Origin of the sequence: Pseudoalteromonas rubra, from assembly GCF_000967655.1 — a bacterium.
Classification (GTDB): domain Bacteria; phylum Pseudomonadota; class Gammaproteobacteria; order Enterobacterales; family Alteromonadaceae; genus Pseudoalteromonas; species Pseudoalteromonas rubra_A.
Genome location: NZ_JXYA01000006.1, coordinates 115,343 through 230,685 on the forward strand (window position 1 = coordinate 115,343; position 115,343 = coordinate 230,685).

General features: G+C 51.5%; 90 protein-coding genes and 2 tRNA genes (1 of these 92 cut by a window edge). 38 read left to right on the plus strand and 54 right to left on the minus strand.

Annotated features, from left to right (window positions below):
• Window positions 1-201: the 5' portion of a nuclear transport factor 2 family protein gene (locus TW77_RS03610; protein WP_046003598.1), read on the minus strand. Its footprint begins 183 nt before the window's first position; 201 of the gene's 384 nt are visible here — the first part of the coding sequence; its start codon is at window positions 199-201; the stop codon falls past the left edge of the window.
• Window positions 201-809, minus strand: a complete 609-nt coding sequence (locus TW77_RS03615) for a glutathione S-transferase family protein (RefSeq protein WP_046003599.1) — start codon at window positions 807-809, stop codon at window positions 201-203. The genes TW77_RS03610 and TW77_RS03615 overlap by 1 nt, the downstream gene beginning before the upstream one ends.
• A gap of 188 nt (window positions 810-997) precedes the next feature.
• Here TW77_RS03615 and TW77_RS03620 point away from each other — a divergent pair, with 188 nt between their 5' ends.
• Window positions 998-1,918, plus strand: a complete 921-nt coding sequence (locus TW77_RS03620; protein ID WP_046003600.1) for a LysR family transcriptional regulator — start codon at window positions 998-1,000, stop codon at window positions 1,916-1,918.
• On the opposite strand, the gene TW77_RS03625 is transcribed toward TW77_RS03620, so the two are convergent.
• Together TW77_RS03625 and TW77_RS24100 are read right to left on the minus strand one after the other, a co-directional pair.
• On the minus strand, window positions 1,885-2,592 hold the full coding sequence (locus TW77_RS03625; RefSeq protein ID WP_046003601.1) for a nitrilase-related carbon-nitrogen hydrolase: 708 nt from the start codon (window positions 2,590-2,592) through the stop codon (window positions 1,885-1,887). The genes TW77_RS03620 and TW77_RS03625 overlap by 34 nt on opposite strands.
• A gap of 16 nt (window positions 2,593-2,608) precedes the next feature.
• On the minus strand, window positions 2,609-3,193 hold the full coding sequence (locus tag TW77_RS24100) for an alpha-ketoglutarate-dependent dioxygenase AlkB (RefSeq protein ID WP_052713023.1): 585 nt from the start codon (window positions 3,191-3,193) through the stop codon (window positions 2,609-2,611).
• A 154-nt stretch (window positions 3,194-3,347) separates the two neighbouring features.
• Between TW77_RS24100 and rluA the strand changes: the two genes are divergently transcribed.
• Entirely contained in the window at window positions 3,348-4,001 is a 654-nt protein-coding gene (gene rluA, locus TW77_RS03635) for a bifunctional tRNA pseudouridine(32) synthase/23S rRNA pseudouridine(746) synthase RluA (RefSeq protein WP_205623844.1), read from the plus strand.
• Here rluA and TW77_RS03640 read toward each other — a convergent pair.
• On the minus strand, window positions 3,979-5,301 hold the full coding sequence (locus TW77_RS03640; RefSeq protein ID WP_156158598.1) for a M20 metallopeptidase family protein: 1,323 nt from the start codon (window positions 5,299-5,301) through the stop codon (window positions 3,979-3,981). The genes rluA and TW77_RS03640 overlap by 23 nt on opposite strands.
• Window positions 5,302-5,475: 174 nt before the next feature.
• On the opposite strand from TW77_RS03640, the gene TW77_RS03645 reads away from it, so the two are divergent.
• Entirely contained in the window at window positions 5,476-6,678 is a 1,203-nt protein-coding gene (locus tag TW77_RS03645) for an HD-GYP domain-containing protein (RefSeq protein WP_082078817.1), read from the plus strand.
• 9 nt (window positions 6,679-6,687) lie between these two features.
• Here the strand turns inward: TW77_RS03645 and TW77_RS25060 are convergent, their stop codons facing one another.
• A complete protein-coding gene (locus TW77_RS25060) occupies window positions 6,688-7,788 on the minus strand; it encodes a general secretion pathway protein GspB (protein WP_046003604.1) in 1,101 nt (366 codons plus the stop codon).
• A 9-nt stretch (window positions 7,789-7,797) separates the two neighbouring features.
• Window positions 7,798-8,712, minus strand: coding sequence for an ExeA family protein (locus tag TW77_RS03655; protein WP_046003605.1), 915 nt, complete (start codon window positions 8,710-8,712; stop codon window positions 7,798-7,800).
• Window positions 8,713-8,804: 92 nt separating this feature from the next.
• On the opposite strand from TW77_RS03655, the gene TW77_RS03660 reads away from it, so the two are divergent.
• The 6 genes from TW77_RS03660 (at window position 8,805) to TW77_RS03685 (ending at window position 13,933) form a co-directional block, all read left to right on the plus strand.
• Window positions 8,805-9,911: a tRNA nucleotidyltransferase gene (locus TW77_RS03660; RefSeq protein ID WP_046003606.1), complete on the plus strand. Its 1,107-nt coding sequence runs from the start codon at window positions 8,805-8,807 to the stop codon at window positions 9,909-9,911.
• Window positions 9,912-10,057: 146 nt separating this feature from the next.
• Entirely contained in the window at window positions 10,058-10,321 is a 264-nt protein-coding gene (locus tag TW77_RS03665; protein WP_046003607.1) for a helix-turn-helix domain-containing protein, read from the plus strand.
• 151 nt (window positions 10,322-10,472) lie between these two features.
• Window positions 10,473-11,063 (plus strand): hypothetical protein, encoded by a 591-nt coding sequence (locus tag TW77_RS03670; protein WP_046003608.1) that lies wholly within the window; start codon window positions 10,473-10,475, stop codon window positions 11,061-11,063.
• A gap of 202 nt (window positions 11,064-11,265) precedes the next feature.
• Window positions 11,266-11,823, plus strand: a complete 558-nt coding sequence (locus TW77_RS03675; protein WP_046003609.1) for a hypothetical protein — start codon at window positions 11,266-11,268, stop codon at window positions 11,821-11,823.
• A 419-nt stretch (window positions 11,824-12,242) separates the two neighbouring features.
• Window positions 12,243-13,046 (plus strand): alpha/beta hydrolase, encoded by an 804-nt coding sequence (locus TW77_RS03680; protein ID WP_046003610.1) that lies wholly within the window; start codon window positions 12,243-12,245, stop codon window positions 13,044-13,046.
• Window positions 13,043-13,933 (plus strand): TolB family protein, encoded by an 891-nt coding sequence (locus TW77_RS03685; RefSeq protein WP_046003611.1) that lies wholly within the window; start codon window positions 13,043-13,045, stop codon window positions 13,931-13,933. The genes TW77_RS03680 and TW77_RS03685 overlap by 4 nt, the downstream gene beginning before the upstream one ends.
• A 5-nt stretch (window positions 13,934-13,938) precedes the next feature.
• Here TW77_RS03685 and TW77_RS03690 read toward each other — a convergent pair whose 3' ends face one another.
• The 5 genes from TW77_RS03690 to TW77_RS03710 form a co-directional block, all read right to left on the minus strand.
• Window positions 13,939-14,871, minus strand: coding sequence for a glycosyltransferase family 2 protein (locus tag TW77_RS03690; protein WP_046003612.1), 933 nt, complete (start codon window positions 14,869-14,871; stop codon window positions 13,939-13,941).
• The gene (locus tag TW77_RS03695) at window positions 14,831-15,967 is read right to left on the minus strand and encodes a polysaccharide pyruvyl transferase family protein (RefSeq protein WP_046003613.1); all 1,137 of its coding nucleotides are present in this window, start codon (window positions 15,965-15,967) and stop codon (window positions 14,831-14,833) included. The genes TW77_RS03690 and TW77_RS03695 overlap by 41 nt, the downstream gene beginning before the upstream one ends.
• A gap of 247 nt (window positions 15,968-16,214) precedes the next feature.
• Window positions 16,215-16,898, minus strand: coding sequence for a sugar transferase (locus TW77_RS03700; protein ID WP_052713024.1), 684 nt, complete (start codon window positions 16,896-16,898; stop codon window positions 16,215-16,217).
• 2 nt (window positions 16,899-16,900) lie between these two features.
• Window positions 16,901-18,148 (minus strand): WecB/TagA/CpsF family glycosyltransferase, encoded by a 1,248-nt coding sequence (locus tag TW77_RS03705; RefSeq protein ID WP_052713025.1) that lies wholly within the window; start codon window positions 18,146-18,148, stop codon window positions 16,901-16,903.
• A 177-nt stretch (window positions 18,149-18,325) separates the two neighbouring features.
• Window positions 18,326-19,075, minus strand: coding sequence for a hypothetical protein (locus TW77_RS03710; protein WP_046003614.1), 750 nt, complete (start codon window positions 19,073-19,075; stop codon window positions 18,326-18,328).
• 275 nt (window positions 19,076-19,350) lie between these two features.
• Between TW77_RS03710 and TW77_RS25615 the strand changes: the two genes are divergently transcribed.
• The 9 genes from TW77_RS25615 to TW77_RS03750 all read left to right on the plus strand — a co-directional run bounded on the left by TW77_RS25615 (window position 19,351) and on the right by TW77_RS03750 (window position 29,328).
• Complete coding sequence (locus tag TW77_RS25615) at window positions 19,351-20,058, plus strand: DUF4114 domain-containing protein (protein ID WP_052713026.1); 708 nt, start codon at window positions 19,351-19,353, stop codon at window positions 20,056-20,058.
• Window positions 20,059-20,091: 33 nt separating this feature from the next.
• On the plus strand, window positions 20,092-20,625 hold the full coding sequence (locus tag TW77_RS25620) for an LruC domain-containing protein (protein ID WP_052713027.1): 534 nt from the start codon (window positions 20,092-20,094) through the stop codon (window positions 20,623-20,625).
• A complete protein-coding gene (locus tag TW77_RS03720; protein ID WP_156158594.1) occupies window positions 20,549-20,935 on the plus strand; it encodes a hypothetical protein in 387 nt (128 codons plus the stop codon). Before TW77_RS25620 ends, TW77_RS03720 begins: the two co-directional genes overlap by 77 nt.
• A 148-nt stretch (window positions 20,936-21,083) precedes the next feature.
• Window positions 21,084-22,586: a sigma-54-dependent transcriptional regulator gene (locus tag TW77_RS03725; RefSeq protein ID WP_046003616.1), complete on the plus strand. Its 1,503-nt coding sequence runs from the start codon at window positions 21,084-21,086 to the stop codon at window positions 22,584-22,586.
• Between the two features lie 254 nt (window positions 22,587-22,840).
• A complete protein-coding gene (locus tag TW77_RS03730) occupies window positions 22,841-24,094 on the plus strand; it encodes an oligosaccharide flippase family protein (protein ID WP_052713028.1) in 1,254 nt (417 codons plus the stop codon).
• A 13-nt stretch (window positions 24,095-24,107) separates the two neighbouring features.
• Complete coding sequence (locus TW77_RS03735) at window positions 24,108-25,130, plus strand: glycosyltransferase family 2 protein (protein WP_046003617.1); 1,023 nt, start codon at window positions 24,108-24,110, stop codon at window positions 25,128-25,130.
• 246 nt (window positions 25,131-25,376) lie between these two features.
• Window positions 25,377-26,645: a polysaccharide biosynthesis/export family protein gene (locus TW77_RS03740; protein ID WP_052713033.1), complete on the plus strand. Its 1,269-nt coding sequence runs from the start codon at window positions 25,377-25,379 to the stop codon at window positions 26,643-26,645.
• On the plus strand, window positions 26,642-28,033 hold the full coding sequence (locus TW77_RS03745) for a GumC family protein (RefSeq protein WP_046003618.1): 1,392 nt from the start codon (window positions 26,642-26,644) through the stop codon (window positions 28,031-28,033). The genes TW77_RS03740 and TW77_RS03745 overlap by 4 nt, the downstream gene beginning before the upstream one ends.
• 11 nt (window positions 28,034-28,044) lie before the next feature.
• Entirely contained in the window at window positions 28,045-29,328 is a 1,284-nt protein-coding gene (locus TW77_RS03750; RefSeq protein ID WP_046003619.1) for an O-antigen ligase family protein, read from the plus strand.
• On the opposite strand, the gene TW77_RS03755 is transcribed toward TW77_RS03750, so the two are convergent.
• Complete coding sequence (locus TW77_RS03755) at window positions 29,262-29,768, minus strand: NYN domain-containing protein (protein WP_046003620.1); 507 nt, start codon at window positions 29,766-29,768, stop codon at window positions 29,262-29,264. The two genes, TW77_RS03750 and TW77_RS03755, sit on opposite strands and share 67 nt — an antisense overlap.
• 220 nt (window positions 29,769-29,988) lie before the next feature.
• Between TW77_RS03755 and TW77_RS24115 the strand changes: the two genes are divergently transcribed.
• Together TW77_RS24115 and TW77_RS03765 are read left to right on the plus strand one after the other, a co-directional pair.
• A complete protein-coding gene (locus tag TW77_RS24115; protein ID WP_052713029.1) occupies window positions 29,989-32,637 on the plus strand; it encodes a purple acid phosphatase family protein in 2,649 nt (882 codons plus the stop codon).
• A 166-nt stretch (window positions 32,638-32,803) separates the two neighbouring features.
• Window positions 32,804-34,426, plus strand: coding sequence for an FAD-binding protein (locus tag TW77_RS03765; protein WP_046003621.1), 1,623 nt, complete (start codon window positions 32,804-32,806; stop codon window positions 34,424-34,426).
• Window positions 34,427-34,469: 43 nt separating this feature from the next.
• On the opposite strand, the gene TW77_RS03770 is transcribed toward TW77_RS03765, so the two are convergent.
• Window positions 34,470-35,765 carry an amidohydrolase gene (locus tag TW77_RS03770; RefSeq protein WP_046003622.1) on the minus strand — a complete coding sequence of 432 codons (1,296 nt, stop codon included), beginning with the start codon at window positions 35,763-35,765 and terminating at the stop codon, window positions 34,470-34,472.
• A gap of 142 nt (window positions 35,766-35,907) precedes the next feature.
• Between TW77_RS03770 and TW77_RS03775 the strand changes: the two genes are divergently transcribed.
• The 3 genes from TW77_RS03775 (at window position 35,908) to TW77_RS03785 (ending at window position 40,257) form a co-directional block, all read left to right on the plus strand.
• Window positions 35,908-36,546, plus strand: a complete 639-nt coding sequence (locus tag TW77_RS03775) for an ERCC4 domain-containing protein (RefSeq protein ID WP_046003623.1) — start codon at window positions 35,908-35,910, stop codon at window positions 36,544-36,546.
• 86 nt (window positions 36,547-36,632) lie between these two features.
• A complete protein-coding gene (locus tag TW77_RS03780) occupies window positions 36,633-37,814 on the plus strand; it encodes an ATP-binding protein (RefSeq protein WP_046003624.1) in 1,182 nt (393 codons plus the stop codon).
• Window positions 37,795-40,257: an AAA family ATPase gene (locus TW77_RS03785; protein WP_046003625.1), complete on the plus strand. Its 2,463-nt coding sequence runs from the start codon at window positions 37,795-37,797 to the stop codon at window positions 40,255-40,257. The genes TW77_RS03780 and TW77_RS03785 overlap by 20 nt, the downstream gene beginning before the upstream one ends.
• Before the next feature lie 235 nt (window positions 40,258-40,492).
• On the opposite strand, the gene TW77_RS03790 is transcribed toward TW77_RS03785, so the two are convergent.
• Window positions 40,493-41,836: a serine hydrolase domain-containing protein gene (locus TW77_RS03790; RefSeq protein ID WP_052713030.1), complete on the minus strand. Its 1,344-nt coding sequence runs from the start codon at window positions 41,834-41,836 to the stop codon at window positions 40,493-40,495.
• A gap of 153 nt (window positions 41,837-41,989) precedes the next feature.
• On the opposite strand from TW77_RS03790, the gene TW77_RS03795 reads away from it, so the two are divergent.
• On the plus strand, window positions 41,990-42,388 hold the full coding sequence (locus TW77_RS03795; protein WP_046003626.1) for a hypothetical protein: 399 nt from the start codon (window positions 41,990-41,992) through the stop codon (window positions 42,386-42,388).
• A gap of 73 nt (window positions 42,389-42,461) precedes the next feature.
• Here TW77_RS03795 and lpdA read toward each other — a convergent pair whose 3' ends face one another.
• From lpdA to pdhR, 4 genes are all read right to left on the minus strand, one after another.
• Entirely contained in the window at window positions 42,462-43,886 is a 1,425-nt protein-coding gene (lpdA, locus tag TW77_RS03800) for a dihydrolipoyl dehydrogenase (protein ID WP_046003627.1), read from the minus strand.
• A 221-nt stretch (window positions 43,887-44,107) separates the two neighbouring features.
• A complete protein-coding gene (aceF, locus tag TW77_RS03805; RefSeq protein ID WP_046003628.1) occupies window positions 44,108-46,000 on the minus strand; it encodes a pyruvate dehydrogenase complex dihydrolipoyllysine-residue acetyltransferase in 1,893 nt (630 codons plus the stop codon).
• Between the two features lie 11 nt (window positions 46,001-46,011).
• A complete protein-coding gene (gene aceE, locus TW77_RS03810) occupies window positions 46,012-48,678 on the minus strand; it encodes a pyruvate dehydrogenase (acetyl-transferring), homodimeric type (protein WP_046003629.1) in 2,667 nt (888 codons plus the stop codon).
• 68 nt (window positions 48,679-48,746) lie between these two features.
• Window positions 48,747-49,496 (minus strand): pyruvate dehydrogenase complex transcriptional repressor PdhR, encoded by a 750-nt coding sequence (gene pdhR / locus TW77_RS03815; RefSeq protein ID WP_046003630.1) that lies wholly within the window; start codon window positions 49,494-49,496, stop codon window positions 48,747-48,749.
• A gap of 818 nt (window positions 49,497-50,314) precedes the next feature.
• Here pdhR and TW77_RS03820 point away from each other — a divergent pair.
• Entirely contained in the window at window positions 50,315-50,638 is a 324-nt protein-coding gene (locus tag TW77_RS03820; RefSeq protein WP_046003631.1) for a hypothetical protein, read from the plus strand.
• A gap of 185 nt (window positions 50,639-50,823) precedes the next feature.
• Here TW77_RS03820 and TW77_RS25915 read toward each other — a convergent pair whose 3' ends face one another.
• From TW77_RS25915 to TW77_RS03840, 4 genes are all read right to left on the minus strand, one after another.
• Window positions 50,824-50,946: a hypothetical protein gene (locus TW77_RS25915; protein ID WP_275041924.1), complete on the minus strand. Its 123-nt coding sequence runs from the start codon at window positions 50,944-50,946 to the stop codon at window positions 50,824-50,826.
• Between the two features lie 82 nt (window positions 50,947-51,028).
• Window positions 51,029-52,171 carry a hypothetical protein gene (locus TW77_RS03825; protein WP_046003632.1) on the minus strand — a complete coding sequence of 381 codons (1,143 nt, stop codon included), beginning with the start codon at window positions 52,169-52,171 and terminating at the stop codon, window positions 51,029-51,031.
• Between the two features lie 475 nt (window positions 52,172-52,646).
• Window positions 52,647-53,393 carry a hypothetical protein gene (locus TW77_RS03835; protein ID WP_052713031.1) on the minus strand — a complete coding sequence of 249 codons (747 nt, stop codon included), beginning with the start codon at window positions 53,391-53,393 and terminating at the stop codon, window positions 52,647-52,649.
• A 177-nt stretch (window positions 53,394-53,570) separates the two neighbouring features.
• Window positions 53,571-54,308 (minus strand): hypothetical protein, encoded by a 738-nt coding sequence (locus TW77_RS03840; protein WP_046003634.1) that lies wholly within the window; start codon window positions 54,306-54,308, stop codon window positions 53,571-53,573.
• A gap of 330 nt (window positions 54,309-54,638) precedes the next feature.
• On the opposite strand from TW77_RS03840, the gene TW77_RS03845 reads away from it, so the two are divergent.
• The 4 genes from TW77_RS03845 to TW77_RS25065 all read left to right on the plus strand — a co-directional run bounded on the left by TW77_RS03845 (window position 54,639) and on the right by TW77_RS25065 (window position 78,799).
• Window positions 54,639-56,054: a PfaD family polyunsaturated fatty acid/polyketide biosynthesis protein gene (locus tag TW77_RS03845; RefSeq protein WP_046003635.1), complete on the plus strand. Its 1,416-nt coding sequence runs from the start codon at window positions 54,639-54,641 to the stop codon at window positions 56,052-56,054.
• A 17-nt stretch (window positions 56,055-56,071) separates the two neighbouring features.
• The gene (gene fabD / locus TW77_RS03850; protein WP_046003636.1) at window positions 56,072-57,127 is read left to right on the plus strand and encodes an ACP S-malonyltransferase; all 1,056 of its coding nucleotides are present in this window, start codon (window positions 56,072-56,074) and stop codon (window positions 57,125-57,127) included.
• A 66-nt stretch (window positions 57,128-57,193) separates the two neighbouring features.
• A complete protein-coding gene (locus tag TW77_RS03855; RefSeq protein WP_046003637.1) occupies window positions 57,194-58,933 on the plus strand; it encodes a carbamoyltransferase family protein in 1,740 nt (579 codons plus the stop codon).
• Window positions 58,934-59,041: 108 nt separating this feature from the next.
• On the plus strand, window positions 59,042-78,799 hold the full coding sequence (locus TW77_RS25065) for a non-ribosomal peptide synthetase (protein WP_046003638.1): 19,758 nt from the start codon (window positions 59,042-59,044) through the stop codon (window positions 78,797-78,799).
• 51 nt (window positions 78,800-78,850) lie between these two features.
• Here TW77_RS25065 and serB read toward each other — a convergent pair whose 3' ends face one another.
• The gene (gene serB, locus TW77_RS03865) at window positions 78,851-79,864 is read right to left on the minus strand and encodes a phosphoserine phosphatase SerB (protein WP_046003639.1); all 1,014 of its coding nucleotides are present in this window, start codon (window positions 79,862-79,864) and stop codon (window positions 78,851-78,853) included.
• Window positions 79,865-79,984: 120 nt separating this feature from the next.
• Here serB and TW77_RS03870 point away from each other — a divergent pair, with 120 nt between their 5' ends.
• Window positions 79,985-80,605, plus strand: a complete 621-nt coding sequence (locus TW77_RS03870) for an AhpA/YtjB family protein (protein WP_046003640.1) — start codon at window positions 79,985-79,987, stop codon at window positions 80,603-80,605.
• A 187-nt stretch (window positions 80,606-80,792) separates the two neighbouring features.
• Window positions 80,793-80,984, plus strand: coding sequence for a hypothetical protein (locus tag TW77_RS25070; RefSeq protein ID WP_156158595.1), 192 nt, complete (start codon window positions 80,793-80,795; stop codon window positions 80,982-80,984).
• A 114-nt stretch (window positions 80,985-81,098) separates the two neighbouring features.
• Here TW77_RS25070 and TW77_RS03880 read toward each other — a convergent pair whose 3' ends face one another.
• From TW77_RS03880 to prfC, 4 genes are all read right to left on the minus strand, one after another.
• Window positions 81,099-81,863, minus strand: coding sequence for a TatD family hydrolase (locus TW77_RS03880; RefSeq protein WP_046003642.1), 765 nt, complete (start codon window positions 81,861-81,863; stop codon window positions 81,099-81,101).
• Between the two features lie 6 nt (window positions 81,864-81,869).
• On the minus strand, window positions 81,870-82,508 hold the full coding sequence (pdxH, locus tag TW77_RS03885; protein ID WP_046003643.1) for a pyridoxamine 5'-phosphate oxidase: 639 nt from the start codon (window positions 82,506-82,508) through the stop codon (window positions 81,870-81,872).
• Between the two features lie 95 nt (window positions 82,509-82,603).
• The gene (gene argS, locus TW77_RS03890; protein ID WP_046003644.1) at window positions 82,604-84,346 is read right to left on the minus strand and encodes an arginine--tRNA ligase; all 1,743 of its coding nucleotides are present in this window, start codon (window positions 84,344-84,346) and stop codon (window positions 82,604-82,606) included.
• A 188-nt stretch (window positions 84,347-84,534) separates the two neighbouring features.
• Complete coding sequence (gene prfC, locus TW77_RS03895) at window positions 84,535-86,124, minus strand: peptide chain release factor 3 (protein ID WP_046003645.1); 1,590 nt, start codon at window positions 86,122-86,124, stop codon at window positions 84,535-84,537.
• A gap of 291 nt (window positions 86,125-86,415) precedes the next feature.
• Here prfC and TW77_RS03900 point away from each other — a divergent pair, with 291 nt between their 5' ends.
• Both TW77_RS03900 and TW77_RS03905 read left to right on the plus strand, forming a co-directional pair.
• Window positions 86,416-87,156: a thioesterase II family protein gene (locus tag TW77_RS03900; RefSeq protein ID WP_046003646.1), complete on the plus strand. Its 741-nt coding sequence runs from the start codon at window positions 86,416-86,418 to the stop codon at window positions 87,154-87,156.
• A gap of 66 nt (window positions 87,157-87,222) precedes the next feature.
• Window positions 87,223-88,182 carry a zinc transporter ZntB gene (locus TW77_RS03905; RefSeq protein WP_046003647.1) on the plus strand — a complete coding sequence of 320 codons (960 nt, stop codon included), beginning with the start codon at window positions 87,223-87,225 and terminating at the stop codon, window positions 88,180-88,182.
• A 35-nt stretch (window positions 88,183-88,217) separates the two neighbouring features.
• On the opposite strand, the gene TW77_RS03910 is transcribed toward TW77_RS03905, so the two are convergent.
• Window positions 88,218-88,292 (minus strand) — tRNA-Arg (locus TW77_RS03910).
• A gap of 221 nt (window positions 88,293-88,513) precedes the next feature.
• On the opposite strand from TW77_RS03910, the gene TW77_RS03915 reads away from it, so the two are divergent.
• Window positions 88,514-88,696 carry a helix-turn-helix domain-containing protein gene (locus tag TW77_RS03915; protein ID WP_046003648.1) on the plus strand — a complete coding sequence of 61 codons (183 nt, stop codon included), beginning with the start codon at window positions 88,514-88,516 and terminating at the stop codon, window positions 88,694-88,696.
• A gap of 86 nt (window positions 88,697-88,782) precedes the next feature.
• On the opposite strand, the gene TW77_RS03920 is transcribed toward TW77_RS03915, so the two are convergent.
• The 16 genes from TW77_RS03920 to trmJ all read right to left on the minus strand — a co-directional run bounded on the left by TW77_RS03920 (window position 88,783) and on the right by trmJ (window position 102,742).
• Entirely contained in the window at window positions 88,783-89,604 is an 822-nt protein-coding gene (locus TW77_RS03920) for a phosphotransferase (protein WP_162197942.1), read from the minus strand.
• A complete protein-coding gene (gene pnuC, locus TW77_RS03925; protein WP_046003709.1) occupies window positions 89,558-90,178 on the minus strand; it encodes a nicotinamide riboside transporter PnuC in 621 nt (206 codons plus the stop codon). The genes TW77_RS03920 and pnuC overlap by 47 nt, the downstream gene beginning before the upstream one ends.
• On the minus strand, window positions 90,178-90,432 hold the full coding sequence (locus TW77_RS03930; protein ID WP_046003650.1) for a hypothetical protein: 255 nt from the start codon (window positions 90,430-90,432) through the stop codon (window positions 90,178-90,180). Before TW77_RS03930 ends, pnuC begins: the two co-directional genes overlap by 1 nt.
• A 29-nt stretch (window positions 90,433-90,461) precedes the next feature.
• On the minus strand, window positions 90,462-90,998 hold the full coding sequence (locus tag TW77_RS03935; RefSeq protein ID WP_240479456.1) for a nuclear transport factor 2 family protein: 537 nt from the start codon (window positions 90,996-90,998) through the stop codon (window positions 90,462-90,464).
• Window positions 90,999-91,095: 97 nt separating this feature from the next.
• Window positions 91,096-92,472 carry a Gfo/Idh/MocA family protein gene (locus TW77_RS03940; protein WP_046003651.1) on the minus strand — a complete coding sequence of 459 codons (1,377 nt, stop codon included), beginning with the start codon at window positions 92,470-92,472 and terminating at the stop codon, window positions 91,096-91,098.
• Between the two features lie 191 nt (window positions 92,473-92,663).
• The gene (locus TW77_RS03945; protein ID WP_046003711.1) at window positions 92,664-93,737 is read right to left on the minus strand and encodes a phosphotransferase enzyme family protein; all 1,074 of its coding nucleotides are present in this window, start codon (window positions 93,735-93,737) and stop codon (window positions 92,664-92,666) included.
• A gap of 43 nt (window positions 93,738-93,780) precedes the next feature.
• Window positions 93,781-94,665 carry a sugar phosphate nucleotidyltransferase gene (locus TW77_RS03950; protein WP_046003652.1) on the minus strand — a complete coding sequence of 295 codons (885 nt, stop codon included), beginning with the start codon at window positions 94,663-94,665 and terminating at the stop codon, window positions 93,781-93,783.
• Between the two features lie 239 nt (window positions 94,666-94,904).
• Entirely contained in the window at window positions 94,905-96,341 is a 1,437-nt protein-coding gene (locus tag TW77_RS03955) for an NAD-dependent succinate-semialdehyde dehydrogenase (RefSeq protein ID WP_046003653.1), read from the minus strand.
• Between the two features lie 60 nt (window positions 96,342-96,401).
• A complete protein-coding gene (gene fdx, locus TW77_RS03960) occupies window positions 96,402-96,740 on the minus strand; it encodes an ISC system 2Fe-2S type ferredoxin (RefSeq protein WP_010384025.1) in 339 nt (112 codons plus the stop codon).
• A gap of 1 nt (window position 96,741) precedes the next feature.
• Entirely contained in the window at window positions 96,742-98,604 is a 1,863-nt protein-coding gene (gene hscA, locus TW77_RS03965; RefSeq protein ID WP_046003654.1) for a Fe-S protein assembly chaperone HscA, read from the minus strand.
• A gap of 60 nt (window positions 98,605-98,664) precedes the next feature.
• Window positions 98,665-99,189 (minus strand): co-chaperone HscB, encoded by a 525-nt coding sequence (gene hscB, locus TW77_RS03970; protein WP_046003655.1) that lies wholly within the window; start codon window positions 99,187-99,189, stop codon window positions 98,665-98,667.
• A gap of 63 nt (window positions 99,190-99,252) precedes the next feature.
• Window positions 99,253-99,576 (minus strand): iron-sulfur cluster assembly protein IscA, encoded by a 324-nt coding sequence (gene iscA, locus TW77_RS03975; protein ID WP_046003656.1) that lies wholly within the window; start codon window positions 99,574-99,576, stop codon window positions 99,253-99,255.
• A gap of 9 nt (window positions 99,577-99,585) precedes the next feature.
• On the minus strand, window positions 99,586-99,969 hold the full coding sequence (iscU, locus tag TW77_RS03980; protein WP_010384017.1) for a Fe-S cluster assembly scaffold IscU: 384 nt from the start codon (window positions 99,967-99,969) through the stop codon (window positions 99,586-99,588).
• Window positions 99,970-100,022: 53 nt separating this feature from the next.
• Window positions 100,023-101,237 (minus strand): IscS subfamily cysteine desulfurase, encoded by a 1,215-nt coding sequence (locus tag TW77_RS03985; protein ID WP_046003657.1) that lies wholly within the window; start codon window positions 101,235-101,237, stop codon window positions 100,023-100,025.
• 23 nt (window positions 101,238-101,260) lie between these two features.
• Window positions 101,261-101,752: a Fe-S cluster assembly transcriptional regulator IscR gene (iscR, locus tag TW77_RS03990; RefSeq protein WP_046003658.1), complete on the minus strand. Its 492-nt coding sequence runs from the start codon at window positions 101,750-101,752 to the stop codon at window positions 101,261-101,263.
• Window positions 101,753-102,019: 267 nt separating this feature from the next.
• Window positions 102,020-102,742, minus strand: a complete 723-nt coding sequence (gene trmJ / locus TW77_RS03995) for a tRNA (cytosine(32)/uridine(32)-2'-O)-methyltransferase TrmJ (protein WP_046003659.1) — start codon at window positions 102,740-102,742, stop codon at window positions 102,020-102,022.
• Window positions 102,743-103,024: 282 nt separating this feature from the next.
• On the opposite strand from trmJ, the gene suhB reads away from it, so the two are divergent.
• Entirely contained in the window at window positions 103,025-103,828 is an 804-nt protein-coding gene (gene suhB, locus TW77_RS04000; protein WP_046003712.1) for an inositol-1-monophosphatase, read from the plus strand.
• Between the two features lie 68 nt (window positions 103,829-103,896).
• On the opposite strand, the gene TW77_RS04005 is transcribed toward suhB, so the two are convergent.
• The 4 genes from TW77_RS04005 to TW77_RS04020 all read right to left on the minus strand — a co-directional run bounded on the left by TW77_RS04005 (window position 103,897) and on the right by TW77_RS04020 (window position 106,975).
• Window positions 103,897-105,072 (minus strand): mandelate racemase/muconate lactonizing enzyme family protein, encoded by a 1,176-nt coding sequence (locus TW77_RS04005; protein WP_046003660.1) that lies wholly within the window; start codon window positions 105,070-105,072, stop codon window positions 103,897-103,899.
• A gap of 8 nt (window positions 105,073-105,080) precedes the next feature.
• Window positions 105,081-105,848, minus strand: a complete 768-nt coding sequence (locus TW77_RS04010; protein ID WP_046003661.1) for a class II aldolase/adducin family protein — start codon at window positions 105,846-105,848, stop codon at window positions 105,081-105,083.
• A gap of 159 nt (window positions 105,849-106,007) precedes the next feature.
• Window positions 106,008-106,331 carry a c-type cytochrome gene (locus TW77_RS04015; protein ID WP_046003662.1) on the minus strand — a complete coding sequence of 108 codons (324 nt, stop codon included), beginning with the start codon at window positions 106,329-106,331 and terminating at the stop codon, window positions 106,008-106,010.
• A gap of 101 nt (window positions 106,332-106,432) precedes the next feature.
• Entirely contained in the window at window positions 106,433-106,975 is a 543-nt protein-coding gene (locus TW77_RS04020; RefSeq protein WP_046003663.1) for a DUF2058 domain-containing protein, read from the minus strand.
• A 217-nt stretch (window positions 106,976-107,192) separates the two neighbouring features.
• On the opposite strand from TW77_RS04020, the gene TW77_RS04025 reads away from it, so the two are divergent.
• Window positions 107,193-108,353: an MFS transporter gene (locus TW77_RS04025; protein ID WP_046003664.1), complete on the plus strand. Its 1,161-nt coding sequence runs from the start codon at window positions 107,193-107,195 to the stop codon at window positions 108,351-108,353.
• A gap of 9 nt (window positions 108,354-108,362) precedes the next feature.
• On the opposite strand, the gene TW77_RS04030 is transcribed toward TW77_RS04025, so the two are convergent.
• Together TW77_RS04030 and TW77_RS04035 are read right to left on the minus strand one after the other, a co-directional pair.
• A complete protein-coding gene (locus tag TW77_RS04030; protein WP_046003665.1) occupies window positions 108,363-108,878 on the minus strand; it encodes a prolyl-tRNA synthetase associated domain-containing protein in 516 nt (171 codons plus the stop codon).
• Entirely contained in the window at window positions 108,875-109,267 is a 393-nt protein-coding gene (locus TW77_RS04035) for a hypothetical protein (RefSeq protein ID WP_046003713.1), read from the minus strand. The genes TW77_RS04030 and TW77_RS04035 overlap by 4 nt, the downstream gene beginning before the upstream one ends.
• Window positions 109,268-109,395: 128 nt before the next feature.
• Here TW77_RS04035 and TW77_RS04040 point away from each other — a divergent pair.
• A tRNA-Ala gene (locus TW77_RS04040) sits at window positions 109,396-109,471 on the plus strand.
• 324 nt (window positions 109,472-109,795) lie between these two features.
• Here TW77_RS04040 and TW77_RS04045 read toward each other — a convergent pair.
• Both TW77_RS04045 and proB read right to left on the minus strand, forming a co-directional pair.
• Window positions 109,796-111,043 carry a glutamate-5-semialdehyde dehydrogenase gene (locus TW77_RS04045; protein ID WP_046003666.1) on the minus strand — a complete coding sequence of 416 codons (1,248 nt, stop codon included), beginning with the start codon at window positions 111,041-111,043 and terminating at the stop codon, window positions 109,796-109,798.
• Window positions 111,040-112,146, minus strand: a complete 1,107-nt coding sequence (gene proB, locus TW77_RS04050; protein WP_046003667.1) for a glutamate 5-kinase — start codon at window positions 112,144-112,146, stop codon at window positions 111,040-111,042. Before proB ends, TW77_RS04045 begins: the two co-directional genes overlap by 4 nt.
• Window positions 112,147-112,784: 638 nt before the next feature.
• Between proB and TW77_RS04055 the strand changes: the two genes are divergently transcribed.
• Window positions 112,785-114,641 (plus strand): cation:proton antiporter, encoded by a 1,857-nt coding sequence (locus TW77_RS04055; protein WP_046003668.1) that lies wholly within the window; start codon window positions 112,785-112,787, stop codon window positions 114,639-114,641.
• A gap of 2 nt (window positions 114,642-114,643) precedes the next feature.
• Here the strand turns inward: TW77_RS04055 and TW77_RS04060 are convergent, their stop codons facing one another.
• Complete coding sequence (locus TW77_RS04060) at window positions 114,644-115,258, minus strand: tetratricopeptide repeat protein (protein ID WP_425331674.1); 615 nt, start codon at window positions 115,256-115,258, stop codon at window positions 114,644-114,646.
• Window positions 115,259-115,343: the final 85 nt, after the last annotated feature.

Sequence of the window (115,343 nt, forward strand, 5' to 3'; positions counted from 1 at the left end):
GTTTTCTGCCGGTGACGTGCGTTCGCTGACCAGTTTCAGCCATTCATCCCGGGTGCGCCTCAAACCCGGTGCTTTTAGCCAGCAGTCGGGGTGAAACAGGTTTCGTAATGTCTCACTATCGCCCTCATGTAGGCCTGTAAAGTAACATTGCACCATGGCCCGGATCTCGCTCAGATCCCTTTTCATCTCTACATGATCCATTATGCCCCCTGCGCCTGTTCAGCCTGTAAGGCCGCAACAAAACCTGGCATGCAAGTAACCGCTTCAATCATGCGCGCAGTGCGAGGGGGAATTACAATGTCGACAGGAAAGGCGGCTCCCCAGCGCGAATAAACAGCCAGCAAAATATCGGCGACACAGGCATGCTGGCCACCCAGAAATGGCTGAGATTGCAACTGAGATTCAACCTGCTCCCATAACTGATTGATCGCCTTTGCGGCCGCCTCAAATAACTGCTGACGCACTGGCCCCTCTTCTGTAGCGTGCGCAACAAAAAACAATTTGGAGTAGGCTGGGTGCATGGTGGCATTGGCAAACAACAAATGCTCCACTGCACGGCGACGAGCAGGCCCCTGCTCTGTGGGAAACAAACGACTGGGGTGCTTGCTGGTAAGATGAAGCATAATCGCAGCCCCTTCAACCAGCTTTTCGTCGCCATCTGTCAATACCGGTACCTTTAGCCCGGGGTTCACGGCGGAAAAATCTCTGAGGCTGTCGGCGCGGATAAGCGTCACATCCTGCATAAGCTCACGCAATACGGTGTGTACGGCCAGTGAGCAGGCTTCTTGCTTGTAGTATAAGGTGTACATAGTCATAGTCCTTCTTGTTGTGTAATACAGATGAATTCAGCGTTCTTCAGCTGCGGATATGTTCAACCCTGTTAGTCTATGACTTGTGCTTTGTTTGATATATAACTACAAAAGAAACCAAGTGTTCACACACAAGAAACAGTATATCCTTGATTTGATATGCCCGACTGCCCCTAAGGATAATTTAAATGAACAAGCTACGTGCCATTGAACTCTTTGTGAAATTAGCGGAGGTTGGCAGCTTTACCCGGGTTGCTGAACAGTTCAACACATCAAAATCGATGATCAGCAAAGAGATTAGCCGCCTTGAGGATCAACTTGGTGCGCGCTTGCTCCACCGCACTACCCGCCATCTCCAGCTGACCCAAGTCGGTGAGGGCTATTTACAACGTGCCAGAGATATTCTCAGTAAACTGGAAGAAGCGGATTCCTTTGTTCTGTCAACGCAGCAGGCGCCCAAAGGCAAGTTAAAAATTAATTTGCCTATGGTGCTGGGGATCACAGATTTGGGAAAAGTGTTTGCAGACTTTATGCAAGCCTACCCGAATATAGAACTCGACATTCATCTTGGTGATGAAGATATAGACCTGGTTGAGCAAGGGTTTGATCTGGGTCTGCGCGCCACCAGCCGACCCATCGACAGTAATTACATTGGACGTGAAATAACCCGTTTTGACTATCATATTTGCGCCAGCCCCGAATACCTGGCAAAAAACCCAGCCATTGAACAACCGCGGGATTTAGCTCAGCATAACTGCTTTGAATACCGCTACTTTAAAGGAAAAAATATCTGGCCGTTGGCTGAAGGAGTGAAGATTTCGGGCACACTAAAAGCGAACAACGTCCTGTTTATGCTGGAGTCCATTAAAGCTGGATTGGGTATTGGTATCTTACCTGAATTTGCCTGCCGGCAAGCAATTGCGAGCAAAGAGGTAGTCAGTATTCTGCCAGACAGTAAGAAGCCACAACTCACCTTGCTGGCACTCTATCCTGCCCGCCATCACGTTCCGGCCAGCGTATTGCAATGCATTCAGTTTTTACAGCACTGGTTTACACATCATTATCCAGAACCTGATCAAAACGCCAGTTCAATCACCCGCAATTGCTGAGATTCGTCTCCCTGCACCAGGACTTTGCCTTGCGGGTCAACAATCAGGCTGTTGCCAATAAAGCGTACTCCCGTATTACAGTCGTGATCCATCCCCAAACGGTTAGCTGCGATAACATACACGCCGTAGTCTTTGGCCGCCTTTTTGATCACAGCCAGGCTGTCTTCTCCGCAAAAGTTCGACGGATTAAGAATGATCTGCACGCCCTGCTCTTTGAGGCTGGCCAGGCCATCTTCAAACCAGATGTCGTAACACAACAGGACACCTACTTTGACCCCCTGGACTTCATACACGCAGAAGTCCTTACCAGGCACAAATCGTAACTGATCTGTCGGTGCGAGGTGCACTTTGCGATGCACACCGAGTAAGCCGCCGGGGCCTGCAAGCAAGGTACTGTTATAGAGCTGCCCCTCATAACATTCGGCCAGCCCGGCGACGATACATGCCGACTTTTCCCGGGCCAGGGTTTGCAGCAGCTGTGAAGACGGTCCATGATACAGGTCTTCGGCCAATTCACTGACCTGATGGCGGTCGAAAAAAATACTCCCCGTGGTGCACAACTCAGGCAGCAGTATCAGGTCAAATTCATGACTTGTCAGCGCAGCTCGGATGGCATCACGGTTTTGCTGAGGCTCGGCGAACGCTACGTCAAACTGAAAAAAGCCAATTTTCATCTTAACTCCCTTGAGGCTAATACGGACCAAACTGACGAAAAGTCAGATTAAAACGGGGGCCGGCTCCGGGTGCCCTTGGTACCGCGTGCTGATACTGTGTCTGAAAACCACAGCCCATGATAAACAAAGAGCCGTTTTCAAGCTCAATTGAGTGTAGATCCTGATGATCTGCCTGACTACGGACCTGAAAAGTCCGTTTTGCGCCTATGCTCAAAGACGGGATCACCTTGGTTGACCCGAATGCGGATAAATCACAATGGAAATCCATCCACTCGTCTCCGTCAGGGTAATAAATACAAACGCATACGGGAAAGCTGAGTCCGGTACGTTCAACAAGGCGTTGATGAATGGTATCGATTAAGGGAAACCAGGGGGATTGTCTGCCGTGGTGTCGCTCAAACCGGCCGGATGCGATGAGTTCAGGAGACAACAGGTTCATTTTCCAGGGCAAAATTGCCACATCAGAGCCATCCGGCATCTCGATGGTTTCTGGCTGTGACAAGTCAAAGTGTTCGCTGAGCCACTGAAATAACGCCTGGCTTTCTGAGTCGCTGAGAAAATCGGGCTCGTAGCTTGATTCGCATTGCAATGGCAACGTCATAGCTCATTCCTTGTTGCGCGTCTGGTAACCTGCACTGTTACCGATCCCCGTGCAACTGTCAATAACACCCCGTTACACATTTTGTGATTGGCGTTTTCGCCTGTCGCTAGGTAAAATGTCGGCCCTTGAAGTCGATGCCAGTTGCAGGTTATTAGTGTTAGTCAATTACGCTCCCCCCACCGATCCTTATCTTGATATTCTCTATCAGGACGACCACATGCTGGTACTAAATAAGCCCAGTGGCTTGCTGAGTGTGCCGGGTAAAGATCCAAAACACTGGGACAGCGTGATCAGCCGGGTGAACCTCGTCTACCCGAATGCAAAGATAGTCCATCGTCTGGATATGGCCACATCTGGGGTACTTTGTCTGGCAATGCACAAGGCAGCACATCGCTTTCTCAGCATTCAGTTTCAGGACCGCCTGACCGCCAAGCGCTATATTGCCCGGGTCCATGGCAGGTTAGCTCAGTCCAGCGGCTCGGTAGACCTGCCCCTGATCTGCGACTGGCCAAACCGCCCAAAACAAATGGTCTGTCACGAGACCGGCAAGCCTTCGCTGACGCATTTTGAAGTGTTATCCCACGAAGCGCACGCCACCCGGGTTAAATTAACGCCCATCACCGGACGCTCACATCAGCTGCGTGTACACATGCTGTCTCTGGGTCATCCCATTTTGGGCGACCGGCTTTATGCGCAGGGCGAGGCACTGGCGGCGGCGTCCCGGCTGCAACTGCATGCCGAGATGCTGCAGATCTGTCACCCCATATCAGAGCAAATGATGACCTTTACAGCGCCGGTGCCGTTTTAAACAAGTCCAGCGCGCTGGCCGTCATCGCGCGTACACCAGTTTTGATAGTCAGCGGATAGTCTGGCGCAAACTTGCTTGAATGCAGCGATGGCAAAGGCTCACCCGAAAACTGGGCCTGACGATAGGCGTCTGGCTCAACGCCACCCAGCCAGAAGATGGTTGCCGGGATATTTTCCGGTGTGCGACCGTACAAACCAAAGTCTTCCCCAGCCATCACAGGCTCTGCTTTGACAACCTGTTCATCGCCCAGCTCGGCACGAATGCTTTTTTCTACCCGCACAGCCAGCTCAGGCGTATTGTAGGTTGACGGAATGCTCTCTTCTTCATGCACATACACGATGGGAGCCAGTTCCGGCGGTAGCCCTGCACTTTGTGCAATCCCCTTAGTCATGCGCTCCAGCGCGGCAATTTGCTGTTCACGCACTGCCGGGTCGTAAGAGCGCAGTGTCAGCTGAAGCTTCACTTCGTTGGAAATGATGTTGTGTTTCGAGCCGCCATGAATGGATCCCACCGTGATCACCGAGGGCTTCAGTGGTGAGATCTCGCGGCTGGTAATGGTTTGCGCCGCCAGTACAATGCGTGATGCCAGCACCACAGGGTCTACCGTGGTATGAGGATAGGCACCGTGACCGCCCTTGCCGCGCACTATGATGTCTACCGAGTCTACATTGGCCAGCGCATAGCCCGGCGCAATGGCCACCTGACCGGCTGGCAAAGAGGCACTGACATGCAGTCCAAGTACATGATCGGGTTTGGCAAAGCGGCTGAACAACCCTTCTTTGAGCATGGCTTTGGCGCCCGCGCCCACTTCTTCTGCCGGTTGCGCCACCATCATTAATGTGCCCTGCCACTGGTCGCGGTTATTCGCCAGCTGCTGGGCGGTGCCGATAAAACTGGTCATGTGAATGTCATGGCCACAGCCATGCATCACCCCGACTTCATTATTGCTGGCATCTTTCACCCGCACTTTAGAGGCATAGGGTTTGCCGGTTTGCTCAACAATCGGCAGACCATCGGTATCGGCGCGGATCATCACCGTTGGCCCCTCGCCGTTGCGCAGCAGTGCTACCACACCATGGCCGCCAATCTGCTCGGTGACCTCAAAGCCCAGTTGTTTAAGCTCAGACGCCAGCCGCTTGGCCGTTTGCGTTTCCTGATAAGAAAGCTCGGGATTCTGATGTAAGTGTAAATAGAGTGCTTTAAGCTCAGGTAAAGCCCGCGCAACTTCAGTATCCAGTTGATATGCCAGCGCGCCATGGCTTGCCAGCACCAGTGATAGTGCAGGTAGTAGTGTTTTCATCATTGTTATTCTTAGTGTTTTTAAGGGATAACCAGCTTGCGAAGAATTGCTATAAATTGCAACCTCTTTGCGTTATCGCGGAGGTAATACAGCGGATAAACATAGCGGAATATTCCTTTCTTTCTGCTTAAGCTTTGCTAAGCTTAAAGTCTGAACCACTATCTTGTAGTGTCCGTGAAAACGATAACAATCAATGACTTAAAACCAGGCATGTTCGTTGTAGGCGTAACCCGACAAGACGGTCATGTACGCGTGAAAAGCCAGGGCTGGGTACGTACGCAAGGCGCCATTGAGGCTTTACAAAAAGCCGGCGTGCTGGAAGTCGAAATCGACCCGGATAAAGCCTTACAGGCCAAGCAGCAAACACCACCTGAGCACAACGAAGCTGCCCAGCAAGACAATGTCACTGTCCACGACCCGTGGCACAAAACCACCAGTGTTGACGCCGAGCTGGACCTGGCCACCGCCCTGTATGAAGAAGCCAAGGGAATTCAGGAAAAAGCCTTTGCGGATGTCAAAGCGGGTAAGGCCATCGCCGTCGAAGAGTTTAAACAAACGGCGTCCGGGTTCATAGATTCGATATTTCGCAATCAGGACGCCCTGGCCTGCATTGCCCGGATCCGCGAAAAAGACAGCTACTTACTCGAACACTCTTTGAACGTCTCAATTTTAATGAGTATTTTCGCCAAACACCTTGGTCTGGAGCGCAATATCATAGAGCAGCTGGCCACCGGGGCGCTGTTACACGATATTGGCAAAATTAAAATCTCCAACGAGATCCTCAATAAACCCGGTAAGCTCAGTGACGATGAATACCACTTAATGATGGATCATGCCAAATACAGCTATGAAATTGTTGCCCAAAGCGGGCTCGGACAAATAGCCACCGAAATTGCCGGGTTTCACCATGAACGACTGGACGGCAGCGGCTATCCGTTTGGCAAAAAAGCCGACGAGCTGTCCCAGTATGTTCGCATGGCGGCCATTGTGGATGTGTATGATGCGCTGACCGCCGAGCGGGTGTATAAGGTTGGCCTGACCCCAATCCGCGCCTTTCGTATTTTAAAAGAAGGCACGCCGGATCATTATGATGCAGATCTGCTGGCGCACTTTATTAACTGCATTGGGGTCTACCCGGTGGGCACCCTGGTGAAACTCAAAAGTGAACGCATTGGCATCGTCGCCTCAAGTAACCCAAAAGAGCCACTTAAGCCGGTGGTGAAGGTGTTTTATCACGCCAAAAACATGCTGTACACCGAGGTAAAAGACATCGATCTGGCCGACAAGCGTGTGACCGATGAGCTGGAAGCGGCGATAAAACCGGAAGACTTCAGCATTGACCTGATCCGCTTTTTCCGCCACACCATGATGCCTTAAAAGGCGTTGTTACTCGCCTTCGGGCCAATCCTGCATGGCCTGCAAGGTGAACTCGATACCATCAAAGTCAAACAACGCCTGCTCGGGGGTGATCTCTACCAGTTGCAGGGCCCCCATGTTGTCGCCCTCGTATAACTCCCGATTATTGAGCTTGATCCAGCGTTTCTCGGCGTCAGTGGCATAAATATGTGCCTGGTAGCGCACCCTTGGTAAGCTGTTTTGAAGCTGCGGGGGCAGTAACTCTACCGGTGTTGCCCGTGCAGATCCTTTGGTGCTGGAGAGCACCTCAGAGACAATGCGCTCCGACTTGGGCGCGGTTTTTTCCACCGCCTGTTCAAAAGCTTTTTTCAGCTCGTCTGGCACATCTGCCAGTGCTTCATCTTGCTGGCGCTGCGCTTCCTGCCGGGCGGCATTCGCGCGAGCTTGCTCAAGTGGCACGCCCAGCACCCGATAACCACTGAGGTCGTCAAGCGGCTGTTGAGCCACTTGTCCCTGATTGGTGGCAAAAACAGGGACATTATTGGTCTGGTAAGCCGGTTGCGTAGCCGCATACTGAGCGCCTACAGGCTGCTGGATTATCTGGCCATTGGCAGATACTGGCACCAGCTGTTGCGAGTAAACGGGCTGCCCCTGGGAGTCAAACCCGACCTGAACCGACATCCACTGATAATGGATCTGACGCTGCGCACTGTGCATCACAGGATTGATTGCCGGATTAGCGCCCTGATTTATCGGCTGATTTACAATTTGTCCGCCTTGTACCACAGCTGGATTGGTCGCCACTACCTGATTAACCGTCGCCGGGGCAGGTGTGTTTACTGCCTGAGGCTGCGCGCTTTGCGGTGTCTCGGCCTGCTTATCGCCAGCCACCGCAGTAACGTCAGTGCCTTTGTCAGCAACGCTTGCGATGACTTCTTCTTGTGGCTCTCCCTGAAAGGCTTCACCGACAAAATAACCCGCTCCCAGCGCGCACACGCTAATGAGTGCGCCTCCCAGAGTGAGGCTTAAACGGCGATAAAAGCGAACCTGTTGCTCATGACGTGATTGTTGGTAATCCTGCTCTGAGTCGATTTGTTGAGATTGTTTTAATGCATTGATTAGGTACGACATATCACACCACTAAAAAATATACGAAAGACCGAAGCCACACATAAACATGGCAGCTACCCAGCCTGAAACCAGCACCGGCATATTGACTTTTTTCTCACCGGATTGCGGCACCAAATCAAGCGGCAGCGCTTCTTTGGCGGCCTGCATGGCAATGGTCTTAGTCACAACCTGTTGCTGTGCGGAGTATGCGCCCAGTAAACACCGGTCGGCCAGCAAATTGATCAGCCTGGGGATCCCGGCAGTCACCTGATGCATATAAGCAATGGCCTGAGGCTCAAACAAACTACTCTGGCAGCCCGCCTTATTAAGACGGTGCTTCACATAAGCAAAAACCTGCGACTCGGTCAGCGGCAGCAGATGATAGCGCGCCGTAATACGCTGTGCCAGCTGGCGCAACTCATTGCGCTTGAGCAGCTGTTGCAACTCGGGCTGACCCACCAGCACTATCTGTAGCAGTTTTTTATGGTCGGTCTCCAGATTAGTAAGTAATCGCAACTGCTCCAGCACTTCTGCCGCCAGGTGTTGTGCTTCGTCGATGATCAACATAGTGTGACCACCGCGCTGATGATTATCCAGCAGCCGCGCCTTAATCACATCAGTGAGTGATTTCAGGGTTGCGTTTTGCGCATCATAGTCGATGTTCAATTCGTCACAGATACTTGCAAGCAGCTCCATTTCCGACAACGCCGGATTGAGGATAAACGCCACCTGCGTGGACTCAGGTAGTTGCGCCAGCATGCTGCGGGTTACGGTAGTTTTACCCGTCCCCACTTCGCCGGTTAGCAGCACAAAGCCGCCGGCATCACCCAGGCCGTAAGTCAGATGAGCAAGCGCTTCCTTATGGCGTTCGCTTAAGAACAAAAACTCCGGGTTTGGTGCTATCGAAAACGGCTTTTCGGTCAGACCAAAATAACGTAAATACACGGCTCGTCTCTTTCTTGTTAGAATGGGGCCTATAATGGCAAAAAAACGGCACAAGTTAAAACCTTGTTTGCTTTTTCAATACGGAATTTACCATGAAAATTTACCTGGTCGGTGGCGCAGTACGTGATCAACTCCTTGGACGTCCTATTCTGGAACGCGATTACGTGGTGGTGGGCGCAACCCCTGAGCAAATGCAACAGCTTGGTTATCAGCAGGTTGGCAAGGACTTTCCGGTGTTCTTGCACCCCGAGAGTAAAGATGAACACGCACTGGCACGTACCGAACGAAAACAAGGACAGGGCTACACCGGGTTTATCTGTGATTTTGCCCCCAGCATTACGCTGGAAGAAGACTTAATGCGCCGCGACCTCACGGTCAATGCCATTGCCCAGGATGAGGACGGCACACTCATCGACCCTTATCATGGCCAGCAAGACCTTAACGCCCGGGTACTGCGCCATGTCAGCGACGCATTCGGCGAAGATCCTCTGCGCGTATTACGGGTTGCCCGCTTTGCCGCACGTTATCATCACCTTGGATTTACCATTGCCCCCCAAACACAGTCGCTGATGCAACGCATGGTTGATGACGGCGAACTGGCCACCCTGACTAAAGAACGGGTATGGCAGGAAATTGAAAAATCCCTCAAAGATGGCGCCATTGAGGTGTTTTCCGACGTACTGGCCAGCCTCAACGCGCTCTCTTTGGTCATGCCATGGCAGAATACCTGGACAACCGACGACAGCCAACGCCTTAAAGCCTGCACCAGCAAACTGGATAAGCAAGATGATGACTACCTGCTGACAAGCTTTGCACTATGGCAGCATCGCGCGCAGCTCAATGGCTATAACCTGGAGCAGGACTTTAAAATCCCCAAGGCCTACAGTGAAGCGCTGCGTGACCTGCAAGCGGCGTTACCTTTATTACATAGTGATGACTGGCAGACGCACACGATAATGCAGCTTTTCAGTGCGCTGGATGCCTGGCGGCGACCACAACGCCTGATACTGATGTGCAAAGCCGCCAGAACCTTGAGCGATAAGCTGGCACAGCGCTGTGACATGCTGACACAAGCCCACCGGCTTGGCGCAAAAGTGAATGCGCAAGAGGTTATTGCGCTCGGTTTTAAGGGCCCGCAAATTAAAACCGAAATGGACAAACTCAAAACGCAAGCTATTAGCGCCTTGTTTGAGGGTTAGGTAAAAAGACCTGAATTAGATACATGAAGCCACCTTCAATCGAAACGCAAAGAATTGACATTCGAACTGTTTTTACAATAAACTCAAGTTAACAACCTGTACACACCAAGTTAACAACAACCTATCGCCAAAGAAAGGAAAGGGATGTGATAAATGGTGACGATTTAAAAGCAATGCGACTTAATGCTGGTATTTCTCAAAAAGATATGGCGGCTAAACTCAATGTGGACCGAAAAACAATTAGTAATTATGAACTCGATGTCAGCCAAATTCGCGTTGGGGAGTTGTTTTCATGGTTCTATTATTGCAAGATTGATACGAGTATGGTTCTATCGCAAGTGAAAACTGTTCGCGAAAAAATGGACAGAAGCAAAACTACACAATCAGGTACTGAAAGAGGTAAGGAATGAAAAATCTATCACCCGAACAATGCAATAAAGTAGTTGGTAGTGGACCTTACAGACCCGCTGAGCCGAAGAGTCAGTCTGTTGAAAATGTAGGCCCTGTCACACCTTCTGAGGAAACGCGTAAAACAGGCCACAAAGAAGGAAGTACGGCTCCATGAAAGCATCGCATTTTGTCATGCTCCTAATTGTCGCCTTCTCCACTTATCTAATACAGCTTTGGGAGCCCCAATACACAGCGCCACTATACTTAGGTATTCTGTCTCTTTGCATTTTGCTTGGTTTAGTTCTAAACAATATAAACCTTACTCATATAGCACTGTTTCTGGTTGTTATAAACGGGCTGGAATACGGCTTTTTTCAAATGGGTGTGATTGACCTTGTAGCAAAAGATAGTGATTACTTAACAAAAGGGACCGTAATATTCGGAATACAATTTTTGATAAGTGTTTTTGCTGTACTTTTGTTCATATTTAGGGTGCAACTTTCAAGAAAAATTTCTAACTCTGATAAGGTAGCTTTGACTCACTTTGATACCTTTTTCCACTGGTTTTTTATTTTGTCTGCGCTCAACTGCTTCATAGCGCTGCTTGAGAACGTATTTAGAAATATCTATGACTTAGAATTCAGGTTTTTCTATGACATTTATCCATCTGTCGCATACGTTTTATGGGCGCTAACTTGTGGTTCGCTTGTAACAATGGTCATTCTGTCTCTAAAAGACCGCAATTCCACTGTCGCCCACTGAGTCCATGAAAAGTAGAGAAGCGAAAATTGCTTCTCTATTTCTTTCGACCTCAATTAAGGCTTTGATGGCAGCCCCCTTAAAGCCATCAAGCGCCGCTCACATTCTCGCAACCCCCATCTCACAATCGCCACACTTTTATTGCAACAATAACATAGAGTAGTTAAAATCCGTTCCCTTTAAAACTACAGAGGTCTAACCTGATATGAAAAAAGCACTACTTCCATTATTTGTTACTCTGACACTTGCAGCCTGTGGCGGCGGTTCTGGCTCGGATGACAAGGCAACCGATACATCGTCACAATCACAAACAAACACCAGCACAGCCAATACTCAGACACCGGACAAGTCTGACAAGTTTGCGCCTATCGCTGGCGTTTACGATGCCACTTTCCAGGGCGATAAAGCGGTTGTTGTGATCTCGGCTGATGGTAAGTATAAGGTGTTTGATGATCTGAATGACAGTACCGGCGGCAATAAAGACTGTTATGCGGCTCCTTCTGCTTCAACCCCCAACCAAAAGTTCGATGGCCTGAGCTTTGAATATGATGAAAACCTGCGTCACTTTAAACTTAAAGACGCAGAGCCCAGCCTGGCGTATGAAGTAGATGGAGATAACACGCTGCAATACATTATTTATGGTGGCAACATCACGGTAGGCGGTGGCTCTCTGGTTGTCGGCTCGGCGAATGAGAAAGTCGTCATTTCTCCTAAAAAAATGACCCTGACCGACGCAGACATCGCTGCGAAAAAGTGTCAGTAAAAAGTCACTCAGCTGACACTTTTCGCTAAGTGTCAGCACCTCCTTTAAGCCTGCGTGCTTGTTGCGTCATCAGCTCACAAAAAAGCACATCAACTTGTCTTTACAGATGCTGCCCTTGCAGGTTCACCCGGTGCAATAGCACTTTTTCACACCCATCATCATAAATGCCAGCGCAAAACCATTATTACAAGGCATACCTCACAGGCAACTCCCACCTTATTAACCTACTGATAATTTTACTTTTAATACCAAAATAAAAAACTCAGCCAAATATCAAGGAAACATCATGCGTTTTTCCGGCTGGCAAATACAGTGTCGTTATCCACGGTGACAGACTTATTCACGCCGTGACCTTCAACAATTGAGGAGCGACCATGACATAAAGTATTCTTATCTTAATTTTTGCACTGCTGCTGCCGATGAAGCTACTGGCCAGCAACAAGTCCGTGCCCTATGAAATACCCCGCACCCAGGTTGTTCAGCTGACTCAAAGCGGCACCGAACGGACGTATGAGCTGGTTATTCAGCTGCCCGAGAATTATTCGGCACAAAAGCAACATCCGGTGCTGTATTACACCGATGTGACCTGGCACATCGAAATGCTGGCCTCTGCCGCCTACTTTTTGATGGAAGAGGCAATCCTGGTCGGCATTTCCTGGCAAACCAATATGCCAGCACCTTTATTGCAAGAAGAAGGCGCGCACGTCAGCCGCTACCGTGATTATTCGTTTGCTCCCTCGACCAAGCCCGAGAATCAGGCTAAATATCAGTTTGGCGGGGCTAACGCCCATATCGACTTTATTCGCAATCAGGTCAAACCCTACATTGCACAGCACTATCGCGTTAAACCAGGCAGCGACAGTTACTTTGGCTACTCCCTGGGTGGGTTATTTGGCGCTTATACTTTACTGACGCAGCCCGATACCTTTAACAACTATCTGCTCGGCAGCCCGTCGGTGTGGCGGCTAAAGCAACTACTCGAAGTGCGCAACCAGACAAATGTCAAAACAAAAACCCATGTCTATTTGTCGTACGGCAGCCTCGAAAACGAGCTGAGCCCACATATCAAAGGGCTGTTTAACTTTCTTAAAACACAAAACAATCCCCAACTACATATTGAGCTGGCCGAGATAGATGGCACCCATCAAACCGCCGCCCCGCTGACGGGGGTGCGTGCAATAAAATGGTTGTCAGAGCGCACAGCACAAGGAGCAACATTATGAAGAAATCACTAGTACTTACGACCATCGCATTAAGCACTTTGCTCAGTGGCACGTTAGCGCAGGCAAAGGAGGAATTTGGCACCATCACCGGCCCACTGATGGGCCAGAAACCACCGGGCATGACCGCAGAGCCCTTTGCCCCCGGTATTGCTTCAAAGGCAGGCTGGGAACTGGAAGGCGTCTTTGCCCCCGGTATGCAGGAGTTTTACTTTACTCTGGACCGGGGTGTCTATGAAGGACCCAACAAAACCGGTTTTCGGCCAACTGTGATTGGCTTCAGACAACAGAACAACACTTGGGTGAAGTTCACCGAGTTTTTACGCATCGGCGAAGTGAGCTTTTCGCCCGATGGCCAGCGTATGCATATGGCCGAAGGCTACCGAGACCGCCTGGGCGATGACTGGACAGAGCACCAAAGTCTGGGCCCCATGTTTGACCGCGAAGACTGGGGCATTATGCGCTTATCTGCCTCCAGCAAAGGCACTTATGTCTTTGATGACTATAAAAATGAAGTGGTGCGTATTTCCGAGGTTAAGAACGGACAACGGCAAGCACCAAAGGTCATGAGCAAGGTGGTGAACTCAGGCGCCATGACCGCACACCCCTTTATCGCCCCCGATGAAAGCTACCTGATCTGGGACAGCGAACGCGAAGACGGCTTTGGCGGTTCCGATCTTTATATCAGTTTTAAACAGCAAGACGGCAGCTGGGGAAAAGCAATCAATATGGGCGCAGCCGTCAACTCAGATAAGTGGGATGCCTACGCCACCGTCACCCCCGATGGTAAATACCTGCTCTTTAACCGCGGTGTCAGTGACGACAACAAAAATGTTGATATCTACTGGGTCGATGCCAGCATCATAGACACCCTGAAGGCCAGACAATAAGGGTCCTACCGAATAAGCCCAAACGACACTCTGGACAAGGTGCTGCGGCAGACGCTCAGCATCAGGTAGGCACTCCAGTGCAATGGCTTAGCACGCGCCACCGGATTGGCCAGCAGCTGCAACGCCTGGCCATATAAGCGATGCTTAATGTTGCGCTTGGCCAGGTCGCAGATGTGGGTCGCGACATATTTATGCGCCATCGCAGTGTGCGCCACCTCGCCGTTTTTAATGGCGCTCAGCAGGCGCTCGGCAAACGGACAGAGCTGGGTAGGTGGTGCCTTATCACAGGCACTGCCCGGCGCGCCCAGAAAATAAAAGCTTTCAATGGCCGGAGAATACGCGATGCGCGACTTAAGGGCCGCCTGCACATAAAAACTCTGATCTTCGCCCATCCATTCACCGACCGGAAATCCGCCTAACTGATTGAACGTGGTTTTGTCGACCACCAAACTCGACATGGTAAAGGGTAGATCACCATTCGCCGCCACCTCAAAGTAATTGTCCATTTCATAGCCCTCGGGTGCCCAGTTGGTCAATGCGATTTTGGCGTCGATATACTCGCCGTTATCCAGTACTTTCTGGTAACGCGAGGCAAACAGGCCCGCCTGCGGAAAACGCTGGACAAGCTCAGCCATACGTGCCAAAAAGAACGGGCTCCAGGTGTCATCGGCATCCAAAAATGCCACGTAATCACTGCTTGCCGCTTTAACCCCTTTATTACGCGCAGCAGAGACACCCTGATTGGTCTGACGTACCAGACGTAAATTGGGCAAGCCCAGATCAATCACTTTTTGCGGGCTATCATCGGTCGAACCATCGTCAACGACTATGATTTCTGCGGCCTGATGGTGCTGTGCATGAACACTTTGCAGTGCCCGGACAATGCACTCGCTTTTATTATACAGCGGAATAACGACTGTGAATTGGATGGTGTTCATAGTGTTCGCTCCAGTTAGAAAGGGATAAAGTAGTGGCTTGACCTATGGCCAGGCGCGGCGCGTCAAAGCCGCGATCCAGACCCCGATACATCACCCGAAACAGGGTGTCCGGGTTAAACTCATTGGCATCAAACGCGTACTGCTCGGGCAGACCAATTTGCTCACACCATTGTGTGCATTTGGCGTGATATTGCAGGCTGATAAAGGGCGTTTGCGTCATATAGGCATAAATTTGTGCATGTAATCGCATTCCAACGACCACCCTGAACATCGCCATACACTGCAAGATACTGGCTGGGTTTGGTACATAGCGGATCCGTTTAACCGTCACATAATCAGGCAGGCGCGCCTCAATTGCGTCGTGAATGGCCCGGTCGCTGCCCTGTGCCTGGTCGTTCAGGTCGATCAGATAGATGTCTTCGTTGGTAAAGCTCCACACCGTGGTGATCAGGTCCACCGCTTTGGCAATCCGGCGCAACTCGTTGTGCTCATTGACCGTGCCAAATGCATCGATGGATTGCGGACAAAAGTTAAAGGCAATGCCCTGACGCGCCACCGGATTGAGCTTGCCTTTAAGATGGTGCAATAAAGACGGCGCCAGGTCGAAGGTGTGCTTCAGATTGGCATGCGGGGCCAGCGCCTCTGCAATGTCGTAGCTTTGCTTATCACGCAGTGTGACCAGGCCACATTCGTAGAGAAACTTTTTGCATTGCAGTTCGTCATCCAGGGTTTTAAACGGCTCAATGCCCACGCCCAGGGCCATCGCCTGGTTGCGACCACTCAGTGCCATCATGTGGCGCTTCAGTGCGATATCGCGGCTGCTGTGCAGCACAGAGCCACCACCAAAAATCACATGCTGTGCGCCATAGGCATGGCGATAGTGCCACAGTCGCTGATGACCTCGAAACAACAGGGGTTGTTGCCCACTGCAATTTAACTGGTTCACCAAAGGGTCGCCTGTTGGGGCACTGACTGTCACCTGCTCGCTGTTCAGAAAATGCCTGGCACCCATCACCGATGCCAGCATGAGCGCATCATCACCGCTGTTACGCATGCCGTAGTAGCCGACAATATAAGCTTTGTTTTTTGCTGCCATTGTGCTGCCTCGTTAAGTTAAGATACTGAGTTATTGCAGCACTCATGCCAAAATTTATACCACTGTTTTTATTGAGTTTTTTGTGTTTTTCTCGTTTTTTATCAGGACAAATTTGCAAAAGGCAACGCGTTATTTTTTCACAATTAGCAAAATAGAAATGGACCTGTCCAAAATAAAAAACCACCGGCTGAGCGGTGGTTTTATGGCAAAACACAAGTTAAGTGCAACATTATCACTCCCGTTGGGGTTAGTAGGCTCCTTTGGCACCCAGGACACAAGGAATGGTTTTAAGTAAAATTGATACATCGTTCAGCGCACTTTGCTCCACGATATACTGTTTATCCAGCTGAACCTGCTGCGCAAACGTGGTATCAGCGCGACCTGTTACCTGCCACAGACCTGTCAAACCCTGCTCACTGTTCAGACGTCCCAGCTCGTGTGGTTGATACGCATTGACTTCATTTTCCAGCGCCGGACGCGGACCGATTAACAGCATGTCGCCACGTGCCACGTTCATTAGCTGGGGCAACTCATCAATGGAGTATTTACGAATAAATGCGCCAATGCGGGTAATACGCGGATCGTTGCGATACTTGGCACAGACCCCTTCGCGGTCGCTTTGGGCCGGGTCTGGATTGCGAAAGCGCGGATCGCTTGGCATATACATAGAGCGGAACTTATACATGGTAAAACGACGTCCCAGCTTGCCTACCCGAACCTGCTTGTACACACACGGGCCCTGGCTCTCAAGCTTGATCAACACTATCACAAGCAATAAAAACGGGCTGAGCAGTAATAATCCGCTGATCGCAGCCAGGCGTTGCAAGCAGGCCGGGATACCATGGTGACGACCGTCCAGTTTTGTCTGTCCGCAAACCGAAGATGACACCGGGGTGAACTGAGTTGCTGTGGTTTTTTTGATGCTATACATGATTAAAGTCCTCGCAAAGCTTGTTGTAAAACGTAAACACGAAAGAGAAAAATGGGGTTGCCGAGCACATAACGATGAAACTTGGCTTTAGGCTCCTGGATAAGACGCCACACCCATTCAAGGCCCAGCTCTCTCATCCACATAGGCGCACGCACTATGTTGCCCGAGAAAAAGTCGAACAAGCCGCCAACCGCCAGCGCACATTGGGCGTGGAGCTTGTGTTTGTTACTGTCTATCCAGATCTCCTGACGCGGCGAGCCCAGCGCGACCAGCACTATGTCGGCACCACTTTGATTGATCTGATCAACAACGGCCTGGTCGTCATCAAAGTAGCCATGCTGCACGCCCGCAATGAGCAGCCCCGGATAGGCATGGCGCAGGTTATCTGCGGCCTGGCACGCAACGCCTCGTTGTGCACCCAACAGGAATAACGAACGTTGATGTGTTACGGCGGCGCGGCACAGGACAGGCAGCATGTCGGTGCCATTATTGTTATCAGCCAGACTCAACCCCGCCTGACGTGCCGCGATCCGCATGCCCGAGCCGTCGATAAAATTACGGTCGCTGGCTTGCAAAACCCGATACAACTGCGCGTTACCGGCTGACAGGTTGACCGAGTTAACATTGATGTAATAGGCCGAGCGACATGCTTGCTGCTCGCCGCTCTGCACCACCCAGTCAACCGCGTTTTGCATCTGTGTGTTGCTAAAGGGAATACCAAATAGGGTACTGTGCTGTGGCATGTTTGCAGACTTGCGATACAGGCACAGACACAACAGGATTTTGCTCATCAGCAGCACATCGGTTGCTGTACCCTGGCGGCTTTGTTGCTGTAATAATGCCAGTGGTGTGTCGGTATTCAGCCCGGTCAGGCTGCGCAGCCACAGGCCATCAAATAGCCCGGGCATGTGACAAGGTGAGCGCAGCCGCGTTACTTTAGGAATACTGACTCCGGCGCGTACTAAAGGATTACCAACAAAGTGGATTGAGCCGCTCAAGACATTGAACAGCGCCGCACTGCGTTTACAGATGCCGACCTGCCAGCTGAGCAGACGCACAGGCCGCGCACTGATATCAATCCAGGTTTGGCGACGCAGCGGAGCTTTAAAACACAGCAGTGCCGCGGCCGTATTGACGATAAACAGCGGTAACAGGGCGATGACCAGTAACAGGGCTGCGCTAACACGCAGTGCTGTATTAACGCTGGCATGACCTGCCTGTGATGACTGAGTATTAAGATAGGGTGACATCGCATCCTCCGCTGTTTAGTGAATTACACTAAGGAGATAGCGAAGACCGTGCCAAACTTTAATTCATTGTTTTATAAAAACTATTTAAAATTTACCGGGAACATGAAGCGCGTAAACTGCATTGCATTTTGAGAATTTTTTTATTTTGAAAAACCCTCAGCTCTTTTTTAAAAACCCTCAGCATTTCGCAAAGTAATGTGGATAAAGGGTTTGGATCTGTGCCAAGGCCCCAGGGACACGTGACTGAACCACAGCCAGTTTATCTGCCTGCTCTTCGGGCCGGGACAAGCTATAGCCCAGCAGCAGGCGCGAGCATTTGAAGATGGCAGTATGAAAGCACTTATCCAGCAGCGAACACTTCAGAGGGCCATAGTTAAAGTGACGAATATAGTCATCCAGTTGTGCATCAAAAGTATTGTTCCAGTGCTTTTGCAGCTCGGCCACGCCTGCGCAACCCGTGGCATAATGGATCACATGTCCGTTTTCGCCCCAGCCAATACCCTGTGACTCGGCCACGGGCTCTGTCATAGACTTGATGAGCGTATCCAGCCAGGCAATCGCCTGCGGACAGTTACGCATTAACATGACACCTGAGTTAAACGCCCCACTATACCCTCTGGCAAGATACAAGAACTTGTCTGGCTGATAGAGGGTATCCAGCGCCGGGCAGGCTGGCTGAATACAGGCATCGGCATCCACAAACAACACCTGCCGGTAACCGGCCTGTAGCGCCGCTTTGAGCAAAAACAATTTAAGCCAGCAACACTCAGCACCAAGCCGGTTTAGCCAGGGACGAGTCACCACCACATAATCGTAGCCCATCCGCTTTGCGTACTCGCGCTGGCTGTTCAGATAACGACGGTAGCGCCACTGATAGCCATTCAGTGCCACAGAGAATATCAAAGTGTCTGATTGAGCAAAGTGCATATTTACCTCCTTTGTGCCTTATCCCTGTTAAGCAAGTATTACACCGATCACTGAAAATATCCTGCGGCGCACAGTAAGCAGACTGCTTTGGTTGTTTTACCGCCCTACCTGCGCGGTTTTTTTGTTTGCAAAGCGCAATGCAGTGCAATTTGCGAAAAATCCGAGAGCGACAACAAAAAAACATAAGACACTGAAAATAAACAGGTTAAGTTTTGGCACGCTTCATGAAATATCGAACTCAGAAAGAAAAAACCTGACTTTTAATCGGAGCGAATATGATGAAATTACGTAACCCCCTTTACCCCTTACTTTCCTCTGGCTTATTTGCCTCAGGCTTAATCGCCTCTGGGCTGTTATCGTTCACAGCTAGCGCCGTTGAGCAAGCCGACGGTCAGTATGTCTGGCAATTCCAGTCTGGCGAGGCCTGGCCGTTTGGCTACAACCAGTCTACAGGCAAGCCCGATTCTATGGTGTACGCACGTGAAGAATATAGCCGTGAATTTTTTCAGCGGATCCAAAACGCATTGCCCGAGGCTAAAATCAATGAGGCTTTTATCACTGGTGATGCCGGCTCAACCATCCACCTGAGCGAAGATGCCGAGGTCTTTATTACCTTTATTCACGAAGGGGCGGGCTATAAAAACTCATTTGGCTATTTTACCTTTGACCCGCAAAACCCACCGCAAACCCCTGAAGACGTGCAGGAAACCATCGTTTTCCCTAACCTCAGTTACCCTCACCTGACTAACGGGCACCGTGTCAGCATAGGTGAATTTCCGGCCGGCACCAGTATTGGCTTTTTTATCGCTGCCAATGGTTTTTGGTATGACACCGGGGTTAAACCATTTAAAACGCCCTACTACTACTCGCTGTCGAACCTGAACCCTGAAAGCAACGAGACGCTGCGTCAGCACTGTGTTTTGCTGCTCGATGAAGCCCAGCAGGAAGTGGTTATCGGCTTTGAAGACCTGCCACGCACCTGAGGCGACAACGATTTCAACGACGCCGTATTCAGCGTGAAAAGCTCGCCCGCTTCTGCCATTTCTGCACTCAATCTGACCGTTATGCCCGAGCAAAACGACAGCGACGCCGATGGCATTGAAGACGAGCTGGATGAGTTCCCCAACGACTTTAACCGCGCTTACAGCCAATACTTCCCCAGCGCACAAGGGGTAACCACTTTGGCCTTTGAAGATAACTGGCCTGCGCGGGGCGACCATGACCTGAACGACTTAGTGGTGAAGCAGCGTATTCGCATGACCTACAACGCCGATAACCAGATCAGCGGGTTTATCATCAATGGCTGGATCACAGCACGCGGCGCCGCCTATCAAAATGGCTTTGGTCTGCGTCTGATGAACAGTGAGCCCGGGCTCATCAAACAAGCCAGTCTGACCATAGACGGGCAAAGCTTCGACAAAACCGCTGAAAGCGGACAGAGCAACGCGGTTTTATCGCTGTGGAGTAACACCCATGTATTCACCACCACAGGGCAATCTGGACAGTGCGGCCGAAACGTCCAACGACTTGCACGTCAAAGCCGACTTTAATTTCAGCACCAGTAAATCCGTGACCCTGGACCTGGGCGGGCAGGATGTTTTTGGCGACTCTCTGGCCAATAAAATGGTCAAAATCTACGCCTTGCATGAGGTGGTTGAAAGCTATGCAGATCAAGCGCTGGCCGACAAAGCCCTGCTAGCAACCACGCGCTTTAATAGCGCTGGCCAACTTACGCTGACACTGGATGTGCCGGTCAATTACCAGACCCTGTTGATTAGCGTTGACGGCATGTTGCAAAGCAACCATTTGCTGAGCGAACTGACGATGCAGGCAACCACAGTGGCACACCAGTTTAACTGAGCCGTTTAATCGCTTCCTCGCCAAACCGCTGGTCAGTGACGACTGAGCAGCGGTTTTCTCATTGTGCCGTTGCTTGTTTATTAATGCTTCAATTTGTCTAAGACTGTGTAATACTCCTATTAACACGCGTTAACTTAGGCAGGATTACATGGACCCGGTTACTAACATCACCTTGCTGTTCGTCGACGACGAGCCCCTTATTCTACGTTCACTTAAGCGGGCGCTAAAACACGAGCCCTACACTGTGTATACCGCGCAAAGTGGCGAGGAAGGCCTGGCCTTGTTAGAACAACACCCCATCGATGTGGTGGTATCGGATAAAATGATGCCCAATATGTCGGGGATAGAATTTCTCGCTCAGGTTGCCGAGCGCTTTCCGGATACCATTCGCATGATGCTCACCGCCTTTACCGAGGTTGAAGACCTCATTGATGCCATTAACCAGGGCAAGGTCTGGGGCTATATGCAAAAGCCCTTCGAGATGAGCAATATCAAACTCACGCTTGAGCAGGCCGTGCAAACCAAAATGCTGGTGGCCGAACGCAATATGTTACGTGCCAGCCTGCAACGCTATCGCAGCTCGATTAAGTCGCAATTTTACCGCTTTGTGGGTGACTCAATCGCCATGCAAATGGTCTACAAGGCGATTGAAAAAGCTGGCCCCAGCCAGGCCAATGTGTTTATCACCGGGCCCAGTGGTACCGGTAAGGAATTGGCCGCCGATGCCATTCACCGCGCCAGCACCCGCAAAGATAAACCATTGGTGTGCATTAACTGCGCCGCCATTCCCAGCGAGCTAATGGAGTCTGAGATCTTCGGCCATATCAAGGGTGCCTTCTCAGGGGCGGTTACCAACCGCGACGGGGCAGCAACTCAGGCCGATGGCGGCACCCTGTTTCTCGATGAAATTGGCGAAATGGATATGAACCTGCAAGCCAAGATTTTACGCTTTGTGCAGTCTGGCACCTTTCAGAAAGTGGGCAGCGGTAAAGAGGAAAAGGTCGATGTACGATTTATCTGTGCCACCAACCGCGAGCCGCACCAGGCGATTGCAGATCAGCGTTTACGGGAAGACTTATTTTATCGCTTGAATGTGATTGCCATTGATTTACCGGCGCTGCATGAGCGGGATCACGATGCGCTGCAAATTGCACAGCATTTTTTGAGTAAGTTCAGCGAAGTTGAAAACAAAGTGTTTGTGGGCTTCTCACCCGCCGCCGAGCAGCTGATCTTACGCTACGACTGGCCGGGTAACGTACGCCAGCTCGAAAACCTCATCCACAGCTGTGTGGTGATGTCCGACGGACCACTGATCACCGAAGACACGTTGCAAATGCAGCTTAAACTTAAACCCAGCGATGCCCAGGCCCTGCTCAACGGCCAATCAGGCGGCACCGCACCAATGCGCAGCAGCCCACCGCAGCCATCGCTGAGTGTGCAGCAAAGCGGCTATGCAGCACCTCAACAGGCTGCCGAGATCCCATCTGAAAGTCAGATCTGTTCGCTGGCAGAGGTCGAACGTATCGCCATTGAAAAAGCCATTGCCGCGTGCGACGACAACGTGGTAAAAGCCGCCAGCTTGCTGCAAGTCAGCCCCTCGACCTTATACCGCAAAATGCAGCAATGGGGAGATAAAAATACGGGTGCCTGATTTTATCGGGCGCTCTCCCATTCGCAGATCGCAAATTGCAAAACCCCTGTCGCAAAATGCGATCTGCACACCGTAAGTTTTACCAAAACTCCTTCTGTATACACCCCTCGCGATCAAATCAGGCAATCTAAATTAAAAATAAAGTATTTAAAAAACATATAGCTAGCCGGCTTTCTTGAATTCTTTTACAGCCTCAACTCGCCTTGGTACGGATTTTGGTTAGTAAAGGTATCTGATAACGAGAGAGCAATGCCATGACACACCCAACCAGCACAATGCGGACCCTGCTCAGCAATACCTCTTACCTGATTGGTGCCGAGGTGGTTGCCAAGGCCTCGCGGCTGATCAGCATCATGGCTATGGCGGCCTGTTTGTCTGCCACTGAGTATGGCACGGCCATGCTGGCGCTGACGGTGCACGAAGTGCTGAGGCTGCTACTGCGCTCTGGTGCTGGCGCACAGGTGATCCGGGCCAGCGATGACGAATTACCCGCTTTTTTGAAAAACGGCCGGTTATTACAGTGGCTGCTGTGTGTTGCCTTATGCCTGGTGCAAATTCTGGTGGCACTGGCCAGCAGCTGGCTGTTTCCAGGTCAGGACATGACTGCGCTGATTGCCTTAATGGCGCTGACCTATCTGGTCTTTCCGCTGGTCTGTAATCAGGTTTTCCTGATGCAACGGCGTAACCAAATGGGCCTGTTCGGTCTGATCAGCAGCGTCTGTATTATCACCGAAAACTTAGCCCTGGCTGCTGCGCTGTACCTCGACGCCGGACTGCTGGCCGTGGTGATTGGTAAATGGGCCTTCACCTTGCTGTGGCTTGGCTGCTTTGCCTTTGTCCCCACTTCGGCTATGACGGGCCAGTTCAGCAAAGCCGTATTTACCCGGTTACTTAAAGCGTCCACCCAACTCGCTGGCAGCGAAATCCTGCGCTCGCTGCGTGTCAATATGGATATGTTTGTCGCCGCACGCTTGCTGAGCCCGGAACTGTTCGGCCTCTACAGCTTCGCCAAAAGTGTGGGAGTTGGGCTGGCGATATCGGTTGCTCAGGCTTACACCACTGCCCTCTACCCTTTTGTTTGCAAACTGAAAAACGCAGGCAATTTTGGTAGCAGACACAGCCAGCTGCTGCTCGCCATCACGACGGCTGTGTCTGCCATTTTTATTGTTCAGGCGTTGCTGGTGCCCTGGTATGTGCCAGTGCTTTTCAGTGAACACTGGCAGGGCAGCTTTACCACCAGCGCGCTGCTGTGCCTGATAGCCACCAGCACAGTGTGGACCGACAGCTACGCCGTGATGCAACGTGCCAATGGCCGCTTTGCCCGAGAGTGCCAACTGAATGCTTATTGCTTACTGATTTCACTGGCCGGGCTGTTAATGCTACAGCCTGACCAACCCGTTTTACTTGCCGCCGTACTGGTGAGTTGCAGCGCACTGTGGCTGCTCTTCCCTTTGGCAGACTTTGCGCTGAGACGCTGTTATGTCGGCGCAGCAAAATCTTCCTCATGATCCGGAGCCCATTATGACTAACTATGTGATTAACTCGAAACCCGTTGTCAGTATCGTCATCCCTATGTACAACGTTGAAAAATACATTGATAAATGCATCTGCTCGGTGCTCAACCAGACCTATCACAATTTTGAAGTGATCTGCGTTGATGACGGCTGTAGCGATAACACTCTCAACTACCTGAGAGACTATAAAGATCACCGGATCCACATCATACGCCAGCAAAACCGCGGCCTGTCCGGAGCACGTAATACCGGGATCCGCAACGCCCGTGGCGTCTATATTGCTTTACTGGACGCCGACGACTACTGGGCGGTCGATAAACTCGAAAAACATATTGCCCATCTGAATCGCAACCCTCATGTTGACGTCAGCTACTGTCCATCCTTGTTTGTTGACGATGACAATAAACAACTGGGGATTGGTCAGTTTCCAAAATTAGACAATATAGACGCCAAAACCATTTTTTGCCGTAACCCGGTGGGCAATGGCTCCGCACCGGTAATACGTGCAGCCGCGCTGGAAAAAGTCGCCTTTCACGACGAGACCCGCAGCTGGCGCCAGTATTTTGATGAAAACCTCAGACAGTCTGAAGACATTGAAATGTGGCTACGCCTGGCGCTGTACAGCGATGCCGTTTTTGCCGGGATCCCTGAGCCGCTGACCTTTTATCGCGTTAATGCCAGTGGCTTATCCGCCAATTTGCAAAAGCAATATCAGAGCTGGGAAAGCGCGGTTAACAAACATAGACGCAGCCATGCGCAGTTTTTTAAACAGTGTGGTTCGCTCGCACGCGCATATCAGCTCAGATACCTGAGCCGTCGTGCCGTGCAATCGCGCAATACCGCAGCCGCACTTAAGCTCATCCATAAAGCGCTGTTTACCGATATTCGGATTTTATTGGAAGAACCTGGCCGCACCGCATTGACCTGGTGCTGTGCCCTGACCAGTCTGCTGCCAAAATCTTTGTACGACCGTGCCGAGAAGCTGGCCATGCGTACTCTTGGTCAGGCGAACAAGCATCCAACCAGCTAACCCTTCGCTCCCGGGCCTGCACCGTTATCAGGCAACTGATAACGCACCTCGCATCAATGGCCCTTAAGCCAGCATTTGCTGGCTTTTTTTCATTTTGAAATTGCTTTGCAAAATACAAAAAAACACCGTTAAAAACGCAGTTAAAAAACCATAGATATATGATTAATAAGGAATAATAAAGTTGGCTTAGATTATGCTCCTGTCATGCTAACAACACTGAGTAAGACCACTGCCAAGGAGCAAACCATGACACAAGCGACTTCAACAACCACCCTGATGACACGCATCTCTGCGCTTGTACTGTGTGTGCTTGGCACTGGCTGCACACTCAGCCCCGATTACGATGAGGACGATTTCTATGGCATGCCACACGCCACAGGTACTCAGTTCAACCAGTCACACTCGGTGTTTGCATCACGTTTAAGCTGCACCGACGCCGACAACTTTGCAGCGGCGGCGAACTTTCGGGTTGACCAACCTATTCCACTGGCAGCGCCGGGCCTGAGCCCCAATGAATCAAGCTACCGAGGCGCATTCGGTGCAGCACCGTTAAGCCCGGGCGATCTTATTCAGGTCAGAATGGAGTACGGCGAAGGCTTTAACGGCGACTATGTACTGGACAGCTCAGGCGCACTGACATTACCTGTGATTGAACCCATCTACGCCGCTGGATTAACCACCAAAGCCCTGGCGCAAAAAGTGGAGCTGGCGCTTATTCGTGCCAAAATCTTCCGTGCTCAGACGCTGGATGTCACTGTTAAAGTCAAAACCTGGGCCGCCATTGAAGTGCCTGTCTCAGGCGCGGTCTTTTCGCCGGGCCGGGTTACCATCAATGCCAAGTTACCGGAACAGCTGTTAGACCAGCAGGTGGCGGCGTCGGGCGACCACTCAAAACAGCGCCTGCTGTCAGAAGCGATTCGGGCTGCGGCCGGTGTCCGCCCCGATGCCAAACTGGATCAGGTGATCCTGGTTCGCCAGGGCTGGCGCATCGAAGCGGATCTGACCGGCATTATGACCGGCCAGCCAGTCAAAGATCATGTCCTCATTGCCGGCGATCAGGTGATAGTGCCCAGCACTGGCTGTTTTCAGCCCAACCTGGTAAAGCCGTCGCAGATCACGCCAAAAGGCTTCCGGGTATTTATGTCTAACCTGATTGACTCGTCAATGAGTAATGCCAATGCCGCCATTGGCCGCTTCTCAAGTAATCTGCCTTACGGCACCCGATTGTTACAGGCCGCTATTTCTGCCAACTGTGTGGGTGGTAAAGAATATACCAATGCACCGCGTCGCATTGTGCTGGTCAGCAACCACCCGCTGACCGGCAAAACCCAGGTGATAGAGCGCTCGGTAGAAGAGCTAATGCGTAAGTCTTATCGTGACCACATTAACCCTTATGTGATGCCGAACGATGCCATCGCCTGCTATGATTCAGATATCACCAATCTACGTGATATCGCCCGGACGCTGTTAGATATCGTTTCACCCTTCTCTTTGCTGAGTAAGGAGGACTCATGAACACGCAACTTCAGGTAACCACGCCCTATTCACGCTTCAGGGCCGCGATTTACCGTACCCTGCGCAAGCCCTATCTGGTAACTTGCCTGGTAAGCTACGCGATTATTTTACTGCTGGTATTTACCTACCTGCAGCAGCCAGCTAAATACCGCAGCGATCTGGATATGGTGTTGCCCGGCACCGGCGCCAACAGCAATGTCTCGCTTGATGAAGTGGGCCAGGTGGTGTCATCCACCAGTGCACCGTTTGGCAAAGGGTATAACCCCAGAGTCAATTACAAAGAAATGCTGATGAGTAAAAACCTCATCGACAATGCGGCAAGTTCAATGGGCATGTCGGCTAAAGAATTTGGCCGCCCTAAAGTGCGCCTGACTGAGCAAACCTCAATTTTAAATATTGAGATCTCCGGTGCCAGTCCGCGTATTGCCGAGAAAAAAGCTTGGGCTTTGTACAACGCATTGCAGGACCAGCTTGACCACCTGCGTGCCGACGAAGTACAGCGTCGCGATGCCAGCATCAAATCTGTGCTGGACCAGTACCGAGAGCGCCTTAATCTCACCCGCAGTAACATCACGGACTTTCAGCAGCGCTCTTTGCTGATCAGCCGCGACCAGCTTGACCAGCAAATGCGCACCTTGTCTAACCTTAAAGAGCAGGTGGCCATCGTTAAAGCCGAAATTGGCCGTGCGGAGTATTTTGTTAGCCAGCTCAGTGTTGACTTAGGGGTATCGCCCTCCATGGCGGGCCAGGCCTTTGTACTGCAATCGGATGGAGAGTTCAGAGCTTACCTGTCTGAGCTGGACAAAAGCGCCGCCCAGCTGAGCGAATACCGGTCTCGCTGGGATGATGGTCATCCTATGGTAAAAGCCGAGCTGGCACGCTTTGAGCAGTCGAAAATGGCGCTCAGAACCCGCTCAGAAGGCCTGGTTGGGATCAATGCGGCTCACGCGTTTCACACCACAGATCTCGCCTCTAACCCCAATCGCGCGCAATTGTTTGCCGATCTTATCAGCGCCTTTGCAGCTAAAAAAGGCTCGGAAGCAAAACTGGTTGAGCTGGAAAACGAAGTACAGCTGCTGAATGAAAAGCTGAAAGTCTACGCCAGAGAAGCGGCAGAGCTGGAACGTCTGGAGCGTGAGTTTGATTTGGCCAAAGCCGTATTCACCTCAGCCGTGGCACGCCTCGAAGCCGGTAAAGCGGATATTTTTGCCTCTTATCCGGTGATCCAGTTAATGTCGCCACCGTCTTTGCCCACCAGCGCGTCCTCTCCCAAAAAAGCCATTGCCGTTGCCGCGGCGCTGGCCGCGATGATTTTCTTATCAATGGGCGTGTTAATGATCAACAAACGTCGGGTGATTATCTCGGCGGTGATGAAACAACCCAACTAGCGGAGGCCGGCATGCTATTCACTGCCTATCTACCCTTTAAGGACAAGCGCTTTATCAGCACAGAAGAAAAGCTGGTCTGGGCAGGTCTGGTACTTACCTACCCCACTTTTATGCTGGGCATGTTGTATGTAATGGGCTCCATCATTGGCTGGCTGATTTTTATGGTGGTGTTGATGCGCTGCTACCTGGATTTAAATGCCAAGCCCCGGCCGCTGTCGCCGATGATCTGGATGTGGATAGTCGCTATGTTACTGATGCTGGTGGCTTTGCTGATCGCCCACAGCGACTGGTCTTTGGGCGTTGGGCAAACCATAAAATCGACCATTGGCTGGATGAAAGGCTGGGCGCTGCTGGCAATTTTCCCTGTGATTGCCGCCTTGGCAAAAATTCGCAAAGAGGTGGTGATCCGTGGAGTCTGCATTATTGCCATTCACACGCTGATCTTCTCACTGATCTCCATAGCCTTCTATGTGGTTAAGCTACCGGGTGATATCTTCCTGTCGCCGCTGAAAGTAATTGGGGGGCCAGGGGAGAGCTTTTTTATGGTCAGTTTTTACGGCATTAATCCCGAAACAGGTGCCGGACGCTGGCGCTTCTTTACCCCCTGGGCACCGGCTGCCGGCTTTATGGCCTGTATCTACCTGGTGTTTTGTCTGCAAGAAAAAAACGCCCGTGTTCGTCGCTGGGCCATCGCAGGCTGCTGGGCCATGCTGATCTTGTCACAATCACGCGCCGGTATCGCTATTTTCATTATGTTGTTTCCGCTGGTGCTGTTCAGCGACAAGTTTAAGGAGCCCTGGATGTTGCTGCTGATCGGTATCACCATCCCGCTGATTTTACTGCTGGGCGAGCCCATTTATAATGCGGTGATGGATTCCTACGAGGCGGTAAAACAACAACGCCCGGGCTCTACCCGGGTGCGCAAAGCGCTGGCCAATATTGCCATTCAGCGCTGGCAGGCTGAAGCGCCCATCTGGGGGCACGGCATTGTTGAGCGCGGCCCTAAAATGGTGGAATTTATGCCCATCGGCTCGCACCACAGCTGGTATGGGCTGTTGTTTGTCAAAGGCCTTGTCGGGGCAGTGGCGCTGGCCATTCCTATGCTGGTATCGAGTGTTTATTTGCTGTGGGCGTCGCAGGATTCTAAAACTGCACAGACCGCTTTGTGCCTGATGGCGGTGCTGATCTGCTACAGTTTCTTTGAGAACTTAGAGATTTTATCGTATCTCTACTGGCCAGCCTTATTGTGGTTTGGCTTTGCATTTAGCAATAAGCGCTCGTCAATGGCCACATAGCGGGTGGCCGCGCGCTTGAGCGAGTTGGCAGTCAGCTGGGGCACCCCGTACACCTCGACCTCACAGTTATGACGGCTTTGAATACGCTCGGCCAGCAAGTCAAAGTCACCATCCCCGGTCAGTAACACCACCACATCACAATGAGGCGCGCACTCCATGGCATCCAGAGTGATCCCCACATCCCAGTCACACTTGGCGGAGCCATCCGCTCTTTGAATATAGGGTTTTTGTTTTACCTCAAAGCCGATGGCTCTGAGAATATTCTGAAACTGTTGTTGCTTAGGCGCATTGGGCTCGCTGGAATACGCCAAAGCCCGGTATAAAGTGCGGTCTTTAAGCACTTGCTGCCAAAAGCCGTTGTAATCGAAGCTTCTGCCATAGGCCTGGCGAGTGGTGTAGTAAATATTCTGGACATCGACCAGAATGGCGATTTTTTTCATGGTATTACGGACCTTTTTTTGTTTGTGGAGAAGGCCGCGTACCACACAGAGTGTGAATGAACGCATGAATGCCCTGGTGGTAAAAGTGGCAATCACTATATCACAGAACCCAGACGATGCGGGTCATAAATAAGACGTTAAAAATTCACACCGTTTACACTTTTAATACACCTATTCCCCGGATAATCCCGCATTTCGTTCAAATACCAAGGAAACCAACATGACATTGAATCTGCGGGTACTGTCGCTCAGTGTGTTACTGGCAGCAGGTCAGGCGCACGCCCACACCGAAGGGCTGGCAGTCCACCCCTATTTGCAATCGGCCACCCCCACCAGCATCTGGATCAAATGGGAAACCAGCAGTGGTGATGAGTCCATTGTTGAATGGGGCACCACGGAACAGCTGGGCCAGCAAGCCAGCGGCTCCAGCGAAACGGGTTATCTGCTGAGCCGCATTCACGAAGTTCAGCTCACTAACCTGGCACCCGATACTGTGTATTTCTACCGGGTGAGAACGGGTGATACTTACAGCCATGTTCATAAATTCAGAACCCCGCCGCTGGCCTCTGCCGAGAAGCGCAGTCGCATTCTGGCAATCAGTGATATGCAACGCGACTCCAGTAACCCGGGTAAGTTCAGCGAAATCATTAATCAAGGCGTGTTACCTTATGTGCAACAGGCACTGGGGCTCGAATTGCACGATGGTTTGAATATGACCCTGATCCCCGGCGACTTAGTCGACAATGGCCAGGATTACAACAGCTGGCGCACCAGCTTCTTTTCACCCATTGCGGCGCTGGCCAGCTCAGTGCCGCTGTACCCGGCTCCTGGCAACCATGAGCGTGATACGCCCACTTACTTTAAATACTTCCGCCTGCCGGAAAACGGTACGCCGGGCTATGAAGAGCACTGGTGGTATCAGGATCATTCCAATATTCGAGTGCTGTCGCTCGACACCAATACCAATTACCGCATTGATGAACAGCTCGTCTGGCTGGACAAGGTACTGGCCGAAACCTGCCTGCGTGCGCAAACCGATTTTGTCTTTGCCCAGATGCACCACCCGCATAAATCAGAAATGTGGATAGCCGGCGAGACCGACTACAGCGGTAAAATTGTAGAACGCCTGGAGGCCTTTTCAACGCGCTGCAACAAACCGAGTATTCACTTTTTTGGTCACACACATGCCTATTCACGCGGCACCAGCCGGGATCACAATCACACCATGGTGAATGTGGCCTCCGCCGGGGGCAACCTGGATTATTTTGGTGAGTTTGCCCAGCGCGACTATACCGAGTTTTCGGTCAGTGAAGACGAATACGGCTTTGTGGTGGTCGATGTTACAGCAGGTGACGACCCGACCTTTGAGCTCAAGCGTATTTCAATGGGCGATGAGCAGGTGCCACTAAACAGCCAAATCAAGGACACCCTGACGGTAAGATTAAATAACACCGCACCGTTTACCCCTGAAATACTCGCGCCCACAGGACAAATCCCGGCCAGCTGTGGCAACGCAGTCGCCACCTTATTTGCCGATCCCGACAAAGACCTGTTTGGCGCTGCTCACTGGCAACTCAGTAACCACTGTGACGATTTCAGCCAGCCGCTGCTGGATACCTGGTATCAACATGAAAACATCTGGGACGGCGTTGATACGCGAGCCGGGCTGGCACCCAACCGCTTTGCACTCGGTGAGCTGGCACCCGGCACTCAATACTGTGTGCGCATGCGTATGCGGGACCGCTCACTGGCCTGGAGTGACTGGTCACAGCCACACCCATTTACCACCACAAACAGCACACATCTGACCGATAACCTGCTGCAAAACCCCGGTGCAGAGCTGGGTACCGACAGCTGGCAAGGAGCTGGACCGCTGGAAAGCCTGACAGATAAAGCCTGTGGTTCCGTTTCTCCTTATCAGGGAGAACGCTTCTTTGCCGTCGGGGGCGTGTGTGACAATGAAACCAAAAGTGGCCGCGCATATCAGCGTGTTGATGTCAGCAACTGGGCAACCAGCATAGACAATGGCACGCTCAAAGCCCTGTACGCAGGCTGGCTGCGCAGCTGGGGTGGCAGCGATATCCCTGCTTTTGCGCTCGAATTTCGCGATGCAGATCTGGCGCTGTTGAGCACGGCCACCGAGGTCAGAGGCGCTGCGGCCAGCTGGCAACGCTATGCTAAGGAAACGGCGCTACCAGCTAATACCCGTTACATTGATTTTGTACTGACGGGCTTGCGTACCAGCGGCACCGACAACGACAGCTATTTTGACAACTTAGCACTGAGGCTTGCCGAGCAAAGTGACTGTGCCACAGTGTTAGACAGAGGGCCAGATGGCGTGGCAGAAGAGTATATTACCCAGCAACCGGGCAATTCAGGCAATCTACTACAAAACCCGGGCGCAGAAGCCGGTATTCAGGGCTGGAGCGGCACCGGCCCGGTGGAGTCTTTAACACATAAACAATGTGACTCTATTCCCCCAGCAACGGGTGAGCGGTTTTTCGCCGTTGGCGGTGTCTGCAATGGAGAGTCGGCTCAGGGCCAGGTAGGCCAAACAATCTCGGTGCAGCACTACAGTCGTTTAATTGCAGCGGGCCGGGTTAGCGCCCGTTATGGTGGCCAACTGCGTAACTACAGCGGTAAGGATATCCCCGCACTACAACTGCGCTACCAGGATAACCGTGGTCAGCTACTGGGTGAAAGTGAAAAACTCAGCACCACAGCGGCACAGTGGACAACGCTATCCGGGCAAACACAACTGCCCAAAGGCACGGCCTACATCGAGTTTATTCTGCTGGGAACACGTAATCACGGCAGCGATAACGACAGCTATTTTGATGACTTAATATTGCAAATACTGGTAGATTAACCCAAGCGCCGCCGAGTCCATCGGCGGCATCTTGAACTTTTCGCATCATGACACTTTTTTGATTGTTTTTTACACTCACTCGGTCCTATATCTGATACATTCAAACTGCACAAAGAACAACCAAGTTAGATTCCCCTACTGATATAACATAAAAAAGGATGTGTTTATGGAACAAGACAAAAAGCAGTCAGATATAAACCACGATGTCACTTCCAGACGTCAATTTCTCAAATCGTCCCTGGCAATTGGTGGTGCAATGGGTGCCGCCCCCTTAATGCTCAGCCATTCTGCCGCCGCCCACTCGCAGTATGATCAGTACCATAAAGTGTTTGCCGACGACCCCAGATATGATTCTATGCTGACGGGCTCTAACCTGCGGTTTCCCAACCAACCTGGTTATATCGCCGTGTGCAGTTCTGCTTATGAAGTTTATATGGCAGCCAGAGAAGCCATCGCAAACGACCATCGCATCACTGTGCGCTCTGGCGGTCACTGCTATGAAGGGTTTGTGGTGAATGACGAGGGTGTCGTTATCGATCTCAGTAATATGGATCGCATCTATCTCAGCGATGGTCACTATGTCGTCGAGGCGGGCGCCTCGTTAGGGCATACCTACAAAACCCTGTTTAAGGAATTTGGCGTGATCATGCCTGGTGGTTCCTGCTTTGGCGTGGGCGTTGGTGGCCATGTTTGTGGTGGCGGGTTTGGTATTCATTCCCGGCAATATGGCCTGAGTAGCGATTATCTGGTTGGTGTGGAGCTTATCACTTTTAACGAGTGGGGCGGGCAGGCCAATTATCCGCGCACCTACTTTAAAGGCCAGTCGGCAATCGCAGATGAGATTGTCTGGGCACACCAGGGCGGAGGGGGCGGTAACTTTGGGATAGTCACTAAGTACTTTTTCAGAGACTTGCCCCAAGTACCTGAGTCTCTGCACTTACAGGAAATCGCCCTGCCCTGGCACTTATTTGATTATGAGCAGTTTGCCAGCTTGCTACGCAACTATGGTGAGTTCTGGCAACAGCATAACGGCCCGCACAGCCGCTTTAACGCGCTGCATTCATCAATGGCCATTCCTAACTCAGTGGGCGGCAGCGGTGAAATTCGACTCTCTCTTTATTGTAGCGGCGACCCCAATCTGATTGATGAGTTTATCGATGCCCTGTTCACCCCCGAACAACTTCAGGATGCTAAAAAAGGCTTACGCACCACCAATCATATGGGCTTGCAAGAGCAGGAGAACGCTCCGCAGCGACCGGTACCGCCGGGCAGTTATTTCAGCATGCCCTGGTGGTATGGCACCCAGTATGGCGCGGGCACTTTAGTGGGAGCCCGGGGCAAAAATAAATCCGCATACATGAAACAACCATTTCCGGAGGCGCAAATACAAACGCTCTGGCAGACACTACGCCATGGCGACTATCTAAGCCCCGCCGGAATGCTGCAATTGTCCTCTTATGGCGGGCAGATAAACGCCCTGTCAGAATCCGATACCGCCGTGGCACATCGTGATTCGATCATGAAATTGCAATATCAAACCTTTTGGTTTGAGGCCGTGCAGGACCCTTATCATATTGGCTGGATCAATGGCTTTTATCATGCCATGTATGGCGCACAAGGCCCGGTGCCCGATGAGGTCATGGATGGCTGTTATGTCAATTATGCCGATGTCGATATCCCTAACTGGCAGCATTTATACTACAAACATAACTACAGCAGGCTTAAACAAGTGAAGCGTAGGCTGGATCCGCATAACCGACTTCATCATGCCCAGTCGGTGGAGGTGTAGTTTAATAAATATGAGGCCATATATGGCCTCATGTCCGATGGGATTATTGTGCCTGAGCCATATAATCCAGCGTAAACTCGGTCAACGCCCGCGTGCCGAATTTAAATGCCGATTCATCAGCAATAAAGTAGGGAGAATGGTTGCTGGCCGCCTCTCTTGGGTCGCTCCCCTTGGCTGTGCCACCTAAAAACACGAATAACCCGGGCACTTCCATAGCATAGAATGAAAAGTCTTCAGCGCCGGTCACCTTAGGCATTTCAATCATGCCCTGTGCGCCGAATACCTTCTCCAGGGTGGGTAACATTTGCGCGGTCAGAGCCGGGTCGTTCACCGTCACCGGATAACCCTCTATGATCTTTACATCAGCCTTATTGCCGGACGCCAGTGCAATATGCTCGGCGGTATGGGTGATCTTTGCAAAGATCTGCGCACGGTTGTCCATATCAAAATTACGTATGGTGCCGACCATATTTACCTCTTCGGGAATGATGTTGTTACGCACCCCTCCGGCAATTTTGCCGAACGAAACTATCGCCGGCTCTTTGGTAATATTAATCTGACGACTAACGATGTGGTTTACCCCAGACACTATCTGCGCCGCAGCGGCAATTGGGTCGGCGCCGGCCCAGGGCGTCGAGCCGTGAGTTTGCTCTCCTTTCACACTGATCTCAAAGCGATCAGCACTGGCCATGGTTGGGCCACTGCGATATCCAAGCTGACCCACATTGAGCTTAGAAGTAATGTGCAAACCAAACGCCACATCGGGCTGGTACTTTTTAAAGATCCCTTCTTTGAGCATTAACTCCGCACCGCCCTCTTCGCCTTCAGGTGCACCTTCTTCGGCAGGCTGGAAGACAAACATCACATTGCCCGCGAGCTCATCACGCATGCCCGCCAGCACCTCAGCCGCGCCCATCAACATGGCCACATGGGTATCATGACCACAGGCATGCATAATACCCACATCCACCCCCCGGTAATTGGTGGTTTTGGTCGATCTAAACGGCAGGTCATTCTTCTCGGTCACCGGTAGCGCATCCATATCGGCTCGCAGCATCACGGTTGGCCCGGGCTTAGCCCCTTTGAGCATGCCCACAACACCGGTATACGCGATCCCGGTTTCCACTTCCATTCTCAGTGCTTTGAGGTGTTTAGCCACTTTAGCTGCGGTGCGCACCTCACGATTTCCCAGCTCAGGATTTTGGTGAATATCCCGGCGCCACTCAATCACTTTAGGCTCCACCTGCTTAAGTAAACTGGCATGATCCGCCGCCTGAGCACCTATAGTCACGGCTCCCAGAATCGATGCCAAACTCAGACTCAGTATAGATTTGTTCATACCCCTTCCTCTTATATTTGTTATTAGTCGTCAAACAAAATAACAGACAAAGTTATTAGAGAAAGGGATTTGCGACAGAGCCGGGATGGCTGCGGTGAGCTAAACTGAACAGGCAAGGTAGCCATAGAGCAAGGATTGGATAATGAATATAGTAGCTGATGACCGTGAACAAGCGTCTGGAATACTCGAATTACTCTCTACCAGTCAGTCCGTCAACCTGATAAGAAAGCGCCTGACTGTAGGCGACTACCTGATCGATGACTGGCTGATTATAGAACGCAAACAACTCAGAGATCTGCTGATTTCCATCATTGATGGCAGGCTGTTTAGCCAGGCGCAACGGCTCTCTGACTCAGGTTTTCAGCCACTCCTAATCATTGAAGGCAACGCCGCTGATATCCGGGACAGCACTATGGATAGGCGAGCAGTGCTAGGCGCGCTGGCCAGCATAGGACTGATTTATGCCATAACAACACTCAGAACGCACAATCAACAAGAAACGGTAAAGCTTATGCAATATGCTGCGCAGCAGCGCCGCCGTTTAAACTCTGATGTATTGCCGCGCAAGGGTTTTAGGCCAAAAACATATATGAGAAAACAGCTTTACCTGCTGCAAGGCCTGCCAAATGTCGGCCCAAAACTGGCCAAAAGACTGCTACACCATTTTGGCTCAATTGAAGCCGTATTTAATGCCACCCAGTCCCAGTTAATGGCTGTTGACGGCATAGGCGCAGATACCGCCAAAGCCATTCGGACTATTTTAACGACACCCTTTCTCTAAGATGACAAAAATTTTATTGCCAATATTTTTGACAAAAAAATTATTGTCACTACACTTTGACTATAAATATTTTGTCAGGAGATATTATGGCGGGTCAGGTGGTTCGGGGTGATAAATATTTCCCCAGAGAAACAGATCAAAATAAGCTGTTGCGGCGGCTCAGAGACGGGAGTCATTTGCTGGTCCTTGCCCCGCGGCGTGTCGGTAAAACGTCTATGCTGTTTTACCTGCAAGACAACCCACCAGATGGCTACGTGTTTCTCTATAATATTGTACAATCCTGTGCAACTGAACATGAATACTACAAACAGATCATAGATAATCTGTTCCGCTCCGAATTTACCGACCAACTGAGTAGCCTTTTTAAATGGGGCAAAGATCAAATTGACAAGTTTCGCAGCAGCATTACCGGCGTATCAGTCGGCGCCACGGGTATCGAGTTTGATCATCAGGACCGTCAGCTCACTCACCGAGATCTCAGCGCCGCCCTCAATGCACTGACACTGGACAAAAAACTGGTGCTTATCATTGACGAGTTCCCGGATGTTGTTGAGAAAATCTATAACCAGCAAGATCACAAAAGCGCGGAGTCATTTTTATCTGGTTGTCGTGAGTTGTGGTCAGAGCAAAGGCTAAACCAACATGTGCAGTTTGTGCTGACAGGCTCAATTGGGCTGGACACGCTGGTGAGCAAAATGGCACTGTCAGATCTCATCAATGTGCTCATCCCGGTGTCTATTGCGCCACTAAGCCAGGCTCAGGGCCGCGAGTTTATCAACACGCTCAACCATCGTGAACTGGAGCCCATCCAGATTGATGCCACAGCACAGGATTATCTACTCGACAAGGTTGGCTGGCTGATGCCCTATTACATCGAGATCCTGTGGATGCAGCTGGTTGATGTGTATTTTGATGAAGGACTGGACTCTGTCAGCCCGGCAAATATTGACGCTGCTTACAACAAGCTGTTTTCGATACAGTATCAATCTCACTTTAATCACTGGGCAGAACGGCTAAACCGTTTTGCAGACAGCGAAAAAGCACTGGCAAGTGACGTATTAACAGCGATGTGTGAGCATGCACAGCTGCCAGGCTCACACTTGTTTAACCTCTCGCAGGCAAGCCAGTATCAGCAAACCAATTGCCAATACGTGATCGACTGTCTGATCCACGATGGTTATATTTTTATCAATCAGGCGCAGTGTTATCAGTTCACCTCGCCCATGCTCAAAGAATGGTGGGGGCGCTATGCAACTCGACGACTATAAAGAAGGCGTAAAGCTATACAACGCACAAAATGCATCAGACCAGTTCATTAAGACGCACTTTGTGATCCGCCTGAAAGAATACAAAAAAATCTGGCGTGCCATTGCCAGCACCAACAAAGAGGTACCCGAGCAAAATTACCTGATCCAGGGCGTGCGCGGCGCCGGTAAAACCACCCTGCTGCGACGCCTTGCCATAGAGCTTGCACACAGTGACGCGCTGAACACCTGGTTACTACCAGTCACCTTTAAAGAAGAAGAATACGGGATCAGCTCTTTGTTTACACTTTGGGAGCGCGTTGCTGAAGAGCTGGAAGAGCATTATCACGACCAGTTTGCAGGGCTGCTGGATGGGCTGGATGCCATTGCAGGTCAGGATCCAGACCCTAAAGCCGCGATTCAGTTGCTGAGTGACCGGCTCAAAAAGCAAGACAAACGGGTTGTGTTATTTATTGATAACCTGGTGGAACTATTCGAGAACTTTAATCGCAAAGAGACAGAAATACTCAGGGAAGTGCTTACCACCAATCCTTATTTCAGGCTGATAGGTGGCTCAGCAGTCAGCCTGGAAGCTTTTTACGATCACCAGGCCCCCTTTTATCAGTTCTTTGAAGTGATCAATTTAGCCGGATTAGACAAGCCAGATACCGAGGCGCTGTTACGGGCACTGGCCAGTCACAGTGGCGAACGTGAAGAACAAAGGTTGCTGGCTATCCTTGAGCAAGAGCCGCAGCGCATTGAATCTATCCGGCGCTTAACGGGCGGAATTCCGCGCACGCTGGTTATTTTGTTTAATATTCTGATGGAAGGGGCCAACGGCCAGACCTATGCACTGCTGGAAGAAACCATAGACCGCACCACACCGCTTTATAAACACCGTATGGACGACCTGGCACCGCAGCAAAAACCCATAGTCAACGCTATCGCACTGCACTGGGATGCCATTTCAGCCAAGGAGATAGCCGAAAAAACCCGCCTGCCCAGCAAAAATATCTCGGCCCAGCTCAGCCAGCTGGAGAAAAACTGGGTCATCGAGAAAATCAAAACCGATGGCAAAAATAATCTGTATCGTATTAAGGAGCGCTTTTTTAATATCTGGTATCTGATGCGCTACGGCAGACGCCGGGACAAAAACCGGGTCCTATGGCTGACGCGCTTTATGGAAGTCTGGTGCGTCGGCGACGAGCTAAAGCACCGCAGCCAGTCTTTTCTTGCGCAACTCACGGGCCCGTGCCATCCCCAAGCTACACTGACCTTTGCCAATGCATTGCTGTGCAGTGACCAGCTTGAGCACACAGACAAACAACAAATTCTTGAGCAAACTCAGCAGTATCTGAGCGGTGCGGGACACACCGCGCTGAGTAAAGAGCTGATAGATATCACAGATGTACAAGGTGATAAAAACAAACAGATCCTGATTGAGTGGCTACAAAGTGACGAACCGGCAGATATGACAGAAGCAGTTAAAAAGGCTGTTAGTGCTCTTTCTGTTTCGAGCATTTTACAGATCGCCATAGCCAAGGATGAAGAAATTAAATCGAGTAAACTACTCTCGCTCGCCGAAGCGTTACAAGACAGGGACAGCGTTGCAGGGCTAACTGTCAAAGGCTTTGCCTACTTTAACCCGGACCAAGCTGCTGATGCAGAGATGGTATTTCGGCAAATCGCAGACAGAGAACCTGAAAATACATGTGCAGCAATAGGGTTGCACTGGATTTACCAAGATTCGGCTCGCTGGGATAAAGCCCTATCGGCTTTACAAGCCGCACAATCCGAACTACAAAGCATTTTTCCAGGCTACTATCACAGATGTATGGGAGAAATATTTTATCAACTAAATGAATATGACCTTTCAGAACAACACTATCTATCAGCTCTGGACGCTGGGGAACCTGTATTGGGCACGTTAGGCTTTATAAACATGTACAAAGCAAACTTCTCACAGGCAATTGATTATTTCGAGCAATACCTGAGCAACGATAAGAAGCATGTGATTTATACGATGCTGGCACTGTGCTACTACTATCAGGCAGATACAAAGAACAAGTATACGGCTCTGCAATGCGTCAGGCAGGGAATGGAAAATAGCCCACCATTAGATTCCACTCACATTTTAATTAAAATGCTGCTGTGGAATAACCTCTTTCATGACGCAACCCAAACCATGGACACGTTGCTCAGTCAGAGTGGCGGGCTTGACAGCTTTGATGAGCCCCTGCTCACAGGTCTCTTTATTCCATTCCTAGCCAAAGGCCAGACTAATTTGGTCGAGCGCTGGTTCGAGCAATACGGACTGAAAGAACGCTTTAAGCCCATCTACTATGCCCTGATGACCTTGATGCAGGATAAATACCCGAATGAGGTATTAAAAATGGGCGACGAACTTAAAGAAACCGTTGATGAAGTGCTTGCTCAAATAGAAGATTGGTCGGTGAAATATGCTTAGGCGCGGGCATCACGAAAGTGAGTATTGGGTGCCACGCACTTCCAGATCGCTCGGGGCCTTTTCCTGTATGGTGAATGGCTATGGCGGAGCGATGTCAATTTGACAACCTCCGTACCACCCCTCCTTCGTCATACCGGCCTTGAGCCGGTATCTACTCACAGACCAAAAGCAGGCCATCTGAGTCTTTGTAGTCAAACACAACGCACAAACATGCATGTTGTGTAAGCAGAAGCACTTACAACTTAAACAACGGCTTGCCCTTGCCCCGATAGAGCCCGATGGGTGTCAGGCTGGTTTTGCCTTCTGCCACACTGAGCTGATAATAATTCTGCGTGCATTCAAATGAAAACGCGTTGTTGGCTCTGGCGATGAGTTTGCGTTTTTCGCTACTTCCTTTTTGCCCGTACAAGACGCCGTCTTCATACGTTACATGCAGGCGCGGCTGTCCGGCTGACAGGTACTCGCCGACTAAGGTTTTAGCAAAACGGTCCAATTGTGCCTCAGGCAGTGGCTTTGGTGTGATGTTCAGATGCTGCGCAACCAGATCCAGCAGCGCAGGCCCCGGATGCAGGGTATCCTGATTACTGAGCGCGGTGGCGAGCAGGTCGGCCTCTGGGAAGTAGGCGGTCATAGCGATAAACCCCGGCACGGCACCTTCATGAAAATAGCTTGGCTGTCCGGCAAGCTCAAAAGTGTAAAAGCCGTAACCATAGTTGGCGGATGAGCCATCATTGAGTGTCGCACTGGTGATCATAGCCCGATAAGAAGACAGGCTCACCACTTTGCCACCTTTCAGGCCACGGTGCCAGCGGCTCATATCGGCCAGAGTTGACTCAATTGAGCCGGCGGAGTAGATCCAGCTGCGGTCAACGTAAAAAGGCGTGATTGGTGTTCTGATCCGATCCTCAGAGCTATAACCCTGCACCTCGGCGCTGCCTGTGCCTTTGGTGAGCACCTGCGAGTGTTTCATGCCCAGTGGCGTAAAGATATGCTGTTGCAGATAGTTTTTGTAGCTCAACCCGGATACCTGCTCGATGATTTTACCTAGCAGCAGGTAGCCGGTATTGGAATAGGTATGGCCTTCACCGGAAGGGTACAATACAGGTGTCTTTACAATCTCTGTCAGGATCTGATCTAAACTACGATAGTGCGCCATTTTGGCACCAATCTCAGGGCCTTCGTTGTAATTTGGTAATCCTGCGGTATGTGACAATACCCGGTCGATAGTCAGTTTGGCATAGTCAGGGCTCAGTGACGGGAGGTATTTTCCCAGCGAGTCCTGTATTGACAGCTTTTTTCTGTCAGCCAGTTGCAAAATGGCCGCGGCCGTAAATTGCTTAGTGATGGAGCCAATCTGAAAAACCTGCTCGGTATTGAGTGGCAATTTGCGCTTGATATCAGCCAGACCCGCAGCCCCGCTGTAAATCAGCTTATTGCCCTGCTCCAGCCGCACGGCGATGCCGGGTTGTTGTGCCTGCGTATAGCACGCCAGCGTGGCGTCGAAAGCATGATTGCCTGCCTGTACACCTGTGCTCAATGCACATAAAACGATACCCGCCTGAAGCGATTTAACCGCCATAACGAATTCCTTGTGATTGTTTTTATTTTTGGTCCGGATTTACACTAACAAAATGACTGAATGGTGACAATGCGCACTGAGTTAATCGCCATTACCTTCTGTGTACGATTTTTGCTTCATTTAAGTGCAACCTATCACGTAAGGAAATGAGAGATGAAAGTAGCCGGTTTAAATACCACATACGCCCTGCCTGCAACGCAAAGCGCTACTATAGAAGCGACAAACGGCAATGCGTTGCCACAGAGCACGACACCACCGTCCAGTGCAGCCAGAGCCGTAGATATGAATCGCTTTGGTCTGAATGAGCTCAATGCATTGATCCAGGCAACGGGAGATGAGCGGCTGCTCTTCAGACTGCCCCATGATACGTTTAAGTTAGTTGATGGTGAGCTTCAGGGTTCACAAAGCACAGGGTTTTTATCGCAAATTGAGCGAGAGATTGCCTTTGAGCGCAGTATAGGCAATGACACTCAGGAGCTGGAGAGTTTTTTGGATGTATTAAAAGGCTATCAGGGCTACCCTTTGCAACCCGGCATCGACACAAGTGCGTGATGCTTAGTATGTATCCGTTACAAAAAACCCGGCCTATTTAAGCCGGGTTTTTCAGTTCAATAAGAAACAAGAATTACTTCTTCTTTACTGCCTTTTTGTTAGGCAGGTCAGTGATTGAACCTTCGAAAATCTCAGCCGCCAGGCCGATTGATTCGTTCAGCGTTGGGTGAGCGTGGATAGTCAGTGCCACGTCTTCTGCGTCTGCACCCATCTCAACTGCCAGGCCGATCTCGCCCAGCATTTCACCCGCGTTGATACCAACCATAGCACCACCGATCACGCGACCAGTCTCTTTGTCGAAGATCATCTTAGTCTGACCTTCAGTACGTGCAGAAGCTATTGCACGACCGGAAGCTGCCCACGGGAATACCGCAGTTTCAATGCTCAGACCTTGCTCTTTCGCTTCTTTCTCAGTTACACCAACCCATGCAATTTCTGGATCTGTATAAGCGATTGAAGGAATGCACTTAGGATCGAAGTAGTGTTTCTTACCAGAAATAACTTCAGCAGCAACGTGTGCTTCATGAACCGCTTTGTGCGCAAGCATAGGCTGACCTACGATGTCACCAATCGCGTAGATGTGATTTACGTTGGTCTTCATTTGCTTGTCAGTGTTGATAAAGCCGCGCTCATCAACCGCAACACCCGCTTTGTCTGCGTCAAGCAGTTTACCGTTAGGCGTACGACCAACCGCAACCAATACTTTGTCGTAACGTACCTGACCTTCTGGCGCTTGCTTGCCTTCGAAAGAAACGTAGATACCGTCTTCTTTCGCTTCAACCGCAACAACCTTAGTAGACAGCATCACGTTGAACTTGTCTTTCACGTACTTCTGGTAAATCTTGATAACGTCTTTGTCAGCCGCAGGAACCAGTTGGTCTGCAAATTCAACGACATCGATTTGTGAGCCCAGTGCACGGTACACAGTACCCATCTCAAGACCGATGATACCACCACCCAGAACAAGTAGTTTTTCTGGTACGTCTTTCAGCTCAAGTGCGCCAGTTGAATCAATGATACGCTCATCTTCTGGGATGAAAGGCAGGTTTACAGGCTGAGAGCCTGCCGCGATTATGGCGTTGTCGAAGTTTACAGTCGTTGTGCCGTCAGCACCTTCAACCGCGATAGAGTTAGAGCCGGTGAATTTACCGTAGCCGCTAACTACTTTTACTTTACGCATTTTCGCCATGCCAGACAGACCGCCTGTCAGCTGACCAATTACAGACTCTTTCCAGCTACGGATTTTGTCCAGGTCGATTTGAGGAGCACCGAAAGTTACACCGTGTGAAGCCATTTCAGCTGCGTCGTCGATTACCTTAGCCACGTGTAAAAGTGCTTTTGAAGGAATACAACCTACGTTCAAGCATACACCACCCAGGGTATCGCGAGATTCGATCAATGTAACTTCTAAACCTAGGTCTGCTGCACGGAATGCTGCAGAGTAACCACCAGGACCACCGCCTAGTACAACAACTTGAGTTTTGATTTCGTTGCTCATGTTATTACCTTAACTATTATTCGAACGGGACTCTACTCGAGTGAGTATCCGCACCCAATGTGCCTGATCATCGGCAAGCGCTGCCACCAACAACCAGAGAGAGTTTTTTGTTGCGCGAAAGTGTATCATTCGCACCCACAGATGTCCCGCCCAAATATCAGACAGGACAGTAAAAATATGACAAAACCGCACAACCTGGGGTCATGCGGTTTTGCTTTGGCTTACATTACCAGCTGACGAATGTCGCTCAGGTAATTGGCCAGAGTCACAGTAAAGCGGGCTGCCAGCGCACCGTCAATAACACGGTGGTCGTATGAGCAGCTTAGCGGCACCATCAGGCGCGGCTCAAACTCTTTACCATTCCACTTCGGCTTCATCTCAGACTTAGAGACACCTAAGATAGCCACTTCCGGTGCATTCACGATTGGCGTAAATGCCGTACCGCCAATACCACCCAGGCTTGAGATAGTGAAACAACCACCCTGCATGTCAGCCGCAGTCAGCTTACCTTCACGAGCCTTCTTAGACACGTCCATCAGCTCGCGAGACAGCTCAATGATGCCTTTCTTGTTGACGTCTTTGAAGACAGGCACAACCAGACCATTTGGCGTATCAACTGCCACACCGATGTTCACATACTTCTTCAGGATCAGGCTTTCACCGTTTTCTGAAAGTGATGAGTTAAAGGTTGGGAACTCTTCCAGTGCTTTGGCCGCTGCTTTCATCACGAATACCAATGGAGTGATCTTCACGCCCATTTTCTTCTTCTCTGCCAGCACATTCTGCTCTTTACGGAATGCTTCCAGCGTGGTGATGTCAGCTTCATCGAACTGAGTAACGTGTGGGATCTGAACCCAGTTACGGTGCAGGTTAGCGCCTGAGATCTTCTGGATACGAGAGAGTTTCTTCTCTTCTACTTCACCAAACTTGCTGAAGTCGACTTTCGGCCAAGGGATCAGACCCAGCTCGCCGCCACCTGTGCTGCCGCCTTTGCTGATCTCGCCAGACTCAACCTTACGAACCAGTTCTTTCACATAGTTCTGCACGTCTTCTTTCAGTACACGGTTCTTACGGCCCGTACCTTTAACGCGTGCCAGGTTAACACCAAACTCGCGCGCCAGACGACGTACCACTGGCGAGGCATGGGCGTAATCATCGTTGGCCACAAACTCGTCTTTCGCCGCACTTGGTGCAGGCGCTGCTGCCGGAGCCGTTTTTGCCGCTGGAGCCGGTGCAGGAGCAGACGCAGCAGGTGCTGGTGCGGCCTGAGCCGGCGCTGCCGCCGCAACGGTTTCGAATACAAAGATCAGTGAACCGGTTGATACTTTGTCGCCCGCCGCCACTTTGATTTCTTTAACAGTACCGGCAAATGGCGCAGGTACTTCCATTGACGCTTTGTCGCCTTCAACGGTGATCAAAGACTGCTCTTCTTCAACGCTGTCGCCGACTGCCACCATGATCTCAGTGACTTCAACTTCGTCACCACCGATATCCGGTACCTGTACTTCCTGCAGTGAAGGCGTGGCTTCAACCGGGGCTGCCGCTGGCGCAGTTTCTGCTGCAGCTGGTGCTGCTGCACCGGCTGTTTCAAAGACAAAAACTAAGCTGCCGGTGGCCACTTTGCCGCCAATCTCAACTTTGATTTCTTTCACTGTACCGGCAAATGGTGCTGGTACTTCCATTGATGCCTTGTCGCCTTCAACCGTGATCAAAGACTGCTCAGCTTCAACGCTGTCGCCAACTGCAACCAGAATTTCGGTGACTTCAACTTCGTCGCCGCCAATGTCTGGTACGTGGACTTCTTTCACTTCAGCAGTTGCCGGGGCAGGCGCCGCAGCAGCCGGAGCTGGGGCTGGTGCTGCCTCAGCAGCAGGCGCATCGCCCGCCGCTTCGAAGACCATGATCAGTGAACCGGTCGACACTTTGTCGCCTTCACTGATTTTGATTTCTTTAACCGTACCCGCTTGAGAAGCAGGCACTTCCATTGACGCTTTGTCGCCTTCAACGGTGATCAACGACTGCTCTTCTTCTACCGTGTCGCCAACGCTGACCAAAATCTCGGTTACTTCAACCTCATCGGCGCCAATATCTGGTACATGAATTTCGATTGCCATCACTTAGCCTCTTATGCGTAAAGTGGGTTGGTTTTGGTTGTGTCGATATCAAATTTCTTGATAGCGTCTGTTACTACTGATTTTTCAACTTTGCCTTGCTTAACCAGCTCGCTCAGTGCAGCAACTACCACGTAGCCTGCATTTACTTCAAAGTGACGACGCAGGTTTTCACGGCTGTCTGAACGACCGTAACCGTCGGTGCCCAGCACTTTGTAAGAAACGCTTGGCATGAAGGCACGAACCTGATCGGCATAGCTCTTCATGTAGTCAGTGGCCGCAATTGCCGGGGCTTCGCCCAGTACCGTGCTGATGTAAGATACTTTTTGTTCTGCATCCGGGTTCAGCATGTTGAAACGCTCAGCGTCCTGACCGTCACGTGCCAGTTCATTGAATGACGTGACAGAGAATACATCTGACGCAATGCCGTAATCGTCGCTCAGGATCTGCGCCGCTTTACGTACTTCGTTCAGAATAGTACCTGAGCCCATCAGCTGTACCTGAGCCTTATCACCGGTGTAGCTTTCCAGCTTGTAGATACCCTTACGAATACCCTCTTCCGCGCCTTCTGGCATAGCAGGCATATGATAGTTTTCGTTCATCAGTGTCAGGTAGTAGAACACGTTTTCCTGCTCAGGACCGTACATACGACGGATACCGTCTTGCAGAATAACCGCGACTTCAAACGCGAACGTTGGGTCGTAAGAAATACAGTTAGGGATAGTGCCCGCCTGAATGTGCGAGTGACCATCTTCGTGCTGCAGACCTTCACCGTTCAGTGTTGTACGACCTGCTGTTGCACCTAGCAAGAAGCCACGTGCCTGCTGGTCGCCCGCCATCCACGCCATGTCGCCAACACGTTGGAAACCGAACATAGAGTAGTAGATATAGAACGGGATCATTGGCAGGTCATTGGTGCTGTAAGACGTTGCCGCAGCCACCCATGAAGACATTGCACCCAGCTCGTTGATACCTTCTTGCAGTACCTGACCAGACGTCGCTTCTTTGTAGTAAGAAACAATGTCGCGGTCCTGAGGCGTGTAGTTCTGACCGTGCGGGTTGTAAATACCAATCTGACGGAACAGACCTTCCATACCGAAAGTACGCGCTTCATCGGCAATGATAGGTACGATGTTTTTACCTACGCCTTTGTCTTTCAGCAGGATGTTCAACGCACGAACATACGCCATAGTGGTTGAGATATCACGCTTTTGCTCTTCAAGCAGTGGCTTGAATGCATCCAGCTCTGGCAGCGTCAGTGCTTCTGTAAAGTTAGGCAAACGCTGCGGCGTGTAGCCGTGTAGTGCTTTACGACGTGCGTGCAGGTATTCATACTCTGCAGACCCTTCTTCCAGTGTCAGGTAAGGCAAGTCTTTGATTTGCTCGTCAGATACTAAGTCTTCCAGGCCCAGACGTGAACGCAGGTGCTCTACGTGCGTCATGTCCATTTTCTTCACCTGGTGGGCGATGTTTTTACCTTCCGCCGCTTCACCCATGCCGTAACCTTTTACAGTCTTAGCCAGGATCACAGTAGGACGACCTTTGGTTTCTTGTGCCGCTTTAAACGCTGCGAACAATTTAGACGGCTCATGACCACCACGCTTCAGCGCGAAGATCTCTTCGTCAGTCATGTCAGCAACCAGTGCCGCTGTCTCCGGGTAACGACCGAAGAAGTGCTCACGTACATACGCGCCATTTTTAGCTTTATACGTCTGGTAGTCACCATCAATGGTTTCGTTCATCAGCTGTAGCAGCTTACCTGTGGTGTCTTTCGCCAGTAGCTTGTCCCAGCCTGAACCCCAAACAACTTTAATAACGTTCCAGCCAGCGCCTTTGAACAGACCTTCCAGCTCCTGGATGATCTTACCGTTACCCATTACCGGGCCATCCAGACGCTGTAGGTTACAGTTGATCAGGTAACACAGGTTATCCAGCTTCTCACGGGCCGCGAAAGAAATCGCACCACGAGATTCCGGCTCATCCATTTCACCGTCGCCCAGGAAGGCGTATACACGCTGCTCGGCAGTGTCTTTCAGACCACGACCGTCAAGGTATTTCAGGAAACGAGCCTGATAGATAGACGCGATTGGACCCAGACCCATAGAGACAGTTGGGAACTGCCAGAATTCAGGCATCAGTTTAGGGTGCGGATAAGAAGACAAACCTTTACCGTCTACTTCCTGACGGAAGTTGTCCAGCTGCTCAGCGCTCAAACGGCCTTCAACGAATGCACGGGCATAAATGCCCGGTGAAATGTGACCCTGATAATAAACCAGGTCGCCGCCGTCTTTTTCATTTGGTGCGCGGAAGAAATGGTTAAAACACATTTCATAAAACGCTGCAGACGACTGGTACGACGCCATATGTCCGCCCAGCTCCAGATCTTTCTTAGAAGCGCGCAGTACGATCATGATCGCATTCCAGCGGATGATAGAGCGAATACGACGCTCCAGATTCACATCCCCCGGATAGGCAGGTTCCTGATCTGCCGGGATAGTGTTGACATAGTTGGTCGTAATACCGGTTGGCATATCAACGCCGTCCAGACGCGCCTGCTCAAGTACCTGCTCAAGCAGGAATTGCGCGCGCTCTACGCCTTCTTCTTTTACAACCGACTCAAGCGCCTGCAACCACTCTTGGGTTTCTAGCGCGTCTACGTCAAATTTATTGACTTCAGACATATGGAGTGTTCCTTATGTTTAAAATACGAATTTATTCTATAGCGTTAGCTTATGGCTCTGTTTGTGTACTACTGTGCTTTGGTGCGACGCAAGCTGCGCTCAATGCGCGACCGCTCCCGCCCGGCTTCCAGCAACGCCTCTTCAATAAAGGCTAAGTGCGCGTTACTGGCCAGTCTTGCCTGCTCTGGCTTACCTTCGATCACGGCGTTTTTTAACACCTCGCGATGATGGGCAAGCTGTGCGCTGGCATCCGGCTTTTGCACTAACACCGTTAAGTTCTGCAATACATTTTGTTCCAGTAAAGACTGCATGCCCCGCATCAGATGTAGCAACACCACATTGTGTGAGGCTTCTGCTACGGTAAAGTGGAAGGTATTGATGGCTCTGGCCTTTTGCACCAGATCATCGCCAACGCTGGCGATGTCATCAAAGCTTTGTTCCACTTTATCAAGATCCGTTTGCGTGCCACGCATGGCGGCGTAGTACGCTGCAATGCCCTCCAGGGCATGACGAAACTCCAGCAAATCAAACTGCGACTCGGGGTGTTTACTGATCAACTCGAATAAGGGATCAGTCAACCCCTCTTCAAGCTGATTTTTTACATAGGTACCGCCACCCTGACGTCGGGTAACCAGCCCTTTGGCTTCAAGCTTTTGAATGGCTTCGCGCAGCGATGGCCGCGACACTTCAAATTGCTTGGCCAGTTCACGCTCCGGCGGCAGCTTTTCCCCTGGCATCAACGACCCTTCTAGGATCATATTTTCCAGTTGTTCCAGAATGACATCTGATAGTTTCGCTGCTTTTATCTTTAAAGACATTGATTAAACGCCGAGTTTATAGGTGAAACCCCAAGTCAGCTGTCTCTGTTCCTGCCCGCCAAAACACCGGCAAGATACTGATCCAGCTCACTCTTTACTTAAACAGATCCGGTAAGGCCAACCCTAAAGGTAAATTGGTCATACCAAATTTGTGCACTACGTTATCAAAATCAAGCGCAACTGTCAAAAATCGGCGCTTTGCGGCTAAAAGTAATACAAAAAAAGCCACCACAAAGTGTCTAAACTTTATACAAGTTAAATGATTTAAAAAAGGAAAATAAAATGGTCAGACCAGATAGAAAAGTCAATCACCGGTTTACGTCATACTCACTTGGCTAACACACCAGTGAGGTGCTACAGATAAACGGCAACGAGACAATCAGTGAGAAAGGAGCCGATGAATAAAAAGAGTAAAAATTCGTGAAGTCAGATTGCCTGCGGCACAGGACCTGGACTTTGCGCGCCAGTATTTCAGCCGCTAACGCTCAGAACGGTCACTTTGGGATAGGTATCTACGTAGCTATTTGCCTGTGCTTTAAAACCCGTCACAGATAAGATGAGAAGAGCGAGTACTAAAACTATATTCTTCATTATTAGATCTCTTTGTTTGTTACAATGTGCTCACGTTATTATGTGTACCGAGACTATACTTACCCGCGCCTATCAAGCCAGCAGAGAAACAAATAAAAAACTTATATATCAAAGGTTTGAAGTTTTATTTAAAGTAAATCCCTACCTCTAACGGAGACAAAAATTAATATCTGTTTAACTTTGTGTGTGGTAAACTTCGTCCCGAAGCTAACAACAAAGGAAATAATATGAAAAAGCTATTAACAGCAGCATGTACGCTACTTCTTTCTGCTCAGGTGTATGCTGGTGCGCAAACTAGCCTTGGCGAAATTCAGACTATCTATGTAAATAACGGCTGGACTATGGTCCACGGCGGCAACATTACAGGCAACCCGGATGGCTGCTCAAATCCTGAATACTATGCCATTGTCCCTTCTGATGCTAATTACAACGCTATGCATGCTACCTTACTGGCTGCTAAATTTGCGGGAAAGAAGGTCCGTCTTTGGGTGAGTGGTTGCTCAGGTCAAAATAACAGACACCCGAGAATTCACAGTATCTGGGTATATTAAACCCGTCTGCGTATAGAGGGTGTAGCTCACCCTCAATTTGTCACCATTCAAGAGTAAGTTTATTCTCAACCAAAAATTTCATTTTACCCTAGGCGCACGAGTCAGCGCGTAATGAATCTCTCTTCTCCTTATGACTCATATAGTTGTTTAGCCAAACGTGCCTGTAGCCAAATTTATCAGTGCGATCACTTCCAGAACGCCCACCATTTTTTAGCAGCTTGCATTTTCTCGGTAACTTCAGGTTGTACCTGCTCAACCGCCTCCATGTTCTCAGGGTGTTCTGACTCCAGTTCTTTATGATTCGACATCAGATATTCACCTGAATAAAACAAAGAACTGTGCTATGCGACTGGGCCAAGTCTCCACAGGCCCAGCCGGTTTCAGGAGGGTTTAAGGATAAGTTACTTTCAGCGGTGCCAGTTTAAACGCGCCCTGCTTTGCCTCATTCAGGCCAGTCAGGGCAATAAAGCTGGTTTGAGTTTGGCGCTGATACGCTTCCTCAGCAAACCCAAGCTGCTTTGCCTGCTCATGGCTCCCAAGCGGGTTATGCTCAAACGCAAAGCTCATCAGCCAGTAAGTTTCGTAATCGCGGGCATAGGTATTGCGATTAAGAAATGCCCCATACTGCGAAGGAATATCCCAGGCAATTTTGGTCTGGATCTGTTCTGAGTCCGTTGCGCTTTGATAGCTTAGAGTAAAAAACGGTGCCAAAAAGGCTTTGGCATTGCCACGCAGCGCCCCCAGTTCGTAAACCGGGTTATCCCAATTCCAGACGCCAAAATCGGTTGCTGCGACGCTCAGACCACCTTGCTCCACGTCTTCTTTAAACAACAAGCGGGAGATATAACCATCCAATACTACCTCGCCCTTGATAGGCAAGATCAGGTGTTCAGGTTCACCGTAGCCTGGGTGGCTGTAGTCGCATTTCCCAAACCGTGAGTTGAGACAATACACAATGTCATTGTCGGCCGAGGCTTGATTGAGGTCGCTGGGATGCTGCATTTTCAGAGCATAAGGCAGACGTGTTGCATCATGATGTTGTAATAACTTCAACAGTGCGGTTCGACTATAAGATAAGTCGGTTACAAAATTTTGCAGCTTGCCATCAACCCAGCGCTCGCTATTTACCCATATGCCCAGCGTATTGCTGTCCTGTAGCCGCGCCAATGCCTCACGCACGGGCAAGTCTGCCGCCCAGGCCTGTCTGTCACTTTGCTGACGCTCGGGCATAAAGGTCCCGCAATGCAAGTAGCTATGCTCTGTATAGACATCAAAATAGGCAAACCCCAATTGGCTTGCAGCAAAGCGTGCCCGCAGATGGGGTTCGCCCTGTTTGTCTATGATATCGAAACCAAGAAAACGTAATGAAGGGTCGGCTTTAAAATCAGCTTGACTGGCGGTGTGTGTACTTTGTAAGACGTGCTGTTCACTCAACGCGGTACTGCAGGCGTTATCCACCAGTTGCGTGCTTGCTAGGCTTATCTGGCTATAGGAAAGTGCCGTAAAAAAGAAAAAACGCGATAATACTGTCATGATCTAGTCCTTGAAATGATCCAATGTTTTTCAGCAGCCATAGACTGCCCCTGTTATTGCAGCGCTGTGTTACTACCCGGCTGATATTAAACAGCACCGCACACACGCCGCAAACCATTTAATTAACATTTAACCACCAGATTTAACAACAAGATTTCGTCAGGACCGCTAATTTTTCAACTTGATAGGGACAGTGTTAACAACATTGACCTGTACCAATTTACCGCCGCGAATGGCAAAATAACGAACAAAATTGAGGTGGGTGCTTGGCAAATATCGATCCGAACCAACGTCGACAATGACGGAAATGGAGCAATCGACTTTATTGGGATTGGCGGCAAGAACCACGCCTGGGAACACTTGGCCATATTTGCGATCAGACTTTAGTTTCCAGCGAAAAATCCTGATCCTAAACTTAATACGCAGGGCTATAGCTTTCTGAGGCCATAGCAGCCTGACGCATAACCTAATTGGGTTATGCGCCGTCATGGATATAATTAAATGGTTCATCCTCGAAAGCGACTTCTGCTTTGCTTTTTAGCTGCTCGGCCACATTATCTACAAAATCCAACACACTCAGGTTTATACCTGCGGTCACTTTATATGCTTTCAATTCAACTCTTTCTTCCATCAGAGATTTCATATCAATGATGTCGGCAAAGTTTTCTTCATTGACATCATATTTTCCCCAATAACTGCTGGTACCACTCGGCCCGCGTTCCATTTCGGTATACTTCAGGAAAGCCTCTTTTACCTCATTGGCATATTTGACCAACTCCTGATTATTATTAAGCTTTGTCTCTAGCGTCGTGATTTCATCTTCGCTCAGGTCACCACTGACTTTCATCAGCCCCTGCTCATCGACCGAAAACCGCCAATTTTTCTCTGCAAGCATAGGGTCCGTCAATTCGAGCATGCCCATAAAATCATCATAATGCTCAACCATTTTATTGGCTGCATGAAACATATCGCCACCAGCGTATAGCTGAGAATGGGCGTCACCGACTCGTTTTATCGTTTCTTCGGCGGTTTCTAGCAATACCTGCCCTTCACCAATAACAACCGGCCTGCTGTAGGTTGGGGTCTGATCTTGCTCACCAGAACGGTGATAAACATCGGGCGCTAGTGTAGCGTTCACCGTCTCTTTGGGTGGTGTTTTTGGCGTTGCAGGGCCGCTCGGCTGCACCTGTGGTTGTGCCAGTGCACTCGTATCCACTTTCATAAAAATATCCTTTTATTGCATGTGTTATTTCATTATCGGTCAGACAACACAAAAGTTGAGCGTTCATTTACTCATCTCACTTCTGCGCCCTGGACACTCTCAATCATAACGGGAAAATCGCTGGCTGTATGTATTGCTTCACAATTAACACCTAAGCTACCCATCATGCAGACGTTGTCATTCAGTCAAGGTGCGTTTATCCGAAAAAGCCACTACCGCCTTACTCTTGAGCTGCTCACCCATATTATCAACAAAGTCTAGCAGGCTAAGCTTTTCACCAAAATTAGGCATCTGCCCCCTTTTACCGCCTCTTTCTTCCATCAGGGATTTCATATCAATAATATCGGCAAAATTTTCATTACTAACATCGTACTTGCACCACCCTTTACTGGAAGGGATCCCGGGTCCCCGCTCCATATCGGTATATTTCAAAAATGCCTCTTTAACTTCGTTGGCATATTTGACCAGTGCGTCGTTACTATTGAGCTTTTCTTCTAACGTCGCTATTTCATCTTCACTCAAATCACCACTCACTTTCAGCAGCCCTTGCTCGTCCACTGAGAAGCCCCAGTTTTTCTTTGCTAACTGTGGGTCGGTCTGTTCAAGCATCCCCATAAATTCATCATAATGCTCAGCCATTTTGTCAGCTGCATGAAACATATCACCACCCAGATAAAGCTGGGACTCCGCATCAAGCGTTCTCTTGATAGTTTCTTCGGCCGTTTCAACAATAACTCGCCCTTCACCAATCACAATGGGGCGATTATAGGTGGGAGTTTGATCTTGTTCACCAGAACGGTGATAAACATCGGGCGCCAGTGTAGCGTTCACCGTCTCTTTGGGTGGTGTTTTTGGCGTTGCAGGGCCGCTCGGCTGCACCTGTGGTTGTGCCAGTGCACTCGTATCCACTTTCATAAAAATATCCTTTTAATTAAGCGTGCTCGTTTACCTATTTATCGGTCAAGTGTTGAAGTTATTGAGTAGAAAGTAAAACTTTCTTACAAAGCCCGCTCAGGCGGTGAGTTTGAAATTGGCTAAAAAGCGTACGGGCAGGACACAGCCAGGCCCCAGCTCCCTTAAGCTGTGCAGGGGAGTAAGTAAATCCAGGCATTGCTTCACACACTTTTATCATCTCTATGTCGTAGCAAAGTGGCTTTTACTCCTCCAACCTCTCCTTCTTCTCCATTATGTTTTCATAATTATGTATTACGGTTTGATGTAATTATCATACTCGGGCATTGACTCTTGATTCATACACTCTCAGGCGGCACCAGCCCAAACCAGTTTCCAGCCATTTCAGCACAACAGCTGGGCGCCGCATCGTTTCGGCGCGACTATGGCGTTAAGTATACCTATGCCAGCGGCGGCATGTACCGGGGCATTGCCTCGGCAAAGCTGGTTATCGCCATGGCACAGGCCGGCTTGCTGAGCTTTTTTGGCTCGGGCGGCTTGTCTGTCGATGTCGTTGACCAGGCATTGAGTGAAATACAAAACGCGCTCTCAAAAGAGTCAAGCTTTGGCCTCAACCTGGTCTGCAATCTGACCCAACCAGAGCAGGAGTTAGCACTGGTTGAGCTGTGCCTGAAGCGCCAGGTTCGTTGCCTGGAAGCCGCGGCTTTTATTCGTATTACCCCGGCGCTGGTAATGTATCGCCTGCGTGGTCTGGTGCGAGATGAGCAGGGCCAGGTGGTGTCGACTAATAAGCTGATGGCCAAAGTGTCACGCCCGGAAGTGGCCAGTGCGTTTTTAAGTCCGGCCCCGGACAATATCGTTGCCCAACTGCTGGCAGATAAACAAATCTCTTTAGAGCAGGCTGAGCTAAGCAAGCAGATTGCCATGTGTGACGACCTGTGTGTGGAAGCCGATTCCGGCGGTCATACCGATCAGGGTATGCCGGCGGTGCTACTGCCTGCCATGCAACTGCTGCGCGACACACTCAGTGCACAGTATCAATTCAACAATCCCCCCCGGGTCGGCCTGGCCGGGGGCATTGGCACGCCCGCCTCGGCGGCGGCCGCGTTTATGATGGGCGCAGACTTTATCCTGACCGGCTCAATTAATCAGTGTACGGTCGAAGCCGATACCTCAGCGGCAGTGAAAACCCTGCTACAAGACATCAATGTACAGGATACCGACTACGCCCCAGCCGGAGACATGTTTGAACTGGGTGCCAAAGTACAGGTGCTGAAAAAAGGCGTGTTTTTTCCCGCACGGGCGCAAAAGCTCTACCAGCTTTATCAGCACTACCCGTCACTGGATGCCATCCCCGCGGCACAGCGTGCGCAACTGGAAGACAAAGTATTTAAGAAGACCTTTGCTGAGATCTGGCAGGAGACCCGTCAATACTTACACCAGCAAGGGCGCAGTGAGGAAGTCATGCGTGCAGAGCAGGACCCTAAGTACAAGATGGCCCGCGTGTTTCGCTGGTACTTTGCCCACTCGATGAAACTGGCATTTGCCGGAACCACTCAGGAGCGGGTCAATTTTCAGGTGCATACGGGACCGGCGCTGGGGGCGTTTAATCAATGGGTGAAAGGCACTGATCTTGAGCCGTGGCAACAGCGCCACGTGGCCAATATTGCTCAGCTGCTGATGACAGAGACCGCCACCGTGCTGACAACCAGAACCCGGCACTGGCTGGCGCCAGCACACGTCGATTAACCACAGGCGAGGCTACAATGAAAAGCTATTTATTTCCCGGACAGGGCGCGCAATACGTTGGCATGGGCAAGGCCTGGTTTGACTTGTTTCCCGAGCAAACTCAAACAGCCAATGACATGCTGGGTTACTGCATTAAAACCTTGTGTCTGGACGACCCGCATAACCAGCTAAACCAGACCGAGTACACCCAGCCCGCTCTGTATGTTGTCAGTGCACTGGCATTTTTGGCACACCTGCAGCGCGACCCGGCACCGGCAGACTTTATGGCCGGACACAGCCTGGGAGAATACACCGCGCTGTTTGCCGCCGGTGCGCTGTCTTTTGAAGATGGCCTGCGACTGGTGCAACAGCGTGGCGCCCTGATGAGCCAGGTGAGTGGCGGCGCGATGGCCGCGGTATTGGCGTTAGACGAGGCCGCGATAAGAGCGACTCAGGCAGAGCACCAGCTGGATGCGCTGGACATTGCCAATCTGAATAGCCCGCAGCAAAGCGTGATCTCAGGCCTGAGCGACGACATCAGCCGTGCTCAGCATGCTATAGAGCAAACCGGTGGGCGGTTTATCCGACTTAACACCAGCGGCGCATTCCATTCCCGCTATATGGCCGATGTACAGGCAGACTTTGCACACTGCGTGGCAGAGGTTGAATTCAAAGCCCCCGCAGTCCCAGTGATTGCCAACGTCAGCGCTCTGCCCCACCAGCGCAACACTATCCAGTCACAGCTGGTCGCGCAGTTGACCCACTCAGTACGATGGACTGAAACAATTACCTACCTGCTGGCGCAGGGTGACATGACATTTGTCGAGCTGGGCCCTAAGAAGGTTCTCACTAAATTAGTGGCGGAGATCAAACAACACGCAGCTGAGTACGCACACAGCGATACCCCAACGCTGGCGCAGCTGGTTGAGCAGTGGAATCAAACGCATGGCGTCGGCACAACAATCAAAGTCGCCCATATTAGCGAGCCAATGCGCACCCGTACCCCAGCCATGTTGCTGTTTGGCCACCGACCCGCGGTGTATGTGGAAGGCGCGCAGGGCTATATCGCATTAGACGAAGCCACAGCGCTGTAACAGAGAAAGAATATGCCCCGGCCCAGGCCGGACACAGAATAATGACCCAACTTTTGGACTGAAACGATGAAATACTATATTGGCCTTGCCACCTCCTTTCATGATCCTGCCATTGCGATTGTCAATCAGCAGGGTGACGTGATTTTTGCCGAAGACGCCGAGCGTTTTCTAGGCTATAAACGGGGCCTGTACTGCCTGCCGGATAACCCCTATTACATCGAGGAAGTCCTGAAAACCTATTGCAGCGACTGTACTGAGTTGGTGATAGCCAAAACCTGGAGTAAAGGCCGCGAGAAAAGCACCAATATCCTCGAAAACGTGGTGCTGAGCATTCTCGAAACCTTCTCGTTTAATATCGACGTGAACACCCGCGACATCAAAGATCAGTTCTACTTTGCCAGAGCGTCACAGGCCGCTGCAGGGCGCACCCTGTCGCGCTTTTTTGAAGCCTCATGCCGTAACTTTATCGTGGGTAACTACCGTAATAAAAAGCCCACTGAAGTACGCTATTTTGACCACCACCTCACCCATGCAGCCAATGCCTGTTTTAACAGCCCATTCAGCGAAGCATCCTGCCTGGTGGTAGACGGTATGGGCGAAAAAAGCAGTATTGATTACTTCACCTATAAAGATGGCAAGATCACCCCGGCGCCTATCAAGGTGAAGCGCTCTTTCAAAAGTCTGGGCCTGTTTTACACCATTATTTGTGAAAACCTGGGTTTTGATCCGCTCAAGGGTGAAGAATGGAAAGTCATGGGCCTGGCACCTTATGGTAAAAAAGATCAGAAAATCTACGACCTGCTGCGCGCCTCTTTGCAGGTGAAAAATGGCAACTTCGTGGTACCGAAAAACCTCAATGCCATCATGAAAGAGATCAAAGCCATGGCACGCGAGCCCGGCGAATCCATCGAAGCCTACAAAGATTTTGCCTACACCGGACAACTGGTATTCAGTGAGATCTTTATGGATCTGATTGATGCCATCTACGAGCATGCACCGTCGAAAAACCTCGCAATTTCAGGGGGCTGCGCACTGAATTCTTCCTTTATGGGCACCGCGCTGGCGAAATCCAAATTTGACAACATTTTTGTGCCTTCAGCCCCGGCAGATGATGGCAATGCCATTGGTGCCGCCTTGTTGTGCTATCAGCAGGACAACCCAAGCTGGCAGCCTTCTACGCAAATTCAAAGCCCCTATACCGGCTCTGAGGTGAAGCAAAAATCACTGGATAAACTGCACCGTTACAGCCACCTCAAAGCCACCGACTACGGCGAAGACGTCTATAAGAAAACCGCTGAGTTCCTGGCCGAAGGTAAAATCATCGGCTGGGCACAGGGCCGTGCTGAGTTTGGTCCGCGCTCTTTAGGCAACCGCTCAATTCTCGCCAACCCGTGCCTGGTCGACATTAAAGACACAGTGAACGCCCGGGTTAAGTTCCGCGAAGAATTCCGCCCCTTTGCGCCGTCTATCCTGCATGAATATGGCGACGAATATTTTGAGGATTATCAGGAATCTCCTTATATGGAGCGTACTTTGGTGTTTAAAGAAGCGGTGCGTGACAAGGTCCCGGGCGTGGTGCATGTCGACAACACCGGCCGTCTGCAAAGCGTGAAGAAAGAATGGAACGCGCCATACTATAAGCTGATCGACAGCTTCCGTGAAATCACCGGTGTGCCGGTGCTGCTGAACACCAGCTTTAACATTATGGGTAAGCCCATTGTCCACTCCGTTGAGGACATGCTGGCGGTGTTTTTGATGTCCGGCATTGATGTGCTGGTGATCAACAACACCATTTACGAGAAGTAACTCTGTGGCAGTCACGCCATAAACGTGGCTGCCCGATTGAGAAAGACCCGCGCGACGCATAGACAACAGCGTTCGCGCAGCCCGACTAGACGTTTATCGAGACAGACCATGACAAGCAAACACAACCCGCAGACTCCCTCTTTGCCAGACAAGACACCGGATATTGCCATCGTCGGCCTGTCTCTGCGTTTTCCGGGCGCCGATAACAAACATCAGTTCTGGCACAACCTCAGTCATAAAATCAGCAGCATCAGCGAGGTGCCTGCTGAGCGCTGGGACTGGAAAAAATACTACGACCCAAAGCCCGATAAACAAGCGCAAAAGAGCATCAGCAAATGGGGTGGCTTTATTGGCGATATCGCCGGGTTTGATGCCGGCTTTTTTGCCATCTCACCCAAAGAAGCGCAGAGCATGGATCCCCAGCAGCGCCTGAGTATGGAGCTGGCCTGGGCCTGCTTTGAAGATGCGGGGCTCACGCCATCGCAGTTTAAAAATACCGCCACTGGCGTCTATCTGGGGTGCAGCAATACCGACTATCAGGAGTTTTCGACCGGTAATATCGACCCACACTTTCTGACCGGCATGTCGACCGGGGTGTTTGCCAACCGCATCTCGCACTATTTTAATTTTCAGGGGCCCAGCGAAACCGTCGATACCGCCTGCTCTTCATCTTTGGTGGCTATTCACAAGGCCATGAATGACTTTCGCTCAGGCGAAATCAGTGCCGCGCTGGTTGGTGGCGTCAACTTACTGATCACCAAAAACCGCTATGTCAGCTTTAGTAAGCTGGGCGTGCTGTCACCTCAGGGGCGCTGTAAAACCCTGGATGCCGAGGCCGATGGCTATGTCCGTGGTGAAGGCGTTGGCATGGTGTTGTTGCTGCCGTTCGAGACCGCCAAAGCGCTGAATGCGACCATCTATGGCATCATCAAGGGCAGCGCTGTGGGGCACTCGGGTAAAACCAACACCCTGACCTCACCGAGCCCGTTTTCACAATCGCGAGTGATCCAGCAAGCCATCGACAATGCCCGGGTTGGCTCTGATCAGATTGGCTTTGTCGAATTACATGGCACCGGCACTGTGCTGGGCGATCCGCTGGAGATCCAGGGCCTGAAACGTGCCTTTCGCGCCAGCAAACAGCAAACGCCCGATGCGCCTTGCTATCTCAGCACAGTGAAAACCAATATCGGCCATTTAGAGTCGGCCGCCGGTATTGCCGGGGTGATCAAAACCTTGCTGGCCTTTGAGCATGAGCAGGTGCCGCCGCTGCAAAACTTTGAGACGCTGAATCCGAAAATTTCCCTGCAGAAATCGCCGTTTAAGTTAGCCACCGAATGTGTACCATGGGCAGGCGAGCAGCGCCTTGCCGGCATATCCTCATTTGGCTTTGCCGGGGTGAATGCCCATGTGATCTTAGAATCACCACAATATCTCAACCCAGAGCGCCCTGCTTTTGACACCGCCCTGCCTATACTGCTGTCGGCGAGAACCCGGACCGCGCTCACGCAGCGTGCCGCAGATTTGCTTGCCTACCTTGAGTCGGATAACTCGATTGAGCTGCAGGATTTAAGTTATACGCTCGCGATGGGCCGGGAATCGATGAAACACCGGATGGGATTTGCCACAGACTCACTGGCTTCTGTCAAAGTGCAACTGAGCAAGTTTGTTTCAGGTGAGGCTGGCGACTGGCACTATAGTAAAGTTGCCTCCAATACAGAGCAAAGTGAAGTCACTCACGAAACACTCGCTGCGCGCATAACCGGCTGGGTACAGGGCGAATTCATCGACTGGCAAGCCTGCTATGGCGACCTCTGCCCGCAACGTATTAGTCTGCCTGCCTATCCGTTTGAGCATAAGCCTTACTGGCTCGACGCAGAAGACGCAGGGCAACTCCCACACCTGCATCCGCTGCTGCATCGCAGTATACCGGCGCTGGGTGAGCTGATCTTTGCCAATGACTTTACAGGCAATGAGTACTTTTTACGTGACCATCAGGTGCAGGGCCAGGCTATGCTGCCCGGCGTCTGTACGCTTGAAATGGTCCATGCCGCCATGACTTTGTCGGGCCAGCTGGCGGATAACCAGTCGCTGCGCCTGAGTCAGGTGAACTGGCGCAGACCGGTAACCGTCGACGCGCAAAGCGGCCCGGTTTATTTGTCGCTAAAACAAACCGGTGATCGGGTAACATTTGAGTTATACCGTGAAGCACATGATGCGCGCCAGGTGTATGCCAGCGGTCAGGCAGAGGTCACAGAGCATGGCACCGCAACGCGAGCCATCGAAGCACAGCCTGACGCCCGCACAGTCGCAGCTTCTGAGTTATATCAGCAATTCAGCGCAGCAGGCGTTGACTATGGCCCGGCGTTTCAGCGCATCACTACATTATCTGTGGCAGACCAACAGGCACAGGGCGAACTCAACCCGGTTATTGCCCCCGACTTTGCCTTTGCCCCCGAGCTACTCGACACCGCCCTGCATACCCTGCTGGGTTTTGCACAAGATGCCCGCCCGGGGTTGCCCTTTGCACTGGAACAGGCTGAATTACTCACGCCGCTGCCATCGGGTAAAACACTGATAGCCTTTGCAACCCAAACCACCCATGCCGATGCCAGTAGCCAGAAGTTTGATGTCGATATCTGCGATGAACAAGGTGCGGTGTATGTGCGTTTGCGTGGTTTTTCGACCCGCTCAATGGCGCACGATACCGATGCGACTCAGCTGTTTACGGTACTCCCTGGCTGGCAGCATCTGACAGCACTGCCACCTGCTGAAACAACTCAATACCGCTTTGATTATCAGGGGCCCGCATCGCTCAAACCAGCCTGGTGTGCAGACTCAGCAGAACCTGCTGATCACCTGTTGTGGGTAGCCAAGGACGAGTACGCAGAGCCACTAAAACTGTTTACTCACCTCAAAGCCCTGATCGAACAAGGTAAAGGCACAGAGCCGCTGGCCATCACTTTACTTACCTTCCAGACACAGCAAGTGTATGACGAAACCGTCGAGGCACACGGCGCCGGGTTGATTGGATTGCTGCAAAGCGTGGCTCAGGAGTACCCACGCTGGCACGTGCGCATTGTCGATTTAAGTGCTGAATGCAAAAAAGACATAAGCAACTGGCAACAGGCTACTCGCTCGCCTGCGGGCTTTTATGCGCACCGCGATGACATTTGGCATACCTTCAGCGCCTGCGAGCACACCTACCTGGATTCAGGAGCGTCAGCCTATCGCAAGAATGGCGTCTATCTGGTGCTGGGCGGCGCAGGGGGCCTGGGTCAGGTCTGGAGTGACTGGATGATCCGCCAGCATCAGGCGCAAGTCGTCTGGGTTGGTCGTCGCGCGCTGAATGAAGACATTGAGCAGGCCATCAGTCGATTGGGTGAATTGGGCCCTGCACCGCAGTATATTCAGGCCGATGCCTGCGATGAAGCAGCCATGCGTGCCGTAATGCACACCATTAAGCAAGACTATGGGCAGCTCCATGGCGTGGTGCATTCAGTGTTGCATCTGGAAGATCAGAGCCTGGCCAACATGGACGACGCCCAGTTCCTGAGAGCTTATCAGGCCAAACAGGCCAGTGGCGAAACCTTACTGAGCGTGTGTAAAGACCGGTCGCTCGACTTTGTACTGCTGTTCTCTTCAATGCAGTCTTTCTCGCCTGCCCCTGGCCAGAGTAACTATGCTGCGGGCTGTCAGTATCTGGATAGTCTGGCCCGATCCGCCAGTGCAGAGCTGCCCATCAAGCTGGTTAACTGGGGTTACTGGGGCGACGTTGGCCGGGTCAGCGACCCGTATTATCAGCGTAAAATGCGCCAGGCCGGGATTGGCTCTATCGACGCGCAATCAGGCATGGCGGCACTGGCAAAGTTCATGTCTTCATCGCTGACGCAGGTGGGCGTAGTGAAAATGACACCAGAGCGGGCACAGGCGGCGCTGGTGCGTAGCAGCTATTCTTCAGAGTCCAGTTATAACGTATTTCAGTCTGAGCAAGCTGCTCCTGCGCTGGCACTCGATAGCCAACCTGCTGACACCGAGATCTTGTATACGTTGTGCCAGGCACTTATCAGTGCAGGCTGGCAGCATCCGGCTGAGCGCACCAAGGCGCTATCGGCCTTGCCGGATTACTTTGAATTATGGTGGCAGGAAACCGCGCGCTACCTGAACGAGGCCGGGTTACTACAAGACGACGAGCTGACTCTGCCGGGGCCTCCAGCCAATCTGACCGTACTGGAACAGGATGACTATGCACTGCTCAACGCAGCGCTGGCGGCACTGCCCGAAATTTTATCCGGCCAGCGTAAAGCCACTGATGTGCTGTTTCCCGGCGGCTCACTGGCGCTGGTTGAATCGGTATACCGGGATAACCCGGTGGCCATGCACGCCAATCAGGCGCTGGTTACTCAGCTTACCCACTATCTGGCAAGTTTAGGTGAGCAGCCCATTAGAATTCTTGAAATTGGCGCAGGCACCGGTGGCACCACGCGTACTGTACTGCCCGAATTGCGCAATTTTACTGTCACTGAATACGCTTACACCGACTTGTCACAGGCCTTTTTCAGCCATGCCAAAGCACAATTTCAGCCAGACTATCCTTTTGTACAGACGGCCTATTTTGACGTCAGCAAGCCACTTGCTGAGCAACATATTGACTTAGCCAGCTATGACGTGGTGATTGCCACCAATGTGCTGCACGCCACTCCTGACATGCTAACCACACTGAACAACGCCAAGGCCTGCCTGAAGCGCGGTGGTCTGTTATTAATCAACGAAGTGACTCAGCCATCGCTGTTTACTCAGCTGACCTTTGGCCTGCTCGAAGGTTGGTGGCTGAGCAAAGACACCACACTGCGCCTGCCAGGCTCTCCTTTATTGTCGCAGCCACGCTGGCAACAGTTACTGAGCAGCAACGGCTTTAAACTGGCAGCCTCTGCCACAGACGCTCAATCGCCGCAGCAAGTGCTGCGCGCGCAAAGCAATGGCCGTTTGGTGCAACAACGCGCAAAACCGGCTCAACAAACGATACAAATTTCAAACCACAATACAGCCATGCAACAACCCGAACAGACACAGACCGACTCGCAGCCTGCAACAGACAACGCAACCCTGAGCGATTTCGTCGCCCAAACCCTCGCGGGGATCGCCAGCCAGGCGCTGAGCATGACGGCGGATGAATTAGACCCGGATGACTCGTTTGCCGATTACGGCGTGGATTCGATCCTGGCCATTCAGATCCTTGATGAGATCAATGCTCACTTCAACCTGAGTCTGCCGCCCACTTTGCTATTCGATTTTCCGTCCATCGCGACGCTGAGCGCGCACATAGTGGCTGAGCACAGCGATAAGGCAGTGGCAATAATGCACAAAGCGCAGCCTGCTATAGCGACTACGCAACAGGCTGCGCCAAAGTCGGTTCAACCCGCTACAGATGAAGTAAGACCGGCTCACAAAACCAGTCATAACAACGCAGACAAAATTGCCATCGTGGGTATGAGTGGTCAGTTTGGTGATGCCAGCAATGTCGACGAGTTCTGGGAGATGCTGAGCAACAAGCGTACCTCGGTGCGTGCGCAGCAGCGCTGGGATTTAAGCGACTTATCGCCCGACGCACAAAACTGGTGTCGCTACGCCAGCTTGCTGGATGACATTACCAGCTTTGACGCGCCGTTTTTCTCCATCACACCACAAGAAGCTGAGGTGATGGATCCACAGCAGCGACTGTTTTTGCAAGAAGCCTACCGGGCGCTGGAAGACGCTAACATGATCACCCGCGCTGCCGGCAGCAATACCGGCGTTTATCTGGGCTGCGCGCAGGGCGATTATGCCTCGCTGGCACCCCAGGATGCTCCGGCGCAGTTGTTCTGGGGCAATGCCGGTTCGGTGATACCGGCACGGGTTTCTTATTATCTGAACCTCAAGGGGCCCGCGCTGGCCATCGACACCGCCTGCTCGTCGTCATTGGTGGCTATGCACAGTGCCTGTCAGGCGCTGAAAAATGGCGAAATAGACGCGGCACTGGCCGGGGGCGTTGCCACCTTGTGTACCCCACAGTTTTCACAACATGCCGGTAAGGCGGGCATGCTCAGTGCCGATGGCACCTGCTATACCTTTGATGACAGAGCCAATGGCTTTGTGCCGGGTGAAGGTGTCGGTGTGGTGGTGTTAAAACGCCTGAGTGATGCAGAGCGTGAGGGCGATCATATTCTGGGGGTTATTTTAGCCTCAGCCACCAATCAGGACGGCACCACCAGCGGGATCACCGCGCCTAGCTCAGTTTCTCAGCAACAGTTACATAGCCGCATTTATGAGCAATTTGATATTGCCCCGGATTCACTGAGCCTGATTGAAGCCCATGGCACCGGGACCAAGCTCGGTGACCCCATTGAATTTCAGGCCCTGACCCGGGCATTTCGTGCGAAAACCCAGCGCAGCCAGTTCTGTGCTCTGGGATCGGTCAAAACCAATATCGGCCACTGCCTGACCGCCGCAGGCGTCGCCGGTGTGATCAAAACCATCCTCGCCATGCAACACAAAACCATTCCGGCTTCACTGCATTATCAGCAGGGCAACAGCCATATCGACTGGCAGGATACGCCGTTTTATGTCGCGCAGGAAACGCAACCCTGGAGCGTGCCGGATGGCCAGCCGCGGCGTGCCGGTGTCAGTTCTTTTGGTTTCAGTGGCACCAATGCACACCTGATCCTCGAAGAGTATCAGCCGACAAAAACCGCAGTGCAAGCAGGCAGCGCTAAGCCGGTGATCATCGCACTGTCGGCCAAATCTCCCGAGGTGCTGCGCGACAAAGCCCGTAAACTGGCGGACTGGCTCGCTCAGGCGCAACTGAATGACAGCGCACTGGAAGCGCTGGCGTATACGCTGCAAAGTGCGCGCGAAGCCATGGACTGTCGTATGGCCTTTGTTGCCGAAACGCTGGCCCAGGTACACAACCAGCTGAGTGACTTTGCTAACCAACAAGCCGGCACCTATAAACAGGGCAGCAGTAAACAAGGTAAAGCCATTTTGGCGGCGCTGGACAAAGACGATTTTAACCGCTGGACGCAAGCCGGTGAGCTCAGCAAGCTGCTCGCTTTATGGGTAGTCGGCGCCGAACTCGACTGGTCTGCATTTTACTCAGCTAAGCCAAACTTACTGCGCCTGCCGACCTATCCGTTTGCCAGCACTCCATATTGGCTCAGCGGGGCACCCAAACTCACCCAGATGAACCCGCAACCAGCCCCGACTGCCATAGCAGAAGACTCGCTGTTACACCTCATCCCGCAGTGGCAAGCGCTGGATGTGACTTCACAGGCAAGCTGGTCAGGCAAACGTCAGGTCATTACTCTGGCACCGCATAACGAGATACCAGATGCCATTGTGCTGCAAGATACATCAGGTGACACAGCACAGCGTATTAAGGCGCTGACCATTGCTCTGATTGCACACATCAAACAGCTTGCCAGCACCACTGAGCCTTTGCTTATCCAGCTGCTCGTGCCAGCGAACGAACCGCTGCTGATGGCGCTGGCAGGGGTGCTGAAAACCGCCGCACTGGAACACCACTTGCTGAGTGTGCAGCTGATACAAAGCGATACGCCTGCACAATCTGCGGAACAACTTGTTCAGGCAAGCCAGTATACCCAACACAAAGTACTGCGTTTTATTCAGGGTCAGTGCGAGATACAAACGCTGACGCCACAACACAGCGATGTGCCCGCTTTGATGCCGTGGAAAGAAAATGGCCTGTATCTGATCACCGGCGGCCTTGGCCAGCTGGGTCAGTGCTTTGCCAAAGAGATCCTGACTCAAACCCGCCATGCTCAGGTGATTATCACAGGTCGTCGCACCGCGCCTGAATCGCTCGGGATGCCAGGAGATACAAGCCGAATTCATTATTACCAAACCGATATCAGCACTCAAACCCAGTGTGCTGAGCTGCTTAACCGCATTGGTGCGCAGCACGGTGCCCTGACCGGGATTTTGCACAGCGCTGGTGTGATTGACGACCAACTGATTGCAAGCAAAACTCCGCAGGCAGTCCAGCGCGTGCTGGCGCCCAAAGCCTCGGGGGTGATGGCACTGGATGAGGCCAGCAAAGCAATACCGCTGGACTTCTTTATCTGTTTTTCGTCTATCGCTGCGTGCTTTGGTAACCCGGGTCAGGCCGATTATGCCACTGCCAATGCTTTCCTGGATGCCTATATGCTCAAGCGCCAGCAATGGGGTGAGCAAGGTCAGCGCCATGGTCTAAGCCTGTCAGTAAATTGGCCGCTGTGGGCACAAGGCGGCATGCAAATGGACGCCGTTAAGCAAAGTTTGCTGCGCTCGCAGGGCCTTGCTGCTATGCCTGATAACATAGGTTTGAAAGCCTTTTATCAGCTGTTTGCCAAGCCCCACGCACAACAGTGCTTTTTATACGGTAACCCGGACAAGCTCACTCGCTGGATAACCCCGCAAGCCAAGACTCAAACTCCGAGCACCGCGCCACAAGACGCAACCACACTGAGTGATAGCGCATTAATGGACCACCTTAAAGCCGTGGTGGCGCAAGTCAGTAAACTGCCGGTGGAAGAACTCGACAGCGACCTCGGCTTCCGGGATATGGGCTTTGATTCCATTATGCTGATGTCCGTCGTACAGCAGCTTGAGGCCAATCCTCAGCTTGGCCTTGACGCCCTGCCACCAGCGCTGTTATTTGAGGTGAAAACCCTCAACCAGTTGCATGCTTACCTTGTTAAACAGCAACCCAATATCGCCACGGTGCAGACAACACACGAAGAGCCGCTCAGCCAACAAACGCTGACAGGTCCACTGCCGCTGTCAAAGGCCCAGCAGGGTCTGTGGCTGCTGCACAAGCAAAACCCGACGCTGTGCAGCTACAATATCCCGCTGGTATTCGAGCTTGCCAGCCTGGATGTTGCCCGTATGCAACAAGCGCTGGACAGTCTTTGTCAGCGCCACCCGGTGCTGCGCCTGCGTATTCACGAAACGGATGGCCGACCCACGCAACAGATCCACTCGGACACAATCCTGATTGAGCAAACGTCTCTGGCACCGACCTCTAAGGCTGTCCTGACTGATGCAATACAACAGACCATTGCGGTGCCTTTTGATCTGTCAGGTCCATTGCTACGCGCAAGCGCCTGGCAAGTGGCGTCGGGCGCTCAGTCACGCCATGTGATGGTGATAGTGCTGCACCACCTGATCATTGATGGAGTCTCTGCCACCCAGCTGCTGTCTCAGCTATGGCAGGCTTATCACGAAGGCGCACCAGCGGTAGCGCCCGACCGGGGCTTTTTCGACTACCTCGACTGGGAGCAGCAGCTGCTGGCCAGTCCAAGTGCAGACACGCTGAAACAATTCTGGCAGCAATCTTTGAACCCAGCGCAAGCACCGCTGGCCCTGCCCGGCAAATGCACAACGCCGGTCAGTCCGGACGAGCCAAACAGTACGCGCGTGACGCTCAACTTGCCAGCCAGCATGCAGCAGCAGCTCGAGCAGTTTTTAACCCGTCACAAGCTTAGCACCTCCGTGTTTTTCTTAACCGTGTTTCAGGCATTACTGAGCCGTCTGTGCGGTCGCAATGAGCTGATACTGGGCACGCCGGTGATGCAACGACCCAAAGCCAGTATGGCGCAGTCGCTGGGCCTGTTTGTAAATCAATTGCCGCTTCAGCTGACCCGCAATAACAGCACAAATTTTGTCAGCCAGGCACGGGCAAACCAGACACAACTGGACGCCGTGATCAGTCACAGCGCCCTGCCCTTGTCCGAACTACTCAGCGCCATCAATGCCCCGCGTATACCGGGAGTTCACCCGCTGTTTCAGATTGGTTATGCCTGTCATAACTTTATTCAGGCCGACTGGGTAGAGGACAATCAGGCGCTGCTGGGGGCGCTGTGGCAAGAATTCCAGCAGGATGCTGAGCTGGACCTGAGCCTGGGGGTCACCCCGCTGGGTGGCACCCATCAGCTGGCCTTCAAATTTTCGACCCGCGCTTATGAGCGTCATACCGTGCAGACACTCGCGGATAATTATGTGCAGCTGCTGGAAGACGTGCTGCTTAGCGGTGACTTACCACCCGATGGTCAGCCACAGACACCGAGCGCAAACCCCGCTACTTTGCTAGACAGCTTTACCTTACAGGCCGCGCAGCACCCAACCCAGACGGCACTCTCGTTTGCCGGTGTCACGCTGAGTTATCAGGCACTGGAGCAGCAGGCAAACCAGCTGGCCCATACCTTAATTGCCAAAGGTGCGCGGCCCGGCAGCCGGGTTGCCCTGTTGTTGCGCCCAAGTGTGGAAATGATAATCGCTATGCTGGCGGTGCTGAAAACCGGCAGTGCCTACGTGCCGGTAGACCCCAGCTCACCAGAGGACAGAGCCCGCTTTATTCTGGCCGATGCCGATCCGGCGCTGGTACTGATGAGCGACGAGCTAACACTGCCTGTCGCGCACAGCCAGGCATATCGCCTCAGTGACTGCCTGCAAAGCAGCACTATGGCACCCGTCACCGCTCCGGGGATAGCGCTGGCGCCGCAAGCGCTGGCCTATATCATTTATACCTCGGGCTCAACGGGTCAACCCAAAGGCGTGCTGGTTGAGCATCGCAATATTACCACCTTGCTGAACAACACCCAGCCAGGGTTTGGGTTTAATGCCCAGGATACCTGGTGCCTGTTCCACTCGTTTGCGTTTGATTTCTCGGTGTGGGAGATCTGGGGCGCACTGGCCCATGGCGGCAAACTGGTGATAGTGGACGACGCCTGCAAAAAAGACAGTGCTGCATTCGCACACTTTATTCACGACAATCAGGTAAGCATTTTAAATCAGACACCATCGGCGTTTTATCCGCTGATGACGCATTTGCTGGCGCAACCGGCGCTGACACATTCTCTGCGTACCGTGATCTTTGGCGGTGAAGCGCTGGAGCTGAGTAAGCTCACGCCCTGGTTTGAGGCAGCACAGCCGCTACCCAAGCTGGTCAACATGTATGGCATAACAGAGACCACTGTACACGTCACCGAGATGGAAATTACCCGCGAGCTGGTCGAACAGAACCCGGGCAAGAGCATTATAGGAAAGCCATTGCCCGGCTATCGCCTGTACTTACTGGATGAACAGCAAAGCCCTGTCGCGGCGGGTCAGCCCGGCGAGTTGTATGTAGGAGGCTGCGGCGTCAGCCGGGGTTATCATCAAAGAGCAGTACTGACCGCAGAACGCTTTATTCCTAATCCGCTTGCCGGGCAAAACGAGGAGCGCCTCTATCGTACTGGCGATCTGGCACGTCTGAATGCACAGGGCCAATATGAATACCTGGGCCGCTGCGACGATCAGGTTCAGATCCGCGGACACCGCATTGAGCTTGGCGAAGTACAGCATGCCCTGCTAACCAACCCGGCAATTCAGGATGCCTGCGTGCTGGCTGCCAGCAAACGTCATGGTGACGTACTGGTGGCTTACCTGGTCACCCAAATGCCGCTTTCCGATGAAGCCATTCGTGGCGAGTTGTTAAAGCTTGTGCCCGAGTACATGGTGCCGGCGTATTTTGTCTCCGTGCCCGCGTTGCCGCTGACTAACAATGGCAAAGTGGATAAACAGGCGCTGCTCAGCCAGTTGCCGTTTAACTCACATACCGCGCAGGCCGGGCTTTCAGCCATGGAAGCAAACCTCAGCGCAGCACTACCAGTGCAAAACTTACAGGCCGAAGTTTCGGCTATCTGGTGTGAGGTGCTGGACGTGAGTCAGGTTGCGCCGGATGCGCCCTTTTTCACGGTTGGGGGCGACTCCCTGCTGGCCAATGTACTGGCCACCAAACTGAGCGCCAAGTTCAATATCGACCTGCCGCTGACGGAGGTGTTTCAGTACAGCACCATTAACGCCCAGTGCGATTATTTATCTGCCAAAGTCACCAGTCCGATTTCAGCGCCTGTACAAACGCCAGAGCCGGTGCGCCCTGCAAAGCCGACAACCACTGATCAGGCCATCGCCATGATAGGTTTGTCTTGTCATTACCCGGACTCTCCCAACGCGCAGGCATTCTGGCAAAACCTCATTGAAGGCAAAAACCTGGTTCGCCACAGCCACAGAGCCGAGTCAGACGCGTCTATGATCTGGCTCGATACCTGGGTTGAAGGCCAGGATGAATTCGACCCCGGCTTTTTTAATCTCTCGGAAAAGCAAGCCCGCACCATGAGCTATGCACAGCGCCAGCTGTTACTGCATGCCTGGAAAGCGGTGGAAGATGCTGGTTATCGCTGTGACCAAATCCCTAACACCGGCGTGTATATTTCCGCCTCAGGCGGCGACCTGACCGATCTTAACCTGCACGATAAGTTCAGCAACGGGGAGTTTGTCCTCAATGCCGAGGACTATGTTGCATCGACGCTGAATCAGCCAGGTACACTGGCAACCAGTATTTCCTATCATCTGAGTCTGACCGGCCCAAGTCTGTTTGTGCACTCCAATTGCTCTTCATCCCTGAGCGCACTGGCACTGGCCTGCTCGGCGCTTAAAGCCGGTGACATTGACTATGCCATTGTTGGCGCAGCCTGTTTATTCCCGCAGCGCAGCACAGGATACAAGATAGAAAAAGGCCTCAACTTTGCCCCCGATGCGCGCTGCAAAGTCTTTGATGCCCAAGCCGATGGCATGATAGGCGGCAATGGCGTCTCTGTGGTGGTGCTCAAACGTGCCGATGAGGCAACCCAGGATAGCGATCACATTTACAGCCTGATTAAGGCGGTGAAGGTGAACAACGATGGCAACAACAAGGCCGGTTTCTTTGCCCCGGGCACGGAAGGCCAGATGCAGGTGATCACCCAGGCACTGCAAAGCGCTGATGTCTCACCGGCGAGTATCAGTTATGTCGAAGCCCATGGCACCGGCACCGCGCTGGGCGATCCCATTGAATTTGCTGCGCTGCAACAGGTTTATCAGCCGCATAGCGAAGCAAAACAATATTGTGGGCTGGGTGCCGTGAAATCGAACCTGGGCCATACAGATACCCTGGCAGGGCTTACCGGACTGGTGAAAACCAGCTTGTCGCTGCACCACAAACTGCTGCCCGGCACCTTGCACTACAACGAGCCGAATCCACACCTGGACCTGGCTAACTCGCCGTTTTATGTCGTCGACAGTACGCGCCTGTGGGAAACCCCTTTGTTACCAAGGCGGGCCGCAGTCAGCTCATTTGGTATTGGCGGCACCAATGCCCACGCCATTTTGGAAGAAGCCCCGGTGGCGCAAACACAGAATGCATTGAGCAGTCAGCCTTCAATCGTGGTGCTGTCGGCAGCCACACCAGAAGTACTGCAACGTCAGATCAGTGAGCTGCTGAACTGGCTTGAGCGTACCCTGTGCGATGATGCGCTGAGAGTTAGCCTGGCCTACACCCTGCAAACGGGTCGTCAGGTGATGGCGCATCGCGCAGGCTTTGTGGTGTCTTCTTTGAACGAGCTTAAGACTCAGTTAAGTGCTTACCTTACCAGCGGCACGCAAACCATATTAAACCTGCTTCCTGCTGGTACACCGGCCAGCTGGCTGGCACAGGGCAATTATCAGGCTATTCTGAGCCACTGGCTGGACAGCGGCTTTGAGGACTGGGACTTCCTGTATCAGGGAGAGCAGGTAGGAAAACTGAGTCTGCCCACTTATCCTTTTGATCTAAAACCGTACACGCTCGGCCTGAGCCAGACTCAATCAGAAGAGCTGGTCCCATGCACGCTGAGTGTGCCAAAGTGGCGCACCCAGCCTGTGGTTACAGACAGTGAGACAGCTGCGCCCGACAGCACGGCGTCGCACTGTGTGGTGCTGTGCGACCTGCCGGAGTTGGAAGTCGCCGGTGCCATCACCCAAGTGCTTAGCTCAAGCCATTACGCATCGGAGCAGCAGGTCAGTGACTATGGGACTCAGCTGCTCGACATTATACAGTCGCTCGCGAAAACCAGGCAGCCGACCCTGTTACAGCTGGTGATAGGCAACACTCAGGCCGAGCCGCTGGCTAATCTCAACAGTTGCCTGCACGGCCTGTTGAAAACCGCCAGCATTGAACACCCTATGCTACGCACACAGCTGTTGCTGGTAGACCCGACACTGAGCTCAGATACGCTGCACACTCTGCTCACCGATAACCGCAATGCGCCCGACTCCGTCATTGCTTATCAGGGCACGAGCCGCACAGTACTGGGCTATCAGCCGGTGAGCGATGTGAACCCGGTCAGTGCGTGGCAGCCCGATGGCGTGTATCTGATCACCGGCGGGCTCGGTGGCATTGGTCGTCACTTTATTGCCGAACTGGCCGCTTTGCCGTTTGCCACCACAGTGGTCGTGACAGGTCGCCGAGCCGCTGATGACGTTCAGGTAGAGTCGCAGCTGCGCAATCTTAAACAAGGTCAGGTGCAACTGGTTTATCGTCAGCTGGACGTGGCTCAAAAGATGAATACCTTGTTGCTGGTGCGCGACATAGTGCGCGAATTTGGTGCGCTCCATGGCGTGATCCACGCGGCCGGCATAGTGCAGGATACTTTGCTGTGCAACAAAACCCCGACCTCCTTTGCGCAGGTGCTGGCGCCTAAGGTCACGGGCGTGGTGGCGCTGGGTGAGGCCACTGCGGATCTACCACTGCGCTTCTTCGCCTGTTTTTCCGGGCTCAGTGGCGTACAGGGCGCTGCCTCTCAGGGCGACTATGCCATGGCCAATGCGTTTCTCGACAGCTATATGCAGCAGCGTCATGCCCTGGTTGCCAGCGGTAAGCGCCATGGCCTGAGCGCCAGTATCGACTGGCCTTTCTGGCAAGACGGCGGTATGCAGCGCAATGCCCAGTTTGCCCATACGGATGCGGCCATGCCCAGCAACAGTGGCATAGACGCTTTTTACCGGGCACTGCAACAGCCTCAGACGCTGGTGCAATATACCCCGGCCGATCCAAGCCATGAGCAGGTCAGTGACACCGCTACACCAGCAGCCCAGTTTACCAGTGAAGCCGCGCTGGACGCTGCTCTAACTGAACAGCTGAGCACTATGGTGGCGGCTTTACTTGGCGTGCAACCGGACACACTGGATGGAGATACCGATCTGGGCGAGTTTGGCGCAGACTCCATTGCTTTTATTACCTTTATCAATCAGCTCAACAGCCGCTATCAGCTTGAGCTCTCGCCCAGCGTGCTGTTTATGCACTCGACCCTGAACAGCCTCAGAGCCCATATTATCGCCGAGTATGGCGATGTGCTGATCGCCACGAATAACGAGGCGCAAACAAGCTCAACGGATACAGTAGCAGAACAAGCCCCGGTGAATGCCTCAAATGATGAAGCGATTGCCATAGTCGGGATCAGCGCCGCCTTCCCCGAGGCGAGTAACCTCGACGAATTCTGGCACAACCTGAGCACAGGCAAAGACTGTGTGACCCGCCACAGCTGGCCACAGCCGCAAGACAACGAGCTCAGCTGGCCCGGCGAAATTAACTGGCTGGGCCGCCTGCGACGCGACACCGAGTTCGACCCCTTGTTCTTTAATATTGCCCCAGCGGAATGCGAACGCATCCAGTTGCAGGAAAGCCTGCTGATGATGCATGTCTGGCAGTGTATTGAGAATGCCGGATACGACCCAAAATCGCTGGCAGGCACCAGCACCGGGTTATTTATTGGCTGTCAGTCTGGATATCACGAAGGGCTGATCACCTCCCCGGCATTTGCGCCAAACCGCATGAGCTACTTCCTCGACCTGCACGGCCCGAGCGAAGGGATAGATACCACCTGCTCATCATCGCTGGTGGCTGTACATAAGGCCATGGCGGCGATCCGTATGGGTGAGTGTGAGCAGGCCATTGTTGGCGGCGTCAATATCATAGACACTCCCACCGCCTCTGTGGCCATGCAAGAGATAGGTGCGCTGTCGCCGGATGGACGATGCAAAACCTTTGCAGCCGATGCCGATGGCATAGTGCGGGGCGAAGGCGTTGGCATGATCATGCTGAAAAAACGCTCGGCAGCCGAGCGCGATCAGGACGCCATTTACGCCACCTTGCTGGGCTCAGCGGTTAACCATGGCGGTAAATCACAGGGCTTTACCGTGCCCAATGCCCGGGCACAAACTCAGCTGCTGGATAAAGCCTGGCGCAACGCCAACATCAACCCGGCCACACTCAGCTACATCGAGTGCCATGGCACCGGCACCACGCTTGGCGATCCGGTTGAGCTGGATGCGCTCAAAGCAGCCTTTAATACACATCAGTGGCCAGCCCACTGTGCGCTGGGTTCAGTAAAGAGCAACATAGGTCATACCGAAATTGCCGCCGGTATCGCAGGTCTCATCAAGGTTGTGCTGCAACTTAAGCATCAGACTCTGGTGCCCTCGCTCCATGTGCAGGCACTTAACCCCTATCTGGCGCTCGAGGATACGCCGCTTGCGGTACAAACCCAGGCGCAGCCGTGGGAGCACGGCGATACACCAAGGCGCGCAGCCGTCAGTGCCTTTGGGATCAGTGGCGTGAATGCCCATGTGGTGCTCGAAGAGTATCAGCCGAACATCACTGAGCAACACACAGCTTTACCAGGCGCCCCGGCGATGGTGGTGCTCTCGGCCACCAGCAAGGCAGCACTGGCACAAAAAGTCACTGAGCTTGCCAACCATGTTGCGACTTTACCTGACACGCCTGAGGTACTGGCGCAACTAGCCGCGACCTTAGCGCTGGGCCGCACGGCGCAGGCATACAGACTCGGCTGGGTAGTGTCCTCACTGAGCGAGTTGCGCACAGCCCTGAGGGAGGCCGCGCCTGATCAGGCTTCCAAGGTCAGCAATAACACCAGCGAGCAGCTAACAGCAGAGCAGTTGCTGACCCTGCACCAAACCCAGGAATATGCCGCCATAGTACGTCTGTGGCAATCTGGCAAAGTCGCGAACTGGCAGCCGCTTTACCCAACTCCTCTGCCAAAACTCCATCTGCCTGGTACGTCTTTTATCAGCAAAAACGCAGTTGAGGCTGAACAAACAAGTCCCTGGCTGCTACTCGACAACCAATTTCAACCGGCTGCACTGACTCTGCCTGAGGACTGGCAGACATTACTGACTGCACAGCTGGCACACAGGCATATTTTGCTGGTCTCAGACACCCAGGCGCAGCTTGAAACCCTCAGTGAGCCGCTACACGCAAGTGGCTGTAAGGTGACTTCGCTGTGCTTTGAACAACTGGACCACTCAGCGCTGGATCCAGAAGATCTGCCGGATGCCATTTTTGTGCTGGGCTGTGGTTCATTGCTTGAGCCGCAGCAGCAGATAAAACCCCTGTTCGAGCTGATGCAACTCACCGCCCGTCACGACAATCACGCGATGCAGCTGTTTTATGCCACTCAGACCGACTCGCAAATTGAGACCCGGGACGACCTGAGTGCCCTGCTGCGTTGCTACAACCTGCGCAATCCGCAGCACAGCTGGACGTTAGTCGAGCAACTCGGTGAGGCTGCTTGTCTGGGCGAATTGTTGCTGCAGGAGTTTGCCAGTACCTTACTGAACGCAACCGAGCATCAGCCGAACCAGGTGCAATACCGCGATGGTGCGCGCTTTGCACTTCAACTAACGCAACTGCCGGGCGCAAGCGATACAGCTAAACCTGAGTATGAAATACGTCACGGCGGTACTTATCTGATCGCAGGGGCACTGGGCGAACTGGGCATGGCGCTGAGCCAGCCCTTGCTGGAAGATTTTGATGCCAACCTCATTTTACTGGGCAGGCGCGATGAGCAAGCCGTGCAACCACAACTGACCCAGCTCAGCGGAAAAGGCACAGTGCATTACCTGGCGTGTGATATTGCCGACGCCCAACAGCTGAAACAGCTCAGTGCTTTACTGAGCGACAAGTCACTAGTGCTCAACGGCGTGTTCCATCTGGGCACCACCTATACGGAAGAAGAAAACAACTGGGCCGACTTTGCCCGCTCAATGCAGGTCAAAGTACAAGGCACGCAGCAGCTGGACTCCCTGCTTGGCGGCTGTGAGCTGGACTTTTTTGTGCTGTTCTCTTCTATGGCCGTGTTTGGCAGCCTGAATCACCTGTCGTATTCGTACGCCAATGGCTTTCAGAATGCCTTTGCCCGGGCCCGAAATCAGCAAGTGGATAAGCAGCAGCGTCATGGTCAGACCCTGGCAATTAACTGGGGCTACTGGCATTCAGATGATCCGCTAAAAAGCATTGAAAACAGCTTTGCCGAGAAAAAAGGCTATCAGCTGATCCAGATGTCGGATGCCTTTGCACAACTGCCGAACTTGCTCAGCACCAAGCGCAGTACCCTGGCGGCCATTTGCACCACAGAGCCCGAACGCATCACGCACAACACAGCGGCACTATTACAGCGCAAACGCCTGACGCACGCCCGTCTGGAGCAAGTATCGGAAGACACGCCTGACGCACCTCAGGATATCGCTGGCACTGTGGTAAGCATTGTTGGCCAGGTGCTGGGAATAGCTCCCGATGAGCTGGATCTAAATTGCGATCTGTATGATTACGGCTTTGACTCCATCTCATTGCTGAAAACCTTCCAGCAACTCAAGGCCCGGCTCAATATTGATATTCAGGCCGATGCCTTTAAGAACATGAATACCATTCAGGCACTGATCGACGAAATCGACAAGGCCCACGGCCAGGTTCAGCATGAGGACGATGCATCGTTACCTGAGTTTATTATCGATGCGGGCATTGACTTGCCGACGCTGCCCGATGAGATAGTGCATGCCTATGAGGGCGACGTCCGTCATGTGCTGCTCACCGGAGCAACCGGCTTTTTAGGCAGTCACCTGCTGGCAGAGCTGCAGGCCACCACCAAGGCAAAAATATACTGCCTGGTGCGCGCCGACAGCGCAGAGCAAGCACTGACTCGCATTGCCGATAATGCCAAACAGTATGCGCTGACTCTGGATCTGGAACGCATCGTGCCTGTCCCGGGAGATATGGAGCAATCCCGATTAGGCGTATCCGATGAGCACTGGGCACTGCTGTGCCGGGACATCCAACATGTGGTACATACAGCCTCGTATGTGAATCATATCCAGCCCTACTTTGCCTTTAAAAAGTCGGTGGCTGGTACCAATGCTCTGCTCAAACTATGCTGCACGGACACGCTGAAGATGATCCACTTTGTCTCCAGCACCACCGCCAGCACCCAGATCAAAGACTCGCACTTTTCAGTCAACCCACGAGAGTCCTTTATTCCAACTGACGAAGCAGCCTTGCTGTGCAGTGGGTACGGACAGTCGAAATGGGTGCAGGAAGAAAACATTCGTCAGGCATCACTCATCGGTGTGCCCTACACGGTTTACCGCTTTTCGGAAATTTCGGGCTCATCAACAAGTGGCATTGGCAATACGGATGATGTCTTCCACCGCATCCTGAAAATGATGCTCAGCATAGAGGTACGCCCAGCTGAAAGCCCCTACATGCTGGATATCATTCCGGTTGACCGCGCGGCTACCTGTATCGTTGCAGGCATGAGTGACCCGCAAAAACGCAACCAGGTCTATCACGTGGCAAACCCAGCACCACTGAGCATTGCAACCTTTTATGACTTTGCCACTGAGCGGGGTTTGCACTTTTCGCAAACGGATAAAGCCGAGTTTATTGGTGCCTGTGAAGCCTACGCGGCCCGGCGTGAAGGCAAAGATCAGGTCATTATGCAGGGATTATTGTCATCACGCCCTGGCTACGATGAATATCTGTTTGAAGCCTACTTAATGCCGATGGACCCGTATGATAAGGACAACTTTATCGCACTGACAGAGCGCTATGACATCACGTTGGGTGACTGGGAGCGTTTGTTTGATACTTACTTTACCCAGTGGCTGGAAGACAGACACTATCGGGAGATCTGGCAGGAGAGTTAAGTAGATTACAAAGCGGGCGTAATAGCCCGCTTTGCTTTTATCAGCTCACAACTAAACCGGGACACTCAGCAAATAAAGCAGCTGAGTCAAAGACCCTTGGGTAATGGCGGCATCCGCCTGCTCGACTACCTTAGGTTTGCCATGCACAGCCACGCCTAAGCCCGCAGCGGCCATCATAATTAAATCGTTGGCGCCGTCGCCCATGGCCACGGTTTGACTAGCTGAAATGTCAAACTGCTCAGCCAAAGTGTTGAGCACTTCGGCTTTTTTATTGCCATCAACCACTTCTCCCAACACTTTACCAGTGAGCTTGTTATCGGCAATTTCCAGTGTATTGGCAAACACCGCATCCAGCTGCAACGGTGCTTTGAGCGCCTCGGCAAACCAGGTAAAACCCCCTGAGGCAATCGCCAGATGCCAGTGATGGGCCTTCAGTACCGCACACAACTGGGCAACGCCCTCCATCAGCGGCAGGTTATCTTTGAGTTGCTGAATAAGCGGCAACTCGACGCCGGACAGCTTAGCAACACGCTGATACAGACTGTCGTTAAACGCCAGCTGCCCGGCCATCGCCTGTGCGGTGACGGCAGCTACCTCATCATACACCCCGGCCAGTCTGGCAATTTCATCAATGCACTCAATTTTGATTGCCGTGGAGTCCATATCCATCACCAGTAAACCAGGCTTTTGCAAGCTGGGAAGCTGGCTGATAGCGGCGCCTTGCAGACCACACTGCGCCGCTAACGCGCGAACCGGCGCACGCACATCGCGTGTCGATTGGGTAGACAAAACCAATCCGGGTGTCATGTCAGCCGTGGGCTGATACAGTGCCAGTTGGGTGACTTCGATATCTGCCTGGCGGCACAAATTCAGGATCTCCAGAACCGTGGCACCGCTGAGCTCAGCACCGAAGAAACACAGATACTGGCCCGCTTGTGATGCGGGGCTGGCGCGCGGCGTTAGTTGATCGTCGTTTTCAATCTGGTACCAGTTTGCTAAGGTAAGAAACTGCCCGGCGGGCTCAGCACAGGCACGCAACTGGATTGACGCGAGTGACTTTGACATGGATACTCCTGATTAGGGTCATACCCGGCTCATTGAGCCTAAGTGTGAATGCTTGATTGGTAACGGTATGGGCCCTTTGTAACATCTTAATCATGGCATGTCAGCAGGCAAACAAGATCTATGAAAAATACACAAGCCCTTGAAACCCTTTCTTCTTCACGCAGCCGCCGGTTACTGCGCCTGCTGGTCGCAGCCATGTGCTTTTTAACCATTACCTGGCTGGCCTTTAACACCAGCTTTCGCTCTCATCAGCTGCTGCACACCAATGCCGACCACACAGGTCGCAGCCTGACCAAACAGCTGGCACTCAACGCTGCTCTGCCACTGAGTCGCATAGATACCCCCCAGCTCAGAGCCTTGAGCAATCACCTTGCCAGTGACGAATTTGTGCTGTCGGTCAGGCTTTATAATCATCAGGGCCAGTTTATTATCGGCAACGATGGCCAGGATACCCCACCCGAGATAACGGACTTGCCCCGCCATTTGGCCGGGCTGACGCAGTCAAAACAACCCATTGTCGAGCCCATTTATGATTCAGAGCAGCAGCCTATTGGCTTTGTCAGTGTCGAGTACTTAACCGAAGCGGCCATGGCGCAAAGCCACCGCCATTTTCATGAGCTGGGTCGGGTGGTACTGCTAATGCTGGGCATTGCCTGTATTTTTACCTGGCAGATTGGGCGCGCACTAAAGCGCTGGGAAGTAAAACGTCAGATCCGAAATAGCGTTACTGATGAAGAATAGCATTGCCAGCAGCCCTAAAAACCAGCCTGGGCAACACCCCCTAAAGAAACAAAAAAGTCAAAACAGTTGAATGAAAGTTAAAATTTAGATAACATTTTAGCTGAAAGTTACCATATTGGGTAATTAGCATACCTCGCCGAGCCATTAAAATCGGCGTTGACACAGTTTCAAGTTTAAGGAAAATAAAATGAAATTACAGATCAAAAAGAAAAATATAAAAGTGCTATCTAAAGACCGAAATCTTGATGCACAGGTAACGCCAAATGTAGCTGGCGGTCGAATTGAAACTCACGTTATTTCTTGCCGATACTGGTGTGGTGATAGATTGACTAACTTTAACTGTAACACTGTGGACGGTATGCACTGTGTTACAGACTGAGCCATGCTATAAAGTTTCTTAAGAGGGGCCCCCCCTCTTTGCAATTCCAAGCCTATCAGCATTTTGTTCTGCCATATTACCAATGTTAGTACGGTAATTTGTTTATCCATGCTGTTACCTTCTAAATAGTGACAGCGACGTAACATATACTACCTCAGCAATTTGTTGCTGCGACTCTTCTCGAATAGCGCACAAATGCTCAAACACCTCGACCACCCGTTTTGGCACATTGGGCTGTCCTTGATAACCCGCTAACGGCATCGATGGTGCATCTGTCTCCAACACCAATGCTTCCAACGGGACTTGCGCCAGGGTTGTACGGGTTTTCGACGCCCGCGGATAGCTGATAGTCCCGCCCACGCCGAGTTTAAACCCCAATTTCAGATACGTGTTGGCATCTTGCAGTGAGCCGGAAAAGGCATGAATAACGCCGCCGTTTTGAGGGGGCAGCTGTTTAAACGCTGCGGCCAGCAGATGATGGCTTTTGCGGTGATGGACAATCAGCGGCAACTTAAGTGCATTGGCCAGCGCAATATGTTCAATAAACAATTGCTGCTGCGCGGGGATATCCTCCACCATGGCATCAATCCCACATTCACCTATGGCCACCAGCTCTGAACTATGCTGGTGTGCGAGCTCGGCCAGTTGCGCCATATCATCCGCTTGATGCTGCGTCATAAAATACGGATGCAGGCCAAAGGCGATTTTGACGCTTGGGTACTGCTGCGCAAAAGCAGGCAAAGTGCGACACTGGGCCAAGGTCACGCCCGGCACCACACAGCGCTCAACACCCAGCGCCTGCGCATCAGCCAGATGCTGTGGCAACTGGTCTTTGAGCTCATCAAAGTCCAGGTGGCAGTGGGTATCAATAAAGCGCATAAGGCACTAAGGATTCAGGCGCTCAACCTGCCACTGTCCGCTTGGGTCTTTACGGTACATAAAACGGTCGTGCAGACGGTGCTCTCCCCCTTGCCAGAACTCAATCTGGTGCGGCTTAACACAGTAACCCCCCCAGAAATCTGGCAGCGGAATATCGCCTTTGGCAAACTTGGCTTTCATGCTGTTAAAGGTTTGCATCAGGGCCTGACGCGAAGACACCGGACGCGACTGTTGTGATGCCCAGGCGGCCAGCTGGCTTTCCTTGGGACGAGACAAAAAGTACTTCGCCACTGCGGTGGTTGGCAGCGGCTCAGCCTCACCGTACACAATGACCTGACGCTCCAGATTGTGCCAGGGAAAGTGCAATGAAATTTTGTTATTGCCTTTGAGCTCCTGTGCCTTACGCGACCCGGTGTTGGTGAAAAACACGAAGCCGTTATCGTCCACCTGCTTGAGCAACACAATACGCTGCGACGGCTGGCCGTGTTCATCTACCGTGGCCACGACCATCGCGGTCGGATCGCTGAGGTTGGCGTCCACCGCCTGTTGCAGCCAGTGTTCAAACTGCACAATCGGGTTGTCATCCAGCTTCTCGCGGGAGAGGCCGTCTTTGGTATATTCGCGACGAATATCATCAAGTTTCATGGTGGTCATTCCTTATATAACACAAAAGGCCGCAATATTGCGGCCTTAGTCTAGCATGTAATGGACTGGGTGAGCTGCATGATCTCACCCGGCACTTACATCTGCTCCATCACCTCAATGCCCAGCAGATCCAGACCGGTGTGCAGTGTTTTGGCAACCAGATTACACAACAACAGTCGGCTTTCGCGTACCTCAGCAGCCACATCGTCTTTGAGGATTGGACAGGCTTCGTAAAAGGTCATGTACAGACTCGCCAGCTCGTACAGATAACCACACAATACGTGCGGTGTTGCTTCGCCGATCATCAGGTCTAACACTTCTTCCAGTTGCAGAAGCTTGAGCGCCAGCGCCTTTTCCTGTGGCTCAACAATGCTGATGCTGCCACTGAGTGCAGCGCTGTCTACTCCGGCTTTACGGAAGATACTACGCACACGGGTATAAGCATACTGCAAATAAGGGGCCGTAGCGCCTTCAAAGCTCAGCATGGTATCCCAGTTGAAGATGTAATCACTGGTACGGTGCTTCGACAAGTCCGCGTATTTTACCGCACCAATGCCCACTTTACGGGCGATTTCAGCACGGGCTTCTTCGCTTAGCTCAGACGCGCGGTCGGCCAGTTTCTCGCTGGCACGGCTGACGGCTTCATCGAGAAGTTCAGCCAGCTTTACCGTACCGCCGGTACGGGTCTTGAATGGCTTACCATCGCTGCCCATCATAGTACCGAACGGGCAGAACTCATAGCTGGTTTCGTCGCGCAGCAGACCGGCCTTACGGGCAGTCAGCTCAACCTGATTAAAGTGCAGACTCTGACGCGCATCAACGAAGATCAGGATACGCTCGGCACCCAGCTCATTGGAGCGATAGTCACAGGCCGCCAGATCGGTTGTGGCATACAGGAAGCCGCCGCCGGATTTTTGCACGATAAACACCGACGGCTCGCCGTCTTTGTTTGCCAGCTCATCCAGGAACACCACCTGTGCACCCTGATCTTCAACCGCAATGTTTTTCTCTTTTAGCAGCTCGATAATACCGGCCAGACGATCGTTGTAGGCACTTTCTGCCATGATGTCATCGCGAGTCAGCGTCACATTAAGCTTTTTGTATACTTCTTCAGAGTGCTTAACAGAAGTGTCGATAAACAGCTGCCACAACTTCTGACAGTGCGCATCGCCGCCTTGCAGCTTAACCACGTAGTCACGTGCTTTGTCCGAGAAGCCTTCTTCGTCGTCAAAACGCTTCTTGGCATCACGGTAGAAAGTTTCTAAATCGGCCAGGGCCACATTTTCCAGGTCAATGCCTTGTGCCAGCATGTCTTCCAGATGGGCGATCAGCATACCAAACTGAGTACCCCAGTCGCCCACATGGTTCTGACGCGTGACTTTGTCACCACGGAACTCAAGGGCGCGTACCACTGCATCACCAATGATGGTTGAGCGCAGGTGACCTACGTGCATTTCTTTGGCCAGATTTGGCGATGAGAAGTCCACCACCACGTTTTTTGCCTGAGCGTGTTCAGCTACGCCCAACTTGGCATCCTGATTAGCCGCTTCCAGGCTGGTTGCCAGGAACTCAGGCTTCAGGTGGATATTGATAAAACCCGGGCCGGCGATTTCGGTTTTAGCAGCCAGGTCGCTGACATCCAGATTGTCGATGATTTTCTGTGCCAGCTCACGCGGGTTGGTTTTCAGTGCTTTCGCGGCGCCCATTGCGCCATTGATCTGATAATCACCAAACTGTGCGCGGGTGCTTTGCGTGACCGCCGGGTTAGTGCCTTCAGGGATCCCTGCCGCGGCCATCGCAGACAGAGCTTTTTCAATCAGAATACTTTTAATGTTCATTGTGTTTCCTTTGGGTCAGTGCCTGCGTGTGCACTGAGCAAACATCATCGGCGCCCTCTGGCGCCGGCATAAAACGCGGCTCGTTCAGTTAAGCGAACGGGCAGGCCGGACATACCAGCTTAAAATAAGCTTGTGCGTCAAATCAACCCGTCCCCTCACTTTTACGGGCACTTAACAGCCCATTGTGTTTAGTGTTCGCGTGTCTGGTGGAACTGCACGTCCGGATAGCGCTCCATCGACAGGTTCAGGTTAACGCGACTTGGTGCGATATAGGTCAGGTTATCGCCCCCATCCAGCGCCAGATTCTGCTCACACTTACGACGGAACTCGGCCAGCTTCTTCTCGTCATCACAGTGCACCCAGCGCGCCGTCTGTACGCTAATGCTTTCATAAATGGCATCGACGTTGTATTCAGATTTCAGACGCGCCACAACCACGTCAAACTGCAGCACACCAACGGCGCCGACGATCAGGTCGTTGTTGATCAGCGGACGGAACACCTGCACCGCACCTTCTTCCGACAACTGTACCAGGCCTTTCAGTAGCTGTTTTTGCTTGAGTGGATCTTTAAGACGAATACGACGGAACAGCTCAGGGGCAAAGTTCGGAATACCGCTGAACTTGAGTTTTTCACCCTGGGTGAAGGTATCACCAATCTGGATGGTGCCATGGTTGTGCAAACCAATGATGTCACCGGCAAAAGCTTCCTGTGCACGTTCACGGTCACCGGCCATAAAGGTCACGGCATCGGAAATGCTCACCTGCTTGCCAAGGCGTACATGGTTCATTTTCATGCCCTGCGTGTATTTACCCGACACGATACGCATAAAGGCGATACGGTCGCGGTGTTTCGGGTCCATGTTGGCCTGAATTTTAAATACGAAGCCGGTGAACTTCTCATCGTCGGCGCTCACTTCACGCTCGTCCGTCTGACGCGGCAGCGGCGACGGCGCCCACTCTGTCAGGCCATCCAGCATATGGTCTACACCAAAGTTACCCAATGCAGTACCGAAATACACCGGCGTCAATTCGCCGCTCAGGAATAGTTCTTTATCGAATTCATGTGAGGCACCAATCACCAGTTCCAGCTCTTCACGCAGCTGCTCGGCCAGGCTTTCACCGATGGCGGCATCTAAGTCGGTGTTGTCGAGCCCTTTAATGGTGCGAACGTCCTGAATAGTATGGCCCTGACCAGTTTGGTACAAAATGGTCTCGTCGCGATGGATGTGGTAAACCCCTTTAAACTCTTTACCACAGCCAATTGGCCAGGTAATGGGCGCGCACATGATGTTCAGTTCAGTCTCAACTTCATCCAGCAGCTCCATCGGGTCACGGATATCGCGGTCCAATTTGTTCATAAAGGTCACGATAGGCGTATCACGCAGGCGGGTGACTTCCATCAGCTTACGAGTACGATCCTCAACACCCTTAGCGGCGTCGATAACCATCAAACAAGAGTCCACAGCAGTCAGGGTACGATAGGTATCTTCCGAGAAGTCTTCGTGTCCCGGCGTATCCAGCAGATTTACCAGGCTATCGTTGTAAGGAAACTGCATCACAGAAGTGGTTACCGAGATACCCCGTTCTTTTTCCATGTCCATCCAGTCTGATTTCGCATGCTGGTTAGAGCCACGACCTTTAACTGTACCGGCTTGTTGCAGGGCCTTACCGAACAACAATACTTTTTCGGTGATGGTGGTTTTACCCGCATCCGGGTGCGAGATGATAGCGAAAGTACGTCGCTTATTTATTTCATTGAGGAAAGTCTGATCTGCCATTAGTCAATTCTTTTGGTTATACGCGGATCCACACACGCTACGCAAAGTGTGCGCATGACACTTTGCAGGGTCATCCGGCGGGTTCATTTTTAATCATCCTCTATTTTCGCCGATCTTGGCACTTTTAACAATCAATGAAACCCAGTTCAGTCAGGATTTCACGCCACAACAGGCCAATTCTGCCCTGCGCCTCTCAAAACCTGGGGGTTATGTGAATATTTATTGAATAAAATGACTTGCTTGCAGCGGGTCTGATAGGATAGTTCCAATTCCAGAAAAAGGCATAACGATATGAACAACAAGCTTTTTGTAATACCTAAACCCAATCCCAATGCCAAACTCAGATTATTCTGTTTTCCTTATGCTGGCGGCTCTCCGGCCATTTATATGCCCTGGAGTAGCGAGCTTCACCCCGAGGTAGAGCTGGTGCTGCTACAGTTCCCGGGTCGCGGTGCGCGTATGGGCGAACCTGCGTATGTTGAGATGCAACACAAAGTAGATGAATTATTAGCTCACCAGGCCTTCTTGACTGAGAAACCCTATGTGCTGATGGGCCACAGCCTGGGTAGCCGGGTCATTTTTGAAGTGACTAAACACCTGGTGGAGAACAATGCGCCGCTACCGCGTCACCTTATCGCATCGGGAAGCCGTGCGCCCCACACCGCCTCGGTGAAAGAGCGTATTTACGACCTGCCCCATGATGCCTTTGTTGAGGAACTATACAAACTGAATGGCACGCCAAAAGAGCTGCTCGAGCACAAAGAGTTAATGGAATTACTGCTGCCCTTGCTGAGAGCCGATTTTCAGATTGCCGAATGCTATCGCGCTCAGGCAACCACTCTGCCATGCCCAATCACAGTGTTCCATGGTCATGATGATATCGAGATCAGCGCCGAGCAGCTGCACGGCTGGCAGGATTTAACTGAACATAAGATTGATATTCATTACTTCAATGGCGGGCATTTCTTTATCAACCAGTGTCGCGATGAAGTGTTAAAGACGGTCAACCAGGTGCTCAGCAGAATAGTATAATACTGATTGCCAAAACTCCTAAGTTGACCAATTATAAACACACAGGTTTATGTCTAGGTAATTAAAATGGAAGGCTTACTTCATGCGCTCGTGCTCGACGGTCAGGGTGGTGCAACCCAGGTCACAGACTTAACACAGGCACTCAAAGATGAGGCACCTGTATGGCTGCACTTTGACTACACCAGCGAAGCAGTTCAACACTTTCTGAGTCAGCTGGAGTTTCTGCAAGAATGGGAGTGGCAGGCCCTGCTTGCAGAAGAAACCCGTCCTCGCGTGACTCGCGCCAATCACGGGTTGTTGCTGTTTTTACGCGGCGTCAACCTCAACCCCAGACAAAACCCCGAAGACATGGTCTCGGTGCGCTGTTTTGTCAGTAAAAACGTGCTGATCACCTGTCGTAAGCGCGTGCTGATCTCTATTGAAGATCTGCGCAACGCGCTGTTGGATGGCAGCTCAGTCACGACCATCAGTGATCTGATCTGTGCTTTGATTGATCGCCTCACCCATCGTATGCAAGACACCCTGTGGCAGGTCGAAGAACAACTGGATGATTTTGAAGAGCAGCTGGACAAAGAAGAGAGCCAGCCCGATTATCATCAGATAACCTTGCTGAGGCGTCAGGTGATCTCCTTAAAGCGCTACATAAAGCCTCAGCGTCAGGCCATCTATGACTTGATTGATACTAAGGTAAGCTGGCTGAACCTTGAACAGCGCCGCTTGCTCGGTGAAGCAAATAACACCCTGAGCCGCTATATCGAGGAGCTTGAGGCCAGCATAGAGCGCGCCCAGGTACTTCAGCAAAGTATTGCTAATCAGCTGAATGAGCAGCTTAACCAGCGCATGTATATTATGTCGGTAGTCGCAGCCCTGTTCTTGCCGCTGGGGTTTTTAACCGGTCTGCTGGGCGTCAACATTGGTGGCATTCCGGGCACAGAAAGCCCTTGGTCATTCAGTATCTTTGTGATTGCCCTGGTGATATTAACGGTTGCCGTGGCTGTGTTGTTTAAACGAAGAAAATGGATATAACGGGAAACTTTGCCGGTGTGGCGCGTGACGTAAAATGGCGCTCTCGCTAGGGATCGAACCTAGAACTTGGCCTCCGGAGGGCCACGTGATATCCATTTCACCACGAGAGCAACATCTTAGTGGTGCCAATAATAATCATATCCAGTGGCAAATACCAGTCATTGTTGTCTATATGCTTAATTTATGGTCTAAAACTCGAAAAAAGACTTCACACAGAGCGAAATTCGCGATATTTAACTATGCTTAGAACAATAACAATAATGACGACCTGCAGATACGCGGAAAATTGGTCTTCCCGTATCGGCATGACATCATCTGAGAGGACCGTATTATGACTCTAATGACCACTGAACAAGTTGCTGAATTTTTAGATGTTAAAGTGGAGCGTGTCAGACGACTGGCACGAGAGAACCTGCTGGTTGCCAAACAGCAGGATGACCAGGGTGAACCCATTTTTGATAAAGACGACGTTGAAAAATACAAAGAGCTGGCACAACGTTTGGGAGGTATTTAATAAGGTACTGGCCACTCCCCCCTGTTTCTTCACCGGATTAGCTTAATGCCCGAATAACACTCGGGCCTTAACGCTACATCAAGCAACTAACTCTGCCACAGCGCAAGCATGGCCTGTAAAGGGCCTAAGTACGTGTGCAATTTTCGCTGCTGATACCAGGCAATACACAACCACAGATAAGCCTGTACATAACAGCTGAGCTTATTCAGAGCAAACGCCGGGCAAGGCAGCTTTGCCTGACGATAATAACGCTTCAGCATGTGCTCTGCCTCACTGGCTGACAGCGAAAAAGACACGCACAAAGCCGCCAGATCAAAATACCGGTCGTTGTATTGAGCATACTCGAAGTCGATAAACACCGGCCCCTGTAGCGTTACCAGCATATTGTCCTTAACCAGATCGTTGTGACAAAAACAGATATCGGCCTCAAACTGAGCCAGCTGCTGAGCTAACAGTGTGAGCTGTGGTGCGCAGTCCAGTACCCGGCCTGCTTCAAGAAGCGCGCCAGATAAATCGAGTTGGCCAATTTGGGGCTGATCAAAGCTATGTAATGTGTGCAGCTGCGCCAGCAGTTGATCGCCCAGAGCAATGGCCTCATCGCTCTCGGTTACAAACTCAAATAACGCCAGCCGGGTCTTTGTATCAAAGCCAACCACAGGCTGCGCGACGCCAAGTTTAGCCAGCTGTGACTGCGCTTGCAGTGCCAGGACTGGTAGCGTGTTACTGTAATGCTTGAGTAAATACCCCTGCTGCGCCTGCTCAAGGTAGTAATTTTTGTTACTTAATCCCTTGTTGAGCGGGTACAATGTGCTAATTGTCAGTTCGGGAAAAGCGCGTTTGATCAACTCCCTCAGCGGCGTATCACAAAGCGGCAAGGGGCTTACCCTCTTTTTGTTGATGCACTTCATACCAGCGCACATAACCCCAGCAGACCATAACGGTATAAAAGCCGAATAAGACCAGGGTCGGGTAATAACCTTTGAGGTAGTAGAGATACATAGAAGCGGCGTCGATCACTATCCAGTACAACCAGTTTTCGAGCACTTTACGGGCTACCAGGTAGGTGGTCACCACGGCAAAGCATGTTGTCAGGCTATCCAGATAGGCCAGTTCAGCATGGGTGTAGTTGTCCATCACGTAGCCGATGGCCAGCGCCACCACTAAAGTGCTCAGAATAATGATGCTATGTCGCGAGAGCGACCAGGAGACAATCGCCAGCGAAGTATCTTGCCTGCCGCTGCGCCACATCCACCACCCCACTACTGCCATAAGCATGTAGTAAAAGTTCAGTAAGGACTCCATCAGCAATGCACCATTCCAGTACATCACGGTGTAAATAAAAGTACTGGCAAAAGCCGCAGGCCAGCACCAGGAATTTTCCCGGATCGCCAGCAACAAATACGCTGCGGATAAAATCACGGCCAGGTATTCCCACACCGACATCGCGGTAAACCCGGCCAGGGTTTCAATAAGCCACTGCATCATGACTGAGGCGACAGGTCGCCACTGATGAACTTGCAGACAAACACGATTTTACCAAACTGCTCAAACGAGCGCTTCATTTCGGCCGATAAGGTGCTCATCAACAGATCATACTCACCAAAGACCTGAGTAGACATGGTATTGGTCAGTACTTTGAGCTGTGGATGCTGATTAAGGCGCTCAATAAAGTCTTTGATAAAAGGAATATAGTCAGAATGTAATGGATATTTGCTGATCTCAACAGAGAGTTGCATCTCAGTGTCCTCGCCAGAGTAATAAAGGATTAGTTTGCAGTATGATTTAAATTGCGACCACCGTCGGTCAAAGAGCGGGGCCAATAATTGATCCAGTCCTGCTGATAGGTGATCTTGTTATCAGCGTTAAAGTGTAACACGGTTGTGAAGCGCCAGGGCCCCATTTCTCGCCCTTCATACTCAAAGCGGACGTAGGTGCCACGGATCACTGCACGACGTTGTTGCTCATCGAGGATCACCTCACTGAGTGTAAAAGTCTGCTCACCGTCCAGGATTTTCACGTTCCCCGCTGACCAGTTAAAAAACTCAGCCAGGGCCTGCTTGTTTTCTACGGCAAAGCCATAGTGCATGTCTTCCAGCTGCATGTCGTCGGCGTAAAAAGATAAGAATTGCTCGAAATCCTGCCGTGCCTGATAAGTGCTAATGTAGTCGCTGAGCGTTTGCTTGAGCGCACCGGGCGCTTGCGGTGACTGATGGGCCTGTTGTGTTGCACCACAGCCAGCTATCGCTGTCGTGATCAGTAACACAAGACACACTGTGAGTTGTGTGATGATTGTTGCGCGCAAATCTACCTCCGGGTATGAGTGTCAATCTGAAACAGGCCCTGTATAAGGGCCTGTCGATTGTATCATACCTAACCGGGATGATCTGTGCCGACGATCGCTAGGCGCCGACTATGCCCAGGGGTTTTGCACTTTCCCAGGCTCCGCGGGTAAAGTCCGGGATCGTGACCGACTCGCTGCGGTTAGCCACCGATAATGCGGATAAGGGCGAGATCACCGACCAGGCCGCGCCATCATACACATCCTGATCTAAAGGCTCGCCGTTGCGCAGACAATAAATCATTCGCCAGAACATTAAGAAGTCCATGCCACCATGACCGCCGTTACGTTCGGCTTCAGCCCCCATTTTCAACCACAAGGGGTGATCATATTTGGCATACCAGGCATTCATGTTCTCATCCCACTCATGAAACGATTTGGTGCCCCCCTGCTCCAGCGCAATGCGATTCGGGAAGCCGGCAAACACGCCATTGGTGCCCTGGATCAGGTTATGTCGGGAATAAGGGCGCGGCGTCGTCGTATCGTGCTGGATCATGATAGAACGCCCTTTGAGCGTTTTTACCAAAGTCGTGTTCATATCCCCGGCCACATATTGCCACTGGTTGCGCTGATGGTCCGGCGCAAACTCACGCGCAGCATAGGCAGCACGACCCAGGGCCGGCGAACTCATGGAGGTCAGATAGTCAAACCTGTCGCCCCGATTGATGTTCATATACTGAGAAACCGGACCTAAACCATGAGTGGGATAGAGATTGCCATTGCGTTTGGTGTGCCACTCAGTGCGCCAGGAGCCGGTTTTATGTTCCAGCTCTTTCATCTGCCAGCGTAGCTCATGAATATAAGCCGCTTCGCCGTGTAGCAGCTCACCAAACAGGCCCTGTCGCACCATATTCAGCACCATCAACTCGTCGCGACCATAGTTGACGTTTTCCATCATCATACAGTTTTTCTGGGTCCGCTCGGCGGTATCCACCAGCTGCCACATTTCTTCGACCGTCAAGGCCAGTGGCACTTCAACAAAGGCATGCTTGCCACTTTCCATGGTATCCACAGCCATAGGTGCATGCCAGCGCCACGGAGTTGAAATGATAACGATGTCAATATCATCCCGGGCAAGCATGTCCCGGTACGCAAATTCAGAACCCTGATACAGCGCAGGCGCTTTCATTCCCCGCTCGGCAAGATAATTGGCTGAGCGCTGTAACACTTCATCATGAGTGTCACACAAGGCAACAATTTCAGCCCCGTCAATGTGGCTCATGCGTTTAACGTGACCATAGCCCCGCTGGCCTACGCCAATAAAACCAACACGTACCACATCCATTTTAGGTGCAATCAGTCCTATGACTGATTTCCCCTGACGCTCAGGTACCGTTTGCAGCGGATCTGCTTTGCTCTGTGCACATCCAGAGACCACACCTGCGGCGGCAGCAACCCCCGCCGCCTTGAGAAAGTCCCGGCGATTTAAATTTGTCATTATTATTATCCTCGAAGATACTTCCCCTGAACGCTAACGGATTGTACACAGGGTTGCAAAAGCATTGCGACAGGCAGAGATTTAATCGGTACAGAGTGAAATGGGTATACAGCTAAGAACTAAGCTGCACACACTGTGTATTATGTCTATTTCAGACGTAAAAAAAGCGCCTGACGGCGCTTTTATACCACTCAGGCAGCATCGATAATATGACTCAGCTGAGTTTGTTTCGCGACGATATCCTGATACAAGGCAAACTGGTTTTGCGCACGTTGTAAATTGTGCTCTGGATGTTTTGTGGCGAAGTAGTTATCCCCATCAAGGTAATCCGTCAAAAAGCGCAAGCCAATCATAAACGGCATCACTTTCGCACCCAGAATAAAGCTCTGTTTTTCGCTGTCCGTCAGACTGGCTGACAGGGGATGTTTGTACCCTCTCACCAGGGCTGCAAAGATCTCCTCACGTACCCGAACATTTGTCAGGTTGGTTGAATCCTCCGCTTCAGGCGAGCAAAATGTTCTGACCATATCGCCAAAGTCATACAACCAGTAACCTGGCATACAGGTGTCTAAATCGATTACCGCACGCGCTTTATTTGACTCTGAGCAGAACAACATATTATTGATCTTGGTGTCGTTATGACACGCTCGTAGCGGTAATTGCGCCTCTACATCAACAACTTCCTGGGCAAGCGAAAACTGTGCCCGACAAAATGCAATTTCAGCCTGACACAAGGCAGCCCGTCCGAGCGGATCCTGGCTGAGTGTTTCTTCAAACTTTTCAATACGCATCGCCAGATTATGAAAGTTGGGGATCACATGGTGTAACTGAGTCGCATCAAAGTCATCTAATGCCGCTGCAAACTGACCAAATGCATTGGCCGCGATTTTAGCTTTGACCTCACTGTCGACAACATCTTCACTATAACTGCCGCCAATGAATTCCAGCGCACGCCAGACTTCATCCTCATGGTGTACCAGATACTCCCCTTTTATAGTGGGCACATGGCGAATGATCGCCAATTCATACTCACCATCACGGGCTTTACGTGCCAAGTGTTGTTCAATTTTTCTGGCATTGGTCACCAATTGCTCGGGCTCTGGAAAAACACAAGTATTGAGTTTTTGCACAACCAAAGCGCGCTGCTTATTTTTTAGCAACATTGTTGTATTAATATGTCCGTTACCGATGGGACGTAGAGAAACAGATGCGCCTTGCAGACCAAAGTGCTGCGATAAGACCTCTGCTATTGCACGATTTTTCATTGTTACCTCATCGCCACTCTCAATACGGTGGCAGGTGATAGGCTCATCCATGACGTAGTTCATATAATAATCCTGAGACACTCTTTAATTCTTCTTTATAGGTGATACCAAACCAGCGTTCTGATGCACTATGTACCCTGACTCGAAGCAAGCCTTCTTGAATACAACTTTGAATACAATCAGGCAAATAATACTCGCTTTTGACATCGCTGTCATAATTTTCTAGAAACTCAGAGAAGCCGCGTTCTAATTGTGTCAGCAAGGTTTGTGTAATGCCCCAGCAGGTCATCGAAGCCAGGGCCGCCTCAGGCAGAGCAACCCGCTTGCCATCAGGCGCTAACCCGGACAACCTGTCATCGGTTCGATGAATATCAAGATATTCAACAACCTCAAGCAGACTGTCATTATGAGTTTGGCATATTCCGCGATTTACACCACCTTGTTGTGACAAAGTTTGCGCCAGCGGGTAACCCACAATGGCCATATCAACCTGCTCAGCTGCAGCAAAATGATTAACGAGCTGTTTATAAGCACCAGGTCCGTAATAGTCGTCGGCCGTGATCACAATGGCATCACCCGGTATAAAGGGTTTTGCACACAATAATGCATGACCAGTTCCCCAGGGCTTTTCTCGTGACAGTGCTTTACTGGCAAAGCGCGATGGCAGATTATCAACGGCCTGTTCAACCAAGTCGACCTGCAAATCGGCGGGTAAGCGCGGCAAAGTCTGTTGCTCTATCAGCGGACGAACCTGACGGTTAATCACCAACACAAGGTGACGTACACCCACAGCATAGGCATCCTGAATACTCAGTTCCATAATAGAGCAGTTAAAGTCTGGCAATACCGCTATTTGCTTGTTACCGCCAAACCGCTTCCCCAGGCCTGCCGCCAGGATCACCAGAGTGGGCTCTTTCCCTGTGTACATAAACAATGTCCAGCCTGTCAAAAATTAAACGGCTAGTGTACATAGCTTCGTCATAAATTAAAAGTCGTTGTAAAAAGTGAGATAACAGGTACATGTTGACAGCGCACAGCAGCACTGAAAAATTTAAACATAAGACATTGATAAGGTGAGATAAAATGAATTTTAAATGCGGATAAAATCGAGCTTCTATCCGCGTCAGGTTCTCAAAAGTGAACAGAACGTTCCATATTACGGAACAATTATTCTAAGAACTTCTGGCACAGGTATTTCGTTTCCAGGAATTCCTGTAGCCCTTCTTTGGCCCCCTCGCGCCCCAGCCCGGATTGTTTTACCCCGCCAAAAGGCGCTACCGGATTTGATATGGCACCTTCGTTGATCCCCACCATGCCATATTCGAGTGCCATTGCAACTCGATGAATTTGCGATACATCCTGAGAATAGAAATAGGCGGCAAGTCCTTCATGGACGGCATTGGCCTGACGTATCACGCCCTGCTCGTCATCAAATACAATCATGCTGACAACCGGCGCAAAAATCTCCTGGTGATAAATGTCCATTTTTTCGGTCACATCAAGCAAAATAGTCGGTGCCATAAAGTGACCTGCGCCAGCTGCGCCCTGATATACCCGCTGAGCGCCCTGAGCTAGCGCATCTTCAATTAGATGCTGCGCCTTATCTTTGGCTTTGGCGTTGATCAGTGGCCCGATATCGGTATCCGACTCTAACCCGTCGCCGACCACCAGTTTGTCAACCGCCTCTATGAGTGCATCGGTGAAGGCTTCTTGTCTATCCTGATGAACAAAAACCCGATTGGCGGCCACACAGGTTTGCCCGCCATTTCTAAACTTGGCCACCATCAAACCTGCCACCGCCTCTTCGACATCCGCACTGGAAAACACAATAAAGGGCGCATTGCCCCCCAACTCCATTGAGGCCCGTTTTACCGTGTCGGCACTGTGTGCCAGCAGCTTTTTACCGACCAATGTGGAACCGGTGAAAGTCAGCTTACGCACCACCGGGCTTGCCAATAAGGGAGCGACCAGCGCCTCGGCATCATCGGTTACCAGAACCTGAAAAGCACCGTCTTCAAACCCGGCTTGCAGCGCCAGCTTAACCAGCGCAATGGCACTGAGCGGCGTTTCTTCTGACGGCTTGAGAATAAACGGGCACCCTGCTGCATAAGCCGGTGCCACTTTGCGCGTGATCATAGCCAATGGAAAGTTCCAGGGCGTGATCCCCAGCACCACGCCGACGGGCTGCTTTATCGTTGTCAGCTGGTGCGAGGAACTGTGTGAGGGGATCACTTCGCCATAAGCACGCCTAGCCTCTTCAGCAAACCACTGCACAAACCCCGCGGCATATTTGACTTCGGCCTTCGCTTCACGCAGCGGTTTGCCCTGCTCTTTGGTCATCAACTCTGCCAGTACCGCTTCATTGTCCAGTATGAGCTGATACCAGCGCATCAGCACCTCGGCTCGCTGCTGGGCCGGGCGCTGCTTAAGGGTATCAAAACATGTCTGCGCTGCGTTGAGTGCTTGTGCTGCCGCCTCATTATCGGCAATGGAAACCGTCGCGATGGGCTCCTCGTTGGTCGGGTTATGCACTGTTAATTGCCGCTGAGATTGCCAGGGGCTGCCATTCACCCAGGAGTGGTTTTGTTCGGTGATAAGTGTCATAGCAAACGCTCCTTCCATAACTGAACAGGGCCGCTAAATGCGGCCCTGTAGAGACAAAGATTAATGTTCTTCGTTGACGATATTGAGGTTGTATTTGGGGATTTCCACAACCAGGTCTTCATCGGCAATCACCGCCTGGCAACCCAACCGGGACTCTGCTTCGAGCCCCCAGGCCTTATCCAGCATGTCGTCTTCCAGCTCATCGCTTTCTTCAAGCGAGTCAAACCCTTCCCGGATCACCACGTGACAGGTGGTGCAGGCACAAGATTTTTCACAGGCATGGGGAATGCTGATACCATTTTTCAGCGCCACATCCAGTACGGTTTTGCCTGATTCCGCTTCAATGGCTGCACCTTCCGGGCAAAGTTCTTCATGGGGTAAAAAGATAATCTGTGGCATATTACACCTCGTCTACCGACTGACCTTGCAGTGCGTGTTTAATTGATACATCCATACGGCGTGATGCAAACTCACTGCTTGCCTCATCCACCTGTTCGATTGCCGCTTTGATCGCTTGTGGATCCGTGGCCGTTAATCGTGCGTTATCAAGCGCGGCCATCGCATCGCGCAATGCCGTCAACTCTTGCTCATTAAGCAGCTCGCTGTCGGTCGCCAGTGAGGCCTCCAAAGCTTCCAGTACACGCAGCGCTTCAACCTGCTGCTCTTTGAGCATACGTGCCTGCATATCTTCTTTGGCATTACTCATAGAGTCTTTGAGCATCTGTGCAACCTGGTCGTCGCTCAGGCCAAACGACGGCTTAACCTGGATCTCAGCCTGTACTTCAGTGGATTTCTCCATTGCAGACACACTCAGCAAACCGTCCGCGTCCACCTTAAAGGTTACGCGAATATGTGCCGCCCCTGCCGCCATTGGCGGAATGCCTTTAAGGCTGAACTTAGCCAAAGAGCGACAGTCATCAACCAGCTCACGCTCGCCCTGCAATACATGCAGTGACATGGCTGTCTGACCATCTTTAAAGGTGGTAAATTCCTGCGCACGGGCAACCGGAATGGTGGTATTACGTGGGATGATCTTCTCAACCAGCCCGCCCATGGTTTCCAGGCCCAAAGACAATGGCAAAACGTCCAGCAGCAGCATATCCGAATCCGGCTTGTTACCGACCAAAATATCTGCCTGAATAGCAGCGCCCAGTGCAACGACCCGATCCGGGTCAATCGACGTCAAAGGGGGCTTTGCAAAAAAGGTTTCTACGGCGCTGCGGATCACAGGCATGCGGGTTGAACCACCCACCATCACCACTTCCAGCACTTCTTCCTTTTCAACGCCCGCATCTTTGAGCGCGCGGCGGCACGAACGCAATGTTTTCTTAACCAATTCCTCTGCCAGGTCAGCAAACTGTGCCTGGGTAATGGTCACGGTGAATTCCTGCTCGCGCACAGGCAACTTCACGTTCACCGTTTCATAGCTGGTCAGCGCTTCTTTACACGCCTTAGCTTTGTTGATGAACAGGCGCAGCTCTTTGGCAGTCAGGTCGGTTAATCCGGTTTGCTGCTTAAAAGTATTCACCAATAGCGCATCAAAGTCGTCACCGCCCAGGCTTGAATCGCCACCGGTGGCCAGCACTTCAAATACGCCTTTATTCAGGCGCAGGATAGAAATATCAAAGGTACCACCGCCCAGGTCATAAACCGCAATCACGCCTTCCTGACCTGAATCCAGGCCATAAGCCACCGCTGCTGCGGTTGGCTCATTCAGCAAACGCAGTACTTTAAGACCGGCAATTTCAGCAGCATCTTTGGTGCTCTGACGCTGTGCATCATCAAAATAAGCAGGTACAGTGATCACCGCACCCATCACATCCTCACCACCGAAGCTTTCAACTGCGCGCTGATGGAGTGATTTGAGTATTTCAGCCGATGCCTGAACCGGACTAACAGGGCCGGCACAGGTCTGAACCGCCAGGCTGCCCTGATGCTCAACAAAGGTATAAGGCAGCTGACCATAGCTGCTGGCAATTTCTTCGGCCGTTTTACCCAAAAAGCGCTTTACTGAGATCAGAGTATTTTCCGGATCTAATGCCGCTTCTTGCTGCGCCGACTTACCAACGCTTACCTGTTCGCCATGATAACGGACCACAGAAGGCAACATCGCCTCGCCATTGATGTCGGTCAGGGTTTTGGTTTCGCCACTTTGGACCGTAGCAACCAATGAATTGGTGGTGCCCAGATCGATCCCGATGGCCAGTTTATGTTCATGAGGTGCCGCGCTCTGCCCCGGCTCAGCAATTTGCAATAATGCCATAATGCTCTTTCACTTTGGTGAAGCTGGTTGTCGCTGCGCTTTGCAGCCACACCGCATCAATCAGTCGAACAGGCTGTCTTCAATTCGAGACAACTCGTCTTTCAATTTATAAACAAACTTGAGTTTACGAATATGATCCGCCGCGCGATGCAGGTCACTTTCGTCGCTGCTCGCTAAAAGCTCACCCAGGCCGGCGCTATATTGCTGTTCCAGCTGTTTGGCTTGCGCTTCAAATGACTCGATTTCTGCTTCAGGATCGCCACTATGCTGAATGTCTTCCAGCGCTTCACGCAGCTCCATTTGCTGCATTAAAAAGGCCGGATCCTGCAAGGTTTGTTGCTCAGCGCGAATATCCACGCCACGCTCGCTCAGCATGTACTCAGCACGCTTTACCGGGTGCTTCAGCACTGCCAGTGCATCATTGATCTCTGCGGTCTTTTGTACCGCTAATAGTTTTTCGCGCTCGCCAAGGTGGGCAAACTTGTCCGGGTGGACCGCGCGTTGCAGGTCAAGATAACGCTGATTTAAAACGCTCAGGTCAACCTGATAGCTGACAGGTAAATCGAATAATTCAAAATATCGCATACGCATCCAATACAGCAAAGCCCTACCAAGGCAGGGCTTTAGAATTATTAATCACAAGAGAGATTAAACGGTGAAACTTTCGCCGCAACCACACTCGTCCTTCTGATTCGGGTTGTTGAACTTAAACCCTTCATTCAGGCCTTCTTTGGTGTAGTCTAGCTCAGTACCGTCGATATACACTAGGCTCTTGGCATCGACGATGAGTTTGACGCCCTTTTCTTCAAATACCTCATCGCCTTCATCCAGCTCGTCGACAAACTCAAGTACATAGGCAAGACCTGAACAGCCGGTCGTTTTAATGCCGACTCTCAGCCCAATGCCTTTACCGCGGTTGGCCAAAAAAGTCTGTACTCGGCCTGCTGCCGACTCTGTCAGTGTCACTGCCATAGTTATCTCTTACTTCGCCTGTTTACTCTTGTAGTCTGCAATTGCAGCCTGAATTGCGTCTTCTGCCAAAATTGAACAGTGGATCTTTACTGGTGGCAATTCTAGCTCAGCACTGATGTCGGTGTTCTTGATTTCACCGGCTTCGTCCAGTGTCTTGCCTTTCACCCACTCAGTCACCAGCGATGATGACGCGATAGCGCTACCACAGCCGTACGTTTTGAACTTGGCGTCTTCGATGATGCCTTCGCCAGATACTTTGATCTGTAGCTTCATCACGTCACCACAGGCCGGTGCGCCAACCATACCGGTTGCGACACTCGGATCGTTCTTGTCTAATGAACCAACGTTACGTGGGTTTTCCACGTGGTCTATTACTTTATTACTGTACGCCATAATTCTTTCCTCACTACCTGCCTATAGTTTTAACTTGCTATACACGGATTTGCTTAATGGTGTGCCCATTCAACTGCATCTAAGTCCACGCCATCTTTGAACATTTCCCAAAGCGGTGACATCTCGCGCAGACGGCCAATCGAGTCTTTGATGAGCTTAACGGTATAATCGATTTCTTCTTCAGTGGTAAAACGACCGATGCTGAAGCGGATAGAGCTGTGTGCCAACTCATCGTTACGGCCCAGTGCGCGCAGTACGTAAGACGGCTCAAGGCTCGCAGAAGTACATGCAGACCCTGATGATACGGCAATGTCTTTCACTGCCATCAGCAGCGACTCACCTTCAACAAAGTTGAAGCTCAGGTTAACAATGCCCGGTACTGACTGCTCAATCGCACCGTTGAAATACACTTCTTCCATATCCATCACGCCGTCCAGCAAACGCTTACGCAGCGTGCTGATGTGTGCATGATCTTTTTCGAAATCTTCTTTGGCAACACGGAAAGCAGCACCCATGCCCACGATTTGGTGGGTTGCCAGTGTACCTGAACGCATACCACGCTCATGGCCACCACCGTGCATTTGCGCTTCAAGGCGTGCACGCGGCTTACGGCGGACATACAGTGCGCCAATGCCTTTAGGACCATATACTTTGTGGCCAGAGAAAGACATAAAGTCTACTTTCAGCTGTTGCAGGTCGATCTGTACTTTACCGGCACTTTGCGCGGCATCGACGTGGAACATGATTTTGCGCTCACGACACATCTCACCGATGGTCGCGATATCCTGAATCACACCCAGCTCGTTGTTAACATGCATGACGCTGATTAGAATGGTGTCTTCGCGAATAGCGGCTTCTAGCTTTTTCAGATCCAGCAGGCCGTTTTCTTCCACTTCCATATAAGTAACGTCGAAGCCCTGACGCTCCAGTTCACGGCAGGTGTCCAGCACGGCTTTGTGCTCGGTCTTAACGGTGATCACGTGCTTACCCTTCTTTTGATAGAAGTTAGCCGCACCTTTAATCGCCAGGTTGTTTGATTCCGTCGCCCCTGAGGTGAAGACAATTTCACGCGGATCGGCGTTGATTAAATCAGCGATATCGTTACGCGCCTGGTCAATCAGCTCTTCTGCCTGCCACCCGAAACGGTGTGAACGTGAGGCTGGATTACCAAAATTACCATCCATTGTCAGGCACTGCATCATTTCGTTTGCAACACGCTGATCAACCGGAGTGGTCGCTGCATAATCTAAATATATCGGTAATTTCATTTCTTTCTCCGCTAGACGCCAGTTTACAGCTGGCAACTCACTTGAATATTCTCTAATTGCTTCATTGCACTGTTAACCCCATTGTCCTGACGTGAGGCAACAGACTGCACATCAGAATTGGCGACTAACTCGGCGAGGGAAATACTGTTTAAAAACTCTTCAATACGCATACTTAAGTCCGACCACAGTGTGTGTGTCAGGCAGCGCATGCCGCTTTGGCAGCCGCCACCTTCACCGTGACATCGGGTTGCATCTACGGATTCATCCACCGCTGCGATCACATCGCCCACTGAGATAGTATGCGCGTCGCGGCCCAGCAAGTAGCCGCCACCCGGTCCGCGTACAGAGCTGACTAAGCCATGTTTGCGCAGGCGGGCAAATAATTGCTCCAGGTATGACAGGGAGATTTCCTGACGTTCGGAAATATCCGCAAGAGGCACGGGCCCAATATTTGCGTGTAGTGCGACGTCCAGCATCGCTGTCACTGCATATCTGCCTTTTGAAGTCAGTTTCATGCGTGCCCCCAGAAAAGTTATCAAGGCGCAAATTGTAATTACCTGACTAAGATAGTCAAGTATTAACCAACAACCAATCACCCTGTACTGTGCGGATGCCACGTAGGTAGGTACTTACCTGACGTAGGCAATCTGCCCCTATCAAAATACCCGACTAATTTCCTCAGGTATTACGGACATTGTAATTACCTGAGTAATTTAGTCAAGTATTTGCGTATGAGAATATTGCAGCACTTTGGTATATCTCATACCAAAGCGCTAACCCATTTATTTTATTGACTTATTTATTGAGCTTAAAATGCCACGCAGGATGTTGAGCTCCTGATCTTCTGGACGGGCACGATTAAACAGACGTTTTAACTTGGTCATCACCATGCCCGGATGCTGCTTAATGATAAAGCCAGTGTCGTTCAGGGTAGACTCAAGGTGCTCATAAAATAGTTCCATCTGCTGGGACGTAGGGTACTGCGCATCGTCCTGTTCAACGGGCTGCTCCTGGCGATCCAGGTAGGTCATGCGGGTTTCATAAGCCAGGGTCTGCACCGCCATCGCCAGGTTCAATGAGCTGTACTCCGGGTTAGCCGGGATACAGACGTGATAGTTACACAGCTGTAGCTCTTCATTAGTTAAGCCACTGTTTTCGCGACCAAATACCAGAGCAACCGGCGTCTGCTCAGCACCATCTACTAATTTTTGAGCACACTCACGCGGACCGACCATAGGCCAGGATAAAGTACGAGAACGCGCACTGGTCCCTATGGTCAGGGCACAGTCTGCAATGGCGTCTTCAAGTTTTTCTACCTGAACCGCATTGCCCAGTACATCTGTTGCACCGGCTGCCAGGGCGCTGGCATGACTGTCTACTTCACACGCGGGGTCTACCAGGTAGAGTTTTGATAACCCCATGGTTTTCATCGCGCGTGCAACCGAGCCGATATTGCCTGAATGGGAGGTATTAACCAATACAATGCGAATGTCTTCTAATGCCATGTCTTATGCCTCAGGAAAAAATAATGGCGGAGTTTAGCACAAACGCGAATTCGCCAGATAGTAAAATCAGGACCAACCGCAAGTAGATGACACAAAGGCTGGTAAAGCGTAAAAACATTCAACAAGAGCGGTTCAACAGAACTGCCTGAATTTGAGTCACTTACTCATATTGATTAAAAAAAGCACATGCTTTTTGGTGCTGGGTTATTTACTTTGCAGGAAAACTCGCTAGAATACGCCGGCTCAAAAATTTTAGTTCTTTTACAATTCAAAGGTAATGCTATGCATCCAATGTTAAACATTGCGGTACGCGCTGCGCGTAACGCGGGTAAGGTGATTCTACGTGCTTGTGAAAACATGTCTCAGGTTGAGACCTCACAAAAAGGCTCGAACGATTTCGTTACAAACGTAGACAAAGAAGCGGAACTGGTTATCCGTGACACAATTTTAAAAGCCTACCCGGAGCATGCAATTGTCGGTGAAGAGCTTGGCCATACCGATGGCAAGCAAGCCGATTACCTTTGGGTTATCGACCCACTTGATGGCACCACTAACTTCATCAAGGGCATTCCTCACTTTGCTATTTCTATCGCGCTGAAAGTAAAAGGCCGCGTAGAACAAGCCGTTGTATACGATCCAATCCGCGATGAACTCTTTACCGCCTCTCGCGGCCAGGGCTCGCAGTTAAACAGCAAACGAATTCGCGTTACCAAGAGTAACGAGCTGGCGGGCTGTGTGCTGGCAACGGGCTTCCCGTTCAAACAAAAGCATCACCTGGACGCGTACACTGAAGCCTTTAAAGCGCTATTTATCCAGACGACGGATATCCGTCGTGCCGGTTCTGCGGCCCTGGATATGGCTTATGTTGCTGCGGGTCGTATCGATGGTTTCTATGAAATTGGTCTAAAGCCTTGGGACACTGCGGCAGGTGAATTGCTGATCAAAGAAGCCGGCGGTATGCTGATGGATTTCGCAGGCGGCGCCAACTATAACAACAGCGGTAACATCGTATGTGGCGCACCTAAGCTGTGTCAGGCGATTGTAAAAGAAATTCGTCCTGTGCTGACTGAGTCATTGCTTAAGTAAGCCGGATGCAGAATTAAAAAAACCCAAACAGCTGTTTGGGTTTTTTTATGTCTGACACAAAACCTGAGTTACTTGATTTCGACTCGGGCTGAGCGCATTACCACTTCATCATTTAGCTCAATGCCGATACCTGGTGCTTCAGAGACCTTGAACATGCCTTTTTCCGGCTGTGGATCCTGAAGACACAACTCCCGGTTCCACTTTTTAATCGCATAAGTGTGATGCTCGTGGATCAGGAAGTTAGGAATGGCTGTTTCCAGATGCAAAGAAGCTGCCGTCGCAACCGGGCCACCACACACATGGGCCTGAATGCGGATATCAAAAATATCGGCGTAATCACAGACCTTTTTAGTCTCGGTAAAGCCACCACACAAGCCAATATCCGGCTGCAGAACGTCAATACTTTGATCTTCAAAATAAGGACGTACATCCCAGCGATTATACAAACGCTCACCACCTGCGATCGGCACTGCTGTTTTGTTGGCCACTTTGGCATGTAAAGAGTGGTTGAGGTAATTGACCGGCTCTTCGTAATACATGCAGTCAAATTCTTGCGCAATCTCAGCAATCTGAATCGCTGAAGTGGCACCTGGCAAACTGTGACATTCAAAAATAATATCGACTTCATCGCCCACAGCTTCACGGATCGCCTGCATACGTGCCCGGTATAACTTCATCTCGGCGCGCGAGATCAGCTTGGTGCGGTCGTAATAGGTGTTACCGTCTTTGTCATACATGATAGGGTCAACTTTAACCGCATCATAGCCTTCAGCCAGTGCTTTATGAGCTGCCTCAGCATATTCGTGTGGCTGCACCAGTGCCTTAAATTCACTGTCCCAGTCGAACTGAAGCTGTGATGCATAGGTACGCAGCTCGTCATTCACTTTACCACCAAGCAGCTGATACACAGGCAGGTTCAGCGCTTTACCTTTAATATCCCACAGCGCAGTATCAATGGCACTCATGGCCGCATAGACCACAGGCCCGCCACCTAAGCCCCAGAAACTTTCACGCAGCATGCGGGCCCACAGCATTTCAGTCTGGAACGGGTCGTGGCCGATTAGAAAGGCTTCCGCCATTTCTTTGATCATGGCAGCAGCGGCACTGTGCCCCAGGTCGTAGGCCAGACCGGCTTCGCCTACTCCCGAAATCCCCTCATCGGTATGAATACGAACAAATACCGGGGTCCAGGCGGGCCTGTCCGGACAGTGAATATCAAACACTTCGACGCGATTAACTTTCATTTTGACTCCTATTCGGCAAAGCCAGGATCCAGGCGGTATGCCTTTCTCAACATGGCAGGCCAGGCTAATTGGCCACCGGTGCTACCACTGTGCACCACCTTTGCCTGATTATAAATATTGTCCTGAATGGGCTGCGGCACCTCTTTTGCCGGGCGGCCGGTCGCCTGAATGGCGACCTGGATCTCGCAGGCACGTTGCAGATCATAAAAACGCATAAAGGCATCACCGACTGTGGGTCCAACAGTTAAACCACCGTGATTTACCAGCAACATATGATTGGTGGTGCCAAGATCATTTTGCAGGCGGGCTTTTTCTGCTTCGTTCACCGCCAGACCTTCATATTCATGGTAAGACAGTGACGGCAATGAAAACATGCTGTGCTGGCTCAGCGGTAGTAGCCCGCCTTCCAGGCTCGCAACGGCAATGGTTTCTTTGGTGTGCAGATGGATCACACAATGCGCATCTTCACGTACTTCATGAATTGCACTGTGGATGGTGAAGCCGGCCGGGTTTATTTCAAAAGGGGTGTCGTCCAGAATATTGCCTTGCAGGTCCACCTTCACCAGGTTTGAGGCGGTGACCTCATCAAAACTCAGTCCAAAGGCATTCACAAGATAATGATCTGTGCCAGGCAGGCGTGCAGACATATGCGTATAGATCAGGTCACCCCAGCGAAAGTGCTCTACCAGGCGGTAACACGCCGCCAGATCAACACGCAGTCGCCACTCTTGCTCACTGACTTTGTCTTTTACGTTGAGTTTCGGCAATTCAAACATGGCCCTTCCTTTTGTTATAAAGCCCAATTTATTTTGGATGTATAGAAGTCTAAAACACTCACCACCGGGATGCAATAACTCAATCCGGGAGAAAGCACAATAGTCGATGTGGATCAAAAAACCACCGACAAGCGGTGGCTTTTTTATTTGCTGCCTGTGTTACTGCACTTTAGACAGGTAATCAGCAATGGCTTCAAACTCTGCATCAGACACATTTGCCGTCATTGCTTTCATCGCAGCCGACATACCATTGCTACGCGCGCCCGATTTGATGTCTTTCATCTGAGCCAGCAAATATTCTTTGTTCTGACCTGCCAGTTTTGGATACAAAGGCATAATAGGTGCTTTACCATCTGCGCCATGACAGGTCTGACACATTTTTGCGGTGTAAAGCGCTTTACCATCGGCTGCACTGGCAGTACCAGCAGATAGGGCTGCAACGGCCAGGCCACAGGCTAACGTTAGTTGTTTCATCTTGCTCATATCTTTTCTCTTCTTATATAACGGATCAATTCAAGTGTAGTCTATGCCGCACTGTTATCCATACTCTCATGACGGGGAGCTTACAGGTACGGCTACTGTGCCTACCAGATCAGATCATCCGGGACTTCGAAGTCCGCATACGGATCATCTTCGTCTTTGTCTTTCTGATCGTCTTCAACATGAAAGACAATGTACTTTTCATCAACTTCAGCGATCTTACGTGCTGGCTCGTCTTGTAAGACATAAAACTGGCCTTCGAGTACACAAATCGCCAGTCTGCCTTTGGCTAATGCCTGCTGAGTTTGGGCATTCACATCCAGTTCTTTAATTTTACTTTCATAAGTAAAGTTAAAGGTCACATTGCCACGGATCTCATCCTGGTTGTGGTGCTCCAGAATTTGCTTCACTCTGGCAACCTGCTCACGCTCTTTGAGCTCGGCCTGCTTTGCCTTGTTCAGCTCTTCCGCTTTTTGCTGCTGAGCCTGCTTAGTTTGCTCAATGTGTTTTTGCAGATCGCTGACGTCGCTGGTCGCGCCTTTTTTCTTCTTTTTCTTTTGCGCTTTGCGCTTTTCGCTCTTTGCTACTTTGGCTTTGTGCTCGGTGGTCAGGCCCGCTTTCAAAAGTTGATCTTGTAGAGATCCCATAATGCCACTCCATAAATCTAGACTGACGCTATTTTAACGCAGTGGACGAATTTGACCACAGCTGGTGAACATTCCGGATGAAAAATTTTGCACCTCGAAAATCTAACAGAGTCGGCACTAAAAAATATGATTTAACGCAAGTTTTCTGTGATTTGCTTCGCAATTGTGCGATTCGACAGGCATAATTTGGACGCGATTTGGTCATTATGGATAGATTATGTCTCTGCCGCACTTGCTGCTGTGCTCTGTTGCCATTTTTTGTGTGTTGTACGCCCCTCAACCCTTGTTGTCTTTATTTGCAGAGTCTTATCAGGTAGCCCCGGCAAAAGCTGGCATGCTGATGTCTTTGACCATGCTGCCACTGGCTATTGCGCCTATTTGCTACGGGTTATTATTTACGAAACGTAACCCCTTGCGGATCATCAAAGCCAGCATGCTGATGCTGGCACTATGTTGTATCGGTTTCGCATTCAGCGGTGATTTCCAATGGATGATGGCGATACGCTTTGTGCAAGGCTTGTTACTCCCGGCTGCGCTCACCGCCATGACAGGTTATCTTGGCCGAACCTATCAACACAGTCAGCTGAAGCGTTCAATGAGCTGGTACATTGGCAGTACCATTGCCGGTGGCTACCTGGGCCGCACATTAGCAGCCAACTTTGCGGTGTGGTTTGACTGGCAGAGTTTTTACCTGCTCAATGCCATCACCCTGATAATACTGGCTTTGTGGATAAAGCCCCAGCGAGCTCAGGTCGTCAGCAGCGCGGCCAACCACCCTTTGGCATATCTCAAACCACTCAGACAGGCCGATTTGTTGGGTCTCTATGGGGCTGTTTTTTGTATGTTTTTTTGCTTTGCAGCCTTGCTTAATTACCTGCCCTTTATCCTCAGTAACGACTACAAGATTAGCGACCCTCGCCTGATCGGCTGGGTCTACACAGGTTATCTGGTTGGCGCCTGTCTGTCTTTGTCTACACCCTTGCTGAGTAAGCTACGAGCCAGCATGTGGCAGATCCTCAGTGGCTTATTTGCGCTGTATTGCCTGACTATTGTGGGCATGTTGTGGCATAGCTTCTGGCTGTTTCTGGTATTATTCACCCTGTTTTGTGCCTGCATGTTTATGATCCATGCCAGTGCCGCGCCGCTGGCAAACCAGCTAAGCAAGGCCGAAGCCACCGTGACCAATGGCGCGTATGTGTCATTCTATTACTGCGGCGGCGCGCTGGGTTCCTACCTGCCCGGTCTCATCTATCAGCGCTGGGGACTGAGTTATTTTTTGCTCTCGCTGCTGCTCGTTTGCAGTGCCGGTTTACTGCTGGTGTGGCGAAATCATTCCCGGGCACGACCCGACAAAACTGCGCTGTCACCTAAGTTTTAGTCACCGGCTTTAGCTTGTCACTGTGCGCTCTGGTAGTGTCAGCCACACCGGCTGATGACCCGTGTGCTGCCAAAAACGTTGCAAGTCAGATAAAGATAACACCCAGGTTTTGTCATTTTCAAAGGGGTGGCACTGCCACAAAGCGGCCTCGCACAACGCCTCATCAAGCCATAGCTGCACCTGCTGCTGCGGGTCGTTAACCGTTGTCAGTGCCGACACACAGCCGGGTTTTATCCCCAGATAGTGTTGCAAGCGGTTATCAGACGCAAATCCCAACCGGGATAGCCCTTGTTGTTTAGACAATGCCTTGAGGTCCAGCTGTTTATCTGCGGTTGTGATCAGTAAAAAATGTTGCCGTCCGTAGTTGTCTCGCAAAAACAGGTTTTTCAGCCGCGTGCCCTCACGCTCCAGCGCCAGCCTGTCGGCATCCTGGCAGGTTGCCAGCGGCGGGTGCTGATAACTCTGGTAGGTGATCCCGAGTGAACTGAGCAACTCAGCCAGTTGCGCTACAGAGACCGTATTCATTGGCAGATCCCCCGCAGCTGCACACTGCGGTCGCGCCAGAATACCCGCTCTATCTTGTAGCCAGACTCGCAATAACGCGCCTCTTTGAGTGCCTTTTTAAGCCTGACAACGGCTTCATCTTCCAGCTTGAGTTTTAGCTCGGGCGAGTCTTCGACTCTTTGCTGATCTGCAAAGCGCTTCAGCTCGCGTCGCGATACTGGTTTACTGGTATCCAAGTTCATTTGTGGGGTGGCTTTAACGGTAACAACAAACGCAAACTCATCCTGCCCTTTGCCATTCACGCGTTGATGTAGTTGCTGACTTTCGACTGCCAGAACCGGGACCTCGGGCTTGCTACTACAAGCACTGAGCAACAGGGCGCCACCAATCAGTAGACTCGCACGTATCATAAAATTCTCTGTATTTTTTGCCCAGTGTAACAAAGCAAAGCGGCTGTTTGGCAAGTTTTTTATGACCAGGACTTGACGCTCGGTAGAAAAATGTTTTAAATTCTCAGCGTCAAATCGACACCGGAAGTGGGGCTATAGCTCAGCTGGGAGAGCGCCTGCCTTGCACGCAGGAGGTCAGCAGTTCGATCCTGCTTAGCTCCACCACTTTCCGCCTTTCCTTGCTCATTAATCCCAAACTTAAAAACTACACAAACAAGCAGTCTGTCAGGCGAAATTTCAGGGCACATCCTTGTACCCAATAATACCAATTTGCTTAATTAAGTGTTCCATTTTGAGGCGAGAAAATATCGTCGATAACACCGCTCACGCGTCCTGCTATCGCTGAGGTACCTACGTCCATGTAGGCAAGGCAAAAATTTGCGAACTCATACCTTAAGTAAAGGTTCTAAATAAGAAATTTTTAACACAGTTAGCGTCATATTTGCTCCTTCAAATTGAACAGGTATTAAGTGAAATTGGTATTAGATATTAATCTCTTATCTGACCTTCACCATTGACCAGATATTTCTCTGTTGTCAGCGACTCCAGTCCCATCGGACCATAAGCATGTAGCTTGGTCGTTGCAATGCCAATTTCAGCGCCTAAGCCCAGCTGACCACCATCACTGAAACGTGACGAGGCATTCACCATAACAACAGAGGCATCAACACTGCGCTGGAACAGTTCAGCGGTTTGCATATCCTGCGTGCAGATCACTTCAGTATGATGACTGCCAAAGCGATCTATGTGTGCCACTGCCGCACTGAAGTCCGCCACCTGTTTCACTGCAATCTCCAGGCTCAGGTACTCTTCGCCAAATGCATCGTCAGAAAGCACTGTGGCATTATCGAAGTATCCGGCACTCGCCTGATCGGCATTGATCTTAACGCCACGCTGCTGCAAGGCTTGTGCAGCTTGCGGCAAAAACTGCTCTGCGATGTCCTGATGGACAATCAAACCTTCGAGTGCATTGCACACGCCGGTGCGCTGGGTTTTACCATTGAGCAGCAGTTGCAGCGCCTTGTCGAGATCGGCGTCTTTATCGACATATAGGTGACACACCCCTTTAAAATGCTGGATCACCGGCACTGTACTATTTTGGGTCACAAATTGGATCAGCCCTTCACCACCACGTGGAATGATCAGATCTATGTAATCTTTTTGCTGCATCAGCTCCATCATCAGGCTGCGATCCGGGTCTGGGATCACGCTGATCAGTGCCGTCGGCAGGCTGTGGGTTTCCAGCACGCCGTGCAGTACTTTGGCGATGGCCAGCGAGCTTTGCAGTGCTTCTTTACCACCACGCAGGATCACGCCATTGCCCGATTTAAAACACAAAGCACCGGCATCTGCTGTCACATTCGGACGGGCTTCGTAAATCATACACACCACGCCCAGTGGCACGCGCATTTTTCTGATTTCAATGCCGTTAGGGCGCGAGCCCAGCTCCCGAGTTGTGCCAACCGGATCGGGTAATTCAATTATGGTTTCAATGCCCTGCGCCATGTCTTCAATGCGCTCCGGCGTGAGCGTCAGACGGTCGACCATTGCAGCTGGCAACTGGTTTTCCCGTGCCGCCTCCAGGTCTTGCTGATTGGCACGGATAATTTCATCCATACTGGCTCTGAGTGCACCCGCCATGCCGCGCAATACCGCATCTTTTTGTGGTGTTGATAACAGCGCCAGAGTTTTTGCCGCCTGCGCTGCATTGTGTGCAATTTCTGTAATTAAGCTCATGATTTTCTTTCCTCAAATACTGCAATATCATTTTGTGAGATGACCGGGCCAATGCTGTCCTGAACTTTCTCAGTGACTATATCTTTGTCCTGCTGGGCAATGAAGTTAAGCAAGCAGCTGCTGTAATTACTGTTTGCCTTGGCCAGCTTCTGACCGTCTTCGTTTCTTACCAGCACGGTTTCGCCCGCCGAGAAGTCGCCATTGACTGCTACGATGTCATCACAGCTCAGTTCATCACAGCTCAGTTCATCAAATTCACTGGCCTCAACGATCAGCTCCCCCTGCTCCGATGCTGTGTGCGTCATCCAGTGCACAGCCTCCTGCATTGGCGTGTCATAAGGCATAAAACGCGTTCCCGGGTTAGCTCCATTGAGCAGCCCAGAGAAAGTATCTTCGTTAAAGCCATTCACTATGTAAGTCACTATGCCATGGGATGTGGCCTTTTCCGCCGCCTGTAACTTGGTTCTCATACCACCCGTACCTACACTGCTGGTTGGCCCGCCAGTCATAGCATAAATTTCCGGGGTCAGCTCACCCACAGTGTCCAGCAGTCTGGCATCCGGGTTTTTATTGGGATCTTTATCGTACAGGCCGTTGACGTCAGAGCAGATGATCAGACAATCGGCATCAGCCGCCGCCGCTACCATGGCAGATAAATTGTCGTTATCACCGACCTTCAATTCGTCCGTCGTCACCGCATCATTTTCGTTGATAATAGGCAGGATCCCTTGCTCCAGTAAAGTGAACAATGTTTCACGAATACTGTTGTAACGATCGCGATCACGCAAATCGCCGTGGGTCAGCAATAACTGGGCCGACGGAAAGTCAAAAAAGCGCTCCCAGGTCGAGATCATTTCTGTCTGCCCTGCCGCCGCCATGGCCTTTTTCACTGCCACTGAGCTTTTGTCTTTATTTTTGAACAGGTGCGATCCAGCCGCCACAGCACCGGATGACACCAGCAGCACCTCTTTGCCTTTGGCGCGACACTGCACGATAAACTGTGCAATGTTAAGCAGGTAACGTGAGCGGCAACCGTCCTGCTCTGGTGCGATTAACGCACTGCCGATTTTTATTACGATGCGTTGAGATGTTTCAATTGACATGTTTTTTCCGTTTTACCTTATACCCTCATGCGCGCAGTATCCAGGTTGATACTACAACGTTTCTTTGTCAGCATACGCGACCACAAAAGATAAGATAACAACGGCTTCGAAATACCCACTCACACGAATACAGCATACATTTCGAAACGGCAAACAGACAGACCCCTGACATGCACGCACTGATCTATTCAGTACTAACAAGCAACTGTGGCTGCGAAAACTAAGAAAGATTGATTGTGACCTGAGAGACATGCTCTTCTGGTCGAGCCGTTTTTTGCAGGCTCACCATGGTTTGGTGCGGCAAAAAAGGCCTGATCGCAATGAATAATTGCGCACATGAGTAGATTGATGATGGGCGCAAAGCCCGCTCGAATAAACGCTATATACCTTAGCGCGGATCCGGTTTAAATTGCAACCCATTCGGATGTAAATGCTTTATGGTCGCCATAAACCTGAGTGATAGTACTTATATATCAAAGCTCTACCACTAGATCGTTAGACTGTTTACCGTACAATCTGGCCGCGAAGTAATCCCCAGATTAACACTCACGGCCACGTTAACACTTTATTTGTGGTTTGACTGTGCTATAACCAAGCAAACACTATAATTAAATTTACCCCAACCTGCGGGAGCAGCTATGTCAGCTATTTATATTGCCGGGATTGCGTTATTTTCTGTTTTAGCCCAATGGCTTGCCTGGGTCTGCCGGGTTCCTGCCATTTTGTTTTTACTTCTAACCGGCTTGTTACTGGGCCCCGTTTCTGGTCAGTTACAGCCAGATCAATTGCTCGGCGATTTGCTTTTCCCTGTGGTCTCACTATCTGTTGCCATTATCTTGTTCGAGGGGGCATTAACACTGCACTTTCACGAACTGAAAGGCATAGGAAAAGTCGTACGCAACCTATGCTCAATCGGCATGCTGACCACCTTTGCAATCCTCACTGCCAGCGCTATCTGGCTGCTGGAGCTGGACTGGCGGGTGGCTGCGGTGCTAGGGGCAGTACTGGTGGTCACAGGCCCAACCGTGATAGCCCCGATGCTCAATGCCATGCGACCGGAAAAAGACATTGATCGGATCCTGCGCTGGGAAGGCATAGTTATCGACCCCATAGGCGCCTTGTTCGCGGTTTTGGTGTTCGAAGCGGTCAACCAGGTAGGAGAAGCCGCCGTGTTCAGCCATACGATGCTGGCGCTGTTTTCAACGCTGGGTGTGGGGACCTCTGTGGGGATTGTGGCAGGCTGGCTGACCACCACCATCATCCGCCGGGAATGGCTACCGTACGAGCTGCACAAGTTTGGTATTCTTGCGCTGGTGCTGTTCAGCTTTACCCTGGCAAACTACCTGAGCCACGAATCCGGGTTGCTGGCCGTCACCATTTTTGGGATCTGGCTGGCCAATCAGGACGATTTAGAAATTGACTCAGTGCTGGAGTTTAAAGAAGACTTATCGATGATCCTGATCTCCAGTTTATTTATTCTGCTCGCTGCACGCCTGCAACTGGAAGATCTGATGCTGCTTGACGGTGACGTGTTTATCTTTCTGGCCATTGTGTTATTTGTCGCCCGGCCCCTGAGTATCGCGGTCTCTACCTTTGGCAGCGATCTGCCACTGCGCTCGCGGCTGCTGCTTGCCTGGATTGCACCGCGGGGTATCGTTGCGGCTGCCGTCGGCTCTGTATTCGCGCTGAGTATGATGCAGTCGGGCTACCCCGATGCCAACAAAATGGTGCCGCTTATCTTCACCGTGATCATAGTGACCGTGATCTTACAAAGCCTCACTGCAACCCCGCTGGCACGTTTACTGAAAGTACGCCAGCCTGCCCCCAATACGTTATTATTGATTGGTGCCAACCATGTCTCCCGCGCGGTCGCTCGGGGTTTGAAAGAGCAAAACGTCGATGTTTACCTGTCTGATCCGGCATGGGAAAACTGTAAGATGGCACGCATGGATGGCCTGCCCTGCTATTATGGTAACCCGCAGTCTGAACATGCCGAGCGTTACCTGCCACTGACCAGTCTTAAATCAGTGATGGCACTGTCGCCCAACCGTCACCACAACGCACTAGGAGTGCAGTATTTTTCGCACCTGCTGGGGGAGCAGAACGTCTTCTCACTGAAGTCTTCAACAAATCATGCCAAAGCCAATAAAGACAGCGCCACATTCCTGTCTCGCCAGTTGCTGTTTGGTGATGAAGGCAATTATGCCAAGCTAAGTAGCATGATGGCCAAAGGGGGCAAAGTCAGCGCGACCCGGCTATCAGAAGAGTTTACCTGGGCGCAATATCAGGAAGTGAATAAAGAAGCGATACCGCTGTTTATCATAGGAGAAGCAGGCAAAAACGACGATGGCTTGCCAGTACGCCCCTTTACCACGCAGATGAAAAACGCCCCCGGCAGCGGAGAGCGGGTATTGGCACTACAACCGCCTAAATTGTCGGTGCTCAAAGATCCCGCACAAAAAGAAGCGCCCATCGGAGAAAAGCTAGGAGATTAATACTACATCGGTAGCCGGGCACGTTTCACCACGCTGTCCGGCATTTTCTGCGCCAGCAACGCCAGCGCCGTTTCAATGCGCTTATGCAGCTTTTTGTCTGCCACCGCAGCGTGGAACAGCCAGCGATAGGCGTCTTCGTAGTCTCTTGGGCTGCCATATCCCTTATTGAACAAATCGACCAGCCGCAGCTGAGCTTTTAAATTTCCCAGCACCGACGCCTCTCGCAAGTAGGTGATGGCCATCCGCTTGTCCATTTGCACCAGCTTACCGAGATCATAATAACGGCCAAGCTGCTCCAGCGCCGGTGCTAAGCCCTGCTCAGCCGCCTTGCGCATATAATACAGGCCTAGTTCAACATTACGGTCAACGCAGACCGCGTAGGCCAGCATATCGCCATACAGGAACTGGTACGACGGTAGCGCCATTATTTCGGCGCGAGCTTCGATATCCTGAACCAACTGACACTCGTCGTCTTTCACACGTTTCAGGTGTGCGTTGCGACTGATCAGCTCCAGCAGCTCCGCCTGGCTATAAAGAGGAACGGCTTCAATCGGCTCATCGCCTTTAGAATGAGGGCTGATAAATAAGCAAGCGCTTACAATCAGCGCAGATATCATACTTAGATGCTTGTTCATATTCGATACGTACCAATGACACACTGACATTAAGTATACAATAAATGTGCCACTGAGAGGATTGCAT

What these genes read in the sequence shown, in the direction of transcription:
- TW77_RS03615 (WP_046003599.1), bottom strand. Translation starts at nt 809, where the DNA reads ATGTACACCTTATACTACAAGCAAGAAGCCTGCTCACTGGCCGTACAC.
- TW77_RS03620 (WP_046003600.1), top strand. Translation starts at nt 998, where the DNA reads ATGAACAAGCTACGTGCCATTGAACTCTTTGTGAAATTAGCGGAGGTT.
- TW77_RS03625 (WP_046003601.1), bottom strand. Translation starts at nt 2,592, where the DNA reads ATGAAAATTGGCTTTTTTCAGTTTGACGTAGCGTTCGCCGAGCCTCAG.
- TW77_RS24100 (WP_052713023.1), bottom strand. Translation starts at nt 3,193, where the DNA reads ATGACGTTGCCATTGCAATGCGAATCAAGCTACGAGCCCGATTTTCTC.
- TW77_RS03640 (WP_156158598.1), bottom strand. Translation starts at nt 5,301, where the DNA reads ATGAAAACACTACTACCTGCACTATCACTGGTGCTGGCAAGCCATGGC.
- TW77_RS25060 (WP_046003604.1), bottom strand. Translation starts at nt 7,788, where the DNA reads ATGTCGTACCTAATCAATGCATTAAAACAATCTCAACAAATCGACTCA.
- TW77_RS03660 (WP_046003606.1), top strand. Translation starts at nt 8,805, where the DNA reads ATGAAAATTTACCTGGTCGGTGGCGCAGTACGTGATCAACTCCTTGGA.
- TW77_RS03670 (WP_046003608.1), top strand. Translation starts at nt 10,473, where the DNA reads ATGAAAGCATCGCATTTTGTCATGCTCCTAATTGTCGCCTTCTCCACT.
- TW77_RS03675 (WP_046003609.1), top strand. Translation starts at nt 11,266, where the DNA reads ATGAAAAAAGCACTACTTCCATTATTTGTTACTCTGACACTTGCAGCC.
- TW77_RS03680 (WP_046003610.1), top strand. Translation starts at nt 12,243, where the DNA reads ATGAAGCTACTGGCCAGCAACAAGTCCGTGCCCTATGAAATACCCCGC.
- TW77_RS03685 (WP_046003611.1), top strand. Translation starts at nt 13,043, where the DNA reads ATGAAGAAATCACTAGTACTTACGACCATCGCATTAAGCACTTTGCTC.
- TW77_RS03690 (WP_046003612.1), bottom strand. Translation starts at nt 14,871, where the DNA reads ATGAACACCATCCAATTCACAGTCGTTATTCCGCTGTATAATAAAAGC.
- TW77_RS03695 (WP_046003613.1), bottom strand. Translation starts at nt 15,967, where the DNA reads ATGGCAGCAAAAAACAAAGCTTATATTGTCGGCTACTACGGCATGCGT.
- TW77_RS03700 (WP_052713024.1), bottom strand. Translation starts at nt 16,898, where the DNA reads ATGTATAGCATCAAAAAAACCACAGCAACTCAGTTCACCCCGGTGTCA.
- TW77_RS03705 (WP_052713025.1), bottom strand. Translation starts at nt 18,148, where the DNA reads ATGTCACCCTATCTTAATACTCAGTCATCACAGGCAGGTCATGCCAGC.
- TW77_RS03710 (WP_046003614.1), bottom strand. Translation starts at nt 19,075, where the DNA reads ATGCACTTTGCTCAATCAGACACTTTGATATTCTCTGTGGCACTGAAT.
- TW77_RS25615 (WP_052713026.1), top strand. Translation starts at nt 19,351, where the DNA reads ATGATGAAATTACGTAACCCCCTTTACCCCTTACTTTCCTCTGGCTTA.
- TW77_RS03720 (WP_156158594.1), top strand. Translation starts at nt 20,549, where the DNA reads ATGTATTCACCACCACAGGGCAATCTGGACAGTGCGGCCGAAACGTCC.
- TW77_RS03725 (WP_046003616.1), top strand. Translation starts at nt 21,084, where the DNA reads ATGGACCCGGTTACTAACATCACCTTGCTGTTCGTCGACGACGAGCCC.
- TW77_RS03730 (WP_052713028.1), top strand. Translation starts at nt 22,841, where the DNA reads ATGACACACCCAACCAGCACAATGCGGACCCTGCTCAGCAATACCTCT.
- TW77_RS03735 (WP_046003617.1), top strand. Translation starts at nt 24,108, where the DNA reads ATGACTAACTATGTGATTAACTCGAAACCCGTTGTCAGTATCGTCATC.
- TW77_RS03740 (WP_052713033.1), top strand. Translation starts at nt 25,377, where the DNA reads ATGACACAAGCGACTTCAACAACCACCCTGATGACACGCATCTCTGCG.
- TW77_RS03745 (WP_046003618.1), top strand. Translation starts at nt 26,642, where the DNA reads ATGAACACGCAACTTCAGGTAACCACGCCCTATTCACGCTTCAGGGCC.
- TW77_RS03750 (WP_046003619.1), top strand. Translation starts at nt 28,045, where the DNA reads ATGCTATTCACTGCCTATCTACCCTTTAAGGACAAGCGCTTTATCAGC.
- TW77_RS03755 (WP_046003620.1), bottom strand. Translation starts at nt 29,768, where the DNA reads ATGAAAAAAATCGCCATTCTGGTCGATGTCCAGAATATTTACTACACC.
- TW77_RS24115 (WP_052713029.1), top strand. Translation starts at nt 29,989, where the DNA reads ATGACATTGAATCTGCGGGTACTGTCGCTCAGTGTGTTACTGGCAGCA.
- TW77_RS03765 (WP_046003621.1), top strand. Translation starts at nt 32,804, where the DNA reads ATGGAACAAGACAAAAAGCAGTCAGATATAAACCACGATGTCACTTCC.
- TW77_RS03770 (WP_046003622.1), bottom strand. Translation starts at nt 35,765, where the DNA reads ATGAACAAATCTATACTGAGTCTGAGTTTGGCATCGATTCTGGGAGCC.
- TW77_RS03775 (WP_046003623.1), top strand. Translation starts at nt 35,908, where the DNA reads ATGAATATAGTAGCTGATGACCGTGAACAAGCGTCTGGAATACTCGAA.
- TW77_RS03780 (WP_046003624.1), top strand. Translation starts at nt 36,633, where the DNA reads ATGGCGGGTCAGGTGGTTCGGGGTGATAAATATTTCCCCAGAGAAACA.
- TW77_RS03785 (WP_046003625.1), top strand. Translation starts at nt 37,795, where the DNA reads ATGCAACTCGACGACTATAAAGAAGGCGTAAAGCTATACAACGCACAA.
- TW77_RS03790 (WP_052713030.1), bottom strand. Translation starts at nt 41,836, where the DNA reads ATGGCGGTTAAATCGCTTCAGGCGGGTATCGTTTTATGTGCATTGAGC.
- TW77_RS03795 (WP_046003626.1), top strand. Translation starts at nt 41,990, where the DNA reads ATGAAAGTAGCCGGTTTAAATACCACATACGCCCTGCCTGCAACGCAA.
- lpdA (WP_046003627.1), bottom strand. Translation starts at nt 43,886, where the DNA reads ATGAGCAACGAAATCAAAACTCAAGTTGTTGTACTAGGCGGTGGTCCT.
- aceF (WP_046003628.1), bottom strand. Translation starts at nt 46,000, where the DNA reads ATGGCAATCGAAATTCATGTACCAGATATTGGCGCCGATGAGGTTGAA.
- aceE (WP_046003629.1), bottom strand. Translation starts at nt 48,678, where the DNA reads ATGTCTGAAGTCAATAAATTTGACGTAGACGCGCTAGAAACCCAAGAG.
- pdhR (WP_046003630.1), bottom strand. Translation starts at nt 49,496, where the DNA reads ATGTCTTTAAAGATAAAAGCAGCGAAACTATCAGATGTCATTCTGGAA.
- TW77_RS03820 (WP_046003631.1), top strand. Translation starts at nt 50,315, where the DNA reads ATGAAAAAGCTATTAACAGCAGCATGTACGCTACTTCTTTCTGCTCAG.
- TW77_RS25915 (WP_275041924.1), bottom strand. Translation starts at nt 50,946, where the DNA reads ATGTCGAATCATAAAGAACTGGAGTCAGAACACCCTGAGAACATGGAG.
- TW77_RS03825 (WP_046003632.1), bottom strand. Translation starts at nt 52,171, where the DNA reads ATGACAGTATTATCGCGTTTTTTCTTTTTTACGGCACTTTCCTATAGC.
- TW77_RS03835 (WP_052713031.1), bottom strand. Translation starts at nt 53,393, where the DNA reads ATGAAAGTGGATACGAGTGCACTGGCACAACCACAGGTGCAGCCGAGC.
- TW77_RS03840 (WP_046003634.1), bottom strand. Translation starts at nt 54,308, where the DNA reads ATGAAAGTGGATACGAGTGCACTGGCACAACCACAGGTGCAGCCGAGC.
- fabD (WP_046003636.1), top strand. Translation starts at nt 56,072, where the DNA reads ATGAAAAGCTATTTATTTCCCGGACAGGGCGCGCAATACGTTGGCATG.
- TW77_RS03855 (WP_046003637.1), top strand. Translation starts at nt 57,194, where the DNA reads ATGAAATACTATATTGGCCTTGCCACCTCCTTTCATGATCCTGCCATT.
- TW77_RS25065 (WP_046003638.1), top strand. Translation starts at nt 59,042, where the DNA reads ATGACAAGCAAACACAACCCGCAGACTCCCTCTTTGCCAGACAAGACA.
- serB (WP_046003639.1), bottom strand. Translation starts at nt 79,864, where the DNA reads ATGTCAAAGTCACTCGCGTCAATCCAGTTGCGTGCCTGTGCTGAGCCC.
- TW77_RS03870 (WP_046003640.1), top strand. Translation starts at nt 79,985, where the DNA reads ATGAAAAATACACAAGCCCTTGAAACCCTTTCTTCTTCACGCAGCCGC.
- TW77_RS25070 (WP_156158595.1), top strand. Translation starts at nt 80,793, where the DNA reads ATGAAATTACAGATCAAAAAGAAAAATATAAAAGTGCTATCTAAAGAC.
- TW77_RS03880 (WP_046003642.1), bottom strand. Translation starts at nt 81,863, where the DNA reads ATGCGCTTTATTGATACCCACTGCCACCTGGACTTTGATGAGCTCAAA.
- pdxH (WP_046003643.1), bottom strand. Translation starts at nt 82,508, where the DNA reads ATGAAACTTGATGATATTCGTCGCGAATATACCAAAGACGGCCTCTCC.
- argS (WP_046003644.1), bottom strand. Translation starts at nt 84,346, where the DNA reads ATGAACATTAAAAGTATTCTGATTGAAAAAGCTCTGTCTGCGATGGCC.
- prfC (WP_046003645.1), bottom strand. Translation starts at nt 86,124, where the DNA reads ATGGCAGATCAGACTTTCCTCAATGAAATAAATAAGCGACGTACTTTC.
- TW77_RS03900 (WP_046003646.1), top strand. Translation starts at nt 86,416, where the DNA reads ATGAACAACAAGCTTTTTGTAATACCTAAACCCAATCCCAATGCCAAA.
- TW77_RS03905 (WP_046003647.1), top strand. Translation starts at nt 87,223, where the DNA reads ATGGAAGGCTTACTTCATGCGCTCGTGCTCGACGGTCAGGGTGGTGCA.
- TW77_RS03915 (WP_046003648.1), top strand. Translation starts at nt 88,514, where the DNA reads ATGACTCTAATGACCACTGAACAAGTTGCTGAATTTTTAGATGTTAAA.
- TW77_RS03920 (WP_162197942.1), bottom strand. Translation starts at nt 89,604, where the DNA reads ATGAAGTGCATCAACAAAAAGAGGGTAAGCCCCTTGCCGCTTTGTGAT.
- pnuC (WP_046003709.1), bottom strand. Translation starts at nt 90,178, where the DNA reads ATGCAGTGGCTTATTGAAACCCTGGCCGGGTTTACCGCGATGTCGGTG.
- TW77_RS03930 (WP_046003650.1), bottom strand. Translation starts at nt 90,432, where the DNA reads ATGCAACTCTCTGTTGAGATCAGCAAATATCCATTACATTCTGACTAT.
- TW77_RS03940 (WP_046003651.1), bottom strand. Translation starts at nt 92,472, where the DNA reads ATGACAAATTTAAATCGCCGGGACTTTCTCAAGGCGGCGGGGGTTGCT.
- TW77_RS03945 (WP_046003711.1), bottom strand. Translation starts at nt 93,737, where the DNA reads ATGAAAAATCGTGCAATAGCAGAGGTCTTATCGCAGCACTTTGGTCTG.
- TW77_RS03950 (WP_046003652.1), bottom strand. Translation starts at nt 94,665, where the DNA reads ATGTACACAGGGAAAGAGCCCACTCTGGTGATCCTGGCGGCAGGCCTG.
- TW77_RS03955 (WP_046003653.1), bottom strand. Translation starts at nt 96,341, where the DNA reads ATGACACTTATCACCGAACAAAACCACTCCTGGGTGAATGGCAGCCCC.
- fdx (WP_010384025.1), bottom strand. Translation starts at nt 96,740, where the DNA reads ATGCCACAGATTATCTTTTTACCCCATGAAGAACTTTGCCCGGAAGGT.
- hscA (WP_046003654.1), bottom strand. Translation starts at nt 98,604, where the DNA reads ATGGCATTATTGCAAATTGCTGAGCCGGGGCAGAGCGCGGCACCTCAT.
- hscB (WP_046003655.1), bottom strand. Translation starts at nt 99,189, where the DNA reads ATGCGATATTTTGAATTATTCGATTTACCTGTCAGCTATCAGGTTGAC.
- iscA (WP_046003656.1), bottom strand. Translation starts at nt 99,576, where the DNA reads ATGGCAGTGACACTGACAGAGTCGGCAGCAGGCCGAGTACAGACTTTT.
- iscU (WP_010384017.1), bottom strand. Translation starts at nt 99,969, where the DNA reads ATGGCGTACAGTAATAAAGTAATAGACCACGTGGAAAACCCACGTAAC.
- TW77_RS03985 (WP_046003657.1), bottom strand. Translation starts at nt 101,237, where the DNA reads ATGAAATTACCGATATATTTAGATTATGCAGCGACCACTCCGGTTGAT.
- iscR (WP_046003658.1), bottom strand. Translation starts at nt 101,752, where the DNA reads ATGAAACTGACTTCAAAAGGCAGATATGCAGTGACAGCGATGCTGGAC.
- trmJ (WP_046003659.1), bottom strand. Translation starts at nt 102,742, where the DNA reads ATGGCATTAGAAGACATTCGCATTGTATTGGTTAATACCTCCCATTCA.
- suhB (WP_046003712.1), top strand. Translation starts at nt 103,025, where the DNA reads ATGCATCCAATGTTAAACATTGCGGTACGCGCTGCGCGTAACGCGGGT.
- TW77_RS04005 (WP_046003660.1), bottom strand. Translation starts at nt 105,072, where the DNA reads ATGAAAGTTAATCGCGTCGAAGTGTTTGATATTCACTGTCCGGACAGG.
- TW77_RS04010 (WP_046003661.1), bottom strand. Translation starts at nt 105,848, where the DNA reads ATGTTTGAATTGCCGAAACTCAACGTAAAAGACAAAGTCAGTGAGCAA.
- TW77_RS04015 (WP_046003662.1), bottom strand. Translation starts at nt 106,331, where the DNA reads ATGAGCAAGATGAAACAACTAACGTTAGCCTGTGGCCTGGCCGTTGCA.
- TW77_RS04020 (WP_046003663.1), bottom strand. Translation starts at nt 106,975, where the DNA reads ATGGGATCTCTACAAGATCAACTTTTGAAAGCGGGCCTGACCACCGAG.
- TW77_RS04025 (WP_046003664.1), top strand. Translation starts at nt 107,193, where the DNA reads ATGTCTCTGCCGCACTTGCTGCTGTGCTCTGTTGCCATTTTTTGTGTG.
- TW77_RS04030 (WP_046003665.1), bottom strand. Translation starts at nt 108,878, where the DNA reads ATGAATACGGTCTCTGTAGCGCAACTGGCTGAGTTGCTCAGTTCACTC.
- TW77_RS04035 (WP_046003713.1), bottom strand. Translation starts at nt 109,267, where the DNA reads ATGATACGTGCGAGTCTACTGATTGGTGGCGCCCTGTTGCTCAGTGCT.
- TW77_RS04045 (WP_046003666.1), bottom strand. Translation starts at nt 111,043, where the DNA reads ATGAGCTTAATTACAGAAATTGCACACAATGCAGCGCAGGCGGCAAAA.
- proB (WP_046003667.1), bottom strand. Translation starts at nt 112,146, where the DNA reads ATGTCAATTGAAACATCTCAACGCATCGTAATAAAAATCGGCAGTGCG.
- TW77_RS04055 (WP_046003668.1), top strand. Translation starts at nt 112,785, where the DNA reads ATGTCAGCTATTTATATTGCCGGGATTGCGTTATTTTCTGTTTTAGCC.
- TW77_RS04060 (WP_425331674.1), bottom strand. Translation starts at nt 115,258, where the DNA reads ATGATATCTGCGCTGATTGTAAGCGCTTGCTTATTTATCAGCCCTCAT.